A 115,343-nucleotide genomic window follows, 5' to 3' on the forward strand; every position below is an offset into this window, starting at 1 on the left:
TCTACAGACAATGCAAGTTGGGGATGGACAACGATAAAGAAATACTTTTTCTTTAGAAATTAGTATTTCTTATGCATAAGTTTCACTCATGTATTCCTATTTTAAAGTACATATTAGCTGTGGCTAATGCGTAAGAACCACTTCATATTCAATGGTTAGTGGTTCTTTATGATTTCTGTCCCACTCCCCTTTCTGCATATTGATTTTTCCTTATAACCTATCAGGTATATCCGTAATAATGCCATCAACATGTAAATCTATGAGTTTCCTTGCTTCTTTAGAATCATTGACAGTATATGGCATCACTTTTAAATGTTCAACATGTGCTTTTTCCATAAAATGTTTATTAACAATGCTGTAATTAGGATTAATATAGTTAGCAATTTCTGCAATTGCTTTAAAATCAGGTGATTTATACCAATATTTTTTCTTACTAATTAATACACCTAGTTCATATGGAACATTCATTTGTGCTAATTTATTTATACTTTCAAAATCAAAAGATTGTAATATAACTTTAGACGATGGAACATGATAATCTTTAAGTTTATCTACAATCATTTTTTCAATTCCAGGGTATTGGCTAGGCTTTTTAATTTCAATTAGCAACTTTTTAGAACTTTTAGAATGTATGTCTAATACTTCATCGAATGTTGGGATTTGTTCGTCTTTAAAACGCTTATCATGATAAGAACCAAAATCAAATTTTTTTAATTGTTCTAATGTATAATCTTTAACTTTACCCTTTCCATTAGATGTACGATCAATCGTATCATCATGAATGACAACTAGTTGTTTGTCCTTTGTAAAATGTAAGTCAATTTCTAACATATCAATGGGTAATGCTAACGCGTGTTGGTACCCTATTAATGTATTTTCAGGATAGTCTTGTGGTAATCCACGATGAGCTATTAACTGATATGATTGATTTGAACGTTCATTCGACATGAAAGTCACCTTTCTTTTCATCTGATTAATAATGTTCTAAACTTAAATTACCATAATGACACAGGAGGTCAATCTAAATGGTTCAACATGACTTTAAAGTTCAAACCACTTGGCAAGGTGGTAGAAATGAAGTAGGAGAAGTTATTGGTGATGTGATTAATGAACAAATTTCTATTCCTTCGTCTTTGGAAGGTACTGGTATAGGTACTAATCCTGATGAACTGTTAGTTAGTGCAGCATCATCTTGCTATATTATTTCCTTGGCAGCAACACTTGAAAGAGCTGGTTATAAAGACATTTCAATTACACAGCAATCCATCGGCAATGCTGTATTTGAAAATGCAAAATTCAAAATGACATCCATCACACATTATCCAGAAATCAAAGTGGCAGACAATGATAAAGACAATTTAGAAAAACGATTACCAAAATTATTGAAAATTGCTGATAATAATTGCATGATTTCTAACTCAATTAAAAACAATGTTATCGTCAAGATAGAACCAACTGTAAAATAACTTTCAAGCTATCAGATATAGGGCAATAATTTCTAAACTCTGATAGCTATTAATTTCACCTTTTAAATTTTCAGAATATTTGTTAAAATAGTTGAATATTACACTTGGAGGAATGACTTATGCATTATTATCAACCCCTTTTACTTACACCTGGACCAACCCCAGTGCCAGATGAAATTATGTCTCAAATTCAATTACCTATGGTAGGTCATCGTTCATCTGATTTTGAAACAATCGCCGAAAATGCCTACAGTGGCTTAAAACCAATATTCGGTGCCCAAAATGATGTCTTGATATTAACATCGAGTGGCACGAGTGTATTAGAAGCAAGTATGTTAAATATCGCTAATCTTGAAGATCATATTGTCATTATTGTATCCGGCGCCTTTGGTAATCGTTTCAAACAAATAGCTGAAACATATTATAAAAATGTCCATATTTATGATGTTACTTGGGGCGAATCCGTTGATATCAATTCTTTCTTAGATTATCTCAAAAGTTTAAATGTCAAAGTCACTGCTATTTTCACACAATTTTGTGAAACCTCAACTGGTGTATTACACCCGATTCATGAACTTGGACAAACAATTAAATCATATGATTCAGATATCTATTTTGTAGTCGATGGCGTAAGTTGTATTGGTGCTGTTGATGTCGACTTGGTCAAAGACCATATCGACGTTTTAGTGTCAGGTAGTCAAAAAGCAATAATGTTACCACCAGGTTTAGCTTTTGTCGCTTATAATAACAGAGCAAAGTCAAGATTTAATGAAGTGACTACACCAAGATTTTATCTTGATTTAAACAAATACGTAGATGCATCTACGAAACACTCTACACCTTTCACACCTAATGTATCGTTATTTAGAGGTGTAAATGCTTACGTCGATTTAGTAAAACATGAAGGTTTGAACCATGTTATTCAACGTCATTATATGATTCGTGACGCACTATGTGTTGCACTTAAAGCACTTGACCTAAAATTATTAGTTAAAGATGATGTAGCTTCCCCCACTGTTACAGCATTTATTCCAAATTCCAAAGATGAATTGGCATTGATTAAAAATCAACTTAAATCTAGATTTAATATTACTATTGCTGGTGGTCAAGGACATCTTAAAGGTGAAATACTTAGAATTGGTCATATGGGGAAAGTCTCACCATTCGATATTCTATCCGTTGTTTCTGCCTTAGAACTTATTCTTACTGAATATAGAAACGCAAATTATATTGGTAAAGGTGTAACAAAATTTATGGAGGTAATTCAGCATGAGTCATAAAATTTTAGTTTCTGATCCAATTTCAGATGAAGGTATTAAAAGTTTATTAGAACATCCTGATTTTGACGTCGATATTTATACTGATTTAACTGATGAGGCTTTAGTAAAGATAATTCCACAATATGATGGATTAATAGTGAGAAGCCAAACGCAAGTCACAGATCAAATCATTACAGCTGCATCAAATTTAAAAGTAATTGCTAGAGCAGGTGTCGGTGTCGATAATATTAATATAGAGGCTGCAACATTAAAAGGCATTCTAGTCATCAATGCACCTGATGGCAATACTATCTCAGCAACTGAACACTCCATTGCAATGATTTTAGCTATGGCTCGTAATATACCACAAGCCCATCAATCTCTTAAATCTGGAAAATGGGATAGAAAAGCGTTTCGCGGAACAGAATTATATAAGAAAACATTAGGTGTTATAGGTGCAGGTCGTATTGGGTTAGGCGTAGCCAAGCGTGCACAAAGTTTTGGAATGCAAATATTGGCATTCGATCCTTATTTAACAGAAGATAAAGCTAAATCATTAGATATTCAACTAGCTACTGTAGAAGAGATTGCCTCAAAGTCAGATTTTGTAACCGTTCATACGCCATTAACACCTAAAACAAAAGGTATTGTTGGCGAGAACTTCTTTAATCTTGCTAAACCTAATTTACAAATTATTAATGTTGCCCGAGGAGGCATAATTGATGAAGATGCACTTATCAAGGCCTTAGACCAATCTCAAATTTCAAGAGCTGCCATAGATGTATTTGAGCATGAACCGCCTTTAGATTCACCATTAATTAAACATGATAAAATTATAGTGACACCTCACTTAGGTGCATCTACTGTTGAAGCGCAAGAAAAAGTAGCTGTCTCTGTTTCAAATGAAATCATTGATATTTTAACAAAAGGTACCGTAGAACATGCGGTTAACGCACCTAAAATGGACATGAATGAGGTTGACCAAAATGTTAAAGATTACTTATCATTAGCCACTACTATTGGGGAATTCGGTATTCAACTCTTAGAAGGTGCACCAAGTGAAGTTACGATTACTTACGGTGGAGATGTAGCAAAAATAGATACAAGCCTCATCTCAAGAACCGTAGTGACGCATATTTTAAAAGATGACTTTGCAGATGAGGTCAATATTATCAATGCTTTAGCTTTATTAAATCAGCAAGATGTGACCTATCATATTGAAAAAAATAAAAATGAATCAGGTTTTAGTAACTATATAGAATTGTCATTATCTAATGATAAAGACACAATTAAAATCGGCGGTACGGTTTTATCAGGCTTTGGACCAAGAATTGTTAGAATCAATAATTTCTCATTAGATTTCAAACCAAGTCAATATCAAATAGTAACATGTCACAATGATCAACCAGGTATAGTTGGTAAAACAGGCAATTTATTAGGAAATAAAGGTATCAATATTGGTTCAATGACATTAGGCAGAACGAATGAAGGTGGTCAAGCACTCATGATATTATCTATTGACCAACCAGCATCACATGCACTTGTTGCTGAACTTAACAATGCGATACCATTTAATAAGATTATAAGCACTAAATTAACTCTGTAACACAATAAAAGCTACAGAATATATGAGTGAAGACTTTCCATCATCTCTTTTATATTCTGTAGCTTTATTATTATAATAATATGTCTCTTATATTCCCTACGTGATTAACAATATAATCGGCACCGTTATTTTCTAATTCTTTCTTAGCATTTTCACCTTTTAATCCAGTTAAAGTTCCTATAAATGTAGCGCCAATTTTCTTCGCACTTAATAAATCTGCTAGTGAATCACCTACAATAAATACTTCCTCTTTTTTAACTATATTATTTTGATGAGTTATATATTTGAAGTATTCCTCTTCCTTATTTCCATTTAATGTTGCAATATAACTAAATGGATTCGGCTTCCCTAAAGGTTTGTATTCAGGAAACATCGTTTCAGATTTTAATACTTCACTTGCTGTCACAATATTCATTTCGTCAAAATATGATAGTAGATTCAGTGATTCGAATGGCACGAGTGTTTCCGTTCTTGGTCTACCTGTAGCAATTGCAATTTGATAGCCACTATCTTGCAAATCATTTAATAGATGTTGAATCTCTTTAATAGGACGTAATAAAATTTCATGATGAATAAAACCACTTTTATTATCTTTGTATGGTTCATAACCTTCAACATCTTTAAACAATGCTGACCCTAAATACCATTCTTGATATATTGATTGTGTTAATTGCCAAAGTGGACTTTTAAATTCAAAGAATGAAACTTGATTTGTATTTAATTCATTTCTTGCATAATCTTGTAAACGAGTGAAGATATTAGACTTCCCGCTTTCCACATGTTCTAAAAATTTAAGTGGCAATGGGTAATCAATCTGATCATCGAACTTTATCAATTGGCCTATTTCTTGTAATAGATTACCACTAATCTGTTGATACTGAAGTATCTTTTCAACTTCATTAGATGATAGTTCTTTTAATATTTGAATAAAATGTAAACTAAATACAATATATAGCATATCCCAATTAGAGTTTAAACCAAGTGATTTCAACTTTTTTAAAACTTCATCATTGACGAATATATCCGATCTAATTCGAGCAATGTCTTCATTTTTAAGTAGACTTAGATCTATGTCAGGTTTTAAACCTAAATACATTTGATCCATAAGTAACTCATAGACTGTTAAAGCTGACACATCAAAGCAACGTTCTTCACTTAAAAATACACCATCCACATCAAACAATACTGATTTCATCTACAAACTCCCTTTCAGAAAATTCTGATACTATATAATATACATGTTGAAAATAAATAGAGCAAATTCATCATTTGAATTTGCCCTACAGTATTAAAAAATATTATGCTTCCATTTGCTTCTCTATCTCGTCTGCAACTTGCTGCACATGAGTACCAATGATGACTTGAGTAGAATGTTTACCACTCTTAGTCACACCTACAGCACCTGCGTTTTTAATTTTTTGTTCATCAATGATAGCATTGTCTTCAAGCTCTAATCTGAGTCTTGTCGCACAATTTGTCAATGTTGTAATATTTTGAGCGCCACCCAAACCATCAAGAATTTGTGCAGCTGATTTACTATATTTACTTCCACTACTTTGTTTAGTATCAGCATTTTCTTTTTCAATAGCATCCTCATCAGTTGGATCAACTAATTCATTGTCACCTCGTCCAATTGTATTTAAATTAAAGACCTGTATTACAAATCTAAAGATGACATAATATAAAATGAAGAATACCACACCCTGAACTAATAGCATTAAAGGATGATTGGCTACAGGATTAATTAGAGATAACACATAATCAATGAGTCCTGCACTAAATGAAAATCCTGCTGTCCAGTGGAAAGTAGCAGCAATAAATAATGATAATCCAGTTAACAATGCATGAATAACATATAATATAGGTGCAACAAACATAAATGCAAATTCAATTGGCTCTGTAACACCTACGAAAAAGGCAGCAATCGCACTTCCTAGGAACCAACCATATACTTGTTTTTGTTGAGATGTTTTAGCTGTATGATACATTGCTAGTGCTGCAGCAGGCATACCGAACATCATAATTGGGAAGAACCCTGCTTGGTAACGACCAGTAATACCATGTACAGCATCTTTACCTGTTTGGAACTTACCAATATCATTGATTCCAATTGTATCAAACCAAAATACTGTATTTAATGCATGATGTAAACCCGTTGGAATTAATAAACGGTTGGCTACACCATAAATAAATGCGCCAAATGGCCCCATACCTACAATCCAAGTACCAAACGTCACAATAGCATTATATACAACTGGCCATACAAATAATAGAATAACAGCTATAAATGTACAGAAAAATGCGGTTAGTATAGGTACCAGACGTTTACCACTGAAAAATGATAATGCGAGTGGTAACTCTGTCTCACTAAATCGATTATAGGTATAAGCCGCAATAAGACCAATAATGATACCAACAAATACGTTGCCGTTATCCATCTTGTCAAATGCTTCACCTAATGAAGATGGCTTAACATGCAATATTGGTGCTAATTTATCTGGTGATAATACTTTGGTTACTACAAAAAAGCCTAATGCTGCAGCTAATGCGACTGCACCATCATTCTTCTTTGCCATACCTATTGCAACACCTATAGCAAATAATATACCTAGTTGCTCAAGAATAGTAGTTCCTACTGCAACAAAGAATTGAGCCACTTGAGGTAAGGCATGCAAAGCGTTAAGCGCGTTACCTATACCAACAATAATAGCAGCAGCTGGTAATACAGCAACTGGTAACATAAGTGAACGACCTAAATTCTGAAAAAATTTAAACATGTAACAATCCCCCTTTATTTTTGTTGAATGATTAAATGACAATTTTTAACTGCTCATCTTTATCATCCAATTAGTAAATTTATATGTATGAAAAAATGATGTAAATCACTGTCATATCAACTTATATCCTTACATATTGTATCAGAATCAATAGATAATTAAAATTGCATTTTCATGCTAATTATGAACTTTTCAAGTTTTTTATTTTTTCAAATTTGACAGAATAACACATCTATTAAAACTCACATTGAAATAAAAGTAATTATGATATTTTATACTAATCTATTTATAACAAATTAAGCAAAATATGTTATACACAACTTTTTGATTTTTTGATAAAATGAGGCCAATCAATAAGGAGGTTGAGCTATATGAAAAAGATTTTAGTATTAATTTCAATTTTAAGTGTATTATTAGTAGCATGTTCAAGTAGCCCTACTAAAAAGGCTGAAGGTAAATGGCAAAATGAGAATGGTGATATTATCACTATTAAAGGTGAATCGCTTAAAGTCACAACTGACGGTGAAACTGCAGAAGGATCAATAAAAGATGATAAAGACCATAAAGACCTTGCAAAAATTAATTTGGGCGGTTCAACTGGTTATTTAAAAGTTGGTAAAAAGGCGATTTACGCGTTAGAAAAACCGGATGAAAAACCCGATGATAGTGAGAGAAAATTCGAGAAAATCAAACAATAAAATTAATGCCCGTTAATATCGAATCTTGATTTTAACGGGCATGATATATACTCATTATTTTACTTTTTTTGCTTTGACAACTTCTTCGTCAGAACCTGCCTTTAACTTTAATTCTAATGTATCATCTTCTAGCTTATAGTCTATTTTCATTGGATGATTTTCATAATATATTGTTATGATTTTATCATCTTTATTAATTTTACCATTCAAGACGCCTTTTTCATTTTCATTAGAAATCTCAAACTTATCGTTTTTCTTAATTTCTATTGTCCCTCCGTTGTCTTTCACCTTATATTTACCATAGATTTGATTACCACAAGCTGTTAATAAAAATACCATTGTAAGTGTAACCACTATTATTTTCTTCATACTGTTAACACCTTTCAATATACAATTGAGTGAAATTCTTTTTCTACCACAAAATTAAATTACTCTTTTTTCAATTCAATTTTTTCATCATCTTTATCTGGATTAATTAATATGAGTTTATCCCCTTTAACTTTATAATCAAATTTCATGGTTTCACCCTGCACATCAAATGACATTGTTTTTTTATCTTTGTCAATTCGCCCTTCAACATTTCCATCATTTTTTTCTACTCCGAAAATACCACCATCATTTTCTAGTGATTTTAGATGTAAAGTTGCACGATCACTATCTTTACTTGCTTTAATGCTCATTTCATCATTTTTATATGTACCATCTACTTTACTACCGCATGCTGCTAACAAAATAAGCATGCCTAAACATAATACAATTATTCTTTTCATTTAAAATGTCCCCCTAAAATTTAAAATGTTTTGTACTTCATAACAATGATGGAGGACACATATTGTCTATTTACTTATACATTAAAAAACATATTAAAAAGGTTGGATATGATTCAAATATTTCATTGAATCCCTATCCAACCTTAATGTTTAATTATAAATTTTTAGCTAATTCATTTAATTCTTTTTGCAATGCTGTTGTTTGGCGTTCGATTTCTTTTGTTAAGTAATCTACTTTTTCATTTCTTTTTAAGTCTTTTGGTAAATTACTTGTATCAATAGGTTCACCAAACTTTATTAATGCTTGCCCAGTAACGAGCCCATGTAATTTTTTTGGACCTACATATGCTGCAGGTAATATAGGTGCTTTACCTAACATGGCTATTGTTGCCGCACCTCGTTTTAATGGTGCACCTTCTGCAGATGTTCTATGACCAGTTGGGAATATGCCAACTGTTTTGTTTTCTTTTAATAATTTAATCGGTCTTTTTAATGTACTTGGCCCTGGATTTTCTCTATCAACCGGAAATGCATTTAATGCAGTTAAAAATTTACCGCCCCATTTATTACTAAATAGTTCTTTTTTAGCCATATAATGAATTTGGTTTGGATAAATAGCCATACCTAACATAATCACTTCGTTATAACTTTCATGTGTACAAGTCACAACATATTGATTGTCTTTTGGTATATTTTCTTTACCTATAACAAATAAAGATTTACCTAACTTTACTAAAATAAAATACAAGATACTACTAATCACTTTATACATAGTTACACCTACTCTTATTGTTTTCTATTTAACATTTAGATTTTATCATTTACATACTTGTTGAACAAGATAAGCATGAAATAAGTCTAAAGTCTGATTGCAGAAAACTAGCGTTTTTGTGAAAAAAATTACATAATTATATTGTGAGAAAAATTAATTGGAGGTCAAATATGTCAGATTATACACAAATGAATCAATCCTTTGATTCTAACAATCAGCCATCTCGATATAATAAACCTAAGTTTCCTTGGTTTAAAACTATACTCGTTGCATTAATAGCAGGTATCATAGGTGCATTACTTGTATTGGGTATTGGTAAACTACTAGATCATACCATTTTCAATCAAAATGGTGCCACTGTTAATGAAGCTTCTAATAGTAAAGGTGGTAACCAATTGGATGGTAAAAGTGATAAATATAGTTCAGTTCATGAGATGATTAAAGATGTATCACCAGCAATTGTAGGTGTTATTAATATGCAAAAGTCAACGAACTTGGACGATTTACTGAATGGAAAGACATCTAAGCCTGAAGAAGCTGGTATTGGATCAGGAGTTATCTATCAAATAAGTGATGGTTCAGCATATATCGTTACCAATAATCACGTTATCGATGGTGCTTCTGAGATTAAGGTTCAGTTACACAATTCTAAACAAGTTAAAGCAAAATTAGTTGGTAAAGACGCAGTCACTGATATTGCCGTATTAAAAATTAATAATACGAAAGGTATCAAAGCTATAGACTTTGCTAATTCATCTAAAGTACAAACAGGTGATAGTGTATTTGCTATGGGTAACCCTCTAGGCCTAGAATTTGCTAATTCAGTTACTTCAGGTATTATTTCAGCAAATGAACGTACTATTGATGCAAATACCACTGGTGGAAATACAAAAGTAAATGTACTTCAAACTGATGCAGCAATTAACCCTGGTAACTCTGGAGGTGCCTTGGTAGATATCAACGGTAATTTAGTTGGCATAAACTCTATGAAAATAGCCTCAGAACAAGTTGAGGGAATTGGATTCGCTATACCAAGTAACGAAGTCAAAGTTACCATTGAACAATTAGTTAAACACGGTAAAATAGAACGCCCTTCTATAGGTATCGGATTAATTAATTTAAGCGATATTCCAGATTCATATAAGAAGGAATTAAATACGGATAGTCAATCTGGCGTATATGTAGCTAAAGTTGATCATGATAGTGACTTGAAAAAAGGAGATATTATCACTAAGGTAGACGGAAAATCAGTAAAAGAAGACACAGATTTACGAACATACCTATATGAGAATAAGAAACCAGGTGAACACGTTAAATTGACGATTATTCGAGATGGTAAAACTGAAACAATCGATGTGAAACTGAAGAAACAAGTTCAGACTTCTTCAGAAAAACAAAGTCAATTTGCAGAATAAATAAATAACAGGTATGGATGAAATTAGTTTTCATCCATACCTGTTTTATTTTCACCTAAGTAATAAGTTGGAATTAAAATGAGTATAATCGCAATCATTGAAACTAGAAAACCTTCATGAAAGCCCACAATTGAATGACTCATTTCATGATGAATATGTCTCATGGATAAATTAGAAGCTACAACAGTTGCTATGATTGCTGTACCAAAACTTGCACCGATATTTTCAATCATGTTAATTCCTACGCCAGCTTCAGATAACTGATTCTGAGAAACACCTTTGTAGGCATCGGCCATTAAACCTAAATTGATACCACCAACACTACATCCACGAATAAATAAAATGAACGACAACCATGCAATAGATGATTCATCATCAACAAATATCAATGGAATTGTGCCTAGAATAGCAATCACGATACTAATATATATAACTTTTTTGGCCCCTATCCGGTCAATAGATGTTCCGATATATGGTCGTGTGATTAACATACCTATGCCTTGAGGAATTAGCGCTAGTGCTGCACCAATAGCGGAGTAACCTTTAAATTCTTGAAAGTATAAAGGTAGAATAACCATCGGCCCCATAATGCCTACATTAGCTAATAATAATCCTGTCATAGAGGCTGAATACGTTTTACTTTTAAACAAATTTAAAGGTAGTACCGTATTAAAATGGCATAGTTTGTTATAAAAAATATAAACAACAATAGCTGCCACTCCAATGCATATAAATGTCATAACTTTACTATCCATAAATGAACCTATCGTCCCAGCTAGACTGATACCATAAATCAATGTTGCACTCGTAATGCCTAATAAGAGAATTCCACATATATCTAATTTTTTATGCTTATCAAATGGTTTGAATGATGGTACATATTTCATCATGAGTAGTACAGAAATGAGTGAAACTACTATGTTAATAAAAAACATCCACCGCCATGAGGCTAAATGAATAATAAATCCACCTAATGTAGGGCCGAGAATTGGTCCAAAGATCATAGGTGTACTGACGATTGCCATAACCTTCCCTATATGATCTTGTCCAGCAGTCTTTACCAGTAAGGTAAACATAAGTGATGTAATAACTCCCGCACTAAATCCTTGAAAGATTCTAAATAGAATAAATATACTCACTGACGAACTGATTCCTACAAATAATGAAGTAATACCAAAAACTAGCATAGCTATAATAAAAGTATATTTACTATTAAAATGATTCATTAACCACCCTGAAAAAGTAATAGCTATAGCAAGTGCTAAAATATATCCAGTAATTCCCCATTGAACGATATCTATATTAGTATGAAATGTTTGATTAAGTTGTTGTATACCAATATTAATCATAGTTGAATCTAACATAGGTGCAATGGCTCCAATCGCTATTGCCCATGCCGCATTCATTGTTTCTTTTGGTATCTGATGTTGTGTCTCTTTCATTGACCAAAACGTCTCCTTTTTTGTTTCTTCGTCAACAAATTTACACCCTTTTAGTTTCCTTGTCAACAAAATGCCAATAAAAAAAGTACTCTAAAATTAATTAGAGCACTTTTTTCGAAATATCATACTTAATGTTGTAGTCTTTTATTTTTAATTTCTTTATCCAAATGTTGATTATACTTTTCTATAAAATGTTGAATGCTTTCGAACTCTTGTTGTGTTAAACTTTCAAAAACGTCTTGATCTCGTGCATCAAATTTTGCATGAAGTTGTTGATGTGTGTGATATACTTGTTGTCCTTTAGGCGTAAGTCGAAAATAAATTTCTTTTTTGTTATGCTCATTTTGATAACTTTCAACTAACTTTTTAGATTGTAATCGTTTCGTTAATTTACTAATTGCACCTCTAGTCATAAATAGCTGTTCCGTTAAACTTCTAACGTTAGGATTATCTAATTCGTGTATCGCTTCAATGCAATGCACTTCACTAGACTTATAATCTTTTAATGCCTCTTGCATTTCACTTTTATTTAACCACGCTATTTTATTAAACATATTGCGTAACCCTGTCATGATGACTTCTTCTTTATTCACACTTTACCTCCTACACACAACATATTACAACTATTATTTGTAGTTAACCATGAAGTATTTCTTTTTACCTCTACGAATAATCGTAAACGCACCTTCGATTTTATCTTCATCAGTTAATTCGTAGTTAACATCTTGTTGGCGTTCACCATTAATATATATCGCACCATTATTAACATCTTCACGGGCTTGACGTTTAGATGATCCAATCCCTGTTTCAATCAATGCATCAATAATATTAGTTGTATTCTTAGATAATTCAACTTGAGGTACGTCTTTAAAACCTTCTTTTAATTCTTTCGCTGATAAAGATTTTAAATCCCCGCTAAATAATGCTTGTGAAATTCTAATCGCATCATTCAGGGCATCCTCACCATGGATAAAACGTGTCACATTTTCAGCTAAAGCTTTTTGAGCTTCACGTTTGTGAGGTGCTTCTTCTTTAGATTGTTCTAACTGATTGATTTCTTCTTTACTCAAGAATGTAAAGTATTTTAAGAACTTGATCACATCTTCATCTGATTGATTAATCCAAAATTGATAAAATTCATATGGGCTTGTTTTATCAGCATCTAGCCAAACAGCACCTGATTCTGACTTTCCGAATTTCTTGCCATCAGATTTTGTTACTAAAGGAATTGTTAATCCATAAGCTTCAGTTTGGCCATACATACGTCTCATCAATTCGATACCACTTGTAATGTTACCCCATTGGTCTGAACCACCGACTTGAATTTTACAATTTAATTCACGATTCAAGTGACCGAAATCGATAGCCTGTAAAATAGTGTACGTAAATTCAGTATATGAAATACCATGTTCTAAACGAGTTTGAATAGAATCTTTACCTAACATGTAATTGACACCGACATGCTTACCATAATCACGTAAAAAACTAATTAATGAAATTTGACCTAACCAGTCTTTATTATTTACTAATACTGCTCCTTTATCGGTACCAAATTCAAATAATTTATGCATTTGATTACTAATACCCTGCACATTGGCTTCTACTTGTTCTTCTGTTTGTAACACACGTTCTTCTGATTTACCTGATGGATCTCCAATCATACCTGTACCGCCACCGATTAAAACAATTGGACGATGGCCGTGTTCTTGGAAACGTCTTAATGTTAAGAATGGAAGTAAATGACCAATATGTAAACTATCAGCAGTTGGGTCTGCACCGCAATAAAGCGTTACTTGTTCTTTATTTAATAATTCCTCTATTCCCGCTTCATCTGTTTGTTGATAAATCAAGCCACGCCACTTTAAATCTTCTATTAATGCATTTGTCATATTTCTCTTCCTCCTATATATTATGTATTTTCATAAGTTAAGATGAACGTAAAACTTAGAATTAAAGACCAATTCTAGAAATTTGTATAAGTATGATTGATAGATTTATTTAATCAACAAAAAAGCACCCTTACATCATATTTACATGTAAGGGCGCAATTGCACGGTACCACCATACTTGAATTAAAGGTATATATAGATTAAATAATGAAATCCATAAACACTCTCTTATCTCTTTACTAATGATACGTTCATTAATCAAACGTCAGACTGTTATATAAGGTGTATTCACTAGTTAGATCATGTTAGTTCTCAGCAACCACTAACTCTCTAAAAAATCTCTAAAAAGCTACTTGTCCTTCATCTGAAACTTATGTATTTGCCATTAATTATAGTTAACATTATTTTAAAAGTCAACTTTACGACTATGGTATAATAGGTCTAAATAAAGGAGGTTTGCTATGGATAATATGAAGAAACAACAACATGATAAAATGTTTCGATTTGAAAAGTATTATAAGCAACTCAAACATATCATCGTTTCCATTTTTCTAATTGGTTTAATGTTTACGATTATTATCTTGTTAGCAGCCATCATATATTTTCATCAATTGACTAAAGAAGCTTCATCTATAAGTGACGACGCACTTAAACATAAAGTAATTCACTTTGCTGGTGATGACCTAATTAATTATAAAAATAATGATATTTTAGACGAATATGATCATTCTTTAAACTCATTAATTGTTGGTCCAAAACATGTTAGTCCAGAGGTCATTAAAGCATTAACCTCTTCAGAAGATACTTTATTCTTCCAACATAATGGAATTTTACCTAAGGCCATTATACGAGCAATGTTTCAAGACATATTGCAAAATGACCAAAGTTCCGGTGGCAGCACGATAACACAGCAATTAATTAAAAACCAAGTACTTTCTAATGAAAAAACTTATAGTCGAAAGGCTAATGAAATTATATTAGCACAAAGACTTGAACGTATAATGTCTAAAAAAGAAATTATTTATACGTATTTAAATATTGTACCTTTTGGTAGAGATTATAACGGTGCCAATATAACAGGTATCTCTTCAGCGTCTTATAGTTTATTTGGGATTCCACCTAAAGATTTAAATATTGCTCAATCAGCATATTTAATCGGCTTATTACAAAGCCCTTATGGTTATACACCCTACGAAGAAAATGGTAATTTAAAACCAGATAATCAAATAGATTATAGTATTCAAAGACAACATTATGTACTTAAACGAATGTTAGTAGAAGAAAAAATATCTAAAAGTGAGTATAGAGAAGCATTAAAATATCGTATTAAATCACATTTACTTACAAAACCCAATAAAAATGCAAGTTAAACAGCAAAACCCGGTAATAATCATTACCGGGTTTGTTAATTAAATTTAGAATAAGCCTACTGCATGTCCATCATCTGTAACATCCATATTTAATGCTGCTGGCTTTTTAGGTAAACCAGGCATTGTCATAATTGCACCTGTTAATGCAACAATAAATCCTGCACCTGTTTTCGCTTCTAATTCACGAATTGTAATTTCAAAATCACTTGGTGCACCTAAAGCTGTTTGATCATCGCTAAATGAGTATTGCGTTTTAGCCATACAAATTGGATAATGGTCCCAACCATTGTCTTTAAATTGTTTTAATTGTTTTTGAGCCTTACTTGAGAATGTTACTTTTGAACCACCGTAGATTTCTTTAACGATTGTTTCAATTTTATCTTCTAAAGGTTGATTCAATTCGTAAAGTGGTTTGAAGTTTTGAGGTTGATCAATAACTTCTAATACTTCGTTAGCAAGATCAACGCCACCTTTACCACCTTTTTCCCAAACTTCAGTCAATGCAATTCTTACGCCATTTTCTTTAGCCCAAGATTTAACAAATTCAATTTCTGCGTCTGTATCATGAATAAATGCATTGATAGCTACAACTGGTTCTACACCAAACTTCTTAATATTATTTACATGACGTTCTAAGTTAACAATACCTGCTTTAACAGCATCTACATTTTCTTCTTTTAAATTATCTTTCGCAACGCCACCATGCATTTTTAAGGCACGCACAGTAGCTACTACAACTACAGCTGATGGCTCGAAACCTGCTTCACGCGCTTTGATATCCATGAATTTCTCAGCACCTAAATCAGAGCCAAATCCAGCTTCAGTAACTACAATATCAGCTAATTCACGTGCAGTTTCTGTCGCTAAAATAGAGTTACATCCATGTGCGATATTAGCGAATGGTCCACCGTGTACAAGTGCTGGTGTTCCCTCAATTGATTGTACTAAGTTAGGTTTAATTGCATCTTTTAAAATCATTGCTAAAGCACCTTCAACTTTTAAATCAGCAACAGTCACAGGCTTACGATCACGTGTATAACCAATTGTGATTTTACTAATTTTTTCTCTTAAGTCTTTAATGCTTCGGCTAAGACATAAGATAGCCATAATTTCGGATGCAACTGTAATATTAAAGCCGTCTTCACGTGGTACTCCATTTGTCGGACCACCCAGACCAACATTAACATGACGTAAAGCACGATCATTCATATCTAATACTCGTTTCCATTCAATACGACGTTGATCGATGCCCAATTCATTACCTTGATGTAAGTGGTTATCGATAAATGCTGATAATGCATTATTCGCTGTAGTAATCGCATGGAAGTCACCGTTAAAGTGTAAATTGATATCTTCCATAGGTAATACTTGTGCATATCCACCACCAGTAGCACCACCTTTAATACCAAATGTTGGTCCTAATGCTGGTTCACGTAATGCTACCATGACATTCTTTTTTAATTCATGAAATGCATCTGATAGACCAACTGTAACTGTCGATTTACCTTCCCCTGCTGGTGTTGGACTCATTGCTGTTACTAATACAACTTTACCCTTATTATCTCTAGGTTTTATTTGGTTAATATCAATTTTAGCTTTGTAATGTCCATATTGCTCTAAGGCTTCTGCTGGAATCCCTGCCTCTTTAGCTATTTCACTAATAGGTCTAATTTTTGATTGATTCGCAATTTCTAAATCTGATAAATGTGCCAACTTATTTCAACCCCTTGTAAATAATATAAATAGAAAAATAAGTGTAAGAATGTTTGATATGTAATGACTCTCATTCTCTTACAACTTTAATAATAACCGACTCAATCAATGATGTCGAATATTTGATAACGTTTACATTACTATTATCAGAAATATTCAAAAAATATGATTGAGTCTAGAAATACTAAACTCAATCATATTTATCTTAATCGTTAATGTATGGAAATAGTTATTTTGCTAACACTACTTAATCAATCATCTAATCTTCCATTGTACTTAAATCACCTGCATCTAAATCTAACTCCCAAGCTTTTAATACACGGCGCATAATTTTACCAGAACGTGTTTTAGGTAATTTGTCTTTAAATTCAATTTCTCGAGGTGCTGAATGTGCTGATAATCCTTCTTTAACAAATTGTTTAATACTTTGTTTTAATTCATCTGATGGTTCATAACCTTCTCTTAAAGCTACAAACGCTTTAATGATTTCACCTCGTACTGGATCAGGTTTACCGATAACACCTGCTTCGGCTACTGCCTCATGTTCTACTAATTTTGATTCTACTTCGAATGGGCCGACACGTTCACCGGCAGTCATAATGACATCATCAACTCTACCTTGGAACCAGTAGTAACCATCTTCATCTTTATAAGCAGAGTCTCCTGAAACATACCAATCACCAATAAAATATGAATCATATTTTTCTGGATTTTTCCAGATAGCATGCATCATTGAAGGCCATCCTTTTTTAATGGCTAGGTTACCCATACGATTTGGAGGTAACTCATTACCTTCATCATCAACAATTGCCGCTTCAATACCAGGTAGCGGTTTACCCATTGAACCTAATTTAATATCCATAGCTGGATAGTTCACAATCATATGTCCACCTGTTTCCGTCATCCACCAAGTATCTAACACACGTTTATGGAATACATCTTTAGACCATTTAATTACTTCAGGATTTAACGGTTCACCAACAGATAAAATTGAACGTAGTGATGATAAATCATATTTATCTACAACATCATCACCAGCACTCATTAACATTCTTAAAGCAGTTGGCGCAGTATACCACACTGTCACTTTAAAGTCTTGAATCATTTTATACCATTGTTCTGGAGAGAAGCGTCCGCCAACAATACAATTTGTCACACCATTTAACCAAGGTGCAAAAACTCCGTATGACGTACCAGTTACCCAACCCGGGTCTGCTGTACACCAATACACATCATCATCTTGTAAGTCTAAAACATATTTACCTGAAATGTAATGTACTAACATGGCTTTTTGGACATGTAATACACCTTTAGGTTGTCCTGTAGACCCAGATGTATAATGTAAGATGAGGCCATCATCTTCATTTAACCATTCAATTTCAAAATCTTCACTTGCTTCTTTAAAGGAACGATTAAAATCTACATAGCCTTCTTCAACATCATCATCGACAACAACAATTTTTTCTAAATGTGGTAATTTATCTTTTGGGATTCTAGGTAACAATGCTTTATTTGTAATGATTACTTTTGCTTCACTATTTTCTAAGCGATCTGCAACAGCTTTTTCCATAAATGCTTCGAATAAAGGTCCAACGATTGCACCAATTTTCAAAATTCCTAAGAAAGCGAAATACAATTCTGGCGTTCTTGACATAAAGATAAATACTCTATCCCCTTTTTTAACATCAGCTTCATTTTTTAATACATTAGCTGCCTTATTTGAGTATTTTTTCATATCTTCGAACGTATATGACTCATGACGTCGCTCATCCTTATAATTGAGCGCCACTTTGTCTCCCTTACCCTCATCAACATGTCTATCGATACATTCATATGCCATATTGATTTTTCCTGTTTTACTCCAAGAAAAGGCTTGTTCAACATTCTTCCAATCAAAATCTTTGTAAGTTTGCTCATAATCTTGCATGTTATAATTTCCAGGTTCGCTTTGATAAACTTCAACTTTCATAAGAAAATCCCCCTTCAACTTTATGTAATCGCTTTCTTTAAAATGAATTATACATATAATTGTCGCATTATTCAAAACATTTATTTATTAATCACAACATTTTTGTTATATTACAAGAAAATAAGTATAATAATAGTAAGGATTTGAGGCAATTTGATGAGGATGTGAAAAAATGAAACACATTAAAACTTATGTTACTGATAATATTGAAATTGATAATGTCAAATACAAAATTGAAGGCCCTGTTTCACACTCTTTTTTGAAAACGCTTACTTTTGATGAAGGACTTAATGCATTTCGTTCTTCTAAAGAACAATTTGAAGCATTGTTAGAAATTACTACATTGCCTGAAGGAAGAGTATATATTATACGACTAGAGCAACATATAATCGGTTACGTTACCTATCATTATCCTGATGAACTTGAAAGATGGTCTACTAGTCATCTCCCTTATTTATTAGAACTCGGTGCAATTGAATTAAGTAAATCGTATCGCCATCTGCATCTAGGTGGTCGATTAATTCAACTTAGTCTTTCTGGAGATGAGTTTGAAGACTTTATTGTACTTACTACTGAATATTATTGGCATTGGGATTTGAAGTATGCACAGTTAGACGTATTCGAATATAAACGGCTCATGCAGAAGTTAATGCAAAAAGGTGGTCTAGAAGTATTTGCAACAGATGACCCTGAAATTACCAGTCACCCGGCTAATTGTTTAATGGCAAGAATTGGTAAACGTATCACATTAGATCAACAACATGCATTTGATGATATTAGATTTCAAAATCGCTTCTTTTATTAGTTGTTTGAAAGGGATGATCTTATGAGTACTAAAAATAGAACAGGTTATGTTTATTCAGATGATATATTAAAATATAGATTTAATAACGAGCATCCTTTCAATCAAATGCGTTTAAAATTAACGACTGAGTTGTTGTTAGATGCACAATTTTTAACAAAAGAAAACATATTAGAACCAAGAATTGCAACTGATGATGAAATTGGTTTGATTCATAAATATGATTATATACAAGCCATCAAACATGCATCTCACGGTATATTAAGTGCCGAAGAGGCTAAAAAATATGGCTTTAATGAAGATACAGTTCCTTTTAGACACATGCATCAACATTGTGCACGAATTGTAGGTGGCGCGCTTAATTTAGCTGATAAAATTATGGATGGCACTTATACAAATGGTTGTCATTTGGGTGGAGGCTTACATCATGCCTTAGCCGGTCGAGCAAATGGTTTTTGTATTTATAACGATGTTGCTATTACAGCCCAATATTTAGTTAATCGCTATAATCAACGCGTTATGATTATAGATACAGATGCACACCATGGAGATGGAACGCAATGGAGTTTTTACACTAGTAATGAAGTTTTAACTTACTCTATCCATGAAACAGGTAAATTTTTATTCCCAGGATCTGGTCATTATACAGAACGTGGTGAAGATATAGGATATGGTTATACTGTCAATGTGCCTTTAGAACCCTATACGGAAGATGAATCATTTTTAGAATCTTTCAAATCAACAGTTGAACCTGTCATAGCTGCATTCAAACCTGATATTATCTTGAGTGTTAATGGTGTCGACATCCATTATAGAGACCCATTAACACATATGAGTTGTACTTTAAGTTCACTTTATCACCTACCATATATGCTTAAGGATTTAGCTGAAAAATATACAGAAAATAAAATAATTATGTTTGGTGGTGGAGGTTATAATTTGTGGCGTGTTGTTCCACGTGCATGGAGTCATCTATATTTAAGTTTAATTAATGAACCAATTCAACAAGGCTACTTACCTCTAAATTGGATTAATAAATGGAAGCATTATAGTTCAGTAACACTACCTAAAAGATGGGAAGACCGTTTGAATGACTATACTTATATTCCACGCACTGCTGAAATTTCAGAAAAAAATGCACGTATATCGAATTTAGTTGCCAGTTGGTATGACCTTTCAAATTAAAAGCACACCGCATAAACGGTGTGCTTTATTTTTAACTATTTAGTTGTTCCTCTATATTCAATTCTATGTGGTAAAATCACGTTGGGTTCATCAATTTCTTCTTCGTTCATATATTTCGTTAGTAATCTCATACCAACAGCACCGATGTCATATAATGGTTGAATCACACTAGATAATTGTGGTCGAACCATTTCAACTAAACGCGTATTATTAAAACTTACAATTTGTAATTCTTCAGGTACTTTAATACCTGCATCTAATGCACCATGTAAAATACCGATAGCTTGTTCATCACTAATAGATAAAACTGCATCTGGTAAATTATCTTTAATTTTATCGAAGACTTTCATACCTTCTTTGTAGCTTTCAGCTCCTGATAAATGAAGTGACTCATCTAATTTTAATTGATTTTCAGATAATACTTTATTTAAACCTGAAAGTACATCTTCTTGTGCTTTTTTAGAATAATCGCCACCAACTAATGCAAATGATTTAGCACCTTGCTTTATAAGTTGTTGTGTTACCTCTTCAGCTGCTTTTTCAAAATCAATATTTACTGACGCAACATGGTCATCCTTACCGTTTGTACCTGATACAACAACCGGAACTGAAGATTGATTAATAAGTTCTTTGATTTCTTCTGAAATGGTACCCCCTAAGAAAATAATGCCATCAACTTGTTTGCTTAAAAGATTATTAAAAATCTCTTTTTCTTTTTCTGAATCATTATCAGAATTGGAAATAATTGAATGATATTTATACATCGTTGCAATGTCTTCTAAACCACGTGCAAGTTGAGAATAATACACATTAGAAATATCAGGGATAATGACACCTACAGTCGTTGTACGTTTACTTGCAAGTCCACGTGCAACAGCATTTGGTCGATAGTTTAATTTTTTAATAACTTCATTTACTTTATTTCTAGTTTCTGGTTTAACATTTTGATTTCCGTTAACTACACGAGAGACCGTTGCCATCGATACTCTAGCTTCTCTAGCTACGTCATATATTGTTACAGTCATAGTTTCCTCCTTGAAAGCGCTTCATACGCTTTAGTATCATGTTTTCATATTATTTTCAAAGTTTACCATATTTAGAGATTCAGTGAAATAAATTTGTTTTGACGTTCACATTTCTGTCAGATTTTTAGTTTCATTACTCATTAATAAAATGACTTCACTACCATGAAAAGCAACTATGATATAACTCAACAGAGATTCAAATTAATTTTATTAATAAGTACTTTTATATAGCCACTTTAATGATCATATTTGTTACATAAAAAGAAACCTAGAACATATTTATGTTCTAGGTCAATGCTTTATTTAAGCTTCTTATCGTTATACATGTCAGCTAAAGGTTTTAATTCTTTATAGAATTCATTGAATTCATTTAAATCCATTTGTTGACCTGCATCACTTAAAGCAACAGAAGGATCCGGATGTACCTCAGCCATAACACCATCAGCACCAACCGCTAATGCTGCTTTTGCAGTTGGTAACATAATATCTTTTCGACCTGTACTGTGTGTTACATCAACCATTACAGGTAAATGTGTCCCTTGTTTTAAAATAGGTACTGCAGAAATATCTAATGTATTTCTAGTTGCTTTTTCATATGTTCTAATACCACGTTCACATAGAATGATATTTCTATTACCTTGAGAAGCAATATATTCAGCTGCATATGTGAATTCTTCTATCGTTGCTGATAATCCACGTTTTAAAAGAATTGGTTTATTTGTACGTCCTGCTTCTTTTAATAATTCAAAGTTTTGCATGTTACGTGCACCAATTTGGAAAACATCAAGATATTCATCAGCAATTTCAAAGTCATTTGGGTTCACGATTTCACTAATAACGTTTAAATTATATTTATCTTTAACATTTTTTAAAATCTTAAGTCCTTCAACACCTAAACCTTGGAAATCATATGGAGATGTACGTGGTTTAAATGCCCCGCCACGAATGAACTTTTCACCTTTTGCTTGTAAATCTGCTGCTACAGCATCTACTTGCTCTTGTGATTCAACTGAACATGGACCGAATACGAAAGATTTATGTCCTTCACCGAACATGCCACCATTGTCAAAATGAACAATCGTATCTTCTGGTTTTAATTTACGAGATACGTATAAATGCTTTTCGTTTTCTGATTTTTGTAAGTCTGTAGAGGCTTTAAAAATTTCTTTAAATAATTGTTTAATGACATTGTCGTTAAATGGTCCTTTATTTTTATCTAAAAGGTCATTGATCATTTCTTTTTCACGTTGTGGATCATATACGCGTGTTCCCTGCTTGATTTTTTCTTCCCCAATTTTTTGTGCTAATTCACCTCGACGGGATAGCAATTCTAAAATCTGATCGTTAAGCGAAACAATTTCTTGTCTGTACGTTTCTAATTTATTACTCATAGTTACTTCACCTCTATCTTATAGTTGCACATTTATATGTATCACTTTAAAGCGATAAATTAAATGTATTTACGAATCATTCTAACAATTAACATTTTATAGTTCAAGCTCTAATTGTTAGAATTGATTAAATTTTCTAAAAATATACGTATATTCTTAAGTATTATGACAACTCTTTTTACGAAAATAAAAAGAGCAGAACGTCATCTATCCTGTTAATGAATAAATGATGGGTTCCACTCTAAAATGATACATTTAATTTCACTTTAAAAATCAAATACTAATCAATGAGTGCTTATATTTATATCATAATATTAACTCATATTAAATACAAACTAATTAGTCATTGAACGTACGTTTTTCAATTTTACTAGTCGTTTTTTCTACCTTTTGTTGTGTTGGTTGTTGTTTACCTTGTTGCTTTTGATTTTTATTTTGACTTGGTGTTTTTGTTGATTGTTTTGACGTTTTCGTTTGTGTCTTATTTTTGTTATTAGATTTTGTTGATGCGTTATTTTGACGTGTTACGACACCTTTATCAAATTGTGCTTTATTTTGTTTTTTTGAAGATTGCTTATTAGTTGTTTGACTTGATTTACTATTTTTTGTGTCATTAGTTGAAGATTTAGTTACTAAGTTAGGCACTTTAGTCATTTTTGATTTGGCAATAGGTGCCTCTGCTAATAAAGCGTTTGTTAATTGTGATTCTTTAGAACCTTTAGTTAACTTCGCTTGTTTATCTTTGGCTGCTGTTGCTAATCTATTAGCGAATGAGCCATCATTAGCTTTTGAACTATTTTGATTTGTTTGATCGACTAAACTTGGCGTAGTTTGTTTGTTGTTTTTAGCTACGTCTTGTTCTTTAGTAAATGCATTAGTGTCTGCCAATACTTGTGAATCATTGTTCATTTTTTGTTTCTTTGTATGAGCCGCACTAGCTAATTTATCAGCATTAGATGTTTGTGTTGATTGTTCTTTAGTTTGAGATGGATCTGATAAAGATGATTCTTCTTTAATAGCAGATTGTGCCATAGCAATTTCTTTGTCAGATACATGCTTATTGTTATCAATATTAGAATTTGCTTGTTTACTTTTTGCATCTGCTTTTGCTTCTTGGATTTCTCTTGCTTGTGGTGATTGATCTGCTAATGTATCATGATTCGATTCTGCTTGAATCGCATTCTGTTGTGCTGCAAGTTCCTTTGATGAAGGTGTTGCAGTTTGTTGATCATTACGCATAGCTTCAACTTTTGCATCTTGAATTTCACGCGCTTGTGGTGATTGATCTGCTAATTGGTCATGATTTGTTTCAGATTTAATTGCATTTTGTTGTGCTGCTAATTCAGTTGCACTCGCACCAACTTTTGAATGATTGTCAGCTTCTAATTTTGCTTCTTGGATTTCTCTCGCTTCAGGAGATTGGTCTGCAAGATTATGATCACTCACTTCTCTTTGAATCGCTACTTTTTGAGCTGATAATTCATCTGAAGAAACACCATTATTAGATTTATTTCTAAAGTTTTCTACTCGTGTTTTAACCGTTTCAATATGTTGTTCAGCTTGTGATTTATAATTTAATGCTTTTTCACGTAATTCTTTTTCTTTTGCAATAGCTTGATCTGCTTTTTCAAAGACTTTCATCTTATAGTATAAACCTAAAGCAGACCCTACAATTGCTCCTGTAATAAAGCTAACTACGAAATCTTTACGTTGTGGTGATTGATTATTTATACGAGTATGACGGCTGTATAAATCATTTCCAGTATTATTTCTTTCAAAATCATCACGATTATAGTGTTCCATGATTTATTCCTCCCTATAACAAATGCACTTAAACAAGTAACAACCTCATTTAAGTGCATTTAGTTCATTCTTATTAATTATTTATCAACACGAGTAGTGTAACTATGATCTGTATCATTTGCTACTGTGTTTGCTTTGTAATTTGCACTTCCTCGACGGTAGTGTCTATTTTGCCATTTGTCAGCAATTTCCATTGCAACATTTGACCATTGTACTACTTGAGAAATTTTATCTTCGTTTTGAGAAACATTGTGCGTAATTGAGTTAGTTACACGGTCAACTGAACCGTTTAATGTTTGAACTGAGTCACCGATACCTTTAACAGCATCTACTACAGAATTCAAACGATCAACTTTACCTTGAATGTCTTCAGTTAAACGGTTTACTTTATGAAGTAAGTCCGTAGATTCTCTTGTAATACCTTGTACTTGACCTTCAACACCATCAAGTGTTTTAGCCACGTGATCTAAATTTTTCTTAACAGAAATTAACACTACAACGATACCGATACATAAAATTAAGAACGCTATCGCAGCGATAATTCCGGCAATTGGTAAAATCCAATCCATTAAAAACGCCTCCTAAATACCTAATTATAAAATTCATTAATATTTAATACCCTTGAGAAATCATTATAAACATATTAGAAATCTTTTTTTACACCAATTTTATTTAAATACGCTTTTTGCATTTTTTGGATGTCACCAGCACCCATAAATAAAATAACTGCATTATCAAATTTTTCTAATACATCTATACCACTTTCATCAATTAAAGCTGAACCATCAATACGGTTAATTAAATCTTGAATAGTTAATTCACCAGTATTTTCTCTTATAGAACCAAAAATTTCACATAAGAAAACATGGTCTGCTGCACTTAAACTCGTTGCAAATTCTTCTAAAAATGCTTGAGTTCTTGAAAATGTATGTGGTTGGAATACTGCAATAACTTCTTTTTGTGGATATTTTTTTCGAGCTGTTTCAATTGTAGCATTAATTTCTCTTGGATGGTGAGCATAATCGTCTACTAATACTTGATTTGATACTTTTGTTTCATTAAAACGACGTTTTACACCACCAAAAGTTTCTAATGCCTCTTTAATATTATCAATATTCATTTTCTCAAGATAACTAATTGTAACAACAGCTAGTGTATTTAAGATATTATGGTCTCCATATTGTGGTGATAGGAATTGACCATAGAATTCACCATTGATGTAAACGTCAAATTGAGAACCTTGTTCTGTAATTTGAATATTTTTAGCGTATACATCATCAGTTTCATTAAATCCATAATAATAAATGGGTACATCTGCTTCTAATTTTCTAAGGTATTCATCGTCACCCCAAGCAATAATTGCTTTTTTAACATTATGCGCCATCTCTTGGAAAGCATCAAATACGTCTTCAACATCTTTGAAATAATCTGGGTGGTCGAAATCAATATTTGTCATAATTGCATAGTCAGGGTCATAGCTCAAGAAATGTCTACGATACTCACATGCTTCAAATGCAAAATAATCACTACCAGGTAATCCCATTCCAGTACCATCACCAATTAAAAATGATGTCTTTTTGTCGCCATTCATTACATGTGATAATAAGCCTGTTGTAGATGTTTTACCATGTGCACCTGTAACAGCAACAGACGTGTATTGATTAATTACATGACCAAGAAAATCATGATATCTAATCACATCTAATTTAAGTTGATGTGCTTTAACAATTTCTTCATGACTATCAGGAAAGGCATTCCCTTGAATTATCACCATGTCTTCTTTTATATTATTCGCATCGAACGGTAAAATTGTTATGCCTTTGTTTCTTAGAGCAACTTCAGTGAATACATAAGTTTCTATATCTGAGCCTTGCACCTCATGTCCAAGATCATGCATAATTTGTGCTAATGAACTCATGCCGGAACCCTTAATACCGACAAAATGATAGTGTGTCATTATAAAACTCCTTACTAAATTTTAATCTTGATTTAAATCCGCCTCAGTAATATAAACATCTCTAGGTTTAGAACCGTTAGCTCCAGAGATATATCCCAATTGTTCTAACTGATCTATGATTCTCGCTGCTCTATTATACCCAATTTGGAAATGTCTTTGTACTAATGAAGTAGATATATGTCCTTCATTAATCATGAACTCACACACATCATCAAATAAATCATCTTGTGCTTGAGTTTGTGTTTTCTTTAATAATTCCTTTTCTTCAAATAAATACTCAGGTTCACGTTGTTGTTTAATGAAATCTACAACATCGTCTATTTCTTCATCTGAGACAAATGTACCTTGAACACGGATTGGTTTATTCATTCCGCCACCTAGGTAAAGCATATCACCATATCCTAGTAGACGTTCTGCACCACCGCTATCAAGTATAGTTCTAGAATCTACACTCGATGATACCATAAATGCAATTCTAGTTGGAATATTAGCTTTTATTAATCCTGTAATGACATTAACTGATGGACGTTGAGTAGCTACTAACATGTGAATACCACATGCACGTGCTTTCTGAGCAATTCGTGCTATAGATTGTTCAACTTCTTGTGGTGCCATCATCATTAAGTCGGCTAATTCATCTATTACTATAACAATTTTAGGCATTCTTTGTTCATATGATGCTTTTTTATTAAATGCAGTAATATTTCTCACATGATATTGTGCAAATAATTTATATCTGCGTTCCATTTCTTCAACTGCCCATTTTAAACTTTGAGTGGCAGCTTTAACATCTGTAATAACTGGTGATACGAGATGAGGTAAATCGTTATACGGTGCTAATTCCACCATTTTTGGATCAATTAATAATAACCTTAGTTCTTCAGGATGATTTTTATACAGTAAAGACATCAAAATACTATTAATACATACTGATTTACCTGAACCAGTCGCACCTGCAATCAGAGCATGTGGCGTTTTAGCTATATCCATTAATAAAGGTTCATTGTTAATGCGATATCCCATTGCAACTGTTAATTTTGATTCCGCATTTTTAAATGGTTCTGAATCTACAATCGATCTCAAATTCACTTTAGCTGGATTTTGATTAGGCACTTCAATACCTACAAGACTAGTTCCTGGTATTGGTGCTTCAATACGAATATCTTTAGCAGCTAATGCCATCTTAATGTCATCTTGTAGTGCGGTAATTCTTGATACTTTTACTCCTTTTTCAACTGACAATTCAAAGCGTGTTACACTTGGGCCTTCAGTGACATTTTGTACTTCAGCTGGCACATTGAAGTAATACAATGCATCATTTAATTCCTGTTTCTTATCATCGATCCATTCTTCATTAACTTCATGTGGCTCAGGTTCTTCAAGTAAATCATAACTTGGTAATTTTATATTTGGTCCTTTTCGAATTGTAGGTTTTTGTACTTGAGGTTCTTCTGAATTACCTGACGTTTCTTGCTCATTAAGATGATTGATTCCAACTTGACTATCATCTTGATGATGATTTAACTCATTGTCAGTAACATATGATGAACTATTTTGTTTACTTACTACAGATTGATTATCATCAACATGAATTGATTCTGTAGACGTCGTATTCACAGCTTCCGAATGAGTGTTTGGTGTTGAATGACTCATTTGAACACTTTCAGAAGAATGACTTGCTTCCTGATTAGAAAACGGCTCCGATGTACTAGTATGATGTGACATTGATGTTGACTTAGTATCTTCGCTAGAACGCGATGCTTGTTTCTTATCTTCTGGTGCTAATTCAGGAACATTAACTCTTTTACCTTTATTCTTATCCATCATTCGCTTTTTATCTGATGGTGTCATTACGACATTAAATGGTTTACCACCAGTAACACGTTTCTTAGGTGTACTGGAATGTTGAGTTTGTAGTGAGTTGGATTGTTTATCAGAACTACTTGTATTTTCAGAATTTGATTCAATTTGCTCTTTAGTACTAGATTGTATTGATTCAGATGATGAATGGTTTGAACTATTATCTCGTTGGATATTTTCATCTATTGATGACATTGATTCATATTGACGTTCAGAAGTACTTGCCACATCCATTGGCTTAGCTGATGACATACTTGTATTATCACTAGAAGTCTCGTCATTATTTTTAGTTGAGTCACTTTGATTTTCTGAAGCGCTATCTGATTCTGATGATGTTTCACTTTTTATATCGGATTGACGTTTACGCTTCTTAGCATATTCTATTTCATGATCAACACTTTGTGTAACAGCATTATGCCCTCTTCTTTGTTGCCAATGATGCTCACTAGATTTTTGTTGAGATTCACTCGCTTTTTGTGACATTGATATTGGCTCAGAAGTTACATGATTAGCTGAAGAGTCACTTTCATCGATTTCACGATATTCTGCATCATCAACGTGATTAGATAATTCAGGTTCACTATTAACCATTTCATGACCCCTGTCACCATTGTCATAACTTTGCGTTTTATCCTCAGAATCTTGTTGTACGATTTCATCTTCAGTTGCGTTATCTATTGAATGATGCTCCAATTGATCCTGTACAGAATCATTATCATTATCATGATTGACTGCGTCAGATACCGTAACATCATCATCATTCACTTCGTGTCTTTGAGTGATATCATTTAAATCTATTTCTTCGTAATTATAGTGATGATTAGATTTTTCTTGGTTATCTGTATCTAATACAGTAGAGTCATCTAATTTATCCTCTTCTATATTACTATTGCTATTAGCAACGCTATCATTAAACTCTTCTTGATCTTCGATGTCTAATGAACTATCGCCTACATATTGTTGTGCTTGTTTAGCATACATTTCATCTATTGCTTTTTGGATACTATCCTCATTAGACTCTTGATTTTGTTGTCTTTTTTCTTGTAACGCTTTTTTAAATCGACGTTTCTGAAGGACTTTACTTTCACGTTCTCTACGAATTTCTTCGACAATTTGTGATGCATAAATATTATTAATATTTATCGTATTATCCTTTTTAGAATGATTTGGTGTAGTAGTCGATGCTACATTTTCATTACCTGTAGATAATTCATTATTAATAGTATTGTAATTTGATTGCTGTGAATCTTGATGTTGCTGTTGAGCGTTTGCCTTTGAATTAGATGAAAACGCTCTTGAATTCTGATTTACATAGTCTCTATCATTTCGATTATCTACTGTTACATGAGTGCTATTTTCCCCACTATCTTTAGGTGGTATAACACCATTTTCAATCGGACGTCTTTGTTTCGTGCCGAAAATGGCAGACGGTACTTCTGACGCTCTAAAATCACTTTTGTGATATGTATATTCAGATTGAGTTTTATAATTAGATTTAAATCGTTCAGATTGTAATTTCATCCTAGGTTGCGTGTTGGACGTTGTATTATGATTTTTCGTACTCGAATTGCCAAGTGACGTAGGAGAAATTTGACGGTGTGTTGATGTCGTTGTATAAGGATTGGGATCTTTCTTCTTTCTAGATTGATAACCTTTAGATTGATAACTAGAATCGAAACTACCTTCTTCATTGTCATGATTTCTTCTACGACGATGTCTTTTATTGTCTTGAGTACGGAATTCCTCTATATCATGATTGACATTTGACCGGTGCACATCTTGAGTAGTTGTGTTTTCAGACTCCGCATTTCCTGATTCAAAACCTTCCATTGGGAAACGAAACTTCCCTTTTGGACGATGATAGATATCATTATTTTGTGGCAGTAATGAGTCATGATGAGTATCATTCGATTGATTTGCCTGGCGTCTTTTATTTTTATTGCGCAATATATCTTCATTTGAATCATTATCTTCGCCAAATAATTTATCAAACCAGCTCATACTTTCACTACCTTCCTTTTTTATTCAAAAAATGCTTGTCCAATTTCATAACTATCATCTAATACCATGATACCTTTTTCTTTAGGGGCATTTGGTAAATTTAGCTCTTTCATAGAACAAATCATTCCACTAGATGCAACACCTCTAAGTTCTGCATCTTTAATGACCATACCACTTGGCATAACTGCTCCAACTTTTGCAACAACCACTTTTTGTCCTTGGTCAACATTCGGTGCACCACAAACAATTTGTAATGTGTCATTACCAACGTTTACATTAAGAACACTTAATTTGTCTGCATCTGGGTGTTTTTCTTTAGTTTCAACATAACCAACAACAAATTTAGGTGATAAATCTGCATTTAACTCAAACGTAAAACCATTGTTTTTTATCATTTGCTGTAATTGTTCAACAATATCTTCTGTTAATTTGATATGACCATTGCCTTCAATTTGAATATGATTTGAAATATTAAAGAAATTATATCCAACTACTTGGTTATCATCTTCTTTAGTAATTTCTACAACATCATTATTTTTTCTATAATTAAATTCACCTTCTGCAGGTTCAATTTGTAAGAAAGCAACGTCTCCTACACCATTGGGATTATAAAATAAATTCATACTTTTTCTCCTTTTTATTTATTTTTTATCATTAAATTTTTTACGATTTGCTTCTAATCTCTGAATCACGTTTGGGTCTCTTTTTTGCTTATTGTTTTTACCTAAAATGAATATTGGTTCAAGATGACCTTTATCGTAACCAAATGATAGTGACGTGATAGGTACAAGACCTTTAGTGAAAAATTCCATAGTTAAATGCGCCATAACATCATAACCTGTTTTATTACGAATGTCCGCAATAACTAATACATCTTGATGTGGCACTGCTACTAACATTTCACCTTCACATTGATCTTGAATATCATTTAAAAAAGAAGTATTTAAAATACGACTTGCATCATAGCCATCATTAGAATTAATAAAATAAAAGATATTTCCTTTAACTTCATCTGTACTATATTGATTGTTTAATTTTCTAACATTGAATAAAGACATTTCTTTGACTTGTTGTTGTGTCATATTTAACGTTTCTAACATGCTCTCGTCTATGAGTCGATAAGATTTACCTAAATCTAATGCATAGTAAATATTTGTTTCTGCGGTGTGATTTTCATAAATAAAGGCATTGCCTTCTTTAGTCTTCTTATCAAAACTCGTAGCACGGATTACTGGCATAATTTGAATATCTTTAAGTTGTTCAAGTCCCTGATCCGCCATTTGTGCAATTGCTTCGTCTATATAATAAATAATTTCATCAACTATTTTTTCTTCTTTTTCTTCATATTTTGCGACAATAGCATTTAATTTAATTGTGACACCTTTATGATTGTCTTTTCTATAAATTCTTAATGTTTCATCTTCACGATCAAATTTATAATTAACGTCTAAATGGTTTAAACGTTGTTTAATTTTATCTCTCATTTGAAAGACATTCATTTATAACACTCCTATTTCGCACCTCTTAATAGTTTACAATAAAACAATGGATAGTAACAGAAAAAAACAGGTTTTTAAATATATTTTTCAACTATTCAATTAAATATATTGTGATAAAAATGTATCAATTTGTTCGATGGATTTTCTTTCTTTACCAATATAACTTCCTAGCAATTCACCATTGCGATAAACTAAGAAACTTGGAATCCCCATAATCCCATTTTCAATACAAATATCTATAAATTGATCACGATCTACTGAGACAAATTTAAACGATGGGTATTTCTCTTCTAATTGTGGTAATTCTGGTTCAATAACTTTACAATCTGGGCACCAATCAGCTGTAAATTCAAACACCGTATTGTCTTGTTTTAATTCTTCAAATTGTTGTTCTGATTCTAGTTTTAACACGATCTCCACTCCTGTAAATTAATGATATTGTAACGTTTCAATTTGTGCTTCGTTTAAATTTATAATTGCTTTATTTAATAGTTGTCTAGCTGCATAGTAATCTCTAATATCAAATACAGCATCCGTACTATGAATATAACGTGCACACACACCTATAACAGCTGTAGGAATTCCTTCATTTGCTTTATGAATCTCGCCTCCATCAGTTCCACCTGGAGACATATAATATTGATGAGGAATATCATACTGATTGACTAATTGAAGTAAATAATCTCTGAACGAAGGTCTTAAGATCATTGTTCCATCTTTAATACGAATCAATGTCCCCTCCCCTAGCGCACCGGATAACTGATTAGGACCTTTTATATCATTTGCAGGAGAACAATCCACTACAAACGCAACATCCAGTTTAATAAGTTCAGCAGATGCTTTAGCTCCGCGTAGGCCAACCTCTTCTTGAACATTTGCGCCAACATATAAATCTACATCTAATTCGATATCTTTCAACAATTCTAATATCTCTATCGCGATGAGACAACCATATCGATTATCCCATGCTTTAGCACTAAATCGATACTTCGATAATTGTGTAAATGGTGTGTCTGGAACTATTGTATCGCCTATTTCAATACCCCTTTTTCTAACCTCATTAGCCGTCGTAGCACCAATATCTAACATTAAATCACTAATTTGAGGTACACCTTCATTTCCACTTCTAAAGTGTTTAGGTATATTAGATACAATTCCTGTAATTTCTTCATTATTACGACTTTTCACTTTGAGTCTTTGACCTTGCCAAATATCATTAGCAACGCCACCAAGGTTTGTAAATTGAATCATACCATTATCGGTAATCTGTGTAATCATAAATCCAATTTCATCCATATGAGCAGCTACCATCACACGTTTTGCTTTCGGTTTAGCGGATTTTTTCACTCCAAAAAAGCCACCCATTTTATTATCAATAAACTCATCTACAAAGGGTGTCATTTGATCTTTCATATATGTTTTAATATCATCTTCAAAACCTGGTGCACCATGTAATTCAGTAAGATGTTTTATTCTATCTAGTGTTATACTTTCATTTATAGTCATTTAAAGCTTCACTCCTTATAACTTATTATATCATCTTCATTATGGTAAACTAATAATATGAATTATGAATAAGGGAGATACAATGATGAAGTGTTTAAATTGTAAAAATATATCTATCATAGGTGCTTGTACGGTTGTAATCATATCAGCTGGTATCGTTGCATACCTAGCTAAGAAAAAATATTATAACCCCGATAAATTATTAAATGAAGTTAAAACTTATTTTATGGACGTTAAAGGCTCATATATCGTACATCAACCTCTCAACGATCCTAACATTAACGCTAATAGACCAGTTTATCTTGGTGGCATAACTGCAACTAAAAATGGACAACTTGTAGATTATGATTTTTATGCAGATGCCTATTCAGGTGAAGTGTTGAATATTATAGAATTATAGACTACACATTAATATAAAATTAAAGGTTATAGATTGTTCACTCAAAAATATTGAGATTCTTGAACAAAGCTATAACCTTTCTCATTGTTTTAGTATAGTCTATATGCACGTTTAACTGTTTCTTTAATATTGTGCTTATCAGATTCAAATTTTAGTGCAAAGTAGTTCTCGTCATGATAAAACAAGAACCAATAATCATTAAAAATATAATACGGAATACATCTTTCTTTTTCTTGAATAGATGTCATAGGATAATCATCATATGCTGTAACCCATAGTGGGTTACGATGAGCCAAGGTTGGGAAAATGTCGGCCATATGTACTGCTTTTTGCCCTTCGCTTTCGATAGTGATGATACAATGACCAAAACTATGTCCACCAGTATGAATCATTTTAATACCTGGAACTGGTTCGATTTCATCCTTAAATAAAATAACTCTTTCATCATAGTCACCTTGATTTTCCTTCCAATATGTTGCCTGACTACGTATATTAGGTGCTAGAAACTCATGCCATTCATCTTGTTGAATATAATGTGTAGCATTTTTAAACAGAGCGTGTCCATTTTCATCTGTAAGTCCCGCAGCATGGTCAAAATGTAAATGAGTCATTAAAACCAAATCAATATCATCAGGTGTAAGTCCAAAATACGCTAATTCTTCTTTAATAAAACTTTCTTGTGTAACACCACTATTTCTTTTTTGCTTGTCAGTTAACTTATTATTTCCAATACCTGCATCTATTAAAATATTATATTTTGGGTGTCGAATGAGAATTGGATGTGTAGGCGTATGAACTTGATTCTTGTCATTCACTTTATATTTTCTTGTCCAAAGTGGTTTAGGAACCACACCAAACATTGCGCCACCATCTATATGCGTATTTCCTCCATTTATATCATCGATTGTTAATGCACCTAACTTCATAAAATCACTTCCTTATTTCAGTTTTTATACATTCAAACTTAATTATAATCTATAATATTTATAGACCATTAGCAATAAATGACTTAGTGCTATTATAGAATGACTACATGGCAATTCAGAACATATTTTAATAACAAAAAAGACAAGTCCCAGTTAAGGAACTTGTCTTTTTATTATATATTTTTATGAAATTTAGCTTCCATACGATAAATTCTAGAACCTTTTTCAGAAAACTTCTGTTCATATTCTGTTAATATATTATCTTCGTCGTCTTCATCATGTAAATTTAAATTCATCTTAGTAAAATACATACCAAATTGAGACATACTTTCTAAACTGAACGCAAAAAGACCTCTATTATCTGTTTTAAAATGGATTTCTCCGTCTTCAACTAAAATCTGTTTATATAGTGCTAAATATGTATGATATGTGAGTCTTCTTTTAGCATGACGTTTTTTAGGCCATGGATCAGAAAAATTAAGATAAATCCTAGAAACTTCACCATTTTTAAAGTATTCATTAAGTTCAATCGCATCATTACAAATCATTTTAAGATTCGATAAATTTTGCTCTTTTACTTTATCTAAGACCTTATACATGACGCTTTTTTCACGTTCCATTGACACAAAATTAATGTCTGGATGTTGTGCGGCAAGTGTTGTAATAAATTGTCCCATACCCGAGCCAATCTCAATATAAATAGGTTGCTTTTTATCAAACCATTCATCTATATGTCCAGCATGCGAACCATCCATATCCACTAAGTCTGGATGGTCTTTCAAATAATCTTCCGCCCAAGGTTTGTAGCGAACTCTCATACTCAATTTCTCCTTATATAAATAAGTTGCTATTCATCACTTCATTTAAAAATTCAAGCCAAGTATTCATATCTTTAAAACGCTTTTGTTCTTCGTACCATTGAACCATACCAATTGATTGAATAACTGTATACCACTTCATACGCTTATTTAGATTTAGACTTTCTTGAACGCCATATGTTTCAAACCACTTAGACCATTTATTTTCAGGAACGTAGTTGTAAAGCAGCATACCTATATCAATTGCAGGATCTGCTATCATAGCACCTTCCCAATCTACTAAAAATAGCTCGTCACGATCTGATAAAAGCCAGTTATTGTGATTGACGTCTCCGTGTACTACAGTGAAAAATCTTGAATCTAAATTAGGTATATGGTCTTCTAAATATGTTAATGCTTTTCTAACAACATGATGCGTTAATACTTCTCTTGAAAGAGATGCATTGATTTTATTCAACATAATTTCTGGTGTAATGGGTTCCATTTCCATTCTTTTCAGCATTGTCAATAATGGTTTGGAATTATGGATTTTCTTCAATATTTTGGCTACTCTAGGCTGTTGCATTTCGTTCGCTGTTAATTCGCGACCGTTTTTCCAATGTTGCGCCGTAACTACTTCACCAGTTTCAATTCTTTTCGTCCAAACTAATTTAGGTACAATACCCTCTGCAGATAATGCTGCAATAAAAGGATTAGTATTTCGTTTTAAAAACAACTTCTGTCCATCTTGTTCAGCCATATAAGCTTCACCAGAAGCACCACCTGCTGAATCTAATGTCCACCCTAACTGATAAAACTGCTCCAACACGTTCACCTCACTTTCAATTAGAAAATGGCTCCAGAAATATGTTTTCAAGAGCCATATATTCTAATTTATAGAAACCGTATAGTCATATCTACACGCTCATTTAAATTAATTTTACAGTTTTGTGAGTTGGCTAATTTTTATATTTTTGTCCCTAAAAATATGCTTTAAAATTGCGTCCTCATTTTTTATCACTCATAGAAGATTTTATAATTTTTATCATTATATTTCAACTAAAAATGAGAAACTAAAAGACACATTTTACTAGTCCGCTCTTTTAAAAATTATAAAACTACTTTGACTTATATTATAACATATTTAGAGTGAGATAGTTGGAGAAATTTTGATAATTATTTAACTTATAAACTATGTGTTTTGATATATTCGTTAAATCCATCTTGAAGCTGTCTCGTAACGTCGCCTACATTGCCATTTCCGACATCTTCTCCATCAATCTTAACTACAGGCATGACCTCAGCTGACGTACTAGATATAATCACTTCATCTGCATTTTTTAGAAAATCAACTGTAAACGTTTCTTCAATAAATGGAATATTTTTATCTTCTGAAATCCATTTAATAACTTTTCTTGTAATACCATTTAAAATAAAGTTATTCACAGGATGCGTATACACTTTTCCATCTTTAATCGCATAGACATTACTTGAAGCACCTTCTGTAACTGTTTCACCACGATGTTGAATTGCTTCGCTCGCATTATATTTTACAGCAAATTCTTTAGCTAATACGTTTCCTAAAAGATTCAAACTTTTAATGTCACAACGTAACCAACGAATATCTTCAGTGGTTACAGCATAAATACCTTTTTCTAAATCTTCAAACGGTCTGTCATAACTCTTAGTAAATGCCATTAACACAGGTTTCACAGGCGGCGTTGGGAAAGAATGTTCTCGTGGTGCAGCACCACGTGTTGCTTGAATATAAATCCCTCCATTTTTAACACCGTTAACATCTAATAATTTACGTACTAATTCAATTAATTCATCGACTGTATAATTAAGGTCTAATCCTATTTCATTAGCACTTCTTAAAAATCTCTCAAAATGTTCTTTAACTGTAAATAACTTACCTTCGTATGCACGAATATATTCATAGATACCGTCTCCAAACACGTAACCTCTATCTTCATATGAGACCTTTGCTTCTTCTTGTTCTAAAAATTCACCATTAATAAAAACTTTTGTCATAAATTATCCCTCCACACATAATGAGTAAATCGCCTCGAGATAAATACTCGTTGCATTAAATAGTTGCTTTTTCGTGATGTATTCGTTTTTCTGATGCATTAAGTCTTCAGAGTCGCTAAACATTGCGCCAAATGCCACACCTTTGTCTAAGTTTCTCGCATAAGTACCGCCACCAATTGTATACGGTTCTGTCATATCTCCAGTTTGGTTTCTGTATGCAGTCACTAATTTTTGAACAAATGGATCATTTTTATCCACATAATGTGGCTTTTGTACTTTACCCATTTCAATTCTAAATCCTAATGCTTCAATTTCTTTTGAGAAACGATCAATAGCTTCTTCAAATTCGAAGCCTTGAGGATATCTTAGATTCACACCAAAACGTCCTGCATTTTCATTATCATAAGTCATCACACCAATATTTGTAGTTACATCACCCATAATATCAGTATGGAATTTCATTCCCATTTTTTCTCCAAAGTGAGACTCGTGTAAATATTGGTTACTAAAGTTTACAAAATCTTTTGCACTTTTATTTAAATTTAACGTAGCTAAGAATTCTAAAAGATATAGGCCTGCGTTAATTCCTAAAGAAGGATCCATACCATGAACAGCTTTACCTTCAACAGTTAATATAAGAATACCACTATCTACAGTACTTTCACCTTGAAGATGATGCGTTTCTAAAAAGTATTCAAAGTTTTGAATTACATCAGTCATGTGCTCTTTAACTAATACTTTAGCTTCTGCATGATCAGGCACCATGTTATAACGTTGCCCTGAATTAAACGCTAGTAATTCATAGTCTGGTTCATCTACATCTTCAGCCATTTCATTTTGTACTAAGTCAAAAGTCGTAATACCCTTTTCACCATGAATCGCGGGAAATTCAGCATCTGGTGCAAATCCTAAAGCGGGCATTTCTTCCGTTTGGAAATAACGATCGGTACATTTCCAATCAGATTCTTCATCTGTCCCAATAATAATATGAATGCGTTTCTTCCAATCTACTTTCATATCATTTAATATCTTCACAGCATAGTAAGCCGCAATCGTAGGCCCTTTATCATCTAATGTGCCTCTAGCAATGATAGCATTGTCAGTCACTACGGGTTCGAACGGATTTGAATCCCATCCATCGCCAGCTGGTACAACATCAACATGACAAAGAATACCTAATACATCGTCACCTTTACCCGCTTCAATTCTACCAGCGATATGATCAACATCATGCGTAGAAAAGCCGTCTCTTTCAGCAATTTGATACATATAATTTAAGGCTTCTTTTGGGCCAGGGCCTACTGGTGCATCGTCGTTTGCTTTACTGTCATCTCTTACACTCTCTATTGACAATAATCCATTTAGATCTTCAATGATTTGGTTTTCGTATTCTTGAACTTTTTCTTTCCACATTCGAATTCGACTTCCTTTTTTAATAAGTTATTTTCCATTTTACATGAAGTTACACCGAAACTACAGTAAGATGTTAGAAAAATTACTAAATTTTCTAAATTTTTATTACAAAAAAATGCCTGTACACATTTAGCTTAAAAACGTGTACAGGCATATAAGTGATTCACAATTATTTTTTATCTTCTAAGGCATTTTTATTATTTTTTAAATCTTCTTCTGATACGACGCGTAAATTATTATTAGCTGTAGCGCCACCTTCATCATCAAATTTACCTTCTTCTAAATCATCAGCTTTATTCTCATCTAATTTTGTGAATCTAGTTTTTTCTTCTTCAAAGAATGCTTTTGGATCATTTTTAATTCTTTCTACGTAACCTTTTGGATTACTTTTAACATCTTGAATTGTTTCGTTAGCTTTAGAACTAATTTGGTTTGCAAAGTCTTTAGCATTCGCTTTATATGATTCTGGATTTTCTTTGTATTGATTATATTGATCTTTTAATTTGTCTCTGCTTTCTTTACGAGATAATAGAACTGCTGCTGCAGCACCACCTAAACCTAATACTACTCTAAATAAATTTGTACCTTTTGCCATATTCAAACACCTTCTCTTTCTTTAGTTTAAAAGTAATTTAAAATCTTCTTCAGTTAATAAACGAAATTCGCCTAATTTAAGTGATGTATCCAACTCTAAATTAGCAATTTTAATACGTTTTAATTGTAATACCTCATTTTCAATCTCATGAAACATTCTTTTAACTTGATGATATTTACCTTCGTATATCGTAACACGTGATCTTCGATTTTCAATGATTTCTAATTGTGCAGGTTTTAGTAACCCATCAGACAATTCTAATCCTTCTTTAAAACGTTCTACATCGCTTTGTGTCACATCATTTTTTGATACTACCTCGTATGTTTTAGGCACGTGTTTATTTGGACTCATCAAATTATGATTAAATTGACCATCATTAGTGATTAGTAATAACCCTTCAGTATCTTTATCTAACCTACCTACAGGGAAAATCCCCAAGTGTTTGTACTCAGGGATTAAATCGATTACAGTTTGATGTTTATCATCTTCTGTCGCTGACACTACATCAGATGGCTTATTTAACATGATATACACTTTATCGATATATATAATTTTTTCACCATTAACTGTAATGATATCTTCATCAGGATTAATTTGCGTTTTAGGTGACTTATTCACCTTATCATTCACCTTAACGTAACCTTTTTTTAAACTTTGCTTAACTTCATTGCGTGTACCTATACCCATATTAGCTAAGAACTTATCTAATCTCATCTTAAGAAACCAACTTTACGTCTGATTTTTTCAGGAATATCACCTAAAAACTCATCTGCAAATTTAGTCTTAATTGTTATACCTCCATATATAGCAGCACCTACAACAACGCCTACAGCAATAATGATTAAATAACCTAATTTACTAGGTGCTAGGAATAATTTTCCAATAAAGAATACTAACTCTACACCTAACATCATAATAAATGAATATAAAAAGATTTTACCGAAGTGAATCCAACTATAACTAAATTTGAACTGTGCATATTTCTTTAAGATGTAGAAGTTACATCCAATTGCAAAGAGTAATGCAATTGACGTACTAAGTACGGCCCCCGGTGTATGCAATAACATAATAAGTGGATAGTTAAGGATTAATTTAATAGCAACAGCACCTAAAATAACGTAAACGGTTAACTTTTGTTTATCTATACCTTGTAACATAGATGCAGTCACACTTAATAGTGAAATTAGAATTGCAACTGGTGCATAGATAAACAGTAATCTACTACCATCAAAGTTAGGATCATGACCTTGAACTACTGGGTCATATCCATAAAAGACTGTAAATAATGGCTGTGCTAATGCCATAATACCAATACTTGCTGGGACTGTAATAAACATCAGTACACCAATTGACGTTCTGATTTGTCTATGCATTTCTTCAAAGCGACCTTCTTCATACGTTTTGGTAATGTATGGAATTAAACTTACTGCAAAACCAGCACTTAACGATGTAGGAATCATAACAATTTTATTTGTCGACATATTTAACATATTAAAGAAAATGTCTTGTAATTGTGATGATACACCTACTACAGATAATGCACCATTATGTGTAAATTGATCGACTAAATTAAATAATGGAAAATTTAAACTTACTATAACAAACGGAATACTATATTTTATGATTTCTTTATACATATTGCCGTATGAAACATTGATATCGGTATAATCTGATAATACCATTTTATCAATATTTTTCTTACGTTTTCTCCAGTAATACCATAATGTAAGGATACCTGCTATAGCGCCAATAGCTGCAGCAAATGTTGCAATACCATTCGCCATTAGTACTGTGCCATCAAATACATTTAAGACTAAGTAACTACCTACTAAGATAAAAATCACTCGCGCTATTTGCTCAGTTACTTCAGATACTGCAGTAGGCCCCATTGATTTATAACCTTGGAAGATACCTCTCCAAGTTGCTAATACAGGGATAAAAATAACTACCATACTGATAATTCTAATAATCCAAGTGATATCTGCCACAGACCATCCATTTTTATCTGACGCATTACGAGATAAAGTTAATTCTGAAATAAATGGCGCTAGGAAATATAGAATTAAAAATCCTAGTACACCGGTAATACTCATGACAATAAAACTTGATTTATAAAATTTCTGACTGACTTTATATGCACCTAATGCATTATATTTAGCTACATATTTTGAGGCTGCAAGTGGCACCCCTGCTGTAGCTACAGCTATCGCAATATTGTATGGTGCATAGGCGTACGTGAACGGTGCCATATTTTCTTGTCCGCCTATTAAATGGTTAAATGGAATAATAAATAGTACACCGAGAACTTTCGTAATTAAAATACTTAGTGTAATTAAAAAGGTCCCTCGAACCATTTCTTTACTTTCGCTCATTAACTATCTTCCTATCTTTAAAAGTTTATTAATACAAGTTGAAATCATGTTGCGTTCGTTATCATTAGCTTACATTATTATAAAATATATCACAAAAAGACTAACATGGGGATTGATTTTATAATAATTTTAAATGTTGAGATGATGAAAACGAATTAATCATTATTTATCCTTTAAAATTGGGTTATGTATCTCATAATACTTCAAGTTTTCTATTATAGTTATTATTTTATGCATTGTCATCTAATTATACAACTTCTGTAGCATATATTTTTTGATTCATATACAATAGTGTTGAATATTCATTGGAGGAAGTTAATATGTATCAAACAATCATCATCGGTGGTGGCCCAAGTGGTTTAATGGCTGCTGTAGCTGCTAGTTCTAATAGTAATCAAGTTCTTATATTAGAAAAGAAAAAAGGTCTTGGTAGAAAATTAAAAATTTCAGGTGGTGGTCGTTGTAATGTTACCAACCGCTTACCCTATGCAGAATTAATTAAAAACATACCAGGTAACGGTAAGTTTTTATATAGTCCTTTTTCAATATTTGATAATGAATCCATTATTGAATTCTTTGAAGATCGGGGCGTTAAATTAAAAGAAGAAGATCACGGTAGAATGTTCCCCGTTTCAAACAAGGCCCAAGATGTCGTTGACACGTTAGTAAGTACAATTAATGAACAACAAGTCACTGTTAAAGAAGAAACTGCTGTGACTCATCTATCTGTAAATGAAGATGGTATTTTTAAGGTAGAAACAGCCCAACAAATATATGAAGCAATGAGTGTGATTATAGCAACGGGTGGTACGAGTGTTCCACAAACAGGTTCGACAGGTGACGGTTATCAATTCGCAATATCTTTAGGACATTCCATAACTGAATTGTTTCCTACTGAAGTGCCAATCACCTCACCCGAGCGCTTTATTAAAAATAAAACACTAAAAGGTTTAAGTTTGAAAGATGTAGAACTATCCGTATTAAAGAAAAATGGTAAAAAACGAATCAGTCATCAAATGGATATGATTTTCACGCATTTTGGTGTCAGTGGACCTGCTGCATTAAGATGTAGTCAATTTGTATATAAAGAACAAAAGAATCAAAAGAAAAAAGAAATTCTAATGTCACTTGACGCTTTTCCAGAGTTAAATCAAGAAGAACTTACGCAACAAATTAGACGTATGCTAAAAGATGAACCAGATAAATTCATTAAAAATAGTTTACATGGTCTGATTGAAGAACGCTATTTATTATTTATACTAGAACAAGCTAATATCGATAACGAAACAACATCACACCATTTATCCAATCAACAATTGAATACAATTGTTAACTTATTAAAAGGATTTACATTTAAAGTTAATGGGACCTTACCTATTGATAAAGCTTTTGTTACTGGTGGAGGCGTATCATTAAAAGAAATTGAACCTAAAACGATGATGTCTAAATTAGTTCCTGGTCTATTTTTATGCGGTGAGGTATTAGATATTCACGGTTATACTGGCGGTTATAATATAACAAGCGCATTAGTCACTGGACATGTAGCGGGTTTAAATGCCGGTAAACATAAATCTATAAAATAATTAATAAAATTAAAAAAAGCAGAGTCTAGATTTCTCTAGACTCTGTTAATATATTGTTTTATTTTAATTCGTCTTTCTTTTGAGCCAGTCTTCTACTTACTAATGCAGCACCTGCAGCAAATGTAATACCAGCTAAAGGTAATTGATTATCATGTTGTCCAGTTTCAGGTAATGTTTCTGAACTATCTTGTTTATCAACTTCTGAGTCTGTTTCTATTGTTTCTTCAGACTCATCTTTAGTTAATGTGTTTGATTCATCGTTACCTTCGTCATTTCCATTTGCTTCTTTAGTAGGATTAGAGCCTACATCAGGTTTTTGTGGACTTTGTTGATCTGTTTCTGGAAGAATTGCTTCAATTTGTTCAATAGCTTCTTCTTTCACTTTTATAACTGCTTCATTTGTATCAGCAGCGTCTAGTTGATCAGCAATAAGTGAAGCAAGACGATCTAATTGACTTAATGCTTTATCTTTTTGTCTTTGAGAAACATCAGCATTATTGATTATTACTTTTTGCTGTTGGATATGCTTATTAATTTCTTTTTCTGTCTCATCTTTGATTGACGCTTGTGCTTCGATTTGTGAAATTTGTTGTTCAGCGTCTTTCACAATCGTTTTCACTTCAGAATCAGATGGTGTTGCTTTAATAAGTTCAATCGCATTTTGTTCGATTGGATTTAATTGTTCAATCGCTGCTTCTTTCTCTTCTTTAGTTGCTTTAGGAGTTTGATTAATTTTATCGATTTGTTTTTGAACAAGATTTGCAATTGTATTTCTTGCCTCTGGTTTTACCACCGCAACGACATTAATTGCTTTAAGTTGTTCTAAAGCACTTTCTTTTACTTTAGTAATGTCATCGTTAGTATCTTTAGCATCAATATCAGATAGACCTTGTTCTAAAATATCATTTAGTTGTTCTTCAGCTGCTAATTTTTCAGTTTCAGTAGCGTCATCGTTGGAATCAATCATGTCTTGAACCTTGTCTGCTTGTTCTTTAAGCGTATTAGCAGCAATTGCTTTTTGTTCAACATTTACTACGACTGCATTTAAATCATTCATTGCATTGGCTTTGATTTGAGCAATATCAATATCAGAAGTTGTATTGGCAATTTCAGTTTTAGCAGATTGTACGATTTGATCGACTTGTTGATTAGCTTCATTTAATTCATCAACTGTTGCACCAGGTGTATTTGCAAATGTTTCTTTTAATTGAGTTGCTAAATTATCAATTGAATTAATCGCGTTAGGTCTAGTTACAACTTCTGGATTAATACCATTAATTGCAGTTTCTCCGTTAGTTAAGGCATCCTCAACTTCTTGATTTGTTTCACCATTATTGATATTGATTTCAGCAATTTCTAATTGTTCTTTAACATTTTGAATAGCCGCTTCTTTTTCTTGTGCTGTAGCAGTAGTATTTGCATTAATTTCATTTTCTTTAGTTGTAGCAACTTGATTAATAGAAACGATTGCTGATGGCTTTTTAGTGAATGTTACGTCAAATTGATTTACATTTTCTATAGCATGTTCTTTTGCAGCAGTTAATCTAGCTACATTAATAGCTTGGTTAATTGATGCTTCAGCTTGCGTTTTAATTGCTTCTAAATCTTTAAGTGCATCGTTAACTTCTTCTCTCGTTCCATCAATATCCGCTTCTATTTCACTCACTTTATCGTTATAGACATCTGTAAATTCTTCTAATGCAGCTTGTCTAAGTGTTCCAATTGGTTGGATAGCTTTAATTTCAGCTAAACCATTTGACTTAGCATTATCTACATCTTGATCAGTTTGTGCTTGAGCAACTTGATCTTTTGCAGTTGTTAATGCTTTTTGAACAGCTTGTTTTGCTTCCGCGATATCTTCTTGTGTTGCATTAGGTGTTTTATCTAATTCCTCTTGTTTTAAATCAGCCGTGTTATCTAGTTCTTGATTTGCATTTGATTTCTTAACAATAGATGGAACAAATTGATTGATTTGAGTTGTACCTTCATTTTTAGCTTGGTCTACATCGTTACTTGTATTTGCTTGGTCAATATTACCAGTTACTTGATTTGCAATATCATCTAATTTATTAGAAGCTAATTGTTTTTCTTCTTGAGTAGCCTCAGGATTTTGGTTTATAACTTCTTTTTGTTGATTAATGCTATTTTGAATTGCTTGTTTTGCATTGTCTTTTACTGTTGTTTCTGGTTGAACTGATTGAATAGCTTGATCAGTTGATTTAACTGCATTGTTAACATCAACGATACTTTGAGCATTAGTCACATCTGTTAAACCTTGTTGTAATGCATCATCAACTTTTGTATTTGCAGCTTGTTTTTCTTCTTCCGTAGAACCATTATTATTAGCTATTTGTTGTTTTTTATCGTTAGCTTGATTTTGTAAATCTGTTTTAACAGCTGTTTTAATTCCTGTATCAGCAGTAATCTGACCTATACTATTAATGCCTTCATTCTTTTTAGTCTCAACATCTGCAGCATTTTCTGCATTTACAATAGCTTGATTTGCATTATTTTGTGTGCGAGCTACTAGTTGTTTAGCCGCGTCTTTTTCTTCTGTTGTTGCATCTTGATTTTGTTCAATAGCTGCATTTTGATTTGCTGCTGCTTGATCAACTTCATTTTTAGCGTTTGTTTTAGTTTGAGTTTGAGGTATAACATTACTAATATTAGTTTCACCATTTTGCACTGCAGTTTCAACTTGTGCATTTGTAGTTGCAGCATTAATTTCATCATTAGCTGTAGTCACTGCTTGAGTTAATGCTTGTAATGCCGCTTCTTTTTCTTCTGCTGTTGCATTAGGTTCATTGTTAATAATATAAGTTTGTTGGTCTTGTTTCGTTTTAATATTCGCTAATGCTGTTTCTTTTTTAGTATTCGCAGGTGTAACTTGATTAATTTCTTGAATCGTTTGATCTTTAATTTGATTTACTGCTGCGTCAGTTTTAGCTTGGTTAATTTGTTCATTTGAAGCTGCAACGATAGCGTCAACGTTGTTTGATGCTTCTTCTTTTTCTTCTGTTGTTGCATTATTATCATTAGGGAATGTAGCTTTACGTTGATCTGCAGCTTGAGTAATTTCATTTCTAGCATTAGCTTTAGTTGTTACAAAGGCTTGAACTTGATTGATAGTATTAATACCATCATTTTTATTATCATCAACACTTTGTTTGTTTCCAGCTTGATATACGTTAGCGCTTCCTTGTCCTAACATACGATCGACTGAATCTATCGCATAATCATATTCTTCTTTAGTCATATCTGGATCTTGTGTTAAATCGTGTTTACGTTGATTTGCTACGTTTTCTAATTCAGCTATAGCATTATTTTTATAATCTTTAGATGGCGTAATTGCTTCAATTTTTGCAATTTCTTCATTCTTCACATTTTCAACATCGGCATTTGATTGAGCAGCATCAATAGCTTGCTCTGCTTGTGTTTTTGCATTCTGTAATGCTTGTTGAGCTTCATTTTTTTCCTCTGTAGTTGTACCACGAGTATTTTGAATAACGGCTTCTTGATCAGTGACTTTTTGAGCAATTTCGGCTTTTGCAGCTGGTTTAACTTGTGCTTCTTGTTGAATTTGATTGATATCAGCTTGATTTGTTGTCACTGCATTATCAACATCGGCATTGCTTGCTGCTTGATCAATATCGTTATTTGCTTTAGTAACGGCCGCATCTACATTTGCATTAGCTGCATTATGTTCTTCGGTTGTTGAGTTTGTATCTTGATTAAGTAATTGTTTTTTATTTTCTGCATCTTGTGCAATTGTTGATTTCGCTTGTTGTTTCTTGTCAGTTGAAGGCGTAACATCATTAATTTGATTTATACCGTTTGTAACTGCAGTAGAAACCTCATCATTTGTTAATGCTTGATCAATATTATTATCTGCTTCATTTTTCCTAGGAACTAAAACATTGATAGCATCATTTTTTTCTTCTGTTGTTGATTGATTTGAATCATTAATTGCTTGTTTCTTTTGTTCAAAAGCTTGATTAATTTCATTTCTAGCAGCTGGTTTTTTGACAACGTCTGGAGCTATATTTTGTAATTCTTGAATACCGTGGTCTCTAGCTTCATTAACTTCTTCTGTTGTATTTGCTGCACCTATTGCAGTATTACCTTGGTTTACGATTTGATCAACCTGATTATTAGCTGCATTAACTTCTTCTGTTGTTGCATCTAAGTAATTATTTGTATTATTATTTCTAATTTGGTCTGCTGATTGATTTAATTCATTTTTAGCATCGTCTTTAATTGTTGTTGCTGGTGTAACTGCTTTGATTTGATTAATTCCTAATTCTTTGGCTTGAGTTACATCTTGATTATTAGTAGCATCGTTAATATTAGTAGTTGCATTTTTAACTAACCCATCAACTTGTTCTTTTGCAACAGCTTTTTCTTCATTTGTAGCATTTTGATTTGTATCAATGTCACCATTTTGTGTAGCAGCTGCTTGATTTACTTCTGCAATTGCATTAGGTTTAGCTAATGAAGTAGGAACAACGTTGCCAATTGCATTAACATTTTGTGTTTGAATACCATTAATTTCATTTTCTGTATTAGCAGCATTAATATCTTTTAATGCTTGTTGTTCTGTTTGATGTACTTGGTTAACTGCATCTTGTTTTTCTTCATCTGTTGCATCTGGATTATTATTAATTGTCAAAATTTGGTCTGCAACTTTTTGAACTACTGCATTTCTAGCTGCATCTCTTGTACGTGCTTGTACATTTATAGCATCAATGGCTGCAATTCCATTATTTTTAGCTGTTGTTACGTCATTCGTTGTGTTTGCTTGATTGATGTTATTATTAGCATTAAATTGTTGATGTGCTACATCGTTTAATGCAAGTTGTTTTTCTTCTTGTGTAGCTTCTGTCGTATTTTCTATTACTTGATTTTTTTCAGTAGCTTTCTGATTAATCTCATTTGTTGCACCTTGTTTAGCATTTTCTAATGCTTCATCTTGAGTATTAACTGGTTGATTTTGATTAGGGGCTACGTTATTACCATTTTGATCATCACCCACATCACGTTTATTTCGTTTTTTAGGTGTTTGATTATTTTCAACAGTAGCAACTGGTTTGTCTTGTTTATTTAATCCTTCATTATGATCAACTGGTGCCTCTTTATCTTGTTTTTCTTTTGGTGTTTCTTGAGCTTTTTCATGATTAGCCTGTGTTTGAGCTTGCTCTTGATTATCTTCGTTTACTGGTTGGTCAGTAATAGCATTAGGCTGATTTGCTTCACTATTAACTTCAGTTGCTACTTGATCAATGCTTGGTGCATTATTTGTTTCAACCGCATTTTGATTATCATTTTGTTGTTGATTTTGTTCTTGAGTTGCAGTATTTTGCGGTGATACTTGTTCTGTTGTAGGGTCAACATTCCCAGCTTTATTTTCGTTTGGTGTTACCTGATCAGTTGGTTGCCCTTGGTTAACAGCATTTTCAGTCAATGGTCCACCAACATTGACGTTATCTTGTTCAGCAGCATCTGCACTATTAGGATTTACGCCTAAAAATGCTATCGTTGCTATTAATGCTGAAAAAATACCAACATTAAACTTACGAATACTAAATTTTTGTTGCTTAAATAAATTCATAATGACTATCCTCCTAGGTGTATAAATCGTGATGTTGAGTATTAAAAATTTATTTCTATAACAAATAGGTTGTACGCATAATATAAATTTGTACAACCTATTTATTTATTATTGATTTTATCATCAATATAATTTTAAATCTAGTCCATTGAGTAACAATTTTATTTCAAAGTTGTTACTATTATTTTAATAATCATAATAACTATAATCTTAACAACTCATTCATGTTTCATTTATTTCACTTCGAAATTTAATTATCTTTTTTTCTACGTTTTAGACTACTTGCAAATATTGCTATTCCAAATGTAAACATAATAGGAACGATTGGATGTTGATAATTAGTAACACCTGAATTAGGCAACATTTGGGTCGCTTCTTCTTTCAATATACAGCTGTCCTTTATTTCTTTTTCAATAACAATAGTATTATCACTAGTTACACAAACTAAAACTGGTTCTTTTGCTTTCTCTATAGTTTTTTCTACTTGCATTTCCTCTGTAGGTAATTGAATTGCTTTTAGTTTTTCAATTGTTTCTTTAACAATTTGTGCTACTTCAGCATTTGTTTTTGCGTCTTTGATAAGCATATTTGCTTCGTTTAAAATATTCTCAATTCTATCTAAAGCATTTTTGATTGCTATAGGATTAACATTTTTAAGTTGATTGATTTTTTCTTTGATTTCATTTGCAACAAGATTAATGTCATCTTTTGCAGTAGGTTTAACTTCTATTACTGGTTGAATATGTTCAATGAGTTGTACTTCTTTAAGTTTAACTTGCGCTACTTCTTCATTTGTTAATGCTTTTAATACTAATATCTTGGCTATTTCCAATTCTTTATGTACCTTCGCAATAGCTTGATCTTTCTCTTCTTGTGTAGCTTCAGATATACGTTCAAAATCTTGAATTACTTGTTGAGCGATTGACGTTAAGGCTTCATTTGCTTCTGGTTTCACTTTAATAAGTGGTTTAATACTTTTGATTAAAGTTTCCCATTCTAATTTAGCTTTAGCAACTTCTGCATTAGTTAACGATTGGTCTACAGTGTCAATACTATTTTTTAACGCTTCTTCCAATTGATTGATAGCTTCATCTTTTTCCTCTAAAGTTGCCTCATTTGTCTCATTAATTTGAGTTTTAATTTGGCTTGATAATTGTTTTAATGCTTCTATCGCAGCAGGTTTCACTTCAATATTAGGCATTATTTGTTCAATTTCTTTTAATGCTTTTGATAATACATCCGCAACATTTTGGTTTGTATGTGCACTAGAGACTTCATTAGTGTATTGGTTTACTGCTGCTTTTAATTGTTGTAAAGCTATTTCTTTTTCTTCAGTTGTTGCTTCATTGGTTAGATTAATCTCTTGATCTTGTTTTGTAGAAGCTTGGTCAATTGCATTTATGGCTGCAGGTTTTTTTACGATATTAAGTTTTACATTATTTATATCTTCTATTGATTGATTTTCTGTTTGATCAACTTGTTGATTAGTTTGATCTGACTGTAAAGCTTTTAATGCATTTTGAAGTATAGTCTTTAATTGTTGAATCGCTTCATCTTTTTCTTCAGTTGTTGCTTCATCGTTATTATTAAACAACTGGCTTTTATTATCTTCAACGTTAGTGATTGCAGTTCTTGCTTCATTCTTTTTAACTACATTAACTTGAACATCATTAATCGCTTTAACTCCTTGTTGTTCTGTTAGGTTCACTTGATTCGTTGTTTTATCTTGATTTATTTGAGTCAATGCTTGATTTAATAATTTTTCTACTAAAGCTTTAGCTACATTGATTTCCTCATTGGTAGCATCAGGCGTTAATGATAAATCGTTCAATTTTAATTCTGAAGTTTGATTTAATGAATCTCTTGCATCTGTTTTTACTTTAGTAGAAGGTAAAATTTGTTCAATATCATTAATTGCTTTATTTTTAGTATTTTCTACTTCAGTATCATCTGTTAATCGATTAATATCATTTTTAGCTTTATTAGCAACAATATTTACATCATTAGTAGCTGTATCTTTTTCCTCTACTGTTGCATCTTCAACGCCATTAATTATCTTATCTTGATTTCCTACGGTTTGATTTATCATTGTTCTTGCATTTTCTTTAACAACTATATGAGGTAATATATTAGGAATCAAAGCATCGCTCTTTGTTTGAATTTGATTTACTTGTGCATTCGTAGTTGCGTTATTAATATCTGTTAATAATTGATTTGCAGCATTTTGCAATCTATCTAATGCACTGTTTTTCTCCTCATTGGTAGCATCATTGGCTTGATTAATTAAATCTTGTTGATGATCAACAAGTTTTTGTATTGCATCTCTAGCATTTTGTTTAACAGTAGGCTTGAACACTATTTGATTAATATTTTCTAATCCATTGTCTTTGGTAGTTGCAACTTCTTGATTGGTATTATCAGCGGTTATTTGTTTATTTAAATCATTTAATTCATTATTCAAATTATTAATAAACATATCTTTTTCATCTTGAGTTGCTTCTTTATTATCAATTGCCTCTTGTTTTTTATTGTTTATAGCATTAAGTAACGTTTGTCTTGCTGTTGTTTTAACAATCGTCTCTGGAACAATTTGTTGTATTTCTTGATTTCCATTTGCTACAGCATTATTAACTTCTTGATTAGTTTGAGCTTGGGCAATATTCTGTAGCGCTTGATTTTTAGCTTGATCGACCAATTGTTTTGCAGCATCTTTTTCCTCTACTGTAGATTCAACATTATTATCTATTACATTATCACGTTGCTTAGCTTCTGTTTCTATATTATTTCTAGCATTATTTTTAACGATTGTTTCAGGTAAAGTCGTATTGATTTGGTCAATTGCTTGTTGACGTACATCTTCTACCTTTTGATTAGTTTGTGCTTGGTTGATTGAAGCATTTGCTTGATTAAATATTTGCTCTAACTTTTGTAAAGCTGCATTTTTCTCTTCTACTGTAGCATCTTGTGTAGAATTAATGACACGTTCTTGATCAGTTTTAGCATCTATTAAGGCTTGTCTTGCGTCAGGCTTAGTTACAACATTAACTTGAATCGCATCTATATTTTGAATCGCTTGGTCTTTGACTTGATCAACTTCTTGATTAGTTTGTGCTTGATTGAGGGCTTCCAATGCTTGTTGCTTATTTTGATTTAATTGTTGAATAGCAGTATTTTTCTCTTCAATTGTAGCGTCAGGTGTCTGATTAATTTGAGCTAATTTATTATTATATTGTTGAGTTACGATATTTAGTGCTTCAGGTTTTTTTACCACATGCGTTTGTATTTGATTAATATTATGATCACCATTTTGTTGTGCTTGATCTACTTGTGCATTAGTATCAGCTTGGTTCACCTGCTCAATAGCTTGATTAAGTGCTTGATTCACTTCTGTAATGCCCGCCTCTTTTTCTTCAGTTGTTGCATCAGGTGTTTGATTTATATTTTGTTTTTTAGTTGCAGCATTATTATTTAATATGCCAATAGCTTCTTGCTTTTTAGTTACATTTGGTTGTACATTACCAATATCATTAAGTGCTGTATTTTTAATTGCTTCAACCATTGGTGTTGTATTAACGGTATTAATGTCATTTAAAGCGCGATTCAATAAATTATTAACTCTATCAACTGCCTCTTGTTTTTCTTCTCTAGTAGCACCAGGTGTTGCGTTAATATTAGTAATAGCTTCATTTGCTTTATTGGTAACCGCATTTCTAGCATCCGTTTTAACTTGTGTTGAAGGTTGGACATTCCCAATTTCTTGTAGCCCATTATTTTTAGCATCTGTTACTTGTTGATTGGTATCCGCATTATCAATATTTTTTATTGCAGTGTTTAATGCTTGATCTAATATAAGTTGAGCTGCTTGTTGTTCTTCAACTGTTGCCTCATTGTTACTAAAAATAATATTGTGTTGTTCTTGTGCTTTTTGATTTAATGCATTTTTAGCGTTTGTTTTAACGATAGTTGCAGGTGTAATCGCTTGTATTTGGTTTAATGCATTATTCTTAACCACATCAACATCATTATTAGTATTAGCTTTTAATATATTATCATTTGCTGAAGTAACAGCTTGATTGACTAACTGAATAGCTGCTTCTCGTTCCTCTAAAGTCGCTTCATGATTCGTATTTATATCTGCAATTTTTTGTTGCGCATTATTAGCGATTGCCTCTCTCGCCGCTTGCTTAACAATTGTGACAGGTGCAATGTCTAAGATGGCATCAATACCTTTATTTTTAGCATCATCGACGTCACTATTTGATATGCCTTGTTTTATATTTTGAATCGCTTGCTCAGATGCTTGGTTAAGTTCATTAAGTGCATTGTCGCGTTCTTCTTGAGTTGCTTCTTGATTTTGATTAATTTGCTCACGTTGCTTGACTACAGCTTGATTAATAGCTGCTATTGCGTTTGCACGATACGTATTGGCGGGTACATCAGAATTAATTTCGTTCATACCATTATTTTTAGCGTCGTTTACAGCATCATTTGTATGTGCCTGATTAATGTTATTCATTGCAGTTGCAACATGATTATCAACTTGTGCATTTGCTGCTTCTTTTTCTTCTTTTGTTGCTACAGGATCTTGTTGAATTCTTTGTCTTTGCTCATTTGCTTTGTCATTTATAGCTTGTCTCGCATTGGGTTTTATAACAGGAACTATATTGACTTGATTAATCTTGTTAATTCCCGCTTCTTTCTCTCTTGTTACACCATCGTCCGTAGTTTGATCATCTATATGGTTTAATGCATCATTTTTTAAATTAGTAATTTGCCCTCTATAAGCATCGTTTTCATCGTCTGTTAAATCATTAACAGTATCTACTTCATCAGATCTATCATCTGCTTTTTGTCCAAGTTCACGTGCAGCGTCTACACGAGAAATCAGTGTGTGTTGCATTTGATGTAATAAATTATCAATTGTAGCTTGTGAGACTTGTTGATTTAAAGGGACATGGTTACGATCTTCATTTAAAATCGTTAGCGCTTGTTGTTTTAGACGATTATATTCTTGGTATGATGCATACGTATAATCTGATGGAACTACGCCCCAATTATATTGCGCTTGTAAATCATCTTTGTTCATGACTATATTAACTTGATATGGAACACCATTCACTGTGCTTTGAGGTGGTTCTCCATTCAAATAAGTTTGTGTATAAGTCTTAGATTTAATTGCATCTGAAAAAGTCACTTGTTTTGGATTAGCTACATTTTTAACTCTTAAATTAAATGTTACATTTAATGTTTTATTGGCTAATAAGCTGGTAGGTTCTCCTTGAGTAGGTGTCGCTGATGTAATTCCATTACTAGTAAAAGTAAGTGTTCGAGTACCTTGGTCATAGTTCTCTGTCAGGGGATTCATCACATCGTTAGGACCGTTTCCATCAGGAAAGCTTGTTGTTATAGAATTAGGTACATATTCAATACCTTCAGGTAACTGCATAGAATATTCAAATGCACCTGGTAACATAGAAGCGCCAGACTTACCATTATTCGTAACTTGTGTTGTTACAGTAAAGTTTGTATTATTTTTAACATTATTTTCTTTATTTCTTCCACTTATATATAAATGTGACCCTGAACGAATACCTACATTATCGATAAAATCATAATATCTGTATCCATCTTGGTTTTTTTCAAGTCTTCTTACATTACCCATTATATCGTTATTAGGTATTAATTGAATTTTGATGTTCGAAACGTTATCAGGCACTTTAAATAAACGAAGCATATCTCCAGCTTGAATGTCCCCATTTCCTATAACAGTGTTGGTATTCGCATCTTTAATTACTAAGTTTGTACCACCTTTACCGTTACCGGCTGCCATAGTATTAAAATCAAAAATAATTTCTGAATTAGGATTTACAGTCACTTCTTTTTCAATACCATTGAAGTCACCATGATTGTTAGGATCATTACCTTCTACTCTTCCTAATGCAAGAACCGTACCTTGCGCTTGTTTATTATTTCTATCACCAGGATGGAATACTTGTGTTCTTTCTAAAACGGCATTAAGTACCCCTACTTTACCACCATCAATCAAATTAAATCCAGGTAAACTATTCAATACAATCACTTGTGGATTATTTCGATTTTCACTTGGTTTAACACCTACATCTTCAAATGTAAAACGATAATTTAATGTATTGTTTCCAATATTATTTATATTTGGGTCAATCGTTGCATCATCTATAGAAAATTCACCATTCGTATTTTGCGGTGTTCCATTTTGTGGGCCAGTACCACCCGCAACTGTAGGTGTGTTACTTACATCACGACGATGTCTTTTCTTAGGTTTAGTTGCGGGTTCCATTACCGCATTCATATTTTGAATTTTTTCTTCAGCCTGTTGTTTAGGTTTAACCGACATTTGTTCAGACACAGGTTTTACATGATTTACTGTATCATCAGTCTTGATAGGCGATGCTCCTTCAATCATCGTAGTCGATTCATTATTAGATGATTGTGTCTCTTTAATAATTGAACTGTTTGTATTTTCATTTATATCAATTTGAGTCTGTTGATTATTTGTGTTTACAGAATCATTATTGGGATTGACTTGATTTGAAACATCAGAAACACCCGTTTCGGATATTGTTTCTTGATTATTTTTAAGCTCTTCTTTGTTATCCAATTGTCCATTACTTGTTATTTCTTGTAGTTTTTGCACATCATCAACTGGTTGTGAGTTTGTTTCATCAGCCTGTGCTAAATGGGTATGCGTTGATGACCAAAAAGCTACAGTAGCAATTAACGTAGAAAATATACCAACTTTAAATTTTCTAATACTAAAGGTTTCTTTTCTAAATAAATTCATTAATTGTTCCTCCTTGTTGCACTTCTTGTTGTTTATAATTAATGAACATTTTTAGTGTTTGTATCTTAAATGAATTAAATCGCTATTTAAACCATTCGCTCAATTAATTAATAGTTATTTTGATTTTAACACCAATATTATTCTAAATCTAGTACACAAAATAAAAATAAAATAGTGTACGTTTTTATTCATATATATATCTGTATTTTAAGATGTTAAACTTGAAATGATCTTCATAATTAAAAAAAGCTAGATTAAAGTGCTATATTTACATAGCATTTAATCTAGCTCTATTGATAGATCTTACTTAAATATTATTAATTTCTAATCCTTCTGTGCCCCACTCATTCATACCGCCTTCTACATTAACAGCATGAATATTTGAGTCCTCTAAATATTCAACGACTCTAGCACTTCTTGCACCTGCAGCACAAATAATATAATAAGTTTGATTAGTATCAAATTCATTTAAATGGTCAGGAATTTCATTCATTGGAATTGTTTTCGCCCCTGGAATAATTCCCATAGCTGTTTCATCATTATTTCGTACATCTACAATATTAATTGGATTTGAGTCCAAAATTTTCTCTTTTAATTGATCTATTGTAATTGATTCCATTTGTAAAACTCCTTTAGTATTATCTATTTAGCAACGATATTAACAAGTTTTTGCGGTACTGCAATGACTTTTTTAATTTCTTTACCTTCAATACTCATCTTAACATTATCATTTGCTAATGCTAAATCTTGCATTTCTTCTTTAGATAAATCTTTAGGTATTTCAATTTTAGCTCTTAATTTCCCATTAACTTGAACAACGATTTCAACTTCATCATCAACTAATAATGATTCATTATAAGTAGGCCAAGGTTGGTACGTAATGGTATCAGAATGCCCTAATCTATCCCATAATTCTTCACCAATATGAGGTGCAATTGGTGCTAACATTGTTACAAAACCTTCTATATAAGGTTTATAAATTTCATCCGCTTTATAGCAATCATTAATAAATACCATTAATTGACTGATCGCTGTATTGAATCCTAATGTATCAAAATCTTCTGTTACCTTTTTAACAGTTTGATTATAAGTTTTATCTAATGATTTATTATTAGTTTCAACAATCTTATCTGATAATGAGCCATCTTCTTTTACAATTAATCGCCATACTCGATCTAAGAAACGACGTGATCCATCAAGTCCTTTATCACTCCATGCTATTGCTGCATCTAATGGTCCCATAAACATTTCATATAAACGAAGTGTATCAGCACCATGTGAATTTACAATGTCATCTGGATTAATTACATTTCCTTTAGATTTACTCATTTTTTCATTTCCTTCACCAAGAATCATACCTTGATTGTATAATTTTTGGAAAGGCTCTTTTGTTGGCACTACACCTAAATCATAAAGTACTTTGTGCCAGAAACGAGCATATAAAAGGTGAAGGACTGCGTGTTCTACACCACCAATATATAAATCTACTGGTAACCAATGTTTTAATTTTTCTGGATCTGCAATCATTTTATCATTGTCAGGATCAATGTATCTTAAATAATACCAACAGCTACCTGCCCATTGTGGCATCGTATTTGTTTCACGACGACCTTTCATACCTGTCTTTTCATCTGTGACATTAACAAAATCATCAATGTTAGCAAGTGGTGACTCACCTGTACCTGATGGTTTAATCTCATCTGTTTCAGGTAGTAATAATGGTAATTCTGACTCAGGTACCGTTGACATAGATCCATCTTCCCAATGAATAATTGGTATTGGTTCTCCCCAATATCGTTGTCTACTAAACAACCAATCACGTAATTTATAATTAACCTTTTTCTCACCAGCTTGATTCGCTTCTAATAACTCGATTGCTTTTGAAATGGCTTCGTCATTATACAGACCATTTAATTCTCCTGAATTCACATGTGGTCCATTACCAGTGTACGCTTCGGTCTGTACATCGCCACCTTCAATAACTTCAATTATAGGAAGCTCAAATTTTTCTGCAAATTCATGATCACGTTCATCATGTCCAGGTACTGCCATAACCGCTCCTGTACCATAAGTCGAAAGTACATAATCCGCAATCCATATTGGAAGTTGCTCACCTGAAACAGGATTGATTGCATAAGCACCTGTGAATACACCTGTTTTGCCTTTAGCTAAATCTGTTCGTTCTAAATCAGACTTTTTAGATGCTTCTGTTTGATATGCTTTTACCTCTTCTAATTTATCATCACTCGTAATTTGATTGACCAAAGTATGTTCCGGACTTAATACTAAGAATGACGTACCAAAAATAGTGTCAGGTCTAGTTGTAAAGACTTCTACTTTTTCATCTGTATCTTTAACATTAAATGAAACTCTAGCACCTTCTGAACGACCAATCCAATTGCGTTGCATATCTTTAATTGATTCAGGCCAATCTAAATCCTCTAAATCCTCTAATAATCGGTCTGCATATTCTGTAATTTTAAGTACCCACTGTTTCATTGGTTTTCTATATACTGGATGACCACCACGTTCTGAAACACCATCAACAACTTCTTCATTTGAGAGTACTGTACCTAGTGTTGGGCACCAGTTGACTGCTACTTCATCTACATATGCTAATCCTTTATTATAAAGTTGAATAAAAATCCATTGTGTCCATTTATAATAGTTAGGATCTGTTGTATTAACTTCTCTATCCCAATCATAACTAAATCCTAATTCTTGTATTTGACGTTTAAATGTTTGAATATTTTTTTGAGTAAATTCACGTGGATCATTCCCTGTGTCTAGGGCATATTGCTCTGCAGGTAAACCAAATGCATCCCATCCCATTGGGTGAAGTACATTATACCCTTGCATACGCTTATAACGTGATATGATATCTGTTGCAGTATAACCTTCTGGATGTCCTACATGTAGACCAGCACCAGATGGATATGGAAACATATCTAATGCGTAAAATTTCTTCTGACCTAAATTATCTTGTGTCTTAAATGTTTTGTTGTCTTCCCAATATTTTTGCCACTTCTTCTCGATTTCGTTATGATTGTAATTCAATACGTTTCCTCCTATTCAATAAAAAGACACCCCTCACTAGTGATTAAGGGACGACCATAGCCGCGTTACCACCCTTATTCGCATATTCTGCGCACTTCATTCAATAGTAAGAGATGTCATCATTAAATTCGTTATATGTTTAATAATGTTATTTATAGTCCTTAACACTAGTTCTCACCACACTAGTTCTCTGTAGAAAAGCGTCTAATAACATGTTATTACAAATTAATAGTATTTGATTATGCGTATGATTGCAAGAGGTTAATGTCAATTTTTCATTATTCTAATTTGATTGATAGTCTAAATATTTTTTAGCAGCTTTACTTTTCGCAAAAAGGCTTAAAATGATGATAGCTAAACCTAGTAATATGATCATGGTTAAAAACATCATTCGCATATTAAATAAATCTACGAGTAAACCACCAAACAATGGCCCTAGAGCTTTGCCAACTGTCGATGCTGAATTTACAATACCTTGGTATTGCCCTACTTTTCCTTTAGGTGCTAACTGATTGGCTATGGTTGGTACTGCTGGCCAAACAAACATTTCACCAAATGTTAATATCACCATACCGATAACAAACATTGAAAATTGATGTGCAAAGCTAGTTACTAAAAATGATCCCATAAATATTAATATTCCTACAAACATTTGCTTTTTTAAATTGCCTTTTAAAAGGATAATAATAGGTCTTATTAAAGGTTGTGCTATTAAAATCATAATTCCATTTATTGTCCATAATACACTGTACTGAGACATTGATATATGGATAGATTGCGTAAATGAAGCAATTGTAGTTTCCCACTGTATGTAACCAATCCAACATATAGCGAATACGACACAAACTAATAATAAAGAGATAAATCTACTAATATTCTCTTGATTATTTAAATCAATATTATCTTGTCTTTTAACTTTAGCGTTAATTTCTAAATTAAATTGCGTGATTGCCACTATGGCGAAAAGTACATACATAACTAGATTTGCTATAAATATATAATTAAAACTTAACTCTGCAACAAATCCACCTAATGCTGCACCTAATGCAACGCCAATATTTTGCGCTAAATAAATGGCATTAAACGTTTGTCTACCACCATTTGGCCATACTGCTCCAGCCATAGCATAAATTGCGGGGATAATCATACCGCCGCCAAATCCTAGTAGTACAAGCCATACAGCATACCACGGCCAACCATGAAATAAATTTAGTAATGTCGTACTAAATAAACAAGTAAATGTGCCGATAAGTATGGTTTTATAACCACCAAGTTTATCGAATAATACACCGCCAAGTAAATTGCCTACAACCATACCCAAAGAATTAATTAATAAAACTATACCAGCAATTGTTAAACTTTTATTAAGTTCTTCTTTCATGTAAATCGTATTTAATGGCCACAAAAAGCTGGCGCCCGTAATATTTAAAGCCATACCTATTACAAGCCACCATACTGATTTTGGTATATTCATTTCTTGCGTTCTCCTCTTTATATTTTTCTCAATCTATAATAGACACTATAACATTAAAGTATGTTAAAATCTTTATTTAGATACAAAACAGAAAGGAAAATGTCTTATGGGTAATTTCTTCCCGTATGCTTTTGAAGATAAAAGATATCACACTTGGAATTATCACTTAAAAAATAAATTTGGTCGAAAAATATTTAAAGTTGCCTTAGATGGTGGTTTCGACTGTCCAAATAGAGATGGTACTGTAGCTCATGGTGGATGTACATTTTGTTCAGCAGCTGGTAGTGGCGATTTTGCAGGAAATCGTGCTGATCCTATTGAAGTACAATTCCAACAAATCAAAGAAAGAATGCATGAAAAATGGAGTGAAGGTCAATATATCGCTTACTTTCAAGCCTTTACAAATACACATGCTCCTGTAGAAGTATTAAAAGAAAAATATGAACCTGTCCTGAAAGAAGAAGGCGTTGTAGGTTTATCAATTGCTACTCGTCCTGACTGTTTACCTGACGATGTTGTTGAATATTTAGCAGAATTAAATCAAAGAACTTATCTTTGGGTAGAACTTGGTTTACAAACTGTACACCAAACGACTTCGGACTTAATTAATCGTGCACATGATATGCAAACGTATTATGAAGGTGTCGCTAAATTACGTAAGCATAATATCAACGTATGTACACATATCATTAATGGGTTACCAGGTGAAGACTATAACATGATGATGGAAACTGCACGTGAAGTTGCTCAAATGGACGTCCAAGGAATTAAGATTCATTTATTACATCTATTAAAGGGCACGCCAATGGTAAAACAATATGAAAAAGGCATGTTAGAATTCATGTCACAAGAGGATTATACAAACCTCGTATGTGATCAACTTGAAATTCTTCCACCTGAAATGATTATTCACCGTATTACAGGAGATGGTCCAATTGACTTAATGGTTGGCCCTATGTGGAGTGTAAATAAATGGGAAGTGCTAAATGAGATAGACAATGAATTAGCACGTCGAGATTCATATCAAGGTAAAAAGTTTGAACATAAGGTGAAATCATGAAACTAGAACGGATACTCCCCTTTTCAAAGATTCTGATTCAAAGTCATATTACTGATTCTAGTATCGTCATTGACGCTACTTGTGGTAATGGAAACGATACTTTATTCTTGGCACAACAAGTGCCTCATGGATTTGTATATGGCTTTGATATTCAACAATTGGCTATCGATAATACTAAAATGAAGGTATCTAACTATTCAAATGTAAAACTGATTAAAGATGGTCATGAAAATGTAAAACAATATATTACTAAAGACCATATCGGCAATGTCGATGCTGCTATATTTAATCTTGGTTATTTACCTAAAGGTGATAAATCAATCGTTACTACACATCAAACAACTATAAGTGCCATCCAAAATATTTTTGATTTATTGAATGAAGAAGGTATCATTATATTAGTGATTTATCATGGTCATGATGAAGGTAAAATTGAACGAGATGCATTAATGGATTATTTAACACATTTAGATCAAAAACAAGCACACGTCTTACAATATCAGTTTATAAATCAAAAGAATAATGCACCATTCATATGCACTATTGAAAAAAGAGGTTAACGTTATTAACGCGACAAAGAAGGGACCCAAAAAGGGCCCCTTCTTTTTTGATATTATACAGCTAAGATTGATTTTAAGCTTGTCTGCATAGGTTCTGATTTCGATGTAATTGTTTCCCCAATGAAATCAAGTAAACCATCTTTTTGTTTTGCTAATTTTTCATTAAAATGAATAATAACAGTACGTTCATCGTCTTGTGGACGCTCTTTATATATCCACTCTAAATTAACTAAATTATTGTAAGTTCTTGTTCGCTTATACGGCTTAATTTCAACAAACTCGTCCATTTCTTTTAATGTCATTGAACCTTTTTCCCATAGGTTTAATAAAATTAAAATCTCTTCTTTAGACATGTCATATTCTTTTTGAATTGTTTCAAATATAGAATTAACATCGGCTAACAACTTGTCTAACTGTAAAATACCATAAACTCTTTCATTTTCATTTTGATTCATAGTTAACATCTCCCAAAATAACAAGTTAATTTTATCATTTTCTAAAATAACCGACTCCCAAATTTCTATCATCGGTTAATTGAAAAATTGTCAATATTGCTTGTTCATATTAACAGAACATTTGATAAATGAAATGCTTGGTTAAGACTTGTGTATTTTACTATAAATGTGACATATAAAAATATAATTTTGTAAAATGGTTCGATTTCAATACACGAAGTCTTATTACATATTAAAATTATATTTTTAATCCAAACAAAATATATCAATATTACATTAAAATTGCAACTATAAATTAAAAAAGATTTTACGTATTTATCTCCATTAACCTTATAAAAAAGATTAATAGTTTTCTACTACTTTTTCACAAAAAAACCAGGTTGCTTAAACAACCTGGTTAGAATCATATATCTTCAATTTCATCTTCTTCAACAATAAATCCCATAGTATTTACACTATTATTAAGGAAAGTTAGTACATAACGCATCACTTGGTCTCGCTCTGGCTCATTATGAATCTCATGGTATAAACCATTCCATACTTTATAATATAACTCATTTGTTACTAGTTTATCTTTAAATGTTTCAGTTGCATTGATTTCTGAAATGATATCTTCACTACCTGTCATAATTAAAGTTGGTAATGGTTTGATATCTTTGATGTGTTCCATTGTCTCTTTCATCATTTCATTTACAAGGTTATACCAATGATATGTCACTTTTTTCAACATTAATCCATCATTGACTGTATCTTCAATAACTTCATCATTACGTGTTAGGTCTTGAGCTGTGATACCAATTTTAAATCGAGTATCTTTGGATACTTTACCAACATTAGAGAGTAATTTATTCTTTCTATCCTTACCTGATTGTTTAAATTCTAATAATGGTGAAATGAGCATTAAACCTTCAACGGGTAATTCAATTCGCTCTAATAAGTTAATTAAAATTAAACCACCTAAACCTACACCAAGAATAAAGGTTGGAATTTTATACTCATTAGCAATTTTAATCCATTCTAATATATTCTCATGATATTCATTAAAATCTTCAATTTGTCCTTTATTAGCTCTAGACGTTTGGCCTTGTCCAGGTAGATCACCCATTATGACATGATAACCATTTCTTCTTAACATCGTAATAACATAGGCATATCGACCAGTATGTTCTAATATATTATGAGCAATGACAACAACGCCTTTTGCGTCATTTTCAGTTTCCCACTTCCACATTCTTAAATTGCCCCTTTTTTCAAAAATCTTCAATAGCATAATTATACCAAAACATTACAATTAATTGCCATTTTAATCTATTATCTTAAACATGCAGACATGCCTACCTCAAAACCGTGTAATATTACTAAAAACATTATTAAATTCTTTATGTAAACGCTTTCTCAAAAATATGTTTCATGATACACTATTTTAAAACTACCAATGATATTTGGTTATGGAGGTATGTACGATGGGAGTTTTCAAAAATGTATTTATAACTTTGTCTAATAACAGTTATTTAAATAATGCTGCTAAACAAGTTGGTCCAAGACTTGGTGCTAACAAAGTAGTAGCTGGTAACACAATTCCACAATTGATAGAAACAATTGAGTATTTAAATGAAAACAAGATTTCTGTTACTGTTGATAACTTAGGGGAATTTGTGACAACAGAGCAAGAAAGTCAACAAGCTAAACAAGAAATATTAGAAATCATGGAAGCCATAAGCCAATACCATGTTGATGCACATATGTCAGTCAAATTAAGTTTATTAGGTAGTGAATTTGACTTAGAACTTGCATACCAAAATTTGAGAGAAATTTTACTTAAAGCTAATGAATATGGGAACATGCATATCAATATAGATACTGAAAAATATGATAGCTTACAACAAATTATTGAAGTTTTAGATCGATTAAAGGGAGAATTCAAAAATGTTGGTACAGTGATTCAAGCATATCTCTATGATGCTGAAAAACTGATTGATAAATATCCTGAGTTACGATTAAGACTCGTTAAAGGGGCATATAAAGAGGATGCCTCTATTGCATACCAAACTAAAGAAGAGATTGACGCAAATTATATTAAAATAATTGAAAAAAGACTTTTAAATGCGCGTAATTTCACTTCAGTTGCAACACATGATCATAATATTATTAACCATGTGAAACAATTTATGAAAGAAAATCATATCGAAAAAGAGCAAATGGAATTCCAGATGCTATATGGTTTCCGTTCAGAGTTAGCTCAAACAATTGCCAATGAGGGCTATCATTTTACAGTATATGTCCCTTATGGTGATGATTGGTTTGCTTACTTTATGAGAAGATTAGCAGAACGCCCACAAAATTTATCATTAGCAGTTAAAGAATTTGCGACACCAGAGACATTGAAAAAAGTTGGTGTTTTCTCAGCTATTGGTATAAGTGTTGCTTCTCTTGTAGGGTTAACTACTAAGTATTTACGTAAATAAAATCATTAAAAAAAACTGCCCACAAAATACTAATTTTGTAGGCAGGCTGTACAGGTTGAGACATAAATATATATTTCAAGTTACATTCATGTATAAGCAGTAGTTGACTGTAAAGTCATTCTTTTTCTTTAGAAATTAGTATTTCTTATGCATGAGTTTCACTCATGTATTCCTATTTTAAAGTACACATTAGCTGTGGCTAATGCGTAAGAACCACTTCATATTCAATGATTAGTGGTTCTTTATTATTTCTGTCCCTCTCCTTTCTTGTTTAAAATTGTTTCAATAAATTAGCCATTTCTATTGCACTTACAGCCGCTTCAGAACCTTTATTACCTGCTTTAGTTCCTGCACGTTCAACTGCTTGTTCAATACTTTCCGTAGTTAATATACCAAATATAACAGGCACATCTGTTGACTCATTAGCTTTTGATACACCTTTTGCAACTTCATTACAAACATAATCATAATGCGATGTCGCCCCTCTTATGACACATCCTAATGTGACTACTGCATCATATTTACCTGTTTGAGCTAATTTTCTTGCAACCATAGGAATTTCAAAAGCACCAGGTACATAAGCGACATCAATATTATTTTCGTCAACATCGTGACGAATAAAAGTATCCTTAGCACCCTCTAGCAAACGTCCTGTAATAAAATCATTAAATCTACTCACTACAATAGCAACTTTTAAATCTTTACCTACTAATTTTCCTTCAAAATTCATTTTATGATCCTCCTAAATTAAATGTCCCATTTTTTCTTTTTTAGTTGTCATATAGTCATGATTATATTGTGTTTCTGGTACAATCACTTCTATACGTTGTTGAATATTAATGCCATATTCTTTTAATCCTTCAAATTTCTTCGGATTATTACTTAATAAATTTACTTTTTCTATTTCAAAATATTTAAGAATCTGTGCAGCTATATTATAATCTCGTAAATCTTCATCGAATCCTAATGCTAAATTAGCTGTAACAGTATCATAACCTTTTTCAATTAATTCATAGGCACGTAATTTATTCATGAGTCCTATGCCACGCCCTTCTTGAGGTAAATAGATAATCATTCCACCGTTTTGTTCTATATAATTCATCGAAGCTTCTAATTGAGCACCACAATCACATCGTTGGCTATGGAAAATATCACCCGTAAGGCATGCAGAATGGATACGCACATTTTCATGTGATCTAATATCACCTTTAGTTATAACGACGATTTCTTCTTCACTATAATCAGTTGTAAAACCATACATATCAAATGTACCAAAATCGGTTGGCATTTTTACTTTCGCATTAAGATTTACATGTGATTCATTAACTTGACGATATTCTATTAAACTTTCAATCGTAATCATAACTAATTGATGTTTCTCTTTAAATGCTTGAAGATCTTCACCCTTAGCCATAGACCCATCATTATTCATAATTTCACAAATTACACCTGCAGGTTTAGCACCTGTTAATTTAGCAAGATCTACTGCCGCCTCTGTATGCCCATTTCTTTCTAACACACCATTATCTTTAGCAATTAAAGGAAATAAGTGACCTGGACGGTTAAAATCTGAAGCTTTTGCATGCTCTTCGATTAGTGCTCTTGCAGTTAGTGTTCTCTCATTCGCACTGATACCTGTTGTTGTATTCTTATGGTCAATACTTACAGTAAAATTTGTCCCATACACGTCTGAGTTATGTGATTCCATCGGATGGAGCTCTAGGCGTTCACTAATACTTGAACTGATAGGTGTACAAATTAACCCACGACCTTCTCTAGCCATGAAATTAATCGTATCGTCTTTCATCCATTCAGTTATTGCTATTAAGTCGCCTTCATTTTCTCTATCTTCATCATCAACTACAATAATACTTTCACCTTGTTTTAAAGCTTTTAAGGCTAATTCAATACTGTCGAACTTCATGTTTATTGCCTCCCCTAAAAACCAAATGCTTTTAGTTTTTCTTCTGTTAAACTCGATTGATTATGATTTAAAATATTTTCAACATATTTGAATAATACATCTGATTCTAAATGTACGTTATCTCCCACTTTTTTACTAGATAAGATGGTGGAACGTCTTGTTTCAGGAATCAAATGTATATCAAAAGCATCTGAATGAAGATCGAAAATCGTTAAACTTGTACCATCAACTGTTATCGATCCTTGTTTAACCATTTGATTAAGTATGGATTTGGATGCTTTAATTTGGATAATCATTGAATTGGCAGATTCATTAATTTTAGAAATCGTTCCTAAATGATCAACATGACCTAACACAAAGTGACCACCAAATCTGCCGTTTCCACTCATCGCTCTTTCTAAATTAACTTTCGTATGGCGTTGAACATCAGAGAGGTAAGTTTTATTTTCTGTGCCTTTAATCACTTGAACAGAAAATGTTTGGTCATCAAAATCAATGACAGTCAAACACGCACCGTTCACACTAATTGAATCACCAATATGCATGTCTTCTAGTATTTTTTCGGCAGTAATTACTAATGTTCGAACTGAATTTTGATTACGAACTTCTTGTACCGTTCCTATTTCTTCAATGATGCCTGTAAACATTTGCAATCACTTCTTTCTCAAAACTAATTTAATATTTTGATGTATTAACGTGGAATTAACAATTTCAAATTGAGTTGTATCTGGTAATGATATAATTTGGTCAGTTTGGAAAAATTGATTCTTACCAGAACCACCTATTATTTTCGGGGCAAAATAAAGTACAAGGTGATCTAAATGATCTGATTGGAGAAATTCTGAAGTAATTTCGGGACCTGCTTCGACTAACAGTTTCCCGATACCTTTATGATATAAATCTTTTAAAATAGATTTAATCTCACATTGTTCCATATATATAATAGTTACATTACTATTGTCTACTGTTAAATTTTTATTTTCTGTATAGATCCAAATGGGAGAAGCGTTGTCGTGAAATAGTTGTTGACCAAAATCTAATTTGCCACTTTTACTAAGTATGACACGAATTGGATGTTTACCGTCAGCTATCCTTGTCGTGTACAAAGGATCGTCAGCTTCTATCGTTTTACGTCCGGTTAATACTGCATCGTGACTATGACGTAATTGATAAACATCTTTTTTTACATCCTTATTAGTAATCCACTTACTCTCGCCATCATCGGTAGCTTGTTTACCATCTAAACTAGCAGAAACTTTCACAGTTAATTCGGGAATGCCATTCCTTTTAGCAGTGAAGAAATCTTGATAAAGTTGGGCTGCAACGGCATTATATTGAAATTCAACTTCAATGCCTGCATTCTTCAATATGTCATCACCTTTTGAAATGAGTGTAGTATCTTTAACAGCATAAATGACTTTTTGAATACCTGCTTCGATGATTTTATCTACACATGGTGGCGTTGAACCATGATGTGTACATGGTTCTAATGATACATATATTGTCGCACCTTTTGCTTCTGATTGTGCCATGTCTAAAGCTTGAACTTCAGCATGTTTATCACCTTTTCGTAAGTGAGCACCAATACCAACTATTCTACCGTCTTTGACGACAACCGAACCTACAGGAGGATTAACACCTGTTTGTCCATCAACCATTTGTGCAAGTTGAATAGCATAATTCATAAATTTACTCAAAATATCACCTCTAAAATTAAAAAGCCTTACACCAATGAAATGATACATTTCAAGGCATAAGGCGAAATCATATATTTTTAAACAAGCATATTTATATCTAAAAAATAAAAATATACTTATTAATACACATACTTATACAAATATATGTTAATGTCGATAAACGTCATTCTTTCTCCCATCCAGACTTTAACTGTCGGCTCTAGAATTTCACTAGATCAGCCACTAACAAATGTTAGCAGGTCGCAGGCTCATATCACTGCCGGTTGGGAATTTCACCCTGCCCCGAAAGAATTTTATATGAAATTGTTAAAGGTTAATTGAGTATTGTATTCTGATTTACTACAATTCAAATCATACTACACCTTTTTCAAAAATACAATTACTATACATTGTACTTAATTAAAGTAATACTTTTAAATTAAATCATCGGATTTTGTTTCTCTTTTAAATAAAATATGGATTTAAAAATAACCGAATATCATTAATCAACGCTAAATGCTCTCTTCGTTTATATTTTCAAAGTCTTGTTGAGTGTCATACAATCTATCAACTGCATTAGCCACTTGGTTAACAATCATTTTGACACCGTTTCTAAGTTTATTGACGCCATTTGTCATTTGTCCTATCGCTATGACATTAGTTAAAGTACCAAATCTAGGACTAATAACCTGGTTCGTTTCAGGAATAATTTGTATACCACCCATGGGATGAGATTGTACAATTTGCCTATTTTCTAAATTACGAATTAATTGGTCATCTTCATCTAGCTCAGATAAATGGTTTTTAGATCCAGTTGCATTAATGACTACATTAAAATCTTCAATGTCATTCTCATTTTCATATTGTAAATGGAATAATCCGTCCTCATGATATACATTTTTTAAATTTTTACGGATAATCAACGCCTCTTTTTCTAATAACTCAATAAGTAATTTCGCAGTTCTAGGAGGCATTGGATTAGAATTGAGTTGAATCATTTTAGTATATTTCTCTTGAAATATTTGTTGATCTTCAAAACTTAAACTATTCCAAATCCAATTTAAATTTTCCTTTAAGTATTCAATTATACTTTGGAAAATTCCCATTTCCTTTTCATGTTCTAAATCAAACTTTAAATCATTAATATGATTTCCAGTTCTTCTATTGATTAATTTTTCAAAATCTATACCATAGTCGCTACATTCTTTTAAAAATAAATCTACTGCTATATCTAATGGGACATTCCCATAATTCTGTGCCTGTAAATCATTAAACTTTTGTTTTGTTAAATGTGTAAATTCTATATCTACCATTTGACCTCTTACACTAGGTAAATTGGCAGATCGACTAGTCATTAAAATAGGCAATCTAGGGTGATGTGCAGTGACATATCGAATAACATCTAGACTTGCTAGACCAGTACCAAGAATTGCAATTCTATCATCTTCATTTACATCATCTAATGAATTGTATGTAGGGTAAGGTGTCGGTTTAAACCCTTTTATACCTTTTAAATGATATGGATCGTGATATGCAAATGTACCAAAGGTTAAAAATAAGTAATCATATTCTCGCCATTCTTTCATATCATCTGAGGTACAAACGTAATATTTAAGATTTGTTTCGTCTACTTTTGAAGTCGTAAATATTTCACGTACTTTATGATTGATAATTGTTATATTTTCATATTGATCATCAAATTTGGATAAATATGATTTCATATAATGTCCAAATACAAAACGTGGTAAATATGTAGGATTATCGAATTCAAATTCTTGCTGATGTTGATACCATTTCCAAAACTCTTCATCATCATCTAAATTTAAACTCATTTTTTTAGACGGCATATTAATAAGTAATTCACTACTATCATTTTGAAAAGGAACACCCTGTCCCATATTATTGCGGTCATCATACACATCTACTTTTAATTTTTCAAAATGGTCATGTTTGACAAGTTGACGTAAAACACTGACACCGGCTGTGCCCATTCCTATTATAGCTACTCGCATTGTTATATCATCCTTTATCTAAAATCTATTTCTGTGATAATTTTTCTTAATAATTCCTTTTTCAAGTTCATAGATTATCAAAAATTAGACTTTCATATTTACTCATATATATCCTAATCTTCAACAATTTAATCCTTTATAATTTGTGATAAAATCTTTCTAAGAGGTGATGAAATGAAATTAATTTCTAAAATCATAGCACTCACTATTATAATATTTTTATGGATGACACGTCATAATAAAGCTGAATAATACAGTTAACGTATACAAAAATGCCTACAACAGTTATTACCGTTGCAGGCATTTTTCCATATTAGCTTCATTATTTCTTCAAATGATCTTTATCATCTTTATAAACATATAACTTGAAATATTTACCTTCAGTTTTCATATCTTTATAAAAATCCGCGATGATAGTGGCATTACTTTCAGCCCATTTAATGTCAGTTGCATATTGATGTTCACCAGGATTCTTAGGATTCCATCTCATACTGTATAGTGTATCTTGATCTTCATGTTTTAAGAAATGATTATGAATGAAATCAGCACCACCATAAATGGCTTTTTGAGGTGTGTCCCAACCATGTTTTTTAGCATATTCAGCACCTGTCTTAACAGGATCTTTGTCTAATGCTCCTACACCGTAAAAGTTGTAGTATTTCTTACCATCAATTTCTACACCTTTAGATAATTCACTCTTAGCAGCACCTGTTTCTAATAACGCATGTGAAATTAAATAAACTTCATTTACATGTTTATCTTTCGCTGCTTTTGTAAAGTCATCAGTATGTTTCAATAAAGTTGGTCGATCAACTAACATACGCTTAATTCTTTTTTCATCAATACCTTGATATTTAGATAAATCTAAAAACTGATATTTTTGTACGTCACTATCGATAAATTGACTACTATCCATAGCTGATTTTATTTCAGTTGATGATGCATCTCTCCACGCATCATTGTTTTTATTCGATACTTGTTGACTCGTATAGTTATCTATTTGTTTCTTTGCGGCTTTATCTAAAGTTACATCTAATTTCTCAATCTTCTGTTCTTCTTTTACGTGTTTAAAGAAGATTTGGTCAGAAACCATTGAGAAAAAGATAATTGCTCCAATTACAAAGATAATCAGCAATCCTAAAATTGCAACAATAGATCCCTTTTTGTGCTTCGTCATATTCACACCTCTTAGGTCAATGTTGTTATTCTTTTCAATTGTATTACGATAATAAAGTTTAACATTATTAATTCTGATTCACAATTTAATATATACTTTGTTACAAATTCATAAATAAAAAGTAATAAAAATGAAACTTTTGAGATGAAAAAGATTTAGACAACAATATTGACACTATCTTCAGGAAAATGATGCACGAATTATATGCATGCAATTTACATATGATAGTGTCAATTCAATTTCTATGTCTAAACCTTTACCATTATTTATTATGATTTTTATATTCCATCATGATAAAACTTACAGCTTGTGATCTATTTTTATAAAAATATTGATTTAAATCAATTGTTCCTTCAATTTCACCATCTCTATATTTCATTTCATTAGTAAAATTATTAATCATTACAAAATCTGAGCGATCTTTAATTCGATCTAAATCGTCATTGCGTGCGAAAAAATGTTCTAAATTTAAGTGTGCGTAATCCATACGTACCTCCTATCAAACTTTGCTCTATTTAAACAATACGACAATGTAATTGTAAAATTTAAATACCTAGTTATTTTCTATGCTTACTATTTAACACCTATTTTTACAATTAAGCAAATGAAATTTTTTATTAAATATTTTAAATTCATTTTATCCGGAAAAACGCTTTATGTACATAAATAGGAGAAAACTTTGGAATTCAAGATTATCTATCAAGAGTACAACAAAATCATACATTATTTGTTAAAAAGATACCAAATCACTTATAATTATGACGAGTTTTATCAATTACTGTTAATCCAATTATGGCACTTAACTCATAATTATCAACCCTCAAAATCTCACAAATTATCCTCTTATCTTTTTATTAGGCTAAACTATTATCTTATCGATATATTTCGCAAAGAAAACAAAAAATTATCTACTATAAATATTGATACAACTGTCTACTCAAAAAATGAACCCATTCAATTTTTAAACGAAGATGCATTACTTTTGCAAGACATTTATTATCTATTAAATAATCAAGAAAAACAATGGTTAGATTTAAAATTATTGGGTTATAAACAATTTGAAATCGCAAATATAATGCATCTTTCTATATCAACTATTAAGAAAATTAAAAAAGTAACTCAATCCAAAATTATGCAGCATTTACAATACAACCTAGAAAAGGAATGACAACATGAATCAAATTACAACATCTCAATTATTATATATTGAAACAGAGATAGGTCCAAAAAGTGTTACTCGATGTCATTATCAACAATATGCCATTTCACTACCGCTTACTATCAATAATACATTAATATATCTATTAGAATTACATCAAAAATCATTACCGCTTCAAAAGAAACTTGCTAAACGACTACTTCAAATTAATAAAAAGATACCTCTTTACGTTAATGAGACACTTATCTTGTTCCCTCTTAAAAATCATCGTTCTCCTATTCAAATTTATATTAATGCATACTATATTATTGGAATTCAATCAAAAAGCGATGCCACACTCATACAGTTTTCTAATACTAAATCTCTAGTAGTAGACGAACCTTACACTTCTATAATAAAAAAATGGCAAGAAAGCTTACTTCTTTGCCATTTGATTACACATTCGTATTCTGCTTATTAAATTTATATTCTAATAACTTTTTAGTAAAAAATGCAGTTACTTTCTTAATTAAGAACAGAGAAATAATCATCAATAGAATCGCACCTACGATAATTAATATCACTGTTACTGTTGATAAAGTGACTTGTGGATTAATAAAATAATTAACAGCTGTGAGACTTGTAATTAATCCAAATAGAAAGCCACCTAATAATATCACATATGTAAAAACGATTCCCATCAATAATAGAATTAGACTAAATGAACTTATATTTTTTTGTCTAAATACTTGAGTTCTTAAAAATTGATTTGAAAATTTGACAGGCTTATTTAAAACATCAGTCTCATGTTCATCCAATTGGTTCAATTCCTGATTAAGTTGTTCTTTTTCATTATTATTTAAGAACCATAATTGCTTTTTTACTCTAGCACTAAATGTCTTTTTATCCATAGCTAGAATTGCACCTCTACTCTAATTGGTTATTTATATATCATAGATGACTTTGAACAATCATTCAATTCAAAATTAAAAATCTTAATAAGAAAAGCCAATCTAACGTACATTGTTTACTTAAAATAAAAGTTGAAAATATGTACGTGCGATTGGCTACTATTTTGACTCATTCTTCATCTTCTATCATTTTATGATTATTTATAAAATAGATAACCCTGAACTTTGAATATCTTTAGCAAAGCCTTTGACTGTATCAATAGATAGTCCTTCGACATCTCTACCTAAATTATTATTGACCTTCTTAACAACATCTGCAGGACATGTAATGATATCAGCACCAATTTCATCAGCTTGCATTACATTAAATAATTCACGGCAACTAGCCCATAATAATTTAACGCCTTTTTTACTATGTGTAATTTCGACAGCTTCCTTCATCAATGGTAATGGATCTACACCAGTGTCGGCGATACGACCAGCAAATACAGATACATATGTTGGTACCCCTTCAGTTACAGCTTCAGTAATTTGTTTAACTTGTTCAATCGTATAAACAGCAGTTACATTCAGTCTTACTTGTTTAGCTGATAAAGCTTTAATTAATGGAATGGTAGACGTACCATCAGTTGTAACAATAGGAATTTTAACAAATACATTATCACCATATTGTTTTAAGATTTCAGCTTCTTTTTCCATTGTTTCTAAATCATCTGCGAATACTTCAAATGAAATTGAAGCATCCGGAATTTCTCTCACTGCTTCTTCAGCAAATGCTTTATAATCTGTTACGCCAGCTTTTGCCATTAAACTAGGATTAGTTGTAAATCCATCAACCTGTTTGTTTTTGTATGCTGCTTTCATTTCTTCGATATCTGCACCGTCAGCAAATACTTCTACGTTTAATTGTCTCATAATGAATTCCTCCTTAATCGATAACATTGATTTAATGTTATTGATTACTATATTTAAGTATGTAAATGCTTTAATTTAACATAACTTCATTAATTATTTATAAATAATTTATAACATGCTTTTGAAATGTAAGCGAATTATTTGCCTATATCATAGGATTTCGATTTTCAACGCATTTTTTATATTAATTTATACTATTCTCATATCCTAAAAAATGGTAGTATATTGTAATGATAACCATCTAGGAGGATGCGCATGTCAAAATCAAAAATCTACTTTTATATTACATTAATATTATTAGCGATAAGCTTTTTCTTTAATACAAATAATCCTTTATTGAATAGTGTTTTAGGTTCATTCGTTAAACTGGTCATTGCATGTAGTGTGATCAATGTCATTATATTGATTGCTTCAGTGATATTTGCAGATAAATCTATCAAACACGCGCGTGAAAAGCAAGATTGGATAAGAATTGCCAGTAAGTTTTTACCTATTCTTATTTTCATCGTAATTATCATTCATATTTTATCCTCATTACATACCTATGGTTTCCTTTTTTAATGGATAACGTAGTGTGGATTTATTCAAATCAACCTTTTCTATGAGAATTGGTTGATTTAGTTTTATATATGACATTCAACTAACTCAAGATATATGATTTTATATTTTAAAACAGATTAAATTGAAAGGACTTTTGAAAATGCAATATTTTTATATTTTTATCGGTGGTGCCTTTGGTGCATTATTGAGATATCTGTTTTCTTTCTTTAATCATGGACATGACATACCTATAGGCACATTAAGCGCCAATTTAATAGGTGGCTTTTTTATGGGATTTTTGTCGGCTTTAACAATTAAGCTATTTAACAACAATCCTTTATTAAAAAAAGCCGTCACTACTGGATTCATGGGTGCATTGACTACATTTTCTACATTTCAATTCGAACTCGTTCAAATGTATAATCAGCAACAATGGGCGTTATTAATCATTTATGCTTTGATAAGTTACATCCTTTGCATTCTTTTATGTTTACTAGGTAAGAAATTAGGTGAGCAGTTATGATAAAGACAATGATATTAGTTATGCTTGGTGGCGGCATCGGTGCGATGATCCGTGCGATAATATCAAATTACTTCAATCAATTTATTACCAAATTACCTGTGGGTACATTGATAGTTAATATTATGGGATGTGTGTTAATTGGCACCGTATCTGGATTATCACTGCACATCAATTGGATAAATTCATTCTTCATCACAGGTATTTTAGGCGGATTAACAACATTTTCAACCTTATCTAATGAACTTGTAGGCATGGTATCACCTAAATTTAAGCCTATACCTTTTATTATTTATACACTCTTGCAATTTGTAGGCGCATTTTTAAGTTGTTATTGGGCTTATCATTTATTTCAATAGTTGATGATATATTAAAACCACGTCCCCCCTTTCAATTTGAGGACGTGGTTTTGTCTTTTTTATTGGCCATTAAATTCTGATGGATCAGGTCCAATTCTTTTATTTTGATTAAGGTTATCTAATTTTTTCATTTGGTCATCATTCAATTCAAAATCTAATATATTTAGATTTTCATCTATACGGTGTGGTGTCACAGATTTAGGGATTGTTACTACTTGATGTTGATAGTTCCATCTAATAATCACTTGTGCTGGCGTTTGCCCAACTTCTTGTGCTACCTGATTAACTATTTCATCATCCAATATTTGAGCATTCATTAATGGTGACCAAGATTCCATCACGATATTTTGAACATCTAAATATTGTCTTAACTCTTTTTGAGTTAAGTATGGGTGGAATTCAACTTGATTGATGACTGGTTTAATAGATACTTGAGCCAATAATGCTTCAAAATGATCTACATTAAAGTTACTCACTCCAATGTTTTTAACACGCTCTTGTTTATATAAATCTTCCATACCTTGCCATGTATCTATCATTAGTGCTTCATTCGTACCTGGCCAATGCATTAAATATAAATCTAGATAATCTAAGTCTAATCTTTTCAAACTATTTTCATAAGCTTGTTCAACATTTTCTCTACCAAAATCTTCTAACCATAATTTTGAAGTAATAAATAAATCCTCACGTTTTAAACCAGTGGATTCAAGTCCTTCTTTAATACCTTGGCCTACTTTTTCTTCATTACCATATACCTTTGCTGTATCGATACTTCTATATCCATTTTCAATTGCGTATTTAACAGCTTTTGTACAATCATCATTATTTTCTACTCTAAATGTACCTAGACCAACTTTCGGCATCGTGTGTCCATTATAAAATTTAATATTGTCCATACATTCCCACTCCTTAAATACAATTTCATTATTTCTATACCCTATGAAAGTAAATCAAACTTAGATTAAACGTAAGTCATATAAAATTCAATTTCTGTGCTCAAAACTAAAAAAGCTAGTAGAGTTAAAACCTCTACTAGCTTAGTTGAAATTTAATTAAAGGATTCAATTTGTTCCATGATTTGTTGTAAATCGTCGACATTATATTGAATACGTCCATGGAATACAAATTTGTTAAAGAATTCATCAAGTTGTTCTGGTCCAACTAATACTTTGACATTACTATTTTGAGCATAGTTCGAAATAGTAACATCCCCATCATTTTTAGGATTAAAGTAAAGAATAGACGTTGGTGTATACTTTGTATTTAATTTACTTTGTAAGTCACCTGCTACATTCTGTATTTGTTGAATTTCGTCTGAATAGTTTATAAATGATAATGATTTTTGATCATTATTTTGATCAAGTACTAATGTTTGTGGTGTTGATTGATCTAATTCCAACGTATTAAATACTTGTTCCATAGTTGGTAACTCAGAAAACTGAGCACCGCTAATCCCATTATATACATGACCTTTTAGTAATTGAGAGTCAATAATATATAAACCAGTACGAGTAAGAACGAGATGACTAATTCTTTCAATTTTATTTAATTCATTTGTTGGTAGGAAAATATTAGCCATGATATGCATATCTTCAGGACGAATACGTTTTTCATTGACTAAACGCTCACGAATACCAATTAATCGCATATCAGTTACATATTCACTATGGTTTTTAGAGAATAGCTTTAATGCATCAATTTCTCTTTCTTTACTATTTACTGTAGCTTCATAATCTTCTTTTTGTTTCGTAACTGCCTTTTTATTCTCAATACGTTCTTTTTCTAAAGCTTCTTCATGAGATGCCTTTATACTTTGTTCTTTTTGTTGGTATTCTTCTTCTGTTTGTTGCTTAATCTTTTTCTTACTATTTAAAGCAATTAAAAATAGTACAAAAAAGATAAATGCAATGACTACTGCAACAATTAACCCTATACCAATAGGTGAAGATAAACTCATCACATCAACGCTCCTTTTATATGATCAATACAACTAATTATAAAACATAATGATGACATTTTCGACATTTAGTCGCAATTTATCTTATTATATTTCAAACATCCCATAAGTTATTTCGTTTAAACTTTGTTAATCGTATCTTTTAAAACGTTGACTTTATCTAATTTTTCCCATGGTAATAATACGTCAGTACGTCCGAAATGACCATATGCAGCGGTTTGTTTATAAATAGGTTGTTTTAAATCCAACATTTTAATGATACCAGCTGGTCTTAAATCAAAGTTTGCTCTAACCGCTTCAACTAATTCAGCCTCTGTTACTTTACCTGTTCCGAAGGTATCTATAGCTATTGATACTGGTTCAGCTACACCTATTGCGTATGCAAGTTGGACTTCACATTGTTCAGCTAATTCTGCAGCAACAATATTCTTCGCTACATATCTAGCAGCATAAGCAGCAGAACGGTCTACTTTAGTTGGATCCTTACCACTGAAGCAACCACCACCATGGCGTGCATAACCACCATACGTATCCACGATAATTTTACGTCCTGTTAATCCAGCATCCCCTTGTGGTCCACCGATTACAAAACGTCCTGTAGGATTAATATAGAATTTTGTCTTATCATCCATTAATGATTCTGGAACAGTTGGATAAATAACATGTTTTTTAATATCCTCTTGAATTTCTTCTAAAGATTTATCTTCAGCGTGTTGCGTTGACACAACAATAGTATCAATACGTTTAGGTTTATCATTTTCATCATATTCTACAGTGACCTGAACCTTACCATCCGGACGTAAATAGTCTATAATGTCATCTTTACGTACATCTGATAGACGTTTCGCTAATTGATGAGATAAGAAAATAGGTAACGGCATATAAGTATCTGTTTCGTTTGTAGCATAACCAAACATTAATCCTTGGTCACCTGCACCAGTTGCTTCAATTTCTTCTTCAGAAATATCATCACGGTATTCTAATGCTGTATCAACACCTTGAGCGATATCTGGTGATTGTTCATCAATGGCAGTTAAAACGGCCATCGTTTGTGAATCGTAACCATATTTAGCACGTGTATAACCAATTTCTTTAATGGTCTCTCTTACAACTTTCGGAATATCAACATATGTCGTCGTTGATATTTCACCTGAAATTAATGCCATTCCAGTTGTCACTGTAGTCTCACAAGCCACACGTGCATTAGGGTCGTCTTTAAGAATTTCGTCTAAGATTGCATCAGATACCTGATCAGCAATTTTATCTGGATGTCCTTCAGTTACTGATTCTGAAGTAAATAATCGTTTATTGTTAGTCATGTTTTGCTCCTTTTAAAATATATTACGATAATTCTCTTTTATTTGAGCTAAATAAAAGAGCCTTCTACTACTACCTAGATAGAGTGAAGGCTCTTATACGTCCATTCGCTCTTATCGTTCAGACATTATACGTCTGCAAACGGTTTGGCACCTTTCTTTTTATATGTAAAAAGAGGTTGCTGGGTTTCATTGGGTCCATGTCCCTCCACCACTCAGGATAAGAGAATCCGTTAAAATTAATACTACCTAATAAGAGAATTAATGTCAATTTATGATTTAAGTTATTTTAGTAATAATTTACGGTGGATTAATTAAATTGATATGTTATACTATTGAAATGTAAAGGCTTACATTATAACTATCTGGAGGGATTAAGTATGTCGATTGATACATACTCTGAAACGACTAAAATTAAACAATTATTAGAAAAACCATCAACAAAGTTTCAACTATCAACAACTCAACTTTACAATAAAATATTAGATAATAATGAAGGTGAACTTACTGAATTAGGTGCTATTAATGCTAGCACTGGTAAATACACTGGCCGCTCACCTAAGGATAAGTTTATCGTTACTGAACCTTCATATAGAGATAATGTAGATTGGGGAGACGTCAATCAACCTATCGATGAAGAAACATTTTTAAAGCTTTACAATAAAGTATTAGACTACTTAGGCAAGAAAGACGAATTATATGTTTTTAATGGTTACGCAGGTAGTGATAAAGATTCACGTTTGAAATTAACTGTCATTAACGAATTAGCATGGCATAATTTATTTGCACATAACATGTTCATTCGTCCTGAATCTAAAGAAGAAGCAAAATCAATCAAACCTAACTTTACAATTGTATCTGCACCACATTTCAAAGCTGATCCTGAAGTTGATGGCACGAAGACTGAAACGTTTGTCATTGTGTCATTTAAACATAAAGTGATTTTAATCGGTGGTACAGAATATGCTGGGGAAATGAAAAAAGGTATCTTTTCAGTAATGAATTACCTATTACCTATGCAAGATATTATGAGTATGCATTGCTCTGCTAACGTGGGAGAAAAAGGCGATGTAGCACTATTCTTTGGTTTATCAGGTACAGGTAAAACAACGTTGTCAGCTGATCCTGAAAGAAAATTAATCGGTGACGATGAACATGGTTGGAATAAAAATGGCGTGTTCAACATTGAAGGTGGTTGTTATGCAAAAGCAATCAATCTTTCAAAAGAAAAAGAGCCACAAATTTATGATGCTATTGAATACGGCACTATCTTAGAAAACACAGTCGTTAAAGAAGACGGTACTGTTGATTTCGATGATAATAAATTCACTGAAAATACAAGAGCAGCTTATCCTATTCATCATATTGATAATATTGTATTACCTTCAAAAGCAGCACATCCTAATACGATTATCTTTTTAACTGCAGATGCATTTGGAGTGATTCCTCCAATTTCAAAATTAAATAAAGATCAAGCAATGTATCATTTCTTAAGTGGTTTCACGTCTAAATTAGCAGGTACAGAACGTGGTGTAACAGAACCTGAACCATCATTCTCTACTTGTTTCGGCGCACCTTTCTTACCACTTCATCCTACAGTTTATGCAGATCTTTTAGGAGAATTAATTGATAAACATGATGTTGATGTTTATTTAGTTAACACTGGATGGACTGGCGGTAAATATGGTGTTGGTAGAAGAATTAGTTTACACTATACGCGTCAAATGGTTAACCAAGCTATCTCAGGGAAATTAAAAGATGCAGAGTTTACAAAAGACTCAACATTTGGTTTAAATATTCCAGTTGAAATTAAAGATGTACCAAAAACAATCTTAAATCCTATCAATGCTTGGAGCGACGCTGAAAAATATAAAGCACAAGCAAATGATCTTATCCAAAGATTTGAAGATAACTTCAAAAAATTCGGCCCTGAAGTCGAACACATTTCTGACAAAGGTGCTTTCAATAAATAAAAGTAAAACAGGCTGGGACATAAATATATATTTCAAGTTACATTCATATTTAGGCAGTAGTTGACTGTAAAGTCATTCTTTTTCTTAAAGAAATTAGAATGACTTACACATGAGTATTAACTCATGTGTTCAGATTAAGTTTAAGAGGTATACATGAACTTAAAAGTTCATGCATAAAACCGTCTAAGTAATGAATTACAAAGACGGTCTAATGTACCAAGCTTTTTCATTTCTAGTCAACCTTGCCGGGGGGACGGGCCCCAAACATAGAGAATTTCGAAAAGAAAATCTACAGACAATGCAAGTTGGGGATGGACAACGATAAAGAAATACTTTTTCTTTAGAAATTAGTATTTCTTATGCATGAGTTTCACTCATGTATTCCTATTTTAAAGTACACATTAGCTGTGGCTAATGCGTAAGAACCACTTCATATTCAATGATTAGTGGTTCTTTATTATTTCTGTCCCACTCCCTATTTTTTGTTTATTTCTATTTGAGTCATCCATTTATGTATGTACTTTAAAGTTTCTTTTAAAGCAAATGGTCGAGGTACATGTCCTTCTTCCATTTGATAAAGTGTATCATAATGCACACCAATGTCTTTCAATCGTCGTTCTAGATAATAAGCTTGATGAATACCTACCTGTTTATCTTTACCACCATGTACAATTAAAATCGGTGGACTTTGCGGTGTAATATATTGTATCGCTTCTCTAACTTCATATGCTTCATGATCTTTTTTAGGGTGCCCAACCATTCTTCTCAGCATCCCTCTTAAATCCACACGCTCTTCATACATTAAATGTATATCAGAAACACCACCCCAAATGATATAACTATCAACTGGTAAATCTTGAAATGTTAGCAAGCCTTGCAACCCACCACGAGAAAATCCAATCATATGTATAAACGCGTTGGGATATTTTGAATGTAATATGCGTATAAGTTCAGTGACATCATTTAAATCTCCTCGATAAAACTCATCTTTACCTTCACTACCATTATTACCTCTATAATAAGGACCCACAACAAGTGTCTGTTCATTAGCAAATTGCATTAAGCGAGCTGCTCGTACCCGACCAACTTGTCCTTTTCCGCCTCTTAAATAAACCACTATTCTATTAACTTTACTATATGGTGTCATCATTAGTGCCTTCACTTTTAGATGATCAACATCATAAGTGATTTCATCAAACTGGTGCGTAGCTATTTCAATCGGCATTCTTTTCGTTTTAATAAAGTCCAAGTGAAATCACCCTTTCAAAACAGTGTAAAATGGCGTCATCTTGTAGCAAAAAACTACGTTCACTATATGGTATGTCTTCTATAGAAGTAAAAAGACAAGGGCCATCTGTTTCTAAATAGTCAGTTCGATTGGCTAAAGATGAAACTTGAATAAAATAAACATCTTTGACAAACCTAGAGGCATCGTTAGTTTTCACAGTATATTGAGCAATGTACTGTATTTCTTCTATATATGCACCGGTTTCTTCATATAATTCACGCTGGATAGCATCAATGCTTGATTCTCCATGTTCCCTTTTGCCGCCAGGAAATTCAATACCTCTATTTTTATGTCGAGTAAATAATAACTTCCCTTGGTATACTGGTATTGCAAGAACGTGATTACCTGTTGGATTATCTGTATTCGCTTTATATGTTAACTGCACTTCTCTTTGGTCTTTATCTAAAAACTTCAAGTACATCACATTCCTTTATAATATGTTAAAATAACTGTATTCAAAATTCTGGTTGGAGGCTTTTTTATGAAAAAAATATTCTTAGCCTTGATACATTTTTATCAACGCTATATTTCTCCATTAACACCACCTACATGTCGCTTTTATCCTACATGTTCAGAATATACGCGTGAAGCGATTCAATATCATGGTGCTTTCAAAGGATTATATTTAGGCATTCGACGCATACTCAAATGCCATCCACTACATAAAGGTGGCTATGACCCAGTACCGCTTGCTAAAAATAAGTCTAAACATCACCATTAATACATTCTAATTTACTTCTATCTACTACAGGGGGAATGAATTCAATCATTCCCTCTTTTAAAATACCTTCATTTTCCACAAAGTCATTTTCAAAATAATAGCCTGCTGGCGTCACATCACCAGGATAATCACCATATTGAGATAACATTGCAGTAAAATAACGACTCAATCCGTATTCATACATACCACCTACAACAATATTAATACCCCTATTTTTTAGATAATCAATGGTTTCTATAACACGGTCAATACCACCTAATCTAAACGGCTTGAGTACAACAGTATCAATTTGATAATGCGAAACAATAAACTGAATATCATCAATTGATGTTGCCTTTTCATCAATTGCAATAGGTAATTGCGGTTCATTATCAAACTGTTTTAAGGTATTAATATTAGCAAACGGTTCTTCTATATATAATATATTTTGATTCATATCTTTATTTATTTCTTGGTATTGATTGATATCGAGTGACTCATTTGCATCGATGACAATATCAAATGGAAATTCTAATGACTTTAATTTATTAATATCAGAAATTAATTGATTTGAATATTTCACTTTTATACGTTTAGGTTGCGTTTGCTTTAACGTCGCAAATTGGGCATCACTCCATCCACTGACGGTAGCACCATATTCAACCTTAAATGCTTTAAGTTTATAATACATTTGATATAACGCCATGACAACTGTACTGCGGGCTGCCGGACAATGATTTAATGTGTTCAATAGCGACTGCCATTCTTCAAATGAATATACATCCTTATTCTTAATTGATACAAACCACTGTTCGATCTGTTGTTTAACAGAAGATATAGTTTCCTTATCGTACCATGGTGTTTTAAAGGCGTTGCACTCACCAAAATACGTATCACCTGTTTCAGTAATCAGTTCGATGATTAAACATTCTCTTTTGTCTAATGACACTTTAGGTGTCACAATAGGTGATTTAAATGCCTGACTATACAAGTAAAACTTCAACTCATTAATCTTCATTTTCAGATTCCTTTGACATCACTTTATTTCTTTGTAGTTTACCTGTTGAAGTATATGGTAATTCATTTACTTCATAAAAGGCTTTAGGTATTTTATATTTAGCTAAATGTGTGGAGAAATGTTGTTGTAAATCATTTTTATCAAAGTGGTCTTGGGCGATATAATATAGTACCGGTACTTGACCCCAAGTGTCATCATTTTGACCAATACATACGGCGTCTTCAATTTCAGGAAAATGTTTAGCTACAGATTCAATTTGGTATGGATAGATATTTTCTCCACCACTAATGATTAAGTCTTTACGACGATCATAAATCATAACGAAGCCATCATCGTCAATTTCAGCAATATCACCTGTTTTAAAAAAGCCATCTTCAAATGTATCTGTTAAATTAGAAGGATATAAATAACCATTCATTACATTTACCCCTTTTATGAGTAATTCACCGTGACCATTTTGATCAGCATCTTTAATTTTAACTTTGACATTATCACTCGGTTTACCAACTGTATCATATCGTTGAGCCAACATATCTGGTGTCGCAGTTAAAAATTGTGAACATGTTTCAGTCATTCCAAACGAATTATAAATAGGCAAGCGATAATCTAATGCTTGTTGAATTAAATTTGAAGAAAGCTTTGCGCCACCTAACAGAATCTTTTCTAATTGATATGGCTTTTCTAAACCTGCATCCATTAACCATTTTAATGTTTGTGGCACAAGTGACACATGAGTAATATCTTCATTTTTAATAATATCAAGCATATTTTCTGTATTATATTTCTCTAATAGTCTGACAGTAAATCCTTCCATCACACTACGTAATATCACACTCAAACCTGATATATGATAAATCGGGAGTACAGATAACCATTTAGATTGTTGACTATATCCTAAGCTCCTTTTACATCCTTCTGCACTTGCTAGATGATTCTTAAACGTTTGAGGCACAGCCTTTTGTGGACCAGTCGTACCCGATGTAAACATGATTGATGCGATATTTTCTAATTTAAAAATATTCATTTGATCTTCTATTTGATTTAAAAGCTGAATTTCCTCAATATTGTATATATTAAAACCTTCTAATTCTAAAGATGTCGTTGTGATAATTGTATTAACATCGATTGAATTCATTTGAGCAATCATTTCATTAGTCGTTAACCGAGTATTAATCATCGCAATTTCAATATTAGCAAGCCAACATGCATGTATTAAAATCAATGACTCAATTCGATTATTAATATGTAAACCAATTCTTGACTGAGATAATTGGTTTAAATGTTGTGAAAGTCCATGCGCTTCATCATATAAAGCTTTGAATGTAAGCGAGTGTTGTCCATCAGTCACAGCTATTTTATTTTTATTCTTGATAGATTGTTCTTTTAACCAAAAGTCCACGAGTCATTCCTCCATTTATCATTACATATTTAATTATAACGATTTTAATTGAATCTATCAGTGGTCAAATCTTAAATTTCTAAATAAAGTATGTAGAAATAAATGTATATCTACACCCTTGCATTCAAGAATGTCCTTTTAAATTATAAAAACTACACCTTGGGAAATACGTATATAAAATAAGAAAAAAATCCCTAAAAAGATTAAAAAAGATTTATATTAAAGATACAAATTATAGGAGGTGAATCACAATGCAATTTATCACAGATCTTATCAAAAAAGCAGTAGATTTCTTCAAAGGTTTATTTGGTAACAAATAATCTGCATCATGATCATCCTGGAACTCAAGTTCCATAATCCTATGGCCCTAAAGCATACCTTATCGTATCGCTTTAGGGTTTTTCTTATATGTTTGATATGCTATATGTGGATATAGTTTTATTTAATTGGTAGACAAAGTTTGAATGAAAAAGAATATATTATAAATATTATTGTTACTAAGATACTCAGATATGCTTCATATATGACTTTGAAATTATAAACAGACATAAAATAATTGCAATGTTTTCAAAATCAATTGCAAAATTTCTGATAACCTTAACCCCTTCTATTTTTATAATCCCAAATCTGGTGATTACTAACATTTATTATATTGTTAAACAGTGACTCATAATCATATTGACTTCTCTTATAACTTTCATTTGAATTTATCCATAAAAAAAATAGAGATTGAAATAGTAATACTTCAATCTCTATAATATAATTTTTTGTTTAATTGTATAAATTCTCATGATGTACCTCTTTAAATTAAAAAAGCAGGAAGAGTACAAAACTCAATCCTGCATAATACTATGATATTCATTATTACGCCTTGCCTCATAGTAAGACGGCTACTGTAATTAATGTATTTTGTTTTAAAGTCCACGCATGGTCGTTGACTTATATATATTATAACATTTTTATTTTATTTCTCAATATATAATTCTAATGTTTTATTTCTTTTTTTAACGTTGTGTGGTTGTCTTTCTTTATGGTCTTCAATTTTTGATTGGGCAACTTTACTCACTTTTATTAGAATTTAGACTTTCATTTAAATTCTCTTATCCTCAAATTAATGCCTAATTTAAAAGAAAACAAAAATAAGCCTAGAATGGATTAAAACCATTCTAGGCGTTTTTACGGAGAGTGAGGGATTCGAACCCTCGAGACGCTTGTGGCGCCTACACACTTTCCAGGCGTGCTCCTTCGGCCAGCTCGGACAACTCTCCATCATAATATGATAAATAAAAAAACAGAAGCGATATTTCACTTCTGTTTGTATGACTCCTACGGGACTCGAACCCGTGTTACCGCCGTGAAAGGGCGGTGTCTTAACCGCTTGACCAAGGAGCCATGGCTCCACAGGTAGGACTCGAACCTACGACCGATCGGTTAACAGCCGATAGCTCTACCACTGAGCTACTGTGGAATAATAATGGAGCGGGTGATGGGAATCGAACCCACAACATCAGCTTGGAAGGCTGAGGTTTTGCCATTAAACTACACCCGCATGTGAAATGTAATACGATTATGGGGCGGTTGAAGGGAATCGAACCCTCGAATGTCGGAACCACAATCCGATGCGTTAACCACTTCGCCACAACCGCCAAAAATGACGAATGGTTCAGGACAGAGTCGAACTGCCGACACATGGAGCTTCAATCCATTGCTCTACCAACTGAGCTACTGAACCATAATATTAATAATGGCGGTCTCGACGGGAATCGAACCCGCGATCTCCTGCGTGACAGGCAGGCGTGTTAACCGCTACACTACGAGACCTATTAAAACTATGTATTGCGGGAGGCGGATTTGAACCACCGACCTTCGGGTTATGAGCCCGACGAGCTACCGAACTGCTCCATCCCGCGATAATATTATTTTTGACTACTTGATTATTGTACCATCATTAGCTTAATAAAGTCAACACTTTTTTAAAACTAAATTTACATTGTTTGAATTAATAAAACAATCGATACGTTCAAGTTGCTTTAATACGCTCTCGCTTAACACTTTATTAGTATATTAAGTTTGTTACTATTAGTCAATATTAATTCCAAATTAAAATGTGTAAAAATTACTACTTGATTTCATTTTATAACAAAAGTGTCTAAATGGCCTTCTATTATATTAACTTTCATCCAATATTGATACCTTTTCTATTAAATGATCATCTTCTATTTTTCATGTTTTCTGTTTTTCGTCCCTTACTGCTACTAAATGGATCACAATATCAAATGACTAACGCCATACTTATCTATTCTAAATAAGTACGGCGCATATTTAAAATTATATTATTAATTTCCCTACCCTATTGCGTCATAAATCCTTGCATACGATTTTGTAGTGATGTGAATGTAGTAAAACCATCCTCTTCCATAAAATGGCCACCATCTTCAACAACTCTCATACGTCCATCTAAGGTATCCATAAGTCGCTTCGTTTCTTTATATGAAACATGTGTATCATTTTTAGAACTCAAACCATAAAAATGATCTACTTTACTTTTAACTCGTTCATAATTAATCGTTACTCCATGTAAATCAATATTTTCATCTATGTCTACTGCATCATCTTTAAAACCAGCAATACTGAATAGCCCTTCAACATTTTGTTCTAATGTTTCTATAAATTTCAAAGTCGCTATCGTTCCAAATCCATGTGTTACAAAATATGTATCTTTCTTTCTTACATTTAATTGTTGTTGCATTTGCTTAACCCACATATCAATTTTAGCAGGAGTATTAGCTTCTAAATTAAAAAGAGAGACTTTATATCCTTCTAACGTTAAATTGTGACCTAACCATTCATACCAATGATTATGTGCATTTCCTACACTTGAATGAACAATGATGACATCTGTCATTTTTATCAACCTCACTTCTAGATTAAGTAGCAGTCTTTATCATGAACGTATTTATCTTTATTCTATATCAAAAGCACTTTAAAAAGACATTGTTATCCTTTTAAAGTGCTTTAATTAAATTATAAAACGTATTAACGTAATTCCTCTAGCATTTCATCAACCGCATTATGACCTTGTTGGATACAATCAGGTAGGCCAACCGCTTCAAATGGCGCCCCTGTAATTTTTAATCGCGGATAAGTTCGTTTAATATGTTCTTGAATTTTTCTAATTTGTTTAATGTGACCTACATGGTATTGAGGCATACTTTTCGGTAATCGATTGACTATTGTGAATTCAGGATCACCTTTAAATGTCATCATTTGTTTTAAATCACGACGTACTATAGAAACAATTTCTTCATCTGTGTGATCATCCACAACAGTATCACCTGGTTTACCAACATAAGCTCTTATTAAAACTTTGCCTTCTGGTGTTGTAAATGGCCATTTTTTAGATGTCCATGTACATGCCGTAATATCTGTATTACTTGTTCTAGCAATTACAAAACCAGTACCATCATAAGTATTTTCAATATCTTTTTCATCAAATGCTAGGACAACTGTTGCCACTGTTGTTGAATCCATCGTATTGAAATAATCAAACGCTGGATCATGATTGAACCATTGCATAAACACTTGTTGAGGTGTAGTGACTAATACACCATCATATACTTCATTTTTACCATCAACAACCACTTGATAGTCTCTTTGAGATACAATAATATCTTCAACTTTAGTGTTATATTGAATGTCTACACCTTGATTTTTAACAGCTTCTTCAAGTGCTTCGATAAATGAGCTTAAACCATGCTTGAACTGTTTAAATTGTCCTTTAGGCGCACCTGGGTATAATTGACGTTGTTTAATACGTTGTTCTTTTTCATCTTTCATACCTTTAATTAAGCTACCAAAGGCTTCTTCTTTTTCTTTAAAATTGGGAAATGTACTCATTAAACTTAAGTCATCTATATTTGTACCATAGATACCACCCATTAGTGGTTCAATTAAATTCTCAAGAACTTCATCACCTAAACGTTGTCTAAAGAAATCACCTACTGAAATGTCATCTTCTATCTCGATAGGCTTTTTAAATAAATCTAATCCAGCTCTAAGTTTACCTAATGGTGAAATTAATTTAGTTTTGATAAAAGGTTTAATATCCGTTGGTATGCCCATAATAGAACCACCCGGTATCGGATATAATTTATTTTTAGCATAAATGTATGATTGACCTGTCGTATTGGTAATTAAATCATTACCTAATCCAATTTCATTAGCTATATCAGTCATAATCGTTTTTCTACCTAAATAAGACTCTGGGCCTAATTCAATCGTATAGCCATCTTTACGGTATGTTTGGATTTTTCCACCTGGTCGATTGGTTGCCTCATAAATGGTTACATTTAAATGAGGATTTTGTTTTTTCATATAGTAAGCACTTGTTAAGCCGGTTATACCTGCACCGATGATTGCTACATTCTTACTCAAAATCATTCACGCTTCCTTCTATTAAAATACTGATTTAATTTCGTCTACAATTGCACCGATAAATAATGGATGCGTATTAGGCATGTCTGGACGATAATAATTTGCACCGATGTCGTCACAAACAACTTTACATTCATAGTCATTATCATATAAAACTTCTAAATGTTCGCATACAAATCCTACTGGTGTATAGATAAAGTTTTTATAGCCATGCGCATCATATAAATCTCTTGTTAAATCCTGTACGTCAGGCCCTAACCAAGGTGTACCAGTATTACCTTCTGATTGCCAACCTTCAGCAACATGGATAATATTTGATTTAACTTTTAATTGTTCTGCTGTGTCATGTAGCTCTTTAGGATATGGATCATTGTTTCTTTCAATTAATCCTTTAGGTAGACTGTGTGCAGATACAACTAATACAGTATCGTCATGTTCTTCAGATGGAATCTGTTTTAAAGTATCATTAATTTGGTTAGTCCAAAATTCTAAGAATTTCGGTTGGTGATAATAATGTTTAACATGATGTAATTGAATACCGTATTTTTCAGCCTCTTGATCAGCACGTTCATCATAAGAGCCGACTGAAAAGCTTGAATAATGTGGTGCTAAAACTACAGTTACTGCTTCAGTAATCCCATCATTATTCATAGACTCAACCGCTTCTTCTATATATGGTGAAATATGTTTAAGACCTAAATATAACTTAAATTCAACATCGTCATATGCGTCGTTTAAGGCATCTTTTAATGCTTCTGCTTGTCTGTCTGTAGTACCTGCTAATGGTGACAATCCACCAATAAATTCATAGCGGTTTTTTAAATCTTGTAGTTCTTCATCTGTTGGTTTTTTACCGTGTCTGATATCAGTATAATAAGGTTCAATGTCACTTTCTTTGTAAGGTGTGCCATAAGCCATTACTAATAATCCTATTGTTTTACTCATTTATAAAACCACCCTTTAATCTAATCATATTACTTACGTTATTCAAATTGAATTAATAGAACTACTGTTGAGTATAATCATGTACAAATTGACTTACTTTGCGAAGTGTTTCTGGTTGAACTTCTGGGAAGACACCATGCCCAAGGTTAAAGATATGTTTGCCTCTAGACATACCTTGGTCTAAAATGTCTTTTAATCTCTCTTCAATTACTTCCCATGGCGCTAATAGCAATGATGGGTCTAAATTGCCTTGTAATGTTTTGTTTACGCCCATTTGTTGAGCTTGCTGAATGGATGTTCTCCAGTCTAAACCTAGCACATCAATTGGTAAATCATTCCATTCGTTAATTAAATGACTCGCACCAACACCAAACAATATAACTGGAACTTGATGTTGACGCTTAATACCATTTACTAGTTTATCCATACCTGGCTTAATATATTTTCTATAATCCTGAACATTTAAAGCGCCTACCCAAGAGTCAAAGATTTGAACCAACTCGGCACCTGCTTCTATTTGTGCATTAACGTAATCTATGGAAATAGCAACCAAATGATCCATTAAAGCAAACCAAGTAGCTTCATCTCGATACATCATTGCTTTAGTTAAATTGTAATTTTTAGATGGTCCGCCTTCTATCATATATGAAGCTAAAGTGAATGGAGCACCAGTAAAACCAATTAACGGTACATTTAATTTTTCTTCAGTTAATATTTTTATCGTATCTAAAACATATGGTACATCTCGTTTTGGATCAATTTGAGAAAGTTTTTCAACATCTTGTACTGATTTAATTGGATTTTGTATCACTGGTCCGATTCCAGATTTAATTTCAACATCTACACCAATAGGTTTTAACGGTGTCATAATATCTTTATATAAAATCGCAGCATCTGTATTGTAATTATCAACTGGTAAGTGTGTGACATATGCACATAATTCAGGTTGATGCGTAATCTCGAATAACGAATATTTCTCTTTTAATTTACGGTATTCTGGTTGTGACCTCCCTGCCTGACGCATAAACCAGACTGGTGTATGGGATGTCTTTTCACCTTTTATCATTTTTAAAATCGTATCATTCTTGGTATGCACCATTTAGTCCCCCTAAATTAAAATCATTCTTATCTATAATATCATATTGTATGTTCGTTCGTATTTTATTGTGCTTAAATGTCATAAAAAAGACATAGTAAAATTATTTGGAAATATGAACTACTTACAAATTGTCATAATTTTTTATTTAGATATTGAAATTCAATATAATAACTCGTCATTTTATATCATGGATATAATATAATTCCATTTAATTTCAGTTTAATTTGTAATAAATCAATACATTCTTATACATTTATTTTAAAAATCAGACTTTTAAGGTAGAAAATAAAAAATGATAATCGTATAATTAATAAAAACAAGGGAGGTAACTGTCATGAATTTATATACATCTTATGGGACTTATGGATTTTTAAATCAAATTCAACTTAATAATCCAGACCATGATTTATTCCAATATTCAGCATCAGATACTTCAGTTATATTAGAAGAAACTGAAGGAAAATCTGTACTAAAACATCCAAGTGCATATGAAGTATTATATAGCGTGGGCGAATTTAATGAAGAACATTTTTACTGCGCTCTATTCATTCCTTCATCTGAAGATCATAAAAATCAATTAGAAAAACAATTACTTCATTTTGGTGCACCTTTTGACAATTTCGGCGGGTTCAAAAGTTATCGATTATTACGACCATTAGAAGGCAATACATATAAATTGTATTTTGGTTTTGCTAATCGTAGTGCATATGAAGACTTTAAGTCATCTGACTTATTCCAAGATCATTTTTCTAAAGCAGCATTAAATCAATTCTTTGGATATAGTGGCCAACATTCAAGTTACTTTGAACGTTACTTATATCCAGTAGATCATAATTAAAAATAAAAAAGTTGTCCTATAGCAAAGATATTACTTTTGCTATTAGGACAACTTTTTATTTAATCTCTTAATAATGTTTCTTGGTATTTTAATTTTTTAATCGTACTTCTAATCGTTAAATATCCAACTAAGAAGAATACGATTGAAAAGAAAAATAATGTTGGATTCGTAATTGAAAATGTAATTGTAAATATCAAACCAATAATAATCATAAGTCTATATAAAAACTTCTCATAACCTTTGATAACAATTGTATCAGGTACAGGCCAAACCTGTGGCCATAGTCCATAAGCTTGTTGAGTATAGAACTGAGACATTTGTAATAATGTGATATACATAAATAAACTACCTATTAATATAGAGATTACCGGATTTGAAAGCCATACCATTAATATCACTGCTATAAGTGTCAATCTTAATATGATACTGAAAGCATCTCTACCTCGTACAAAACTTCGTATAAATAAATATAAGTACATTTGATTAGCATTAAATTTCCGACCTTTCGGTACCGGTAAAATAAAATCTAAATAACTACGTCTAACCGCTGACTCTCTCAAATGTTTGACATCGGTAAACATATTTACAAATTTATAATAATTTGTATGATGTCTATGTTCTAATCCAATCATTCTATCCCATGGATATAATTGTTTGTCTGCTTTAGGTTTTAAAGTAGCAATCAATACTAAAATTAATAAAGTGACAATTAACGCTAAATACGTTTGTAATCCGAGGATCAAATAATAGTTCATACTTAAAATAATAAAAAAGCCTATATTCATTAACCAAGTTGATACACCTAATCGATAACCAATCCATCTTAGGCATAACACTAAATAAGGTAGAATGAGTGCGATTACTACAAAAACAATATAGTATTGCAAATGGTGATGATTCAATTTATAAAATAATGGCAATGGTACGATGAGTAATACCAATTGCGTTACTATTCTTGCAAAGTAACTATATTGTATACTTAATGTCATATAGCGTTTCATGTACTTTTCAAATGGTAATAAAAAGATTTGATCTGCTTCTTTTAATAATGTTCTTAATGGAAATAATGAAGCAATCGCCAAAATGATACTAGTTATAAGTGCATAATCAATATGCTCCGGTATATGTTTTAACCACTCACCATACCCCATGATAAAAGCACCAAACAAGATTAAAAGAAAGACTGTAAAATGACCATTAAAAATAAATTTATTATAGTAATTTTTTTCTTTACGTATCGCCTTTTGACGCTTTCTAAATAATATTGTTGCTTGATTATTCATTGGCATGTCCACCTTGAGTAACATGTATATAAATATCATCTAGTGTATGATGGTTGAGCCCAGTTTGTGCCCTTAATTCATCTAAATTTCCAAAAGCGACAACTTCACCTTTATCTAAAATAATAAAACGATCGCAATAGCGTTCGGCAGTTGCTAAGATATGTGTACTCATCAACACAGTGCGCCCTTCATTTTTCTTTTCTACCATTAAATCAAGCATGGACTGTATACCTAACGGATCTAAACCTAAAAATGGTTCGTCAATAATATACAATTCAGGATTTACGATAAACGCACATATAATCATCACTTTTTGTTTCATACCTTTTGAAAAATGGCTTGGAAAAACCTTTAATTCATCTTGTAATCTAAATATTTTTAATAACGGTTCTGCCCTTTTCATTGCTTCATCTTGTGATAGTCCATATGCCATTGCAGTCATTTCAATATGTTCTTGTAACGTTAATTCTTCATAAATAACTGGTGACTCTGGAATATATGATAATTTTCGACGATATGTTTCAATATCGTCAGTTATATTAGTGTTAGAAATTGATAATGATCCAGATGTAGGAGTTAAAAGTCCTAACATATGTTTGATAGTAGTACTTTTACCAGCACCATTTAGACCTATTAATCCAACGATTTCGCCTTCTCTTAATTCAAAATTGATATCTTTAATTACAGGTCGTTTACCGTAACCACCTGTTAGATGTTCTACTTTTACTGTCATAAGGCACCTCCACGAGACCTATTGTATCAAAAATTATGAATTACACCTAAAATTAGCTATGATGAATGACGAATTTTTGTTAGTAATGCTATAATATATTTTAAGATGAAGAGAAGAGGAGTGTAATCAACATGTCTGAAACGATTTTCAGTAAAATTATTACTGGTGAAATTCCTAGCTTTAAAATTTATGAAAATGATTATGTCTATGCCTTTTTAGATATTTCTCAAGTAACGAAAGGTCATACACTTTTAATTCCTAAAAAAGCTTCAGCAAATATCTTTGAAACAGATGAAGAAACAATGAAACATATTGGTGTTGCCCTTCCTAAAGTAGCGAATGCAATTAAAAAAGCATTTAATCCTGATGGCTTAAACATTATACAAAATAATGGTGAATTCGCTGATCAATCAGTTTTCCATTTACATTTCCATTTGATTCCAAGATATGAAAATGACATTGATGGCTTTGGTTATAAGTGGGAAACACATGAAGATGTAATAAATGATGAAACTAAAAAAGAAATTGCTGCTCAAATTCAAGCTCAATTTGAATAATCATGCTTAATTTGTATTAAAATGGGTATAAGATGAATAATACAATTATCCGAGATATAAAAGTGAGGAGATTTATAATGAAAGTAACACGCGTATTGTTTGGTATTGGCGTAGGTGTTGCCGCTGGTTTCGCAGTATCATTGCGTAATCGTGATGACCAAAGCGTTAAGAATAACACTATTGATGGCGGACAGCCAACTGGCGCTCAATCAGAGTTACAACGTGAACTAGAAACAATGAAACAATCATTTAATGACATATTAAATTATAGTTCACAAATTAAAAATGAAGGTACAGAGTTCGGTAGTTCAATCGGTGATGAAATTAAAACATTAATCGGTAACTTCAAGTCTGATATTAACCCTAATATTGAAAAGCTACAATCTCACATTGAGAATTTACAAAACCGTGGCGAAGAAATTAGTAATACATTTTCTAAAGAAAAATAAATAATTTATTGTATGGTATTCCCTATTCAAAAATGTAATCATCGATTGCAATTGTTGAATAGGGTTTTCTAATATATTGACACACCTATTAAAAAAATATTATTTGATTGATTTATCCTAAATTCCTATTGACTTCATCCATAATTCAATAGATAATACCATACATATATTGACTAAGAAATGAGGCATGTTGCATGTTTTTATGTACAAGACAAATTGATATTCATGAAAGATTTGGTATCCCTAGAATTGCATTCATGAGTATTGTTGGTACCATTATAATGTTTTTGTTTAGTTATGAAGTCATGTACTTTTTTAGTAACACGCCATTATCTGATAAACATTTCCTAATTGTGCTTTTACTTGTATTTTTTATGTATCCATTACATAAAGGGGTTCATTTATTATTTTTCCTACCCTTTTACAAATCATTTCGAATTCATAAATTAACACGAAAAAAATGGATTCCATATTTTAATACTTATGTAAACACACCCATCCATAAAGTTTATTTTTGTATCAATTTGATATTACCTTTTATATTAATATCATCATTATTTATTTTTTTATGTATGTATTTTCCACAATATGGACATTATTGTATGTTTCTATTAGCACTTAATTTTGGTTTTTCTGTACTTGATTTACTTTATTTAAAAATTTTAGTGTTTTCAAATTATGGGAATTATATTGAAGAACACCAATCTGGCATACACATTTTGAAGAAAGAAAAATTTATCGCTTCTATATAGGTTTAAATATAAACTGTCTTTCAAGTTATTATCTTGATTGACAGTTTTTTTATGGGGATTGTTTTTAATCTTTAAATTACCTAGTACTATAGTCCTAAAGAGAGGGTTTTGAATTGGTACCTTCCCTTTTATATGTTATATTTACGTTGATTATATACATAAAGGAGCTAACAACATATGAAAGCATTTAACAAAATCATGATACCAGTGACTGCTAGTGCCCTTTTACTAGGTGCATGCGGATCAGATGCGACAGATTCAAAAGAAAACACGCTCATATCATCTAAAGCTGGAGATGTTAAAGTTGAGGATGTTATGAAGAAAATTGGTAAAGACCAAATTGCTAGTAAATCATTCAGTATCGCTCTAGATAAAATTCTCGCTGATAAATATAAAGATAAAGTAGATACTAAAGATATTGATAAAGATATTAAAAAAGAAGAAAAGCAATATGGTGGTAAGGAACAATTTGAAAGTGTCTTAAAGCAACAAGGTATGTCAATGGATGATTACAAAGATCAAAAACGTTTATCCGCATATCAGAAAGAATTATTAAATGATAAGATAAAAGTGTCTGATAAAGAAATCAAAGATAATACTAAAAAAGCCTCTCATATCTTAATCAAAGTTAAATCTAAAGACAGTGATAAAGAAGGATTATCAGATAAAAAAGCAAAACAAAAAGCTGAAGAAATTCAAAAAGAAGTTTCTAAAGATCCAAGTAAATTTGGAGAAATCGCTAAAAAAGAATCTATGGATAAATCTAGTGCTAAAAAAGATGGTTCCCTTGGTTATGTAACAAAAGGACAAATGATGGAAAGCTTCGACAAAGCGCTATTTAAACTAAAAGAAGGCGAAGTTTCTAAAGTTGTCAAAACTGATTATGGTTACCATATCATTAAAGCTGACAAAGAAACTGACTTTAACTCAGAAAAGTCAAATCTGAAATCTAAAATTTTAGAACAAAAAATTCAAAAAGACCCTAAATTATTAACTGATGCTTATAAAGAAATCCTGGACGAATATAAAGTAGATTATAAAGATAGAGATATTAAAAAAGCTGTTGATGATACAATTTTAGATCCAGACAAGATTAAACAACAAGAACAACAATCATCACAAGGTGGCGCTAGCATGCAACAAGGTGCTCCAGGAATGACAGGATCATAATTCGTAATTAGCATAATAGATAGTAACATTTTGCAATCTTAAATACACATGTTATAATATATGTAACAGAGATTTCAGTATGGAAACACCAATCCCCTCACTATTTGCGGTAGTGAGGGGATTTTTTAGTGTAGCTACATATGTCGCCTATTTACTTGTCGTTACGATGGCGTAGCCAATGCGCAAATAATGTAACGATACAACCACTAATAACAGTAGTTGCGATATGAACAAAGATTTCAGTCATGGAAGTAACACCCCCTCTCATCGTCTTAATGACGCCTGAGAGATAGGCGACGATATAATTATATCATCTCTACTCACTTTTGAAATATACTGATTATAGATTAAATTAAAAAAGGTGATGAATTCATATTCGAGTTCATCACCTTTTTTTCATATTAATCTAATTGTATTGGATTGTAGAATTGTCTATTTTCAAGACCAAAAATTCGCTCTGTAAATTGACCTTTATCCGTTTTCTTAAATGCTTTTTCAAACATGTTCATTTTAGCATCTATATTATCTATGAAAAATAGAATCTCGGCTTCTTTTAAATGTGGCATTTTAGGTGAACCAAACTCTAACTTACCGTGATGAGCTAAGATCATATGTCTTAATAACATGACCTCTTCACCATCAATGCCAAGTTCTTTTGCTGCTTCAGCCACTTCATCGCTTGCAATAGAAATATGCCCTAATAAATTACCTTCCACTGTATACGTCGTAGCCACAGGACCGCTTAACTCTTTTACTTTACCTAAATCATGTAAAATGATGGCACTATATAAGAGACTTCTATTTAATAGTGGGTATATATCACAAATAGATTTAGCAACTTTTAACATCGTTAAAACATGATAGCTTAAACCACTAGCAAAGTTATGATGATGTGAACTAGCTGCTGGAAATGTAAAGAAGCTTTCTTGATACTTTTTAATTAAGTGTCTTGTAATACGTTGTAAATTAGCATTTTCAATATCTAACATATAATGTGAAAGTGCTTCTTGTATTTCAGCTGGAGACATAGGTGCACCATCTACGAAATCTTGTGTATTCATGTTATCTTCAGGTGTCGCTAATCGAATTTGATTCACTTTCATTTGTTTACGGCCACGATAATTAATGACATCACCTTTTACATGTACGATTTCTTCTGGCTTCAATGTCTGCATATCTTCCTTCGTAGCAGTCCATAATTTAGCCTCGATATCTCCACTTTTATCTTGTAAATATAGCGTCATGTAGTCTTTACCTTGAGCTGTCACACCTTGTGTTGCTCTGTGGATTAAAAAGAAGTGATTAACTGAATCACCGGGATTTAATTTTTCTACATTTCTCATTATTTCCCGCCTTTCTCTAATTTATTTAAAGTAATCATTTCTTTAGTTGGAACAATATTATCATTAGTACATGTAAAGTATATTACTTGATGTTCCGTTGATAATGTTCTTAAATAATTTATCATTCTTTCTTTACGATCTTTATCAAAGTGTACAAACGCATCATCCACAATAATTGGGAATGGGTAATAAGGTTTTAATACTTTGATCAAACTCAATCTAAGTGCAACATATAATAACTCTTTCGTAGATTGACTTAACTCTACAGGTTGGTACATTTGACCATTTTCATGTTTAACTTGAATGGCTTCTTCTGAATAATAAATATTAGTATAAGCTCCATTAGTAAGATTTGTGAATATAAGAATGGCTTCATTAATCACCTGTGGTAAACGTTTATCTTTAATTTGTTTGATATGTTCATCTACTAAACTTTGTAAGTAACTTAAACTTGCCCAATCTTTAGCTATGCTATTCATTCTATTTTTTAGACTATGATACTCATGACGTAGTTGTGTTAATGTCGTATCTGTTTCCATATGATTAATTTGAGCATTGAGATCACTAACTTCAGATTGCATATCAAGATATTGTTCATTATATTGATCAACTTGCTGTGCTAGTAATTGATTTTCTTCATTTAACTGTGCTGTGGTTTTATCACTTAATTGTGAACTAGCATCATATGAGTAATTTTGATTTTCAAGATATTTTGTTAAATCATTGAAACGCGTCAATTGATTAGTATATGTTTGATACTTTTCATGATGTTGATAGTATTCTTCTTCTGTTGAGACGCCGATATGATTAAATAATTCGTTAATCGTTTGATTATTTTCCTCTAAGTGTGCTCGTAGCTGTGATAACTCATCATTTAATAATTTACTTTGTTCAGTATTTTTATGCCATTTTTCATTACTATCCTCAGCGTTTTTAAGCCATTGTTTCACATCATGGAAGAACGACATTTTGTTAAAATAAGTAAATTGTGATTGTGTAACTGCTTCTGCATGATTATAAAATGCCTCTAAATCACTTACTATTTGATGACGCTTTGAATTTAATTCATCAATATACTGGTCGTTTGATTTGATTTGTCCCATTGTACCTATACTTTCAACAATTAGGCTATCTGATATTTTAGGCGAAAGATGTAACTCTTGTTTCGCAACTTCTATATTATGATTGATATCATTTAAACGTTGTTCTGCCTTAGATAAAGCATTGTTCATATAATTGGATTTTTCATCTAGAACATCTTTATTTTTTAATGCATGTTGCCAATGATCACGTGTACGTTGCTGTTCGTCTAAATCAAAGTCTAAATCATATTGATTTTCTAAAACTTCTAATTGGTTTTCTAAATCGTCAATTTCTTGTGTGATTGTTTCACTATAATCTACTTCCTTAGATTTCACTAGGAATATACCGATAACAAACACAACAGTTAATACTGCAAATATAACTCCAAAAATCATGTTTTGAGTTAAAAATGCAAAAACGGTCAACGCTGCGCCAACTATTGCTAGTAAAATAAATACCATACGCAACATTTTTTGTCGTTTGCTTTTACGCTCTTGTTCAATTTCAAATGTTTCTTTTAATTTTTCATAGAGGTTTTCTTTCTCGTTTAATTCAACAATTTGTTGTTTGTGCTCTTTTTTCTTTTCGAACGTTTCTTCTGGAACAAGTAGATTTTCTAATTGATCTAATTCATTGCTATTTGCGTTTTGTTCAATTTTATTATCTTCAATGCTACGTTCTAATTGTTGAATATAAGCCACTTGTTCTTGCTTGTTTTTAATTTGATCACTAATATGACTCTTCATTGCTTCTGAACTATCAACATCATGATAAGTTTCATTCCAACCGATATTCGATTGCATACTTTCTTTATCACGTTGTTTATCAGAAATTTCTTTTTCTATAGATCGTAATTCATATTCTTTTTGTTTAATCTCATTTTCTTGTTGATATAAACTATTAAAAGCATCGATATCAGACTGTTTAGCAGGTTCTATAGATTGATTATCTTCTTTGATGTGAGACAATTGCTGTTCTCTTAAACTGATGTCTCTAAGCAAGGATTGTCTTTGTGCATTTGCAGCTTCATAACGATCAATTCCTTTTTCAGGGAAGTGTAATGGTTCAACATTGAGTGCATGTTCTAATTGTTTCCATTCTTGTGTTTGATCATGTAAAGCTACTTCTTTTTGTTTTTCTTCATGCATTTTAGAAAGTTGGTTCAAGTTTTGTTTAATATTATCAAGGCGTCGTGACGATTTATCTTTTTCATCAACTAATCTATGATAAGTATCAAGTTTTGCTTCTTCATCTCGAATTTGCGCTTCTAATTGTTTTAACTGATCCACTTGTTGATTAATAATTGGATTTTTACCCGACTTTTTATACAATTCGTCCTTCTTCTGACTTATCGTATCTCTCATGCTTGTAAATTCAGTAGATCCTAAAGCGCCCGCTTCGAGTAAATAGTCTTGTAACTGTTTTTCGTCTAAATTACGATGAATATCTTGCAAGCCTAAGACATCAAAAGAAAATATACCTTGGTATGTTTTTTTAGATATATAATTCAATTTCTTTTGTAACCATTCTTCATCTCGCACGCTACCATCTTCTAGGTATACTTTAACATCACCTTGGGCACTACCTTTAATACGTTCAACTTCAACGACATTTCCATCGTCTAATTGAAGCGTCAATTTACCACCATATTGATTACCTAATCTTGGTTCTAAACGCGGCTCTTTAGACTTCTTAGTGGGAAATCCAAATAATATAGAATGGATGAAAGCTTGAATCGTTGATTTGCCAGCTTCATTTTCACCAAAAATTTCAGTAAATGATTGGTTAAACTCAATATTTCGTTGAACAAATTGTCCATAGCCATATATCTCAAGTGATTTAATTATCATTTTGTTCACCTCTCATGTCTGCCTTTAATAAGTCCTCAGCATGATTGACTAGCTCTGTTTTATCAAATGTTGTATAGTCATCTAAATATTTAGATGCTCGTGGATTTAAATATAAATCTGACATTGCTTTATCGAATACTGTTCTATCATTTAATAAATCATTCGAAAATTCATTTACTAAAGGCGACTCGTCGTTCGTTTTATATTTTAAATTTAAATCCTCAATAAATACAAAATCTTTTTCATTTTCTTCATAATCTGTAATCATTTCTTCGACTTGTAATATATCTTGAGGTGACATCGTTGATTCACTATTGATAATGACATTTAAACGGTAAAATGCTTTCCCTTCTTCTCGTACTTTATCTTTAAATGCTTGAATTGCTTCATACAAACCTTGTTTAGTCGTTTCTGAAGTTTCAATTGTCGCTTCTTCAAATTTAATGGATTGTGTCGGATAGAACTGTGTAGTTAGCTTTAAATTATCCCCTTGGATAAGTAAACAACCTTTTTCACCTTTTTCATTAAAATGTCGACCTTGTATATTACCAGCATAATTAATAACTGGTAAGTCACTTAATTGTTGTCTTTCATGAATGTGACCTAAAGCCCAATAATGGTACAATTTACTATTTAAATCTTCTAGTCTAAATTCAGTATATCTATCTTTAACTGATGACTTACTATAAGTACCATGTAGCACACCTATATGTATACCTTGTTGTCCCTGACTAGATGGAAAGCTATCAATTTTGTTCTCATAACTTGCATCATTTTGATAACTAAATCCATGTATAAAAATGGTCTCTCCATCTTTAGTTATTGCTTGATAAGTTTCTACTTGATTTGAAAATACAGATACATTTTTAGGCCAATTTGATGATATCTTTGTAGATAACGGATCATGATTACCATGACAAATGTATACGAAAATTTGTTCTTTTTCTAATCGTTCGAATTGCTCTTTTAAAAACACTTCAGCTCGTAACGTACGATTTTCTTTATCGAATAAATCACCAGCAATGATAATAAAGTCTACTTCTTTTTCTAATGCTAAATCAACAATATGTTGAAAACTTTCATATGCACTTTTTTGAACATCCTCAAATATATTAGGACTCAAATGACTTTTAGATTTAAAAGGACTGTCTAAATGTAAATCCGCACAATGTATAAATTTAACCATAAGCTCTATTCTCCTTATTAAAGACACTTAATGACTGTAGACAATTAAAATGTATTTAACATAATAAAAATACATTTACTATTCTAATTATCGAATAAAAATCCAGTCACAATATTCCTTTATATCTAATCATTTTACCATATGTGAAACATAACAGTCGATGTTGAACATAGTTATTCATCAATAACATAAAAAAGCTACAGCACTTAAATAAGTACTGTAGCTTTGATAAAATGACTAACTATTAGTCAGCATAAATTTCATCTAAAGGTTTAACGATGATTTGGTTAATTTCTTGGAATACTTGGCTCATTTTTTGTTCAGCTTGCATTAATGAAGAGATGTTTTCATCTTTTTCAATTGCTTGAGCTTGTTCTTGAGCTTTTTGTAAGTCTTCCTCAGGAATTTCTTCACCTTGCATTTGTTTTTGTTGGAAATTCATTTGAGTTTCACGGAATTCATCAAATAATTTTTTTGATTCTTCGTTATCTTTTACTTTAGCATAAGCATCTTTAATAGCTTTGTATTCATCACTATCTCTTAATGCTTGCTCTAATTGATTTGCATAATCATATAAATTTACTGCCATTGTTCATTGCACTCCTTTGAGTTAATTTGTGTTTCAACACTCTTAATAAATGTAACACATATCATTTAGTTAGACAAAGATTGCGACTATACCTTGGAAAATTCCTATAATACCACCAAGTATAAAACCTAAAGACATGATTAATTTTAATTCTTTATTAGCAATATCGATAATGATTTTTTCAATATAGTCTAAATCAAAGGTATTGATTTGATCTTCAACAAGTTGTCTTAAATTAATTTTATGCATAATCGTTGTTAAGTTACTTGATAATTGATGAATAATGATGTTGGTCAGTTTGTTAGATAATTCGTTTTCTAAATATTGGATAAACTGAGGAGCCAATTCATTAATAGGTTTTCTTATTTTATCTTGTAAATTAAATTGCGTAATCATTAATGATGTTGCAGTTGTAGCAATGTTTTCAAATTGGTCTTCTGATACTAATTCCCCTAGTTGCTTATTTTTGAATGTTTCAAATTCATTTTGAATGACTTGATCAATAATTGACTTGGCTTTGGGATGATTTGTTAAACGAATTAATTCTTGTTGTATTCGATCAGCAATACTCTCTCGTGTCATGAACATTTGTAATAAACCTACAATTTTCCCTTTTTCATTAAAGAATGTTTCTAACATATCATTGATGTCCTTCGTTCCTTTTGGAGAAGATAAATATACTCGCGCACGTTCACAAATCAAATCACCAACATCATTGAGTCTATGTTGAATGAGCTCAACCAATTCTTGTGGTAATACATCTTTAACTTCAGATTGTTGATGAGATCTATAATAGTTCATTAAAATCGATTCTACTTCTTCATGAAGTTGATGTTCTATAAAATAATCGATATTAAAATCGAATTTTTCTGCAATATGGTGAATCGTCATATCATCTGATTTCAGTTGTTGTATCTGTTTTAAAATAATATCGTTAATCGCACTTTTAGCTTTTCCATCATTTAATTTTTGTCTCATGAGCTCTTCTGTAAGCAAATGTTCTTCTATAACTTGACCAATCTTATTTGCGATTTCATCTCTTCTTTTCGGAATTAAACCAGGTGTGAATGGAATTCTTATTTTAAAAATATAATATGGATTGAACGGGTGAAATAACATTTTGATAGCTATGACGTTAGTTACCCCACCAATAATGGCACCGACCACCATCATAAACAAAATGATTAATAAAGCGTGCATGACATAGACTCCCTTCAAAATATAAAAATCATGATTTATTATAGCATTTAATTTCCTTAGGTTTCGTTAGTTTAAACTTATGAAACTTTTTCATATATCTTTTAACTTAAAATGTATCTTTAAATAACCCATAATAAAATAAAAGCCTAAGTCATCATTGTTTGACGGCCTAGGCTAATATGTATAGTCAGTAACTAAAACATCTTCTATGTTAATAAAAATAAGTGATTAAATCATTTTACGATTCTACTATCACTTATTCGAGAAAAAATTAAATATGAACTAATTCTTCTTTAGCATTTCTATTGAAATAAGTTTCTGCTTCTCTCATTTTAGAAGTACCGAAAATAGGTTGTTTTTCAGGATTTAATACACGGTAAATATTGCTAACTTTATTACTTTGTAAAATATAACCGCTTCTAGTTTCAATTGTATTCCAATAAATATCACTAGTTGTTGAGTGATTTGGGTATGCACAATGATTTCTAGAAATAGTTTGGACGATTTCTAATGGATCACAACCAAACGTGCTATTTAAAACATCTGAATCTCTAAATAATGCACAAATTGAAACACATGTTGTCCAATTTGGTAATACACGTTCTTTTTCAATTTGAACTAACGTTTTCTTTGAAAGCCCAATAGTTTGAGCCATAGTATCTTGTGTATATCCTGCTTCTATACGAACCATTTTAAATTTTGTTTGAATTAAATCTGTAAAACTCTGTCTATCCATTCTATTATCTACCTTTCTTGAAGAGAATTTATATCCGGACACAAGAAATTGCAATTATACACATTTCTTGAAACACAAATTACATCTTAATATATTTTTAATGAAAATAAAAGAGTCAATTTCGTTTTAAGCTCATTTTTATTAAAGGCAAAATTATCAAAATACTTAAATTTTTAACATAATTTGTAAAAACTTAGTTATTTAACCATCATAAATTGAGCGTAATTATTACTTATATTTATTTTTTTAATTAAATCAGTTTATTTTCCATAGCATAAATTGCAGCTTGTGTACGATCACTCACTTGTAATTTACTGAATATATGGCTCACGTGTGTTTTAATTGTTTTTTCAGATACAAATAACGTATTAGCAATTTCTTTATTGGTCTTTCCTTTGACCATTTCTTTAAGTACTTCTGTTTCTCTTTTAGATAATTTATTTGTAAAATGTGGCTTAGAACTCATAGAATCTAAAACATGTTTGGCGTCTGGATGGATGATTCTCTTCCCATCAAGAACATTATGAATCGTTTCAATAAGTTTCTGTGGTTCTACGTCTTTCATTTCATAGCCATCAGCACCTTTTTCTAAAGCAGAAATGACATGTTCATCATCAACATAACTGGTTAATACCAGAATTTTAATGTTAGGGTAGTTATTTTTCAAATATTCCGTTATTTCAATACCATTCATATCTGGCATAACTAAATCTAATAGCACAATATCCGGTTGTTCATTATTTTCAAGGTAATCTAAAAACAATTTACCTTCAGCAAACCCCTGTACTACCTCTATATCTTCTACAGTAGATAATAAAAATTCTAAGCCTTGTCTGACAATATGATGATCATCGACTAATATGATTTTCTTCATCGCTATACTCCTTTAAATAATCAGTTCAATGGTATTTCTATTTCAATACGAGTACCTTTTGATGGCTTTGAATAAATACGTAATTGTCCTTTTAATATATCAGTGCGTTGTTGTAAGTGTTTTAAACCATTCGCTGTATTGGACATTTGCTTTTCATTGTCAAATCCTTTTCCCTCGTCTTGAACAATCACAAAAAGTTTTTCATTGGTTTGTTTTAAAGTTAAAGTTACTTCTTTCGTATGTGCGTGTTTTCTAACATTGTTCAGACATTCTTGAACCATGCGATAAACATTCTCTTCAATCATATTTGTTACATCAATCAAACCATCCACATGAACGGTCAAATTTAACTGTAGTAATTCACTATAATGATTTAATGCATGTAACATACCTTGCTCTAATCCAACAGGTTTTAATTGCCATATGAGTGCACGCATTTCATTAACCGCATTTTGACTTGTTTCCTCTATAGTTTTAAAAGCTTTTTTTGACATCTCTTCGTTTGAAATACCATAGGCAGCATGTGCAGTTAATTTTAATGAAAATAACATTTGGTTAACCGAATCATGCAAATCTCTGGCTAACCGATTTCTTTCATTAATTCGGGCATTTTCCTTTTCTTTATCGGTTAACATGATTCGCTTGATTGCCGAACCAATTTGAAAGGCCACTGATTCTAACAGTGCTAAATCTTCCTGGCTATAATGACTTTTGTTTGGCGTTGCAACATTTAATAATCCAAATTGTTCTTCACCAGATCTAAGTGGCACTGTTGCGTGATGTGTAATACCATCTGTTTCCTCATGATGCGCTCGATTTGCCAAATTAATTCTTGAACAATTAATGATATTAGAGGCTTTCGTCAGTTTTTCATTTTGATATGCACGTACACACCAACAAGACCCATCAGTCATATAGTGGCATTGATTTTTAGAGAGTGCGCCTGGTAAGTTCACACTAGAGACTAATTCATGGTTTCCAGATTGATTGATAAAGAAAATCCAACCCGTCGTAAAGTCACTTCCTTCAATCAAATATTGAATTGCACCTTGCATCATACTGTATATTTCTGTTTCTTCATTCAAAAATTCTGCAATTTCTTTAAGGAGAGCGATACGTGTTGGTTTTTCCATAAATACCTCCAAAAATATTTCGAATATCTATTCTATTATACCGTTTCATGTAATATAAAAAAACCGCTCAATGTCATAATGAATCATGACGGCGATTCAAAGGATACTAATTACTTTAATTTTATATTGCAATAATACATTTTGTGATATGATTAAAAGTAACTATAGGAGGATTTTATGAAATTTACAATACCTGAAAATTATGATCAATATACATTGAGAGAGATTTTCCAAGATTTAAAGTTACCTAAAAAAGACTTACACTTATTAAATATGTCTAAGGATATTACTATTAATAAACAAACAAGTCGTTTATCTGATAAGGTCAATTCCGGCGATGAAGTATTTATACCTACACCGGAAGAAAAAAGTAATTACTTACCAAGTTATCGATATGCACAAGTTTATTATGAAAATGACGACTTTGCGATTGTGTTAAAACCTAAAGGCGTCAAAACACATCCAAATGACCTAAAAGAAAGTAATACGCTAATGAATCATCTTATTTATACTATTGATAGTGATTATGTAGAACCCATACATCGATTAGACCAAGAAACTGTAGGTTTATTAATTGTGGCAAAAAATCCGTTAATGAAAAAGATATTAGATAGAATGCTAGAAGAAAATGACATCACTCGTATTTATAAAGCACATGTTAAAGCTTTATTACCAATTAAACCACAAACAATTGATATGCCAATTGGTAAAGATAAGTTTCATCCAAATAAGAAACGTATATCTAATACAGGTCAGCGTGCGATCACACATATTTTATCTTCAAATATGATTAAAGAAAATGTATGCGAGTTAGAAATTAAATTAGATACTGGACGCACACACCAAATTCGTGTACATCTAGCAGAAATTGGACACCCTGTAATTGGAGATCCATTATACGGAGATTCAACATTAAGACAATTAGAATTACATAGTTATAAAATCGAATTAGAACATCCATTAACTAAAGAATGGATATCAGTTAGTTTAGATGATGATATTTCATAAAAAAAAGCTAGGAAGATTAATGTAATTTAATCTTCCTAGCTTTTAATAATTATATTGTTTCTAGTGAGGGTCTACCATATCTTCTGGTTTAATCCATTCTTCAAATTGTTCTTCAGTTACATAACCAGATTGAATGGCTGATTCTTTAAGTGTTAAGCCTTCTTTATGTGCATTTTTAGCTATTTGTGCAGCTTTCTCATATCCAATATGTGGATTTAAAGCAGTAACAAGCATTAATGATTGATTTAAGTAATTATCAATATTTTCCTCAATAGGTTCAATACCTACAGCACAGTTATTATTAAATGTTTCCATACCATCTGCTAATAAGTATATAGATTGTAATGTATTGTGTAAAATAACTGGTTTAAATACATTTAATTCAAAGTTACCTTGTGAACTTGCGATACCTACTGCAGTGTCATTACCCATCACTTGCACTGCTACCATTGTTAACATTTCACATTGTGTTGGATTAACTTTACCTGGCATAATTGAAGAACCCGGTTCATTTTCAGGAATTGAGATTTCAGCTAAACCTGCTCTTGGACCTGAAGCTAACCATCTTACATCATTAGCAATTTTCATTAAATCTCCAGCTAGTGCTTTTAATGTACCATGCAATTGAACAACTTCATCATGTGCAGTTAATGCATGGAATTTATTTTCTGATGATACAAATGCATAACCTGTATTTTCTGAGATAAATTTAGCAACTTTGTCACCAAACTCTGGGTGTGCATTGATTCCTGTACCTACGGCAGTACCACCAATTGCTAAGTTTAGAATGTGTTGTTTAGACTCATTTAATAATGTTTCACATCTATCTAACATATAACGCCAACCACTAATTTCTTGCCCTAATTTAATTGGTGTAGCATCTTGTAAATGTGTACGACCAATTTTAATAATAGATTCAAATTCATCTTCTTTTTGTTTAAAAGTTTGACGTAAATGTTTTAACGCTGGTACTAATTTAGTTTCAACTTCATGATATAGTGCAACGTGCATCGCTGTTGGAAATGTGTCATTAGAACTTTGAGATTTATTCACATCATCATTGGGATGGATTGACTCATCACTTTTTTGTTCTTTTAAATATTCATTTGCTACATAACTAACTACTTCGTTCACGTTCATATTACTTTGTGTACCACTTCCTGTTTGCCATACAACTAGTGGGAAATGTTCATCTAATTCACCATTTAAAATTTTATCACAAGCATATACGATAGCATCTTTTTTAGCATCACTTAATTTTCCTAATTCGTTGTTAGCTAATGCAGCACCTCTTTTAAGTTGTGCAAATCCATATACGACTTCAATAGGCATTTTCTCTTTACCTACTGGGAAGTTTCTTTTACTTCTTTCTGTTTGAGCACCCCAATATTTATCTGCAGGTACTTCAATTTCTCCAAATGTATCATGTTCAATACGTACTGACATTTTATTCTCCCCTTATTATCATTGTTTAATCCTAGTATATCACTATTCAATTTGTCATATCAATTTAGAAGTAAAACGTTTACATATATTTTTTGTATAAAAAAACTCTAGTTACTAATATAAATTTAGTAAAAAACTAGAGCTTAATTATATATTATTGAAATTTTTGTTTTGTTGCTTGAACAGTCGCGATTGCTGTTAAAATATATAAAATCGCACTTATTACAATCGTAAATGGACTTATTTTAATTAATATACTTAAAATACCTGTTAAGCTATTATAAAACCCATCTAATGTATACATTAAAATACCTGTTATAGCTAAACAGCATATTACACTGATGATAATGCCAGATTGATTACTTTTTATAAATGTTTGAGCACTGACATCATCAATTAAACCATTCGAAAGATTTAACTGTAATTGTACTATTTTAAATAAAACTGGCAAGTATAGTGCGCCTAGTGCTAATGGAAATGCCTTGATTGAAATTAAACTTACAATAACAGTTGCGATCATTAAATATTTCCAATACTTCCCTAGCATATGTAATCTCCTTTTAAACATGATTCTTCAATATCTTATCATAATGCAAGAATTGATGGATGACATCCATTAAAATATTATTTCGTCTTTTCTATAAAAAATACTCTTGCAATAGAATTTTCACTATTACAAGAGTTAATATTTAATCTTGATCTAAATCAGAACGAACATCTGAATCATGAGATTGATTTAATTTTTCTTCATCATTTTCTTCAGAAATTTGTTCCATTTCTTTTCCTAAGTCTTTTAAATCATCTAAATCGGTTACCATTGCATTTTCTTCTTCGTGGTAATTCGTTTTAGAATCTTTATTTTGAGTCATATAGATAACCTCTTTCTGACTTATTCTTTATGCAAAGCGAGCTGTGAAGTATTCTTTCACGTCTTCAGGTAATCCAGCTGCTGCTTCTTTATCTAAAATAACGTTAACCATACGGTGCGCTTTTAAGTCTGCAGGTTCAAAATTAGATTTTCCATTTTCGTTATATAATTTTTCGACTACTTCACGTTTATTACTACCAGTAACAACTAAGAAGATTTCGCGTGCTTCTAATAACCCTTGTCTTACACTTACATCTAAATTACCATTTTCATCAATTGAAACAACTTGTAAGACTAATTTACCTTTATTTTCCTTTGTTTTAATTTTATCTGAAATAAAGTCATTAGCATCTTGGTTGTATGATAATGAATAAATTTGGCTTTGTGGTACACCTAACGCTTCATAATATGATTGATTTTCATCATAATCTAAAATATTAATTTGACTGAAATCAACTGCATGTAAATCAACATTCTTTTTTAATTCATCTAATACAGGTGCATGATCTTTTGTTAAATGAACACCTGCGATTGTCATTGGGTTGTTATTAAATTGTTTTCTCAAAATGTCTGCTGTATATTCAGCTACTCTTTGTTTATCTTCAAATACTTTAAAGTTCATTGCCATTTTAAAATACACTCCTCTTAGTTTGCTTACATAGAATAGTATGGTTAATATTAATTCATTTATACCCTAATTATTTATCGTTCAAACTAACCTATGATTATAGAATACTATTTTCTCACCAATTAATATAACATGTAGTCAACTTTTCGTTCATCTACTTTGAATTTCAAACATCTTTATTATGATAAGCCAGGAAATGATTGTTGTCTTAAAGCTTCGTAAATCAATAACGCTGCTGTATTTGAAAGATTTAATGAACGAATTTTATCACTCATTGGAATTCTTAATGCAGTATCTTGATACTTATCTTTGACCCAATCTGGTAATCCAGTTGTTTCTCTACCAAAAATAAAATAATGATTATTGTTCGTATCAGAAAAATCAAAGTCACTATATGTTTGCTTACCAAATTTTGTTAACAAATAGTATTCACCATTAGTTGATTCAAAAAATGATTCTATATCTTCATGATATGTAATATTAACATGTTCCCAGTAATCTAATCCTGCTCTTTTTAACATCTTATCATCTGTACTAAATCCAAGTGGTTTAATCAAATGTAAGTGCGTATTGGTACCAGCACAAGTTCTAGCTATATTACCAGTATTTGCAGGGATTTCGGGTTGAAATAATACAATATGGTTTGTCATTTATTTTTCTCTCCTCATTTCCAAGCCTTTTAACATTTCAACTTGGACTTCTTCAATTTCATTTTCATAATGTGTATGAATAAATTCGCGTGCATTTTCACCTTCAATTTGACCGATTGCCCAATATGCAGTCCCTCTAATCATAGGTCTAGGATCATTTAACGCAACTTCTTTTAAATCAGGTATAGCACCTGTTTCATTAAAATGAACTAAAGCTAATATAGCATTACGTTGTATAGGTTTTTTACCTCTCCACGCACCTGCTAAATGACCATATGTATTTTTAAATTCTTTATTACTCATTTGTAATAATGGGACTAATCTAGGTTTCAAAATTTCAGGTTCTAAAATAATGTCGTCATGTTCTGTATTAATGCCTTTATTTTTAGGACAAACTTGTTGGCATGTGTCACACCCATATAGTCGATTGCCGATTTTATATCTGTATTCATCAGCCAAATAACCTTTAGTTTGCGTTAAAAAGCTAATACATTTTTGACTATTTAATTGGCCATTGCCAACTAAAGCACCCGTAGGACATCTATCAACGCAAATGGTACAATCTCCACAACTATCTAAAATAGGATCATCTGGTTCAAAAGGTATACTAACAAGCATTTCACCTAGATAGGTCCATGTGCCTAAATCAGGATTAATAATAAATCCATTTCGTCCTGCAAATCCGAGTCCTGCACGTTCAGCTACCGCTCTATCTGATAATACCCCAGTGTCAACCATCGACTTAATTTCAACATCAGGTACTTTTGATTGGATATATGTTCCCAATAGATCCAATCGTTTTCTCATTATTGTATGATAATCTTGTCCCCATGAAGCACGTGCAAACATGCCGCGTCTATCACCACGTACACTTTTAGGTGCTCCTTTAAGTTTATTGGGATATCCAACTGCTATCGCAATAATAGATCTCGCTGTCGGTAAGCTTAATTTAGGTTCCGTTCTTAATGCTATATCAGATTCTTCAAACCCAGAAGCATATCCTTTTGAGTGATAATCTTCTAGCTTTTGTTTCAATTCATCAAATGGATCGGCAGTCGTAAAACCAATACTGTCAATACCAATTGTATGTGCGTATTCAATGATATCTTTTTTTAACTGCTTTACATCCAAAATTCTGCCCCCACATTATAAAAATATACTCTTGTTATTTTAACATATGAATAAATAGTGATGTATGATTATTGATTAAAAGTATGTAAGACATTGACTTTGTTACATCATTTAATATTTATTCAATTAACGTTAATCATTAAAAACATGTAACAATTGACTGTTAGCTTATCAAAAAATGAAAGTCTGAGAAATTGACATCTCTCAGACTTTCATAATTTAATTTTTTAACTATTTTATATTTATAATACTCTAGATAAGAAATTTTTAGTTCTTTCATGTTGTGGCTTTTCAAATATTTCCTGTGGTGTACCAGATTCAACAACAACGCCATCCGCCATAAATATTACTTTATCACTGACATCTTTTGCGAATCCCATTTCATGTGTAACGACAACCATTGTCATTCCTTCTTTTGCTAAATCCTTCATAACCTTCAAAACATCCCCAACTACTTCAGGGTCAAGTGCAGATGTCGGTTCATCAAATAAAATAACATCTGGGTGCATAGCTAATGCTCTTGCTATCGCAACTCTCTGCTTTTGTCCACCAGAAAGTTGATTAGGATAAACATCTGCTTTATCTTTTAATCCTACCTTATCTAGTAATTCAATCGCTTGTTCATTTAGAGTTGAATCATCATTCTTTTTTAACAATTTAGGGGCTAACATAATATTTTCCTTAACCTTTTTATGAGGAAATAAATTAAAGTTTTGAAACACCATGCCCATTTTTTGTCGT

General features: G+C 31.8%; 101 protein-coding genes, 8 tRNA genes and 2 riboswitches (1 of these 111 running past the window's edge). Of the genes, 27 read left to right on the forward strand and 82 right to left on the reverse strand.

Annotated features, from left to right (window positions below; translation table 11 throughout):
* Window positions 1-210: 210 nt before the first annotated feature.
* Complete coding sequence (locus ACZ267_RS09680) at window positions 211-948, reverse strand: glycerophosphodiester phosphodiesterase (RefSeq protein WP_079449148.1); 738 nt, start codon at window positions 946-948, stop codon at window positions 211-213.
* A gap of 77 nt (window positions 949-1,025) precedes the next feature.
* On the opposite strand from ACZ267_RS09680, the gene ACZ267_RS09685 reads away from it, so the two are divergent.
* The 3 genes from ACZ267_RS09685 (at window position 1,026) to serA (ending at window position 4,331) form a co-directional block, all read left to right on the forward strand.
* Window positions 1,026-1,466, forward strand: coding sequence for an OsmC family protein (locus ACZ267_RS09685; protein ID WP_015364905.1), 441 nt, complete (start codon window positions 1,026-1,028; stop codon window positions 1,464-1,466).
* A 119-nt stretch (window positions 1,467-1,585) separates the two neighbouring features.
* Complete coding sequence (locus tag ACZ267_RS09690) at window positions 1,586-2,746, forward strand: pyridoxal-phosphate-dependent aminotransferase family protein (protein WP_079449149.1); 1,161 nt, start codon at window positions 1,586-1,588, stop codon at window positions 2,744-2,746.
* Window positions 2,736-4,331, forward strand: a complete 1,596-nt coding sequence (gene serA, locus ACZ267_RS09695) for a phosphoglycerate dehydrogenase (protein ID WP_002467161.1) — start codon at window positions 2,736-2,738, stop codon at window positions 4,329-4,331. The genes ACZ267_RS09690 and serA overlap by 11 nt, the downstream gene beginning before the upstream one ends.
* A 70-nt stretch (window positions 4,332-4,401) precedes the next feature.
* On the opposite strand, the gene ACZ267_RS09700 is transcribed toward serA, so the two are convergent.
* Together ACZ267_RS09700 and nagE are read right to left on the reverse strand one after the other, a co-directional pair.
* A complete protein-coding gene (locus ACZ267_RS09700) occupies window positions 4,402-5,526 on the reverse strand; it encodes an HAD family hydrolase (RefSeq protein WP_002467167.1) in 1,125 nt (374 codons plus the stop codon).
* 103 nt (window positions 5,527-5,629) lie between these two features.
* Window positions 5,630-7,108 (reverse strand): N-acetylglucosamine-specific PTS transporter subunit IIBC, encoded by a 1,479-nt coding sequence (gene nagE / locus ACZ267_RS09705; RefSeq protein ID WP_002467165.1) that lies wholly within the window; start codon window positions 7,106-7,108, stop codon window positions 5,630-5,632.
* A 371-nt stretch (window positions 7,109-7,479) separates the two neighbouring features.
* Between nagE and ACZ267_RS09710 the strand changes: the two genes are divergently transcribed.
* A complete protein-coding gene (locus ACZ267_RS09710; RefSeq protein ID WP_002467164.1) occupies window positions 7,480-7,806 on the forward strand; it encodes a DUF2147 domain-containing protein in 327 nt (108 codons plus the stop codon).
* 54 nt (window positions 7,807-7,860) lie between these two features.
* Here ACZ267_RS09710 and ACZ267_RS09715 read toward each other — a convergent pair whose 3' ends face one another.
* The 3 genes from ACZ267_RS09715 to ACZ267_RS09725 form a co-directional block, all read right to left on the reverse strand.
* Window positions 7,861-8,175 (reverse strand): hypothetical protein, encoded by a 315-nt coding sequence (locus tag ACZ267_RS09715; protein ID WP_015364903.1) that lies wholly within the window; start codon window positions 8,173-8,175, stop codon window positions 7,861-7,863.
* A 59-nt stretch (window positions 8,176-8,234) separates the two neighbouring features.
* Window positions 8,235-8,576 (reverse strand): hypothetical protein, encoded by a 342-nt coding sequence (locus ACZ267_RS09720; RefSeq protein ID WP_015364902.1) that lies wholly within the window; start codon window positions 8,574-8,576, stop codon window positions 8,235-8,237.
* Window positions 8,577-8,730: 154 nt separating this feature from the next.
* Entirely contained in the window at window positions 8,731-9,348 is a 618-nt protein-coding gene (locus tag ACZ267_RS09725; RefSeq protein ID WP_015364901.1) for a lysophospholipid acyltransferase family protein, read from the reverse strand.
* 188 nt (window positions 9,349-9,536) lie between these two features.
* Here ACZ267_RS09725 and ACZ267_RS09730 point away from each other — a divergent pair, with 188 nt between their 5' ends.
* On the forward strand, window positions 9,537-10,763 hold the full coding sequence (locus ACZ267_RS09730) for a S1C family serine protease (protein ID WP_370657650.1): 1,227 nt from the start codon (window positions 9,537-9,539) through the stop codon (window positions 10,761-10,763).
* A 23-nt stretch (window positions 10,764-10,786) separates the two neighbouring features.
* On the opposite strand, the gene ACZ267_RS09735 is transcribed toward ACZ267_RS09730, so the two are convergent.
* From ACZ267_RS09735 to tyrS, 3 genes are all read right to left on the reverse strand, one after another.
* Window positions 10,787-12,205, reverse strand: coding sequence for a DHA2 family efflux MFS transporter permease subunit (locus tag ACZ267_RS09735; protein WP_079449150.1), 1,419 nt, complete (start codon window positions 12,203-12,205; stop codon window positions 10,787-10,789).
* 128 nt (window positions 12,206-12,333) lie between these two features.
* On the reverse strand, window positions 12,334-12,798 hold the full coding sequence (locus tag ACZ267_RS09740) for a MarR family winged helix-turn-helix transcriptional regulator (RefSeq protein ID WP_002467411.1): 465 nt from the start codon (window positions 12,796-12,798) through the stop codon (window positions 12,334-12,336).
* 33 nt (window positions 12,799-12,831) lie between these two features.
* A complete protein-coding gene (gene tyrS, locus ACZ267_RS09745) occupies window positions 12,832-14,094 on the reverse strand; it encodes a tyrosine--tRNA ligase (RefSeq protein ID WP_002467407.1) in 1,263 nt (420 codons plus the stop codon).
* Window positions 14,095-14,555: 461 nt separating this feature from the next.
* Between tyrS and ACZ267_RS09750 the strand changes: the two genes are divergently transcribed.
* On the forward strand, window positions 14,556-15,464 hold the full coding sequence (locus ACZ267_RS09750; RefSeq protein WP_002467399.1) for a transglycosylase domain-containing protein: 909 nt from the start codon (window positions 14,556-14,558) through the stop codon (window positions 15,462-15,464).
* 45 nt (window positions 15,465-15,509) lie between these two features.
* Here the strand turns inward: ACZ267_RS09750 and ACZ267_RS09755 are convergent, their stop codons facing one another.
* Entirely contained in the window at window positions 15,510-17,177 is a 1,668-nt protein-coding gene (locus tag ACZ267_RS09755; RefSeq protein WP_015364899.1) for a formate--tetrahydrofolate ligase, read from the reverse strand.
* Window positions 17,178-17,436: 259 nt separating this feature from the next.
* Complete coding sequence (gene acsA, locus ACZ267_RS09760) at window positions 17,437-19,146, reverse strand: acetate--CoA ligase (protein WP_015364898.1); 1,710 nt, start codon at window positions 19,144-19,146, stop codon at window positions 17,437-17,439.
* Between the two features lie 172 nt (window positions 19,147-19,318).
* Here acsA and ACZ267_RS09765 point away from each other — a divergent pair, with 172 nt between their 5' ends.
* Window positions 19,319-19,951, forward strand: coding sequence for a GNAT family N-acetyltransferase (locus ACZ267_RS09765; RefSeq protein ID WP_002467408.1), 633 nt, complete (start codon window positions 19,319-19,321; stop codon window positions 19,949-19,951).
* Between the two features lie 21 nt (window positions 19,952-19,972).
* On the forward strand, window positions 19,973-21,133 hold the full coding sequence (locus ACZ267_RS09770) for an acetoin utilization protein AcuC (RefSeq protein ID WP_015364897.1): 1,161 nt from the start codon (window positions 19,973-19,975) through the stop codon (window positions 21,131-21,133).
* Between the two features lie 35 nt (window positions 21,134-21,168).
* Here ACZ267_RS09770 and ccpA read toward each other — a convergent pair whose 3' ends face one another.
* The 10 genes from ccpA to ACZ267_RS09820 form a co-directional block, all read right to left on the reverse strand.
* A complete protein-coding gene (gene ccpA, locus ACZ267_RS09775) occupies window positions 21,169-22,158 on the reverse strand; it encodes a catabolite control protein A (RefSeq protein WP_015364896.1) in 990 nt (329 codons plus the stop codon).
* Window positions 22,159-22,457: 299 nt separating this feature from the next.
* Window positions 22,458-23,549, reverse strand: a complete 1,092-nt coding sequence (locus ACZ267_RS09780) for a bifunctional 3-deoxy-7-phosphoheptulonate synthase/chorismate mutase (protein ID WP_015364895.1) — start codon at window positions 23,547-23,549, stop codon at window positions 22,458-22,460.
* A 339-nt stretch (window positions 23,550-23,888) separates the two neighbouring features.
* Window positions 23,889-25,352, reverse strand: a complete 1,464-nt coding sequence (locus ACZ267_RS09785; RefSeq protein ID WP_002467405.1) for a coiled-coil domain-containing protein — start codon at window positions 25,350-25,352, stop codon at window positions 23,889-23,891.
* Between the two features lie 77 nt (window positions 25,353-25,429).
* Window positions 25,430-25,921, reverse strand: a complete 492-nt coding sequence (locus ACZ267_RS09790; protein ID WP_002467416.1) for a DUF948 domain-containing protein — start codon at window positions 25,919-25,921, stop codon at window positions 25,430-25,432.
* Window positions 25,922-25,995: 74 nt separating this feature from the next.
* A complete protein-coding gene (gene murC / locus ACZ267_RS09795) occupies window positions 25,996-27,309 on the reverse strand; it encodes a UDP-N-acetylmuramate--L-alanine ligase (RefSeq protein WP_002467396.1) in 1,314 nt (437 codons plus the stop codon).
* Window positions 27,310-27,330: 21 nt separating this feature from the next.
* Window positions 27,331-31,170 carry a DNA translocase FtsK gene (locus tag ACZ267_RS09800; protein WP_079449151.1) on the reverse strand — a complete coding sequence of 1,280 codons (3,840 nt, stop codon included), beginning with the start codon at window positions 31,168-31,170 and terminating at the stop codon, window positions 27,331-27,333.
* Between the two features lie 20 nt (window positions 31,171-31,190).
* Entirely contained in the window at window positions 31,191-31,793 is a 603-nt protein-coding gene (gene ytpR, locus ACZ267_RS09805; RefSeq protein ID WP_002467403.1) for a YtpR family tRNA-binding protein, read from the reverse strand.
* 18 nt (window positions 31,794-31,811) lie between these two features.
* Complete coding sequence (locus ACZ267_RS09810) at window positions 31,812-32,669, reverse strand: DUF1444 domain-containing protein (RefSeq protein ID WP_002467410.1); 858 nt, start codon at window positions 32,667-32,669, stop codon at window positions 31,812-31,814.
* A gap of 99 nt (window positions 32,670-32,768) precedes the next feature.
* Window positions 32,769-33,080 (reverse strand): thioredoxin family protein, encoded by a 312-nt coding sequence (locus ACZ267_RS09815; protein ID WP_002467409.1) that lies wholly within the window; start codon window positions 33,078-33,080, stop codon window positions 32,769-32,771.
* Between the two features lie 18 nt (window positions 33,081-33,098).
* Window positions 33,099-34,175 (reverse strand): M42 family metallopeptidase, encoded by a 1,077-nt coding sequence (locus ACZ267_RS09820; protein WP_079449153.1) that lies wholly within the window; start codon window positions 34,173-34,175, stop codon window positions 33,099-33,101.
* Between the two features lie 85 nt (window positions 34,176-34,260).
* Here ACZ267_RS09820 and ACZ267_RS09825 point away from each other — a divergent pair, with 85 nt between their 5' ends.
* Window positions 34,261-34,575, forward strand: coding sequence for a PepSY domain-containing protein (locus ACZ267_RS09825; protein ID WP_015364892.1), 315 nt, complete (start codon window positions 34,261-34,263; stop codon window positions 34,573-34,575).
* 89 nt (window positions 34,576-34,664) lie between these two features.
* Here the strand turns inward: ACZ267_RS09825 and ACZ267_RS09830 are convergent, their stop codons facing one another.
* From ACZ267_RS09830 to ACZ267_RS09865, 8 genes are all read right to left on the reverse strand, one after another.
* On the reverse strand, window positions 34,665-35,501 hold the full coding sequence (locus ACZ267_RS09830; RefSeq protein ID WP_002465598.1) for a YtnP family quorum-quenching lactonase: 837 nt from the start codon (window positions 35,499-35,501) through the stop codon (window positions 34,665-34,667).
* Window positions 35,502-35,674: 173 nt separating this feature from the next.
* Window positions 35,675-36,319 carry a tRNA (guanosine(46)-N7)-methyltransferase TrmB gene (gene trmB / locus ACZ267_RS09835; RefSeq protein ID WP_002465599.1) on the reverse strand — a complete coding sequence of 215 codons (645 nt, stop codon included), beginning with the start codon at window positions 36,317-36,319 and terminating at the stop codon, window positions 35,675-35,677.
* A 13-nt stretch (window positions 36,320-36,332) separates the two neighbouring features.
* Window positions 36,333-37,124, reverse strand: a complete 792-nt coding sequence (locus ACZ267_RS09840) for a phosphotransferase family protein (RefSeq protein WP_015364891.1) — start codon at window positions 37,122-37,124, stop codon at window positions 36,333-36,335.
* Between the two features lie 359 nt (window positions 37,125-37,483).
* Entirely contained in the window at window positions 37,484-38,332 is an 849-nt protein-coding gene (dat, locus tag ACZ267_RS09845) for a D-amino-acid transaminase (protein ID WP_015364890.1), read from the reverse strand.
* Between the two features lie 3 nt (window positions 38,333-38,335).
* Window positions 38,336-39,745 carry a dipeptidase PepV gene (gene pepV / locus ACZ267_RS09850; protein WP_015364889.1) on the reverse strand — a complete coding sequence of 470 codons (1,410 nt, stop codon included), beginning with the start codon at window positions 39,743-39,745 and terminating at the stop codon, window positions 38,336-38,338.
* Window positions 39,746-39,914: 169 nt separating this feature from the next.
* Window positions 39,915-40,340, reverse strand: coding sequence for a YtxH domain-containing protein (locus ACZ267_RS09855; RefSeq protein WP_002466185.1), 426 nt, complete (start codon window positions 40,338-40,340; stop codon window positions 39,915-39,917).
* 21 nt (window positions 40,341-40,361) lie between these two features.
* The gene (locus tag ACZ267_RS09860) at window positions 40,362-41,054 is read right to left on the reverse strand and encodes a pseudouridine synthase (RefSeq protein WP_002466183.1); all 693 of its coding nucleotides are present in this window, start codon (window positions 41,052-41,054) and stop codon (window positions 40,362-40,364) included.
* Entirely contained in the window at window positions 41,051-42,712 is a 1,662-nt protein-coding gene (locus ACZ267_RS09865; protein ID WP_002466179.1) for a putative polysaccharide biosynthesis protein, read from the reverse strand. The genes ACZ267_RS09860 and ACZ267_RS09865 overlap by 4 nt, the downstream gene beginning before the upstream one ends.
* 320 nt (window positions 42,713-43,032) lie before the next feature.
* On the opposite strand from ACZ267_RS09865, the gene ACZ267_RS09870 reads away from it, so the two are divergent.
* Window positions 43,033-44,295 (forward strand): BaiN/RdsA family NAD(P)/FAD-dependent oxidoreductase, encoded by a 1,263-nt coding sequence (locus ACZ267_RS09870; RefSeq protein ID WP_015364887.1) that lies wholly within the window; start codon window positions 43,033-43,035, stop codon window positions 44,293-44,295.
* Window positions 44,296-44,353: 58 nt separating this feature from the next.
* On the opposite strand, the gene ACZ267_RS09875 is transcribed toward ACZ267_RS09870, so the two are convergent.
* The 5 genes from ACZ267_RS09875 to ACZ267_RS09895 all read right to left on the reverse strand — a co-directional run bounded on the left by ACZ267_RS09875 (window position 44,354) and on the right by ACZ267_RS09895 (window position 61,254).
* A complete protein-coding gene (locus ACZ267_RS09875; RefSeq protein WP_002466184.1) occupies window positions 44,354-49,903 on the reverse strand; it encodes a DUF1542 domain-containing protein in 5,550 nt (1,849 codons plus the stop codon).
* Between the two features lie 250 nt (window positions 49,904-50,153).
* Window positions 50,154-56,723, reverse strand: coding sequence for a SasC/FmtB family protein (locus ACZ267_RS09880; RefSeq protein ID WP_124747983.1), 6,570 nt, complete (start codon window positions 56,721-56,723; stop codon window positions 50,154-50,156).
* Between the two features lie 307 nt (window positions 56,724-57,030).
* Window positions 57,031-57,342 carry a rhodanese-like domain-containing protein gene (locus tag ACZ267_RS09885; protein ID WP_002466229.1) on the reverse strand — a complete coding sequence of 104 codons (312 nt, stop codon included), beginning with the start codon at window positions 57,340-57,342 and terminating at the stop codon, window positions 57,031-57,033.
* A gap of 23 nt (window positions 57,343-57,365) precedes the next feature.
* The gene (gene leuS, locus ACZ267_RS09890) at window positions 57,366-59,780 is read right to left on the reverse strand and encodes a leucine--tRNA ligase (RefSeq protein ID WP_019235960.1); all 2,415 of its coding nucleotides are present in this window, start codon (window positions 59,778-59,780) and stop codon (window positions 57,366-57,368) included.
* A gap of 283 nt (window positions 59,781-60,063) precedes the next feature.
* Complete coding sequence (locus ACZ267_RS09895; protein WP_002466235.1) at window positions 60,064-61,254, reverse strand: MDR family MFS transporter; 1,191 nt, start codon at window positions 61,252-61,254, stop codon at window positions 60,064-60,066.
* Window positions 61,255-61,360: 106 nt separating this feature from the next.
* Between ACZ267_RS09895 and mnmL the strand changes: the two genes are divergently transcribed.
* Complete coding sequence (mnmL, locus tag ACZ267_RS09900; RefSeq protein ID WP_002452150.1) at window positions 61,361-62,314, forward strand: tRNA modification radical SAM protein MnmL/YtqA; 954 nt, start codon at window positions 61,361-61,363, stop codon at window positions 62,312-62,314.
* Entirely contained in the window at window positions 62,311-62,874 is a 564-nt protein-coding gene (gene mnmM / locus ACZ267_RS09905) for a tRNA 5-(aminomethyl)-2-thiouridylate-methyltransferase MnmM (RefSeq protein ID WP_463680315.1), read from the forward strand. The genes mnmL and mnmM overlap by 4 nt, the downstream gene beginning before the upstream one ends.
* Window positions 62,875-62,927: 53 nt before the next feature.
* Here mnmM and ACZ267_RS09910 read toward each other — a convergent pair whose 3' ends face one another.
* Both ACZ267_RS09910 and ACZ267_RS09915 read right to left on the reverse strand, forming a co-directional pair.
* Window positions 62,928-63,329, reverse strand: a complete 402-nt coding sequence (locus ACZ267_RS09910) for a transcriptional regulator, SarA/Rot family (RefSeq protein WP_015364883.1) — start codon at window positions 63,327-63,329, stop codon at window positions 62,928-62,930.
* Between the two features lie 403 nt (window positions 63,330-63,732).
* On the reverse strand, window positions 63,733-64,560 hold the full coding sequence (locus ACZ267_RS09915) for an alpha/beta fold hydrolase (protein ID WP_002466222.1): 828 nt from the start codon (window positions 64,558-64,560) through the stop codon (window positions 63,733-63,735).
* A gap of 232 nt (window positions 64,561-64,792) precedes the next feature.
* Between ACZ267_RS09915 and ACZ267_RS09920 the strand changes: the two genes are divergently transcribed.
* The gene (locus tag ACZ267_RS09920; RefSeq protein ID WP_002466244.1) at window positions 64,793-65,794 is read left to right on the forward strand and encodes a proline dehydrogenase family protein; all 1,002 of its coding nucleotides are present in this window, start codon (window positions 64,793-64,795) and stop codon (window positions 65,792-65,794) included.
* A 271-nt stretch (window positions 65,795-66,065) separates the two neighbouring features.
* Here the strand turns inward: ACZ267_RS09920 and ribH are convergent, their stop codons facing one another.
* The 7 genes from ribH to ACZ267_RS09955 form a co-directional block, all read right to left on the reverse strand.
* Complete coding sequence (ribH, locus tag ACZ267_RS09925; protein ID WP_002466232.1) at window positions 66,066-66,524, reverse strand: 6,7-dimethyl-8-ribityllumazine synthase; 459 nt, start codon at window positions 66,522-66,524, stop codon at window positions 66,066-66,068.
* A 12-nt stretch (window positions 66,525-66,536) separates the two neighbouring features.
* Entirely contained in the window at window positions 66,537-67,718 is a 1,182-nt protein-coding gene (ribB, locus tag ACZ267_RS09930) for a 3,4-dihydroxy-2-butanone-4-phosphate synthase (RefSeq protein ID WP_015364882.1), read from the reverse strand.
* A 14-nt stretch (window positions 67,719-67,732) separates the two neighbouring features.
* A complete protein-coding gene (gene ribE, locus ACZ267_RS09935) occupies window positions 67,733-68,365 on the reverse strand; it encodes a riboflavin synthase (protein WP_002466238.1) in 633 nt (210 codons plus the stop codon).
* Window positions 68,366-68,371: 6 nt separating this feature from the next.
* Window positions 68,372-69,415, reverse strand: a complete 1,044-nt coding sequence (gene ribD / locus ACZ267_RS09940) for a bifunctional diaminohydroxyphosphoribosylaminopyrimidine deaminase/5-amino-6-(5-phosphoribosylamino)uracil reductase RibD (RefSeq protein WP_002466226.1) — start codon at window positions 69,413-69,415, stop codon at window positions 68,372-68,374.
* A gap of 163 nt (window positions 69,416-69,578) precedes the next feature.
* Window positions 69,579-69,709: riboswitch (FMN riboswitch) on the reverse strand.
* Between the two features lie 197 nt (window positions 69,710-69,906).
* On the reverse strand, window positions 69,907-71,406 hold the full coding sequence (locus ACZ267_RS09945; RefSeq protein ID WP_002466241.1) for an FAD/NAD(P)-binding protein: 1,500 nt from the start codon (window positions 71,404-71,406) through the stop codon (window positions 69,907-69,909).
* Window positions 71,407-71,728: 322 nt separating this feature from the next.
* Window positions 71,729-72,583, reverse strand: a complete 855-nt coding sequence (sagB, locus tag ACZ267_RS09950; protein ID WP_015364881.1) for a peptidoglycan release complex glucosaminidase SagB — start codon at window positions 72,581-72,583, stop codon at window positions 71,729-71,731.
* A 262-nt stretch (window positions 72,584-72,845) separates the two neighbouring features.
* On the reverse strand, window positions 72,846-73,070 hold the full coding sequence (locus ACZ267_RS09955) for a hypothetical protein (RefSeq protein ID WP_015364880.1): 225 nt from the start codon (window positions 73,068-73,070) through the stop codon (window positions 72,846-72,848).
* 192 nt (window positions 73,071-73,262) lie between these two features.
* Between ACZ267_RS09955 and ACZ267_RS09960 the strand changes: the two genes are divergently transcribed.
* Together ACZ267_RS09960 and ACZ267_RS09965 are read left to right on the forward strand one after the other, a co-directional pair.
* Window positions 73,263-73,751 carry a sigma-70 family RNA polymerase sigma factor gene (locus ACZ267_RS09960; RefSeq protein WP_002466234.1) on the forward strand — a complete coding sequence of 163 codons (489 nt, stop codon included), beginning with the start codon at window positions 73,263-73,265 and terminating at the stop codon, window positions 73,749-73,751.
* A 4-nt stretch (window positions 73,752-73,755) separates the two neighbouring features.
* Window positions 73,756-74,202, forward strand: a complete 447-nt coding sequence (locus ACZ267_RS09965; RefSeq protein WP_002466246.1) for a competence protein ComK — start codon at window positions 73,756-73,758, stop codon at window positions 74,200-74,202.
* On the opposite strand, the gene ACZ267_RS09970 is transcribed toward ACZ267_RS09965, so the two are convergent.
* Window positions 74,177-74,632: a hypothetical protein gene (locus ACZ267_RS09970; RefSeq protein WP_002466233.1), complete on the reverse strand. Its 456-nt coding sequence runs from the start codon at window positions 74,630-74,632 to the stop codon at window positions 74,177-74,179. The genes ACZ267_RS09965 and ACZ267_RS09970 overlap by 26 nt on opposite strands.
* Window positions 74,633-74,833: 201 nt before the next feature.
* On the reverse strand, window positions 74,834-75,547 hold the full coding sequence (locus ACZ267_RS09975; protein ID WP_002466243.1) for a transaldolase: 714 nt from the start codon (window positions 75,545-75,547) through the stop codon (window positions 74,834-74,836).
* Between the two features lie 255 nt (window positions 75,548-75,802).
* On the opposite strand from ACZ267_RS09975, the gene ACZ267_RS09980 reads away from it, so the two are divergent.
* The 3 genes from ACZ267_RS09980 to ACZ267_RS09990 all read left to right on the forward strand — a co-directional run bounded on the left by ACZ267_RS09980 (window position 75,803) and on the right by ACZ267_RS09990 (window position 76,966).
* Window positions 75,803-76,108, forward strand: coding sequence for a hypothetical protein (locus tag ACZ267_RS09980; protein WP_002466223.1), 306 nt, complete (start codon window positions 75,803-75,805; stop codon window positions 76,106-76,108).
* 139 nt (window positions 76,109-76,247) lie between these two features.
* Window positions 76,248-76,610 (forward strand): fluoride efflux transporter CrcB, encoded by a 363-nt coding sequence (crcB, locus tag ACZ267_RS09985; protein ID WP_002466225.1) that lies wholly within the window; start codon window positions 76,248-76,250, stop codon window positions 76,608-76,610.
* A complete protein-coding gene (locus tag ACZ267_RS09990; RefSeq protein ID WP_026088921.1) occupies window positions 76,610-76,966 on the forward strand; it encodes a fluoride efflux transporter FluC in 357 nt (118 codons plus the stop codon). The genes crcB and ACZ267_RS09990 overlap by 1 nt, the downstream gene beginning before the upstream one ends.
* Before the next feature lie 59 nt (window positions 76,967-77,025).
* Here ACZ267_RS09990 and ACZ267_RS09995 read toward each other — a convergent pair whose 3' ends face one another.
* From ACZ267_RS09995 to metK, 3 genes are all read right to left on the reverse strand, one after another.
* Window positions 77,026-77,862 carry an aldo/keto reductase gene (locus ACZ267_RS09995; protein WP_079449144.1) on the reverse strand — a complete coding sequence of 279 codons (837 nt, stop codon included), beginning with the start codon at window positions 77,860-77,862 and terminating at the stop codon, window positions 77,026-77,028.
* Between the two features lie 152 nt (window positions 77,863-78,014).
* Complete coding sequence (locus ACZ267_RS10000) at window positions 78,015-78,923, reverse strand: NERD domain-containing protein (RefSeq protein WP_002466230.1); 909 nt, start codon at window positions 78,921-78,923, stop codon at window positions 78,015-78,017.
* A gap of 119 nt (window positions 78,924-79,042) precedes the next feature.
* Window positions 79,043-80,242: a methionine adenosyltransferase gene (metK, locus tag ACZ267_RS10005; RefSeq protein ID WP_015364877.1), complete on the reverse strand. Its 1,200-nt coding sequence runs from the start codon at window positions 80,240-80,242 to the stop codon at window positions 79,043-79,045.
* A 108-nt stretch (window positions 80,243-80,350) separates the two neighbouring features.
* Window positions 80,351-80,466: riboswitch (SAM riboswitch) on the reverse strand.
* A gap of 153 nt (window positions 80,467-80,619) precedes the next feature.
* Here metK and pckA point away from each other — a divergent pair.
* Entirely contained in the window at window positions 80,620-82,212 is a 1,593-nt protein-coding gene (gene pckA / locus ACZ267_RS10010; protein WP_002466245.1) for a phosphoenolpyruvate carboxykinase (ATP), read from the forward strand.
* A gap of 475 nt (window positions 82,213-82,687) precedes the next feature.
* Here pckA and ACZ267_RS10015 read toward each other — a convergent pair whose 3' ends face one another.
* Window positions 82,688-83,437 (reverse strand): alpha/beta hydrolase family protein, encoded by a 750-nt coding sequence (locus ACZ267_RS10015; protein ID WP_161767517.1) that lies wholly within the window; start codon window positions 83,435-83,437, stop codon window positions 82,688-82,690.
* 10 nt (window positions 83,438-83,447) lie between these two features.
* Window positions 83,448-83,921, reverse strand: a complete 474-nt coding sequence (ytkD, locus tag ACZ267_RS10020) for an RNA deprotection pyrophosphohydrolase (protein WP_002466823.1) — start codon at window positions 83,919-83,921, stop codon at window positions 83,448-83,450.
* Between the two features lie 60 nt (window positions 83,922-83,981).
* Here ytkD and yidD point away from each other — a divergent pair, with 60 nt between their 5' ends.
* Window positions 83,982-84,221: a membrane protein insertion efficiency factor YidD gene (yidD, locus tag ACZ267_RS10025; RefSeq protein ID WP_002452125.1), complete on the forward strand. Its 240-nt coding sequence runs from the start codon at window positions 83,982-83,984 to the stop codon at window positions 84,219-84,221.
* Here the strand turns inward: yidD and menC are convergent.
* Both menC and menE read right to left on the reverse strand, forming a co-directional pair.
* Window positions 84,205-85,218 carry an o-succinylbenzoate synthase gene (menC, locus tag ACZ267_RS10030; protein WP_002466818.1) on the reverse strand — a complete coding sequence of 338 codons (1,014 nt, stop codon included), beginning with the start codon at window positions 85,216-85,218 and terminating at the stop codon, window positions 84,205-84,207. The two genes, yidD and menC, sit on opposite strands and share 17 nt — an antisense overlap.
* On the reverse strand, window positions 85,208-86,617 hold the full coding sequence (menE, locus tag ACZ267_RS10035; protein ID WP_002466826.1) for an o-succinylbenzoate--CoA ligase: 1,410 nt from the start codon (window positions 86,615-86,617) through the stop codon (window positions 85,208-85,210). Before menE ends, menC begins: the two co-directional genes overlap by 11 nt.
* 251 nt (window positions 86,618-86,868) lie before the next feature.
* Between menE and ACZ267_RS10040 the strand changes: the two genes are divergently transcribed.
* Window positions 86,869-86,937, forward strand: coding sequence for an epsilon family phenol-soluble modulin (locus tag ACZ267_RS10040; protein ID WP_100066984.1), 69 nt, complete (start codon window positions 86,869-86,871; stop codon window positions 86,935-86,937).
* A gap of 859 nt (window positions 86,938-87,796) precedes the next feature.
* Here the strand turns inward: ACZ267_RS10040 and ACZ267_RS10045 are convergent.
* The 12 genes from ACZ267_RS10045 to hemE form a co-directional block, all read right to left on the reverse strand.
* Window positions 87,797-87,885, reverse strand: a tRNA-Ser gene (locus ACZ267_RS10045).
* 52 nt (window positions 87,886-87,937) lie between these two features.
* A tRNA-Glu gene (locus ACZ267_RS10050) sits at window positions 87,938-88,009 on the reverse strand.
* Window position 88,010: 1 nt separating this feature from the next.
* A tRNA-Asn gene (locus ACZ267_RS10055) sits at window positions 88,011-88,085 on the reverse strand.
* Window positions 88,086-88,092: 7 nt separating this feature from the next.
* A tRNA-Gly gene (locus ACZ267_RS10060) sits at window positions 88,093-88,166 on the reverse strand.
* 21 nt (window positions 88,167-88,187) lie between these two features.
* Window positions 88,188-88,263, reverse strand: a tRNA-His gene (locus tag ACZ267_RS10065).
* Window positions 88,264-88,276: 13 nt separating this feature from the next.
* Window positions 88,277-88,349, reverse strand: a tRNA-Phe gene (locus tag ACZ267_RS10070).
* A gap of 13 nt (window positions 88,350-88,362) precedes the next feature.
* Window positions 88,363-88,438 (reverse strand) — tRNA-Asp (locus ACZ267_RS10075).
* Window positions 88,439-88,453: 15 nt separating this feature from the next.
* Window positions 88,454-88,527, reverse strand: a tRNA-Met gene (locus ACZ267_RS10080).
* 440 nt (window positions 88,528-88,967) lie between these two features.
* Entirely contained in the window at window positions 88,968-89,522 is a 555-nt protein-coding gene (locus tag ACZ267_RS10085) for an RBBP9/YdeN family alpha/beta hydrolase (RefSeq protein WP_002452122.1), read from the reverse strand.
* A gap of 131 nt (window positions 89,523-89,653) precedes the next feature.
* A complete protein-coding gene (gene hemY / locus ACZ267_RS10090; RefSeq protein WP_015364876.1) occupies window positions 89,654-91,051 on the reverse strand; it encodes a protoporphyrinogen oxidase in 1,398 nt (465 codons plus the stop codon).
* 21 nt (window positions 91,052-91,072) lie between these two features.
* On the reverse strand, window positions 91,073-91,996 hold the full coding sequence (gene hemH / locus ACZ267_RS10095) for a ferrochelatase (protein WP_002466815.1): 924 nt from the start codon (window positions 91,994-91,996) through the stop codon (window positions 91,073-91,075).
* A gap of 61 nt (window positions 91,997-92,057) precedes the next feature.
* Window positions 92,058-93,095 (reverse strand): uroporphyrinogen decarboxylase, encoded by a 1,038-nt coding sequence (hemE, locus tag ACZ267_RS10100; RefSeq protein ID WP_002466820.1) that lies wholly within the window; start codon window positions 93,093-93,095, stop codon window positions 92,058-92,060.
* Between the two features lie 334 nt (window positions 93,096-93,429).
* On the opposite strand from hemE, the gene traP reads away from it, so the two are divergent.
* Complete coding sequence (gene traP / locus ACZ267_RS10105) at window positions 93,430-93,933, forward strand: signal transduction protein TRAP (RefSeq protein ID WP_002466817.1); 504 nt, start codon at window positions 93,430-93,432, stop codon at window positions 93,931-93,933.
* Window positions 93,934-93,992: 59 nt separating this feature from the next.
* Here the strand turns inward: traP and ecsB are convergent, their stop codons facing one another.
* Both ecsB and ecsA read right to left on the reverse strand, forming a co-directional pair.
* Complete coding sequence (ecsB, locus tag ACZ267_RS10110; protein WP_002466814.1) at window positions 93,993-95,216, reverse strand: ABC transporter permease EcsB; 1,224 nt, start codon at window positions 95,214-95,216, stop codon at window positions 93,993-93,995.
* A complete protein-coding gene (gene ecsA / locus ACZ267_RS10115) occupies window positions 95,209-95,949 on the reverse strand; it encodes an ABC transporter ATP-binding protein EcsA (protein WP_002466806.1) in 741 nt (246 codons plus the stop codon). The genes ecsB and ecsA overlap by 8 nt, the downstream gene beginning before the upstream one ends.
* 131 nt (window positions 95,950-96,080) lie before the next feature.
* Between ecsA and ACZ267_RS10120 the strand changes: the two genes are divergently transcribed.
* From ACZ267_RS10120 to prsA, 4 genes are all read left to right on the forward strand, one after another.
* Window positions 96,081-96,506, forward strand: coding sequence for an HIT family protein (locus ACZ267_RS10120; RefSeq protein ID WP_002466803.1), 426 nt, complete (start codon window positions 96,081-96,083; stop codon window positions 96,504-96,506).
* Window positions 96,507-96,583: 77 nt separating this feature from the next.
* Complete coding sequence (locus ACZ267_RS10125) at window positions 96,584-96,955, forward strand: YtxH domain-containing protein (RefSeq protein WP_002452114.1); 372 nt, start codon at window positions 96,584-96,586, stop codon at window positions 96,953-96,955.
* A 194-nt stretch (window positions 96,956-97,149) separates the two neighbouring features.
* A complete protein-coding gene (locus ACZ267_RS10130) occupies window positions 97,150-97,707 on the forward strand; it encodes a DUF3267 domain-containing protein (protein ID WP_002466819.1) in 558 nt (185 codons plus the stop codon).
* A 177-nt stretch (window positions 97,708-97,884) separates the two neighbouring features.
* Window positions 97,885-98,877 carry a peptidylprolyl isomerase PrsA gene (gene prsA / locus ACZ267_RS10135; RefSeq protein WP_002466825.1) on the forward strand — a complete coding sequence of 331 codons (993 nt, stop codon included), beginning with the start codon at window positions 97,885-97,887 and terminating at the stop codon, window positions 98,875-98,877.
* Between the two features lie 151 nt (window positions 98,878-99,028).
* Here the strand turns inward: prsA and ACZ267_RS10140 are convergent, their stop codons facing one another.
* From ACZ267_RS10140 to ACZ267_RS10180, 9 genes are all read right to left on the reverse strand, one after another.
* Window positions 99,029-99,124 carry a type I toxin-antitoxin system Fst family toxin gene (locus ACZ267_RS10140; RefSeq protein ID WP_015364873.1) on the reverse strand — a complete coding sequence of 32 codons (96 nt, stop codon included), beginning with the start codon at window positions 99,122-99,124 and terminating at the stop codon, window positions 99,029-99,031.
* 154 nt (window positions 99,125-99,278) lie between these two features.
* Complete coding sequence (gene yhaM / locus ACZ267_RS10145; protein WP_002466800.1) at window positions 99,279-100,220, reverse strand: 3'-5' exoribonuclease YhaM; 942 nt, start codon at window positions 100,218-100,220, stop codon at window positions 99,279-99,281.
* The gene (locus ACZ267_RS10150) at window positions 100,220-103,153 is read right to left on the reverse strand and encodes an ATP-binding protein (RefSeq protein WP_002466810.1); all 2,934 of its coding nucleotides are present in this window, start codon (window positions 103,151-103,153) and stop codon (window positions 100,220-100,222) included. The genes yhaM and ACZ267_RS10150 overlap by 1 nt, the downstream gene beginning before the upstream one ends.
* Entirely contained in the window at window positions 103,143-104,339 is a 1,197-nt protein-coding gene (locus ACZ267_RS10155; RefSeq protein WP_002466812.1) for a metallophosphoesterase family protein, read from the reverse strand. Before ACZ267_RS10155 ends, ACZ267_RS10150 begins: the two co-directional genes overlap by 11 nt.
* Before the next feature lie 244 nt (window positions 104,340-104,583).
* Window positions 104,584-104,928 (reverse strand): YlbF/YmcA family competence regulator, encoded by a 345-nt coding sequence (locus tag ACZ267_RS10160; RefSeq protein ID WP_002452107.1) that lies wholly within the window; start codon window positions 104,926-104,928, stop codon window positions 104,584-104,586.
* A gap of 69 nt (window positions 104,929-104,997) precedes the next feature.
* Window positions 104,998-106,128: a DUF445 domain-containing protein gene (locus ACZ267_RS10165; RefSeq protein WP_002466808.1), complete on the reverse strand. Its 1,131-nt coding sequence runs from the start codon at window positions 106,126-106,128 to the stop codon at window positions 104,998-105,000.
* A gap of 271 nt (window positions 106,129-106,399) precedes the next feature.
* Window positions 106,400-106,864, reverse strand: coding sequence for an XRE family transcriptional regulator XdrA (gene xdrA / locus ACZ267_RS10170; RefSeq protein WP_002452105.1), 465 nt, complete (start codon window positions 106,862-106,864; stop codon window positions 106,400-106,402).
* A 250-nt stretch (window positions 106,865-107,114) separates the two neighbouring features.
* Window positions 107,115-107,738, reverse strand: a complete 624-nt coding sequence (locus tag ACZ267_RS10175; RefSeq protein ID WP_002466822.1) for a response regulator — start codon at window positions 107,736-107,738, stop codon at window positions 107,115-107,117.
* 20 nt (window positions 107,739-107,758) lie between these two features.
* Window positions 107,759-108,871, reverse strand: a complete 1,113-nt coding sequence (locus ACZ267_RS10180) for a GAF domain-containing sensor histidine kinase (protein ID WP_002466816.1) — start codon at window positions 108,869-108,871, stop codon at window positions 107,759-107,761.
* 177 nt (window positions 108,872-109,048) lie between these two features.
* Between ACZ267_RS10180 and ACZ267_RS10185 the strand changes: the two genes are divergently transcribed.
* Window positions 109,049-109,879: an RluA family pseudouridine synthase gene (locus ACZ267_RS10185; protein ID WP_002466807.1), complete on the forward strand. Its 831-nt coding sequence runs from the start codon at window positions 109,049-109,051 to the stop codon at window positions 109,877-109,879.
* 60 nt (window positions 109,880-109,939) lie between these two features.
* Here ACZ267_RS10185 and fumC read toward each other — a convergent pair whose 3' ends face one another.
* The 7 genes from fumC to ACZ267_RS10220 all read right to left on the reverse strand — a co-directional run.
* Window positions 109,940-111,325 carry a class II fumarate hydratase gene (fumC, locus tag ACZ267_RS10190; RefSeq protein WP_002466811.1) on the reverse strand — a complete coding sequence of 462 codons (1,386 nt, stop codon included), beginning with the start codon at window positions 111,323-111,325 and terminating at the stop codon, window positions 109,940-109,942.
* 154 nt (window positions 111,326-111,479) lie between these two features.
* Entirely contained in the window at window positions 111,480-111,872 is a 393-nt protein-coding gene (locus ACZ267_RS10195; protein ID WP_015364871.1) for a hypothetical protein, read from the reverse strand.
* A 142-nt stretch (window positions 111,873-112,014) separates the two neighbouring features.
* Window positions 112,015-112,194, reverse strand: a complete 180-nt coding sequence (locus ACZ267_RS10200) for an SAS053 family DNA gyrase inhibitor (RefSeq protein WP_002466824.1) — start codon at window positions 112,192-112,194, stop codon at window positions 112,015-112,017.
* Window positions 112,195-112,221: 27 nt separating this feature from the next.
* On the reverse strand, window positions 112,222-112,821 hold the full coding sequence (locus ACZ267_RS10205) for a 6-phosphogluconolactonase (protein WP_015364870.1): 600 nt from the start codon (window positions 112,819-112,821) through the stop codon (window positions 112,222-112,224).
* A 179-nt stretch (window positions 112,822-113,000) separates the two neighbouring features.
* Complete coding sequence (gene trmL / locus ACZ267_RS10210) at window positions 113,001-113,471, reverse strand: tRNA (uridine(34)/cytosine(34)/5-carboxymethylaminomethyluridine(34)-2'-O)-methyltransferase TrmL (protein WP_002466802.1); 471 nt, start codon at window positions 113,469-113,471, stop codon at window positions 113,001-113,003.
* Entirely contained in the window at window positions 113,472-114,602 is a 1,131-nt protein-coding gene (gene queG, locus ACZ267_RS10215) for a tRNA epoxyqueuosine(34) reductase QueG (RefSeq protein ID WP_002466804.1), read from the reverse strand.
* Between the two features lie 242 nt (window positions 114,603-114,844).
* Window positions 114,845-115,343, reverse strand: partial view of an amino acid ABC transporter ATP-binding protein gene (locus ACZ267_RS10220; RefSeq protein WP_047210883.1) — the 3' portion only. It continues 224 nt past the right edge of the window; the window shows 499 of its 723 coding nt (coding positions 225-723); the start codon falls outside the window, past its right edge; the stop codon is at window positions 114,845-114,847.

The organism is Staphylococcus sp. AC872 (assembly GCF_979255425.1).

Bases quoted from the DNA above. Each gene is read 5' to 3' on its own strand.
- ACZ267_RS09680 (WP_079449148.1), bottom strand. From the start codon at position 948: ATGTCGAATGAACGTTCAAATCAATCATATCAGTTAATAGCTCATCGT.
- ACZ267_RS09685 (WP_015364905.1), top strand. From the start codon at position 1,026: ATGGTTCAACATGACTTTAAAGTTCAAACCACTTGGCAAGGTGGTAGA.
- ACZ267_RS09690 (WP_079449149.1), top strand. From the start codon at position 1,586: ATGCATTATTATCAACCCCTTTTACTTACACCTGGACCAACCCCAGTG.
- serA (WP_002467161.1), top strand. From the start codon at position 2,736: ATGAGTCATAAAATTTTAGTTTCTGATCCAATTTCAGATGAAGGTATT.
- ACZ267_RS09700 (WP_002467167.1), bottom strand. From the start codon at position 5,526: ATGAAATCAGTATTGTTTGATGTGGATGGTGTATTTTTAAGTGAAGAA.
- nagE (WP_002467165.1), bottom strand. From the start codon at position 7,108: ATGTTTAAATTTTTTCAGAATTTAGGTCGTTCACTTATGTTACCAGTT.
- ACZ267_RS09710 (WP_002467164.1), top strand. From the start codon at position 7,480: ATGAAAAAGATTTTAGTATTAATTTCAATTTTAAGTGTATTATTAGTA.
- ACZ267_RS09715 (WP_015364903.1), bottom strand. From the start codon at position 8,175: ATGAAGAAAATAATAGTGGTTACACTTACAATGGTATTTTTATTAACA.
- ACZ267_RS09720 (WP_015364902.1), bottom strand. From the start codon at position 8,576: ATGAAAAGAATAATTGTATTATGTTTAGGCATGCTTATTTTGTTAGCA.
- ACZ267_RS09725 (WP_015364901.1), bottom strand. From the start codon at position 9,348: ATGTATAAAGTGATTAGTAGTATCTTGTATTTTATTTTAGTAAAGTTA.
- ACZ267_RS09730 (WP_370657650.1), top strand. From the start codon at position 9,537: ATGAATCAATCCTTTGATTCTAACAATCAGCCATCTCGATATAATAAA.
- ACZ267_RS09735 (WP_079449150.1), bottom strand. From the start codon at position 12,205: ATGAAAGAGACACAACATCAGATACCAAAAGAAACAATGAATGCGGCA.
- tyrS (WP_002467407.1), bottom strand. From the start codon at position 14,094: ATGACAAATGCATTAATAGAAGATTTAAAGTGGCGTGGCTTGATTTAT.
- ACZ267_RS09750 (WP_002467399.1), top strand. From the start codon at position 14,556: ATGGATAATATGAAGAAACAACAACATGATAAAATGTTTCGATTTGAA.
- acsA (WP_015364898.1), bottom strand. From the start codon at position 19,146: ATGAAAGTTGAAGTTTATCAAAGCGAACCTGGAAATTATAACATGCAA.
- ACZ267_RS09765 (WP_002467408.1), top strand. From the start codon at position 19,319: ATGAAACACATTAAAACTTATGTTACTGATAATATTGAAATTGATAAT.
- ACZ267_RS09770 (WP_015364897.1), top strand. From the start codon at position 19,973: ATGAGTACTAAAAATAGAACAGGTTATGTTTATTCAGATGATATATTA.
- ccpA (WP_015364896.1), bottom strand. From the start codon at position 22,158: ATGACTGTAACAATATATGACGTAGCTAGAGAAGCTAGAGTATCGATG.
- ACZ267_RS09780 (WP_015364895.1), bottom strand. From the start codon at position 23,549: ATGAGTAATAAATTAGAAACGTACAGACAAGAAATTGTTTCGCTTAAC.
- ACZ267_RS09785 (WP_002467405.1), bottom strand. From the start codon at position 25,352: ATGGAACACTATAATCGTGATGATTTTGAAAGAAATAATACTGGAAAT.
- ACZ267_RS09790 (WP_002467416.1), bottom strand. From the start codon at position 25,921: ATGGATTGGATTTTACCAATTGCCGGAATTATCGCTGCGATAGCGTTC.
- murC (WP_002467396.1), bottom strand. From the start codon at position 27,309: ATGACACACTATCATTTTGTCGGTATTAAGGGTTCCGGCATGAGTTCA.
- ACZ267_RS09800 (WP_079449151.1), bottom strand. From the start codon at position 31,170: ATGAGCTGGTTTGATAAATTATTTGGCGAAGATAATGATTCAAATGAA.
- ytpR (WP_002467403.1), bottom strand. From the start codon at position 31,793: ATGAATTTATTTTATAATCCCAATGGTGTAGGAGACGTTGCTTTCTTA.
- ACZ267_RS09810 (WP_002467410.1), bottom strand. From the start codon at position 32,669: ATGAATGTCTTTCAAATGAGAGATAAAATTAAACAACGTTTAAACCAT.
- ACZ267_RS09820 (WP_079449153.1), bottom strand. From the start codon at position 34,175: ATGACTATAAATGAAAGTATAACACTAGATAGAATAAAACATCTTACT.
- ACZ267_RS09825 (WP_015364892.1), top strand. From the start codon at position 34,261: ATGAAGTGTTTAAATTGTAAAAATATATCTATCATAGGTGCTTGTACG.
- ACZ267_RS09830 (WP_002465598.1), bottom strand. From the start codon at position 35,501: ATGAAGTTAGGTGCATTAACAATCGATGATATAAATGGAGGAAATACG.
- trmB (WP_002465599.1), bottom strand. From the start codon at position 36,319: ATGAGAGTTCGCTACAAACCTTGGGCGGAAGATTATTTGAAAGACCAT.
- dat (WP_015364890.1), bottom strand. From the start codon at position 38,332: ATGACAAAAGTTTTTATTAATGGTGAATTTTTAGAACAAGAAGAAGCA.
- pepV (WP_015364889.1), bottom strand. From the start codon at position 39,745: ATGTGGAAAGAAAAAGTTCAAGAATACGAAAACCAAATCATTGAAGAT.
- ACZ267_RS09855 (WP_002466185.1), bottom strand. From the start codon at position 40,340: ATGGCAAAAGGTACAAATTTATTTAGAGTAGTATTAGGTTTAGGTGGT.
- ACZ267_RS09860 (WP_002466183.1), bottom strand. From the start codon at position 41,054: ATGAGATTAGATAAGTTCTTAGCTAATATGGGTATAGGTACACGCAAT.
- ACZ267_RS09865 (WP_002466179.1), bottom strand. From the start codon at position 42,712: ATGAGCGAAAGTAAAGAAATGGTTCGAGGGACCTTTTTAATTACACTA.
- ACZ267_RS09870 (WP_015364887.1), top strand. From the start codon at position 43,033: ATGTATCAAACAATCATCATCGGTGGTGGCCCAAGTGGTTTAATGGCT.
- ACZ267_RS09875 (WP_002466184.1), bottom strand. From the start codon at position 49,903: ATGAATTTATTTAAGCAACAAAAATTTAGTATTCGTAAGTTTAATGTT.
- ACZ267_RS09880 (WP_124747983.1), bottom strand. From the start codon at position 56,723: ATGAATTTATTTAGAAAAGAAACCTTTAGTATTAGAAAATTTAAAGTT.
- ACZ267_RS09885 (WP_002466229.1), bottom strand. From the start codon at position 57,342: ATGGAATCAATTACAATAGATCAATTAAAAGAGAAAATTTTGGACTCA.
- ACZ267_RS09895 (WP_002466235.1), bottom strand. From the start codon at position 61,254: ATGAATATACCAAAATCAGTATGGTGGCTTGTAATAGGTATGGCTTTA.
- mnmL (WP_002452150.1), top strand. From the start codon at position 61,361: ATGGGTAATTTCTTCCCGTATGCTTTTGAAGATAAAAGATATCACACT.
- mnmM (WP_463680315.1), top strand. From the start codon at position 62,311: ATGAAACTAGAACGGATACTCCCCTTTTCAAAGATTCTGATTCAAAGT.
- ACZ267_RS09910 (WP_015364883.1), bottom strand. From the start codon at position 63,329: ATGAATCAAAATGAAAATGAAAGAGTTTATGGTATTTTACAGTTAGAC.
- ACZ267_RS09915 (WP_002466222.1), bottom strand. From the start codon at position 64,560: ATGTGGAAGTGGGAAACTGAAAATGACGCAAAAGGCGTTGTTGTCATT.
- ACZ267_RS09920 (WP_002466244.1), top strand. From the start codon at position 64,793: ATGGGAGTTTTCAAAAATGTATTTATAACTTTGTCTAATAACAGTTAT.
- ribH (WP_002466232.1), bottom strand. From the start codon at position 66,524: ATGAATTTTGAAGGAAAATTAGTAGGTAAAGATTTAAAAGTTGCTATT.
- ribB (WP_015364882.1), bottom strand. From the start codon at position 67,718: ATGAAGTTCGACAGTATTGAATTAGCCTTAAAAGCTTTAAAACAAGGT.
- ribE (WP_002466238.1), bottom strand. From the start codon at position 68,365: ATGTTTACAGGCATCATTGAAGAAATAGGAACGGTACAAGAAGTTCGT.
- ACZ267_RS09945 (WP_002466241.1), bottom strand. From the start codon at position 71,406: ATGCGAGTAGCTATAATAGGAATGGGCACAGCCGGTGTCAGTGTTTTA.
- sagB (WP_015364881.1), bottom strand. From the start codon at position 72,583: ATGACGAAGCACAAAAAGGGATCTATTGTTGCAATTTTAGGATTGCTG.
- ACZ267_RS09955 (WP_015364880.1), bottom strand. From the start codon at position 73,070: ATGGATTACGCACACTTAAATTTAGAACATTTTTTCGCACGCAATGAC.
- ACZ267_RS09965 (WP_002466246.1), top strand. From the start codon at position 73,756: ATGAATCAAATTACAACATCTCAATTATTATATATTGAAACAGAGATA.
- ACZ267_RS09970 (WP_002466233.1), bottom strand. From the start codon at position 74,632: ATGGATAAAAAGACATTTAGTGCTAGAGTAAAAAAGCAATTATGGTTC.
- ACZ267_RS09975 (WP_002466243.1), bottom strand. From the start codon at position 75,547: ATGAGACAATTAAACGTAGAAGTATTTGCTGACGGTGCAGATATCGAA.
- ACZ267_RS09980 (WP_002466223.1), top strand. From the start codon at position 75,803: ATGTCAAAATCAAAAATCTACTTTTATATTACATTAATATTATTAGCG.
- crcB (WP_002466225.1), top strand. From the start codon at position 76,248: ATGCAATATTTTTATATTTTTATCGGTGGTGCCTTTGGTGCATTATTG.
- ACZ267_RS09995 (WP_079449144.1), bottom strand. From the start codon at position 77,862: ATGGACAATATTAAATTTTATAATGGACACACGATGCCGAAAGTTGGT.
- ACZ267_RS10000 (WP_002466230.1), bottom strand. From the start codon at position 78,923: ATGAGTTTATCTTCACCTATTGGTATAGGGTTAATTGTTGCAGTAGTC.
- metK (WP_015364877.1), bottom strand. From the start codon at position 80,242: ATGACTAACAATAAACGATTATTTACTTCAGAATCAGTAACTGAAGGA.
- pckA (WP_002466245.1), top strand. From the start codon at position 80,620: ATGTCGATTGATACATACTCTGAAACGACTAAAATTAAACAATTATTA.
- ACZ267_RS10015 (WP_161767517.1), bottom strand. From the start codon at position 83,437: ATGCCGATTGAAATAGCTACGCACCAGTTTGATGAAATCACTTATGAT.
- ytkD (WP_002466823.1), bottom strand. From the start codon at position 83,921: ATGTACTTGAAGTTTTTAGATAAAGACCAAAGAGAAGTGCAGTTAACA.
- yidD (WP_002452125.1), top strand. From the start codon at position 83,982: ATGAAAAAAATATTCTTAGCCTTGATACATTTTTATCAACGCTATATT.
- menC (WP_002466818.1), bottom strand. From the start codon at position 85,218: ATGAAGATTAATGAGTTGAAGTTTTACTTGTATAGTCAGGCATTTAAA.
- ACZ267_RS10085 (WP_002452122.1), bottom strand. From the start codon at position 89,522: ATGACAGATGTCATCATTGTTCATTCAAGTGTAGGAAATGCACATAAT.
- hemH (WP_002466815.1), bottom strand. From the start codon at position 91,996: ATGAGTAAAACAATAGGATTATTAGTAATGGCTTATGGCACACCTTAC.
- hemE (WP_002466820.1), bottom strand. From the start codon at position 93,095: ATGGTGCATACCAAGAATGATACGATTTTAAAAATGATAAAAGGTGAA.
- traP (WP_002466817.1), top strand. From the start codon at position 93,430: ATGAATTTATATACATCTTATGGGACTTATGGATTTTTAAATCAAATT.
- ecsB (WP_002466814.1), bottom strand. From the start codon at position 95,216: ATGAATAATCAAGCAACAATATTATTTAGAAAGCGTCAAAAGGCGATA.
- ecsA (WP_002466806.1), bottom strand. From the start codon at position 95,949: ATGACAGTAAAAGTAGAACATCTAACAGGTGGTTACGGTAAACGACCT.
- ACZ267_RS10120 (WP_002466803.1), top strand. From the start codon at position 96,081: ATGTCTGAAACGATTTTCAGTAAAATTATTACTGGTGAAATTCCTAGC.
- ACZ267_RS10125 (WP_002452114.1), top strand. From the start codon at position 96,584: ATGAAAGTAACACGCGTATTGTTTGGTATTGGCGTAGGTGTTGCCGCT.
- ACZ267_RS10130 (WP_002466819.1), top strand. From the start codon at position 97,150: ATGTTTTTATGTACAAGACAAATTGATATTCATGAAAGATTTGGTATC.
- prsA (WP_002466825.1), top strand. From the start codon at position 97,885: ATGAAAGCATTTAACAAAATCATGATACCAGTGACTGCTAGTGCCCTT.
- ACZ267_RS10140 (WP_015364873.1), bottom strand. From the start codon at position 99,124: ATGACTGAAATCTTTGTTCATATCGCAACTACTGTTATTAGTGGTTGT.
- yhaM (WP_002466800.1), bottom strand. From the start codon at position 100,220: ATGAGAAATGTAGAAAAATTAAATCCCGGTGATTCAGTTAATCACTTC.
- ACZ267_RS10150 (WP_002466810.1), bottom strand. From the start codon at position 103,153: ATGATAATTAAATCACTTGAGATATATGGCTATGGACAATTTGTTCAA.
- ACZ267_RS10155 (WP_002466812.1), bottom strand. From the start codon at position 104,339: ATGGTTAAATTTATACATTGTGCGGATTTACATTTAGACAGTCCTTTT.
- ACZ267_RS10160 (WP_002452107.1), bottom strand. From the start codon at position 104,928: ATGGCAGTAAATTTATATGATTATGCAAATCAATTAGAGCAAGCATTA.
- ACZ267_RS10165 (WP_002466808.1), bottom strand. From the start codon at position 106,128: ATGCACGCTTTATTAATCATTTTGTTTATGATGGTGGTCGGTGCCATT.
- xdrA (WP_002452105.1), bottom strand. From the start codon at position 106,864: ATGGATAGACAGAGTTTTACAGATTTAATTCAAACAAAATTTAAAATG.
- ACZ267_RS10175 (WP_002466822.1), bottom strand. From the start codon at position 107,738: ATGAAGAAAATCATATTAGTCGATGATCATCATATTGTCAGACAAGGC.
- ACZ267_RS10180 (WP_002466816.1), bottom strand. From the start codon at position 108,871: ATGGAAAAACCAACACGTATCGCTCTCCTTAAAGAAATTGCAGAATTT.
- ACZ267_RS10185 (WP_002466807.1), top strand. From the start codon at position 109,049: ATGAAATTTACAATACCTGAAAATTATGATCAATATACATTGAGAGAG.
- fumC (WP_002466811.1), bottom strand. From the start codon at position 111,325: ATGTCAGTACGTATTGAACATGATACATTTGGAGAAATTGAAGTACCT.
- ACZ267_RS10195 (WP_015364871.1), bottom strand. From the start codon at position 111,872: ATGCTAGGGAAGTATTGGAAATATTTAATGATCGCAACTGTTATTGTA.
- ACZ267_RS10200 (WP_002466824.1), bottom strand. From the start codon at position 112,194: ATGACTCAAAATAAAGATTCTAAAACGAATTACCACGAAGAAGAAAAT.
- ACZ267_RS10205 (WP_015364870.1), bottom strand. From the start codon at position 112,821: ATGGCAATGAACTTTAAAGTATTTGAAGATAAACAAAGAGTAGCTGAA.
- trmL (WP_002466802.1), bottom strand. From the start codon at position 113,471: ATGACAAACCATATTGTATTATTTCAACCCGAAATCCCTGCAAATACT.